This window comes from Massilia sp. CF038 (genome assembly GCF_900129765.1).
In the GTDB taxonomy this organism is placed as follows: domain Bacteria; phylum Pseudomonadota; class Gammaproteobacteria; order Burkholderiales; family Burkholderiaceae_D; genus Telluria_A.
Map to the genome: position 1 here is coordinate 974,306 of NZ_FQWU01000002.1, position 115,343 is coordinate 1,089,648.

Sequence of the window (115,343 nt, forward strand, 5' to 3'; positions counted from 1 at the left end):
GCTGCCGGCCACCCACACATCCTGGTGGCTGACGGCGACGCGCTGGTTCTCATCGAGCGCCTTGGCGCGCAAAATCAGGTTGCCATCGGCAGGCGGCTTGACGTCGCAGAACAGCATCCCTTTGGCATCGGTCTTGCCTTCACAGGCCACGCCGAGACGTTTGACTTCGCTGCCGTTTTCGTAGGCGTAGAAGCCGCCCAGCAGACGGCGACGGTGCGAATAGCTGGTGCGCTGGAAGAAGTCCACCCCAACCTGAGTGCCAGCAACAGGGGCGCCGGCCACGTCCAGCACCAGCACCTGGAACTTGAGCGCGTCCTTGCTCATCACCCAGCCATCGGGCTTGATGCCAACCACGTAGCGCGATGGCCACAGTGGAATGCGGGTCGACGAGGTCATGGTTTCGCCATTCGCGTCGGCGTACGACATTTCAGCCACCAGGTCACGCGGCAGTTCGCTTGCGCCAACTGAATCGAGCGTCACACGGGCGCCGCCCGCCTTGTCCAGGGTCAGCGCACGCTGGCGCACGGGCGAGTCGGCAGCGTTTTTCGTACCACTCTCCCCCTCACCTTCATCGCAGCATTCATCCTCGTCATCGTAGCCGCCGCCTTTTTCGACGCCTTCACGCACGTCGCCCACGTCAAAGCTGAAGCCATCGTAAGCGCCGAACGAAATCCCCCGCGGCTGCACCACGCTGCGAATCTTCACCGGTGCCAGACCGGCCCCGCCGCCAGCCAGGTAATTAAGCTGCAGGTCCAGTTCCACCTTGGCGTCGCCGATCACAGGCGTCTTTGGACCGGCCAGCAGCGCGCGCATGGTCGGAACGCGGAACTGCTCGACCCGGAACGAGCCGGCCCGGTGCTGGCCAATCATCACGGCATAGGTGCCCTGCTTGGCCGTGGCCGGAATCTTCCAGTCGCTTTCGGCAATGCCGTTCGTGTTCCAGGTCAGCGGCATTGGGAAGCGCTCGTCGCTGCCTTCGTGCACCAGCTCCGCCTTGCCCAGCGGGCGTGCCAGCGTGATGCCGGTCGACGTGTGGCGACGGTTGAAATGCTTCATGTGCACCGTCTCGCCGGCACGCAGCAAGGTACGGTCAAACACGGTGGTGACGATGCGGTTGTCCGCGTCCAGCGCGCCACTGGGCAGATTGAAGCGCCAGCTTTCGATACCGGACTGCCAGCTCGACAGCGTGAACGTGAAGTCCTCGCCACTGTGCACGGTGACGAAGTAGTCGCGGCTCTTGCACGAGGAGCGCGGCAGCGCCTTGGGAATGCGCAGCACGCCGTTGCGGTCCGTCACACCGTTGAACAGTGCGGCCTTGGTGCAGGCATACACGGCCACCTGGGCGTTCGGCACTGGTTTGCCCTTGTCCAGCGACGTGACCCACACCAGCGATGATTCAGCACCCAGCTTGAAGTGGGCCACCATATTTGTCACCAAGGCGCCGCCGTTGACGAAGGCGCGCCCGTTTGGATCGTCAAACAGGGCTGCGCCCAGTTTCGGGCTTTCCAGTTCAACCACGTAAAAACCGGGCTTGGGCAAGGCAATGCCAATCACCTCAAACGCGCTGGCGCCATCCGGCCGTGGCAGCGTGAACTTTTCGACCGGTCCCAGCTTGCTATCCTTGAGCACCGGTTTGGCCAGGCTGTCGTTATTTTGCTGATTGAACGAGCCATACGAATACCCCAGGGTCGACAGCCATTTAAAGACCTCGGCATCGTGCTCGGCGCCGCTGGCAACGCGCAGCATCGCGCCGGCAATGCCGCCCTTGCCGGCCAGCGGTGCTTCCACATTGCGCACCGTGACCGGCAGCATGCGTTCGGCGCTCGCTTCGATCAGGCCGAAGCGGCCTGGGAACTTGACCAGCGGCGGCTGCTCATCCGTCTTCACCGCCAGCGGGAACTGCGCCTGATTGACCAGCGCGCGCCCGGCATCGTCTTTCAGCGACCCTGGCAGCGTCACGGTGAATGCGGTCTTTTCCGGCAGCGGTACCGGGAAGGTCACGTTCGAGATGAACTCCTGCTTGCGTTCGTCCTTGTCGACCACGGCGCGCCAGACCTTGCCATCGGCCGCAGTCAAGGTGATCGCCGCGGCGCTCTTGCGCGACAGCGGCGCGCTGAAGCCAAGCCGCATCGGCAGGAAGGGAATGCAATTGGACTTTGCGCCCAGCCGCTCGCAGCTGAATTCCACGGTAAAGTCGCCGCGGGTGCGGAACGGCAGCTTCTGATCGGCGTCGGTGGCCACACCATTGGGCGCCGCAATGCCGCGACCCCAGATCAGGGCCACATCCTTGGCTGCGGCAAAGGTGCGCTTGCAGCGTAATACAGCCACCGCGGGCGTACCCTGCGACTCGCTGGTGCGGCGCAAGTGGCGCTCCACAAACTTCGCCTGGGCCGCGAGCACCTGCTCGCGCTCCTTGCCCTTGAGGAGTTCAACGCCAATGCGCTCATTGATGCCACCCGCCTGGCACCAGGCGTTGGCGGCGATGCTGGCATCGGTGGCCGGCGCATCCAGCCCCAGTACGAAGACCTGCTTTTCGTCGATCTGGCTACCCTCGCGCGGGACCGAGGCCACAATCGCAGGCCCGCCCGTGTCAAATTTAAAGACGCTGCTGCCCCCCAGGGCCTTGCCTGCCACATCCTTCAATTCCGGACGAAGGGTAAAGCTGCAGCGCAGTGCCGCCGGCAGGTCGCGCTCAAAGTCGAACGACCAGTTGCTGCCGTCAATCCAGCGCCCCTTGCCTTTTTCCGCGCACTCGTAAGTGAATGGATCGGCCAGACGCAAGTCGCCAAACGGCACCATCTGCGCGCTGAAGCGGGCCGTCACCTGGCGCACCTTTTTGACCGTGCCCTGCGGCGTAAATGATTGAACGGTGGTCTGGGCGCTGGCAGTGACGGCGGCACAGCCAAGGAGGAACAAACTGGTCAAACGGGGAATGGCACGCATTACTGCTCCGGCGATGTGGGATGCATGCAGTTTTGCAAGTTTAGCCATGCAAGTCAATAATATTGCACAAAATGTATCGAGCTCGGCCGTCTCCGATACACATCCCGGATTCTCGATAGAATGCAGCGTCCACGTCTCCGAGGCCGCTTATGCCGTTTCATCCGCTCCTGATTGTTAACATCGGCGCCGCTGCCGCGATTTGTTACCTGCTCTACCGCATGCAGGCAGCCCATGTATCGTTCACCAAGCGGGTATTTTCGGCTTTGGGCCTGGGTGTGGCGCTGGGTGCCCTGTTCCAGCTGGCCTACGGCCCCAGTTCGGACATGGTGGTGCAGACCAATGCCTACCTCGACATTATCGGCACCGGCTACGTCAGCCTGCTGCAAATGATCGTCATGCCCTTGATTATGGTGTCGATCATTGGCGCCATCCTCAAGCTCAAGGATGCGACCTCGCTGGGCAAGATCAGCGCCCTGACCATAGTCACGCTGATGCTGACCACAGTCATTGCGGCTGCCATCGGCATTGTGATGGCCAAGCTGTTTGGCCTGAGCGCGGCCGGCCTGACCGCCAGCGCCGCTGAAGTGGCGCGCGGGGAGTACATGCAGGGCAAGCTGGGCGCCGCCCAGGCGATCTCGCTGCCATCCATGCTGCTCAGTTTCATTCCGGCCAATCCCTTCCTCGACATGACCGGCGCGCGCAAGACCTCGACCATCGCCGTGGTCCTGTTCTCTATTTTTATCGGCGTCGCCGCGACCGGCATTGCGGCCAAGGAGCCGCAACTGTTTACCTCGTTCAGCCACTTCATCAAGGTCGCGCATGCAATCGTGATGCGCATGGTGACCCTGGTGCTGCGCCTGACGCCCTTCGGTGTGTTTGCGCTGATGACCCAGGTGGTGGCCGCCTCCAGCCTGCAAAGCATTCTGAACCTGATCAACTTCGTATTGGCTTCCTACAGCGCGCTGATATTGATGTTCTGCGTGCACCTGCTCATCGTCAGTGGCCTGGGCCTGAACGCCCTGCGCTACGCCAGCAAGATTGCACCGGTGCTGCTGTTTGCCTTCACCTCGCGCACCAGCGCGGGCGCCATTCCCATGTCGGTGCAAACCCAGACCAGGCGTCTGGGCACGCCGGAAGGGGTGGCCAATTTCGCCGCTTCGTTTGGCGCCGTGATGGGACAAAACGGCTGCGCCGGCATCTACCCGGCCATGCTGGCGGTCATGATTGCGCCCACGGTCGGCATCGACCCCATGAGTGTGGGCTTCATTGCCCAGCTGCTGGCCATCATCGTGGTCGGTTCGGTCGGCGTGGCTGGCGTGGGTGGCGGCGCCACTTTTGCAGCGCTGATCACGCTGTCGGCGATGAACTTGCCTGTGACCCTGGCCGGCTTGCTGATTTCGGTCGAACCGCTGATTGACATGGGCCGCACCGCGCTCAATGTCAGCGGCTCCATCACGGCCGGCACCGTCACCAGCCGCCTGCTGGGTCAAACCGATCTGGCCGTGTACAACGACGACAGCGCAATCGACCTCGCGGCCGCGGACCCTATTGTGCGCTGATCCATCGCTGAATCCGACTAAGATCATGATGTATCAACATCATGATCGAACAGGCACATGGAACAAAAATGGCCGCAGGAAATTTGGCTGGTCAGGCATGGCCAAAGCGCCGGCAACGTCGCGCGTGACGCAGCCGAGGCGGCAGCCGGTCACCTGATCGACATTGCCGAGCGCGATGTCGACGTCCCCCTGTCCGCGCTGGGCGTGGAACAATCACACGCGCTGGGCGACTGGTTTGCGGCCCTGCCCGATGCAAGCCGGCCCAATGTGGTGCTGCACTCGCCTTACGTGCGCGCCGCCGAAACAGCGCGCATCATCATCGAAAAAATGGGCGACCCACCGCTGCTGGCCATTCACGCCGACGAACGCGTGCGCGAAAAAGAATTCGGCATCCTCGACCGCCTGACCACGTTTGGCATCAAGCACAAATACGCCGAGCTGTATGAGCAGCGCCAGCACGTGGGCAAGTTTTATTTCCGTCCGCCGGGCGGCGAAAGCTGGTGCGATGTCATTTTGCGCCTGCGCAGCGTGCTCGATACCATCACGCGCGAATACGCGGGCGAACGCGTGCTCATTGTGGGCCACCAGGTGACGGTCAACTGCTTCCGCTATCTGCTCGAGCGGCTCGATGAAGCGAGCATCCTCGCCTACGATCGCGCCGGTGACGTGCCCAACTGCGCCGTCACGTCCTACGCCTTCGACGCAAGCCAAGGCAAGCACGGCAAGCTGGTGCTGCGGCTGACCAATTTTGTGGCGCCGCTGGAAGCAGCCGGCACGCCGGTCACGGTGCAAAAAGATGTGCCCGCTGCTCCGAAAGCGTAGGCGCACCAGTGCCATGGAAACGCCGGTCTCGCACGCGCACATGATCAGCATCGACGCGACCGCCCTGCGCGGCTGGCCCCTGCCCATGCCGTCCAGCGAAGGCGACAAGGAACAGCGCGGCCACGTGCTGGTGCTGGGCGGCTCGCGCGAGATGCCCGGCGCCGTGATCCTGGCGGCCACCGCGGCCCTGCGCGCTGGCGCCGGCAAGCTCACCATTGCAACCGGCGCCAGCGTGGCCCAGCTGGTCGCGCTGGCCATGCCCGAGGCGCGCGTGATCGGCCTGCGCGAGACGCCTGAAGGCGGCTTCACGGTCGACGCCATCGACGCCCTCGATCCGCTGGCGGGCAAGATCGGCGCCATCCTGATCGGGCCTGGCATGCAGGACGAAACAGCCACTGCCGCGCTGGTGCGGGCCCTGTTGCCGCGCCTTGAGGATTGCGCGATCGTGCTCGACGCCAATGCCATGGGCATCGTCCGCAACCCCGACCGCGCCGACGATGCTGCCCCATTCCGCTTCGCCGTGCCTGTCATCCTCACGCCCCATGCGGGCGAGATGGCGCACTTGTCGGGCCAGGAAAAGGCCGATATTGCTGCCGATCCGGTCCCGGTTGCCAGCCACGCCGCACGCGACTGGAATGCCGTGCTGGCGCTCAAGGGGGCGCGCACCATCATCGCGGCGCCCGACGGCGCCATGTGGCAGCACGAAGGCGGCAATGTGGGGCTGGCCATTTCCGGTTCCGGTGATGTGCTTGCTGGCATCATCGCCGGCCTGGCGGCGCGCGGCGCCACCTTGGCGCAGGCCACGTGCTGGGGCGTGGCCCTGCATGCCCGCGCCGGCGAGCGCCTCGCTGAGCGCATGGGCTTGCTTGGCTATCTGGCGCGCGAACTGGCGGCCGAAATTCCATCCTTGCTGGAGCAACTTACCCAAGGCTGAGCCTGCTACATCGGCAAGGAGGAATTGCCTCTCGTTTGATCTTCATCAAATTGCCAGGTCATGGAGCGCCAATTACGTTAGAACGGTAAAAAAAGACGAACTGGGACGGAAGTTCAAAGTCTAATTTTGCCTGCGCTGTCTTGTCCCAGCATCACATCGGGAACAAGGCGGCACCTGACTGACGTGAACAAGGAGCCATCATGAAATCATTATCGAATGCATCGAAAATCATCCTGAGCGCGGCGCTGCTTGCAGGCGCCCTGGGCGCATGCAAGCGCAACGACACCACGCCGACCGGCACCGGCGACACGGGCACCGGCACGGCCACGTCGCCAGCCAATACCTCGGGCACCAGTGGCACCGGCGGCGCCACCGGGACGGGCACCGGGACCGGGACCGATACTGGCTCGGGTGCCACCGGCACCAGCGGTAGCGGCGGCACCGGGACCGGCGCGGCAGGCGGCACTGGCACCGGCGGCACCGGCGGCAGCAGCGGCAGCAGCGGTACGGGCGGCACGGACACGGGCACGGGCGGCACCGATACCAGCGGCTCCGGCACCAGCGGCGGCTCGGGCACGTCGGGCAGCAGCGGCACCTCAGGCACATCCGGCAGCAGTGGGAGCTCAGGCACCTCGGGCACGTCCGGCAGCAGTGGCAGCTCGGGCACCACCGGCAGCGGTAGTTCGGGCATGACGGGCAGCAGCGGCACCTCGGGTACCAGCGGCACGTCCGGCAGCAGCGGCACCTCGGGCACCAGCGGCACGTCCGGCTCCAGCGGCACCTCGGGCACCAGTGGGTCGAGCGGCAGCGACACATCGGAGCAGCGTGGCGACCGGCGCTAACAGCCGCAGTGCAAATAAAAATGCCGCCCGGCTTGCGCAGGGCGGCATTGAGCGCTGACCGCCTTGCGGCGGCCGGCATTCGTTCTTACACGGTCTTGTTCAACGCAACCGGTGCGGCATTGCCACGGCCACGCGAGGCAAAGCGGCCGACGCCCATGATCATCCGATAAATAAAGCGGATGAAGGTCAGGAACAGCAACACCTCGACCAAGGTCGCCAGGAAAGCAGGCACGGCGCCAAAACGCGCTGCACGGCGATGGAACTTGGCAGCCATGTGGTCGCGCTTGATCTCGATACTGTCGTAGAAGGTCGGCACCACCAGCAAGGTGAGCAAGGTCGACGTGATCGTGCCGCCAATGATGGCAATTGCCAATGGACGATAGAACTCGCCGCCCTCGCCCAGGCCAATCGCCACTGGCAGCATGCCGGCGATCAGGGCGAAGGTCGTCATCAGAATCGGGCGCAAACGCATGCGGCCTGCATCCATCAGCGCATCTTCGCGGCTGAAACCTTCTTCCTCACGGCGGCGGGCAGCGTCCAGCAGCAGAATCGCGTTCTTCGCCACCAGACCCATCAGCATGATAATGCCGATCATGCTCATCAGATTGAGCGTCTGGCCCGTGAACAGCAAGGCCAGCACCACGCCGATCAGCGACAGTGGCAGCGAAATCATCACCGCCAGCGGCGCCGTGAAGGAGCCGAACTGCATCACCAGAATCAGATACATCAAGCCGATACCGGACAGCAGCGCAATCACCATCGAGGTGAACAATTCCTTCTGGTCCTGACCCTGGCCACCCAGTTCCAGGCCATAGCCGGGCGGGAAGGCAAACGACTGCGCCAGCTTCATGGCGTCCGCCGTCACTTCACCATTGGAACGGCCTTGGGCGTTGGCTGACACGGCGATCGAACGCTTGCCGTTCTTGTGCGCAATGCCAGACGGCCCCTTGCCCATCGAAATGGTCGCAATCTGGTCCAGCGGCACCATCTCGGTACTGCCCGCCACGGCGATCGGCAAACGTTCGATGTTTTCTGCATTGACCCGGTCATCCGGATGCAGACGCACGGCCACGTCGCGCGATTCGCCCGTTGGATCGACCCAGTCGCCGACTTCCACGCCAGCAAACGCCACCCGCAAGGCTTGCGCCGCATCGTTGACGGAAATGCCCATCGAGTTGGCCAGGCCGCGATTCAATTCAATCTGCAGCTCGTTCTTGGGATCTTGCTCGGACAAGCCCACATCGACCGCGCCAGGCACTTCGCGCAGCTTGTCCATATAAGCATTGGCAATTTCCAGCAGCTTGCGCGAATCCGGACCGGTAAATTCGATCTGGATCGGCTTACGTGCGCCCTGGTTCAAATCGTCCAGCACCACAAATTCGGCGCCCACCAGGGATTTGATCTTGCCGCGCATTTCAACTGCGATTTCCTTGGCGCTGCGCTTGCGGGTCTGGCGCTTGCCAATGTCAATCCGCACCCGGCCGCCGCTGGCATCGATCCGGCTGCTGGTTTCCTTTACTTCAGGAATGGTGCGCGCCAGTTCAGCCGCCGCTTCCATTTTCAGGCGCGCATATTCCACGCTCGACGAGGCCGGCGTACGGACCGTGATCACGATAAAGCCCGAGTCCGATTTTGGCAGGAAGTCCGAACCGCCGAACTTGCCCTGCACAAAAATGGCGCCAGCGAAGGCGGCAAAGGCAAGCAAGCCCATGGCAATACGGTGATGCAAGGCCCAGGCAATCACGTTGCCGTAACGGTCGGCTTGATGATCGAACCAGATGTTGAATTTTTCCAGCACGCGCGACAAGCCCTTCTTCGGCGCATTGTGGTGGCCAGGCGGATCACCCCAGAATGCGGACAGCATCGGATCGAGCGTAAACGAGATCACCAGGCTGACCAGCACCGAGCAGGTCACCGTCAATGCAAACGGCCGGAACCATTCGCCGGAGATACCAGGCATGAACGCGACCGGAATGAACACGGCAATGATCGAGAAGGTCGTGGCGGCAACCGCCAGGCCAATCTCGGCCGTGCCTTCCAGCGCGGCGGTACGGCGGTCGGAGCCGCGTTCCATGTGGCGCACAATGTTTTCCCGCACCACGATCGCATCGTCAATCAGCACGCCAATCGCCAGCGACAAGCCCAGCAGGGTCATGAAGTTGAGCGTGAAGCCGCACAGCCATACCGCGATAAAGGCGGCAATGACCGAAGTTGGCAGCGAGAGCGCGGTAATCAAGGTCGAACGCCAGGAATTGAGGAAGGCGTACACCACAAAAATGGTCAGGATCGCACCAAACACGAGCGACTCGATCACGTTGTTCAGGCTGCGCTGCGAACGGTCGCCGCCATCGTCAATGATTTCCAGCTTGGTGCCGCCTTGCAGCAATTCCTTTTCAATGACCTTGATTTCGGCCTTGACCTTGTCGGCCACCGTCACAGTACTGGCATCTTTGGAACGGCTGACCGAAATACCCACGTTCGGCTTGCCGCTGCGAATCGACAGACTGTCGATATCAGCAAAGCCGTCCTTGATTTCCGCCACCTGGGCCAGACGCACGATCTCGTCGCCGCGGCGCTTGACCACGATCTGCTGGAACTCGTCAGGCGACTCGATCCGGCCCACCAGGCGAATACTCTTTTCGTCCAGGTTGCCACGCACCTTGCCGACCGGCGCATTGGTATTTTGGTTGCGCAGTGCCAGCACCACTTCACCGACCGACACATTGTATTCACGCAGCTTGGCCGCACGCAGCAAGACCGACAGTTCGCGCTTGAGCGCACCACCCACGTTCACAATCGACACCCCGTCAATGCCGCGGAAGCGATCGGCAATCACATCCTCGGCCAGGCGCGAAATTTCGGCGTGGCTTTGCGTACTGGACGACAGCGCCAGCGAAATCACCGGTTCCGACGATGGATCGGCGCGCTGCAGAATTGGCTCGCGCATTTCGGTCGGCAGTTTATAGCGCACCGACGCGATGGCGTTGCGGATTTCATCGGACGCTTCAATCAAGTTCTTGCTGAAGCCAAACTCAATGAAGAAGGTGGCGCTGCCTTCGTTGGCATTGGCCTCGATCTTGCTCACCCCAGGAATGCTCTGGAATGATTTTTCCATGCGGTTGACCACTTCGCGTTCGACCGTGTCAGGCGAGGCGCCCGGATACGGAATACTGACGATGATGAACGGCACTTCCACGTCCGGATTCTGGTTGACCCGTAGCTTGGACAGGGCCAGCAGGCCCATGCACATCATGGCCAGGATCAGGACAATCGTCGCAATCGGCCGCTTGATACTGAAATCGGATAAAAACATGGCTTATTTCCCCTGCACGGCGGAGGTCGAGGCGCTGGCCACCTTGGAGGCGGCCATGGTCACTTTCTGGCCATCTTTCAGGCTCGAATTCGGATTGCGCAGCACCACGTCACCAGCCGTCAGGCCGCTGCGCACTTCATAGCTGCCGGTGCGCGTATCGCGCTGGCCAACCACCAGTTCCGCCTTGTTCAGGGCATTGCCTTTCAGACGCCAGGTGTAGGACTTGTCGCCTGCCTTGACCAGCGCGCCTTCGGGCAGCATCAGCGCAGCCGTGCTTTCCGCTTCAATATGGCCTTCACCGTACAGGCCCGACACGCGCGGCTGCTGCGAATTCGGTGCAAACGCGACCAGCACTTCGACCTGGCGCGTGATTTCATTGGCGGCTGGATCGACGCGCTTGACCACGCCGCGGAATTCCTGGCCGGCGTAGCCGTTGACGCGGAAGCTGACTGGCTGCCCTACTTTGACAGCGGCAATCTTGTCAGCCGACACACGGCCTTCGAAGCGCATGCTGCGCGGATCGATCACCTTGACCAATTCCTTACCCATGGTGGCGGTGTCGCCGGCGGACACCTTGCGGTCGCTGACGATGCCGTCAAACGGCGCGCGCACCACCGTACGCGACAGTTGCTGGCGTGCCAGCGCCGCGCGCGAACGGGCGGCGGCTACTTCGCTGGCGGCACTGTTGCGCCGTACTTCAGCGTCATCCATGGCCTGGGCGCTGGTCATGCCGGAGGCGCGCAGGGTTTTCATGCGCTCGACCTGGCGTTCAGCCTGATCGAGTGCCTGCGAGGCCGAGCGGGCAGACGCCTCGGCCGAACTGAGGTTGTCGCGAATGGCCGTTTCGTCCAGCTTGACCAGAACGTCGCCCTGTTTCACGGCTTCGCCGTTTTCTTTCAAGACTTGCAACACCACCGCAGCCACTTCCGCGCGCAGATCGGCCTTGCGCTCAGGCTGGATCGACCCGGTCACAACGGGGCCCGATGCCAGCGCGTTCGATTGCACGGTGAGGGTGTCTTCCGGAGAAATGCTGAGCTGGACTGCTTTGGCGTCCTTGCCCTCGTCCTTCTTGACATCCTTTTGACAAGCGACGAGTGCCGAGCCGATGGCCAAGGCAAGCAATGTTTTGCGCAGCATGTGAAATTCTCCGGAAATATAGATTGAAAACTACTAGCTTCCCAGTATCTCCCGCGTGGCGCGCGAGCGTCAATGCGGGAAAGGCGGAATGCATATTTGGACGACTGAAGTGCGTTTAGGCGCGATGAAATGCATTCCGGTTAATTGAAGCCCGGAAATTTCGGTGCCTCAAAACTGGCTGTAAATATTGAACAGCAAGAAGCCCATGCCGATCCCGGTGGCCACGCCGCCCGTGATTTCGACCAGTGTGTGTCCCATCCGCTCGCGCAGAGTCGTATGGTTGGACGCGCCACTGGCCAGGCGGTTGATGGCAGCGGCCTGGCGTCCGACGTGCTGGCGCAAGCTGTTGGCGTCGATCATGACAATAAAGGCCAGGGTGACGGCGACCCCAAAGGCGCCGCTATCCATGCCCTCGCGCAGCGCGATCAGGGTGGCCATGCTGGTCACCACCGCGCTATGGTTGCTGGGAAAACCGCCATTGCCGACCAAATTGAAGGCCCAGCGCCGCTGGCGCGCGCTATTGATCAAAAACTTGATGGGACCGACCACCATCCAGGTCAGGACAGGGGTGATGAGATAGGTGATATCCATGGATTCCTTGATGAGCTACAGCGTGAAGGGCACGAGACGATGCTTTTATGCAACTGAGGATTATCGCAGACCCTCCTGCGGGGCGCCAGTCTCGCGTGTCGCTCGGGCGCCGCGAAACAGACGCTTGGGCCAGAATTGCAAGAACAGAAGGTGAAAAAGGTGCATACTATGTTCACAATTGCAAATCAGTAAGGATAGTTGTGAAGTCCAGTGGCGTTCCCCGCAGCCGTATTCTAGTGGTCGACGACTCGGCGTTCGAGCAGCGCATGCTGGCCGAATTGCTGGGCGAATACGACCACACAGTGTTGGCTGCTTACAATGGCCCCCAAGGCTATGAATTGGCCGCCAGCGCCCAGCCTGACCTGATTTTGCTCGACGTGCGCATGCCCGACGTAGATGGCTTTGCCACTTGCCGCCTGCTCAAGGCCAACCCCGACACCGCCGCCATTCCCGTCATCTTCGTGAGCGGCGCCGACGCGGCCGAAGAAAAAGTGCTTGGCTTGTCGGTCGGCGCAGTCGACTACGTCAGCAAGCCGTTTTCCGGCGCCGAACTGGCGGCGCGCATCCAGGTGCACCTGCGCCTGGCCCGGCGCGACGACAATCCTGCGACGCTGCCCCCCTTGCCTGGCTCCAGCGCCGACCACGTGCTGGTACTGGCCGCGCGCCAATTGATCGACACCGACCTGGCGAACGTGCCCACACTCGACCAGATCGCTGAACGGATCGGCAGCGACCGTGAAAAACTGTCCCAGGTGTTTCGCGAACAAATGGGGTGCACCGTGTTTGCCTACATCCGCGACCAGCGCATCGCACGCGGCGCGGCCTTGCTGCGCGAAACCGAAATCGACATCCAGGGCATTGCCTTGCTGCTGGGCTTTCACAGCGCCGGCAATTTCGCCACCGCCTTCCGCGAACGCAACGGCATGCCACCTAGCACCTACCGCAAGATGTACACCACCGGCCCGCGCCACTAAGTGGGCTGCGCGAGGCGTGTGTCCGGAAGGGGCCAAAACCCTTAGAATCATGACAAGGCGGCCTGCCGCCACATATTTCTTCTTGAAAGGGTCCGGCCATGCGTCATTTCCGCTTGTCATTCGCAGTCACATTCGTCCTGTTGGCGCTGGCCGCATGGTGGGGCTACCAGCATGGTGGCAGCGGCGCCATGCTGTCGGCGCTGTGGATTGCGGCGGTGCTGGGCGTGCTGGAAGTATCGCTCTCATTTGATAACGCGGTCGTCAACGCCTCGGTGCTGCGCCACTGGGACCACTTCTGGCGCACCTTGTTCCTGACCGTCGGGATTCTGGTTGCCGTGTTCGGCATGCGCCTGCTGTTCCCCCTTGTCATCGTCTCGGTCGCCACCGGCATGGGCATGCTCGACGTGTGGCACATGGCGCTCGACACCCCGGCCGAGTATTCGCGCCACCTGACCGAGCACCATGCCGAAGTGGCCAGTTTTGGCGGTGCCTTCCTGCTGCTGGTGTTTCTCAATTTCCTGTTCGACGAAGAAAAGGAACTGCACTGGCTGGGCTGGATAGAAGAAAAAGTGGGCCATTACGGTAGCGAAGGCCTGGCCGTGCTGCTGGCCCTGGGCGCCGCGTTTGCCGCCACAGCCCTGGTGCCGGAAGCGCGCAAGCTGGCCGTACTGGCGTCCGGCGTGCTGGGGGTGGCCGTGTACGTCGGGGTCGACTGGCTGAGCGGCCTGCTCGAGGAAGAAGAAGCCGATCCCACCATCGGCAAAATGATCTCGCGCGGCAGCATCGGCGGCTTTTTATACCTGGAAGTGCTGGACGCCTCGTTCAGCTTTGACGGTGTGATCGGCGCCTTCGCCATCACCAACGACGTCGTGATCATCATGCTGGGGCTGGCCATTGGCGCCATGTTCGTGCGGTCGCTGACCGTGTTCCTGGTTGAAAAAGGCACCCTACAAGAGTTTGTGTATCTGGAGCATGGCGCCCATTACGCCATCGGCATCCTCGCGCTGATCATGTTCGCCAGCGTGCACTATGAAATACCCGAGTGGTTTACCGGCCTGTCGGGCGTGGCCTTCATCCTGGTGTCGCTCTGGTCCTCGCACCGCTACAAGCTGGGGCAGGAAGCCGAGGCTTGATATATTCGCCATAGCTGGCACAATGGGCGCGCCCTGACTAACTGACTGACACCACCATGCCCATTACCAAACGCACTTCCCTCGTCCTGCTGGCTGCCCTGCTGCTGCCGGTGCTGCTGTTCGCCCTGTACACCTGGTTCACGCTGAGCTGGTCGTATTCCGAAGGCGAGCGCGCCGGCTACCTGCAGAAATTCTCGAAAAAGGGCTGGATCTGCAAGACCTGGGAAGGCGAAATCCTGCTCTCGAGCATGCCTGGCGCGATCCCCGAGCGCTTCGAATTTTCCGTGCGCGACGACGAAATCGCCCGCCAGCTGACCGCCGCCACCGGCAAGCGCGTGGTCCTCAGCTACGCCCAGCACAAAGGCGTGCCGAGCGCGTGCTTCGGCGAAACCGAGCACTTCATCACCAAAGTGACCGCCAGCCCCAACTGACGTTTTCCGGTCGGACTCGACCGCAATTCTGCAATGTTTTTTAATCGGGGTCAGACCTCAATACTGCAATGTTTTTTAATCGGGGTCAGACCTCAATACTGCAATGTTTTTTAATTGAGGTCTGACCCCGGTGTTTCTGAATGGAGTAGGATTTTTCCGGATCAGAGCTTGTCCAGCGCTTGCTTGACGTAGGCGGCCCCGTTGCTGGTCGGGGCCAGGGCCAGGAAGGTTTCGTAGGCCGCTTTGGCTTTGGCCGGTTCGCCTGCCAAGGCCTGGGCGTCGCCCAGGTTGCGGTAGGCTACCGCGCGCGAGGGGTCCATCTTGACGGTGTTCTCGAACCAGCGCGCCGCTTCCTTGTAGCGCGCCTGCTTGAAGAAGACGAAGCCAAGATTGTTGGCGGCCAGCGCAAAGTCGGGCCGCAATTTCAAGGCTTCGGTAAATTCGGTCTCGGCCTCGGCATACTGCTTTTCCTTAAACAGCTGCAAACCACGGTCGTTTGCGCGCTGCGCTTGCTGGCGCATGGATGAGGGTACCGCCTGCGGCGTCACCACGGTCTGCTCCTTGCCCTGCAAATCCTTGATCGTCACTGGCGCCGCCGCCACAGGCGCCGCCTTTTCATCTGCTTTGGCCGGCTCCGGGCGCACCGCGTCGAGCTTGACGTTCATGGCGATGGCATCATTCGACAGTTGGGCCGTCTGCACGCTCAGAAACTCGGTCTCGGCCGGCAGCTCAAACACGAAGTCGCCCCCTTCCGATCCTGGCAGGCTGCCGAAGGCCGGGGTCTGGTTTGACACGCCTGCCACCGCCGGCGCCACGTACGCGGCCAGTTCGGTGGCGGTGATCAAGCCGTCGCCATTCAGGTCGCCCTTGCCGGCCAGTCCTTGCAGCAGCGTCCAGGTGAAGATCGAGTGACCATTCGGTCCACCATCGGACACCAGCTGGTCGGCCCCGCCAGCGGTGAGCATTTGCCGCCCTACCCGCTTGGCGTTGTCGCGCAGGTAGGCGCTGGCGCCACCGCCGCGCGTCAGACCCAGGCCACTGTAGCAGGCGTCCATCACAAACAGCACGTGCTTGGCGTTCAGGCTTTCGGCGATGTTCTGGATTTCCGTCATCGGGATCGCATCGGTGGCAAATTGCTCGGGGTCGGAATCGTACGGCACGATGTAGCCCAGGTCGCGCCCCGAGCTCAAGTGGCGAGTAGCGCCATGGCCAGCAAAGAAGACGAAGATGCGGTCGTTCTTTTGCACGCCGTGGGCCAGCTGGTCGTGGAAGGCGGCCAGAATGCCGCTGCGGGTGGCAGCCGCGTTTTCCAGCGTGACCACGCGTTCCGGCGCAAAGCCGAATTTCTCGATCAAGCTGGTTCGCACGCCCTTGGCGTCGCGCACCGCATGCTGCAGCTTGGGCCACTTGGGGTACTCGTCGACCCCGATCACGATGGCCCAGGAGTTGGCATAGCCGGTGCTTGGCAAGACCTTGGCAGCCGGCTCGGCGCCTGCCTTGCCCACCTTGAAGGCGGTGCCGTCCCAGCCGGCGAACTGGTAGCCGTCGGCGATCAAGCGGTCCAGGATGGCCGGCAGTGCTTTGACGGCGCGCGCGTGGATGTCGTGGAACAGGATGATGCCGCGCCCTTCCTTGTCGACCGAACGCAGCACCCGGTCGGCAATCGACGAGGGCACCGGATCGGCCCAGTCCAGCGAGTCGATATTCCACATCACCGAGCGCAGGTGGGCGCTGGCCAGGGCGTCCAGCCCTTCGCGGTTGCGCGCGCCATACGGGAAGCGGAACAGCGGCGAACGGTCGCTGTCAACGGCCTTGAGCAAGATGTCGGTGTTGACGATTTCGGCGCGCAGCTTGTCGCCACTCTGGCGCGACAGCTGGGCGTGCGAATAACTGTGATTGGCCAGCACGTGGCCGGCCGCGCGCAGCTTGCGGCTGATGGCGGCCCCGCTGCCCAGCGTGGCTTTGCCGTCGGCCCCCACCGTGCCCAGGTTCATCCCCACATTGAAGAACACGGCCGGTACCCCGTACTGCTTGAGGATGGCGGCGATTTCTTCGCTGTAGCGCTTGTGCGGGCCATCGTCGAAGGTGAGCACCACGGTTTTGGGCGGCAGCGCCGCGCCAAAGATTTCGCCCTGTTCCGGCTTGGCCGGCGAAGGTGCAGGCGCGGCCGCCTCGCTTGCCGTTTCCGCTTCCGCTTCCGGCTCCGCCTTGCCAGGGTAAGCCAGCACCACGCCGTATTCTTTCAGGATAGCGTCGCGCGAATAAATCTTTTTCAGGTGCGCCAGATAGGCGTCCCAGCGTTCGCGTTTGAGTTCAATGCCGCGCTGCTCGTAGCGGCCGAAGATCTGGCGGATCTCCTTGTCGTAATTGCGCTCGATTTCAGTCAGCGCATCGAGGTCTTCGCTAATGCGCTTGTGGACTTTGATGGCCGGCAGCGAGGAGTCGCGCGCCACATTGGCCAGCAAGCCTTGCAGCAGTTCGCGAAACGCCAGCCGGTCGGCATCGTACAAACCGCTGTCCGATTCGATGAAGTCAAGCAGACCGTTGATGGTGTTGAAGCGGCTGGCCTGGTTCGAGCCAATCAAAGCCGCCAGCGTGCTTTCCAGCGCCGCGCTGCGTGCCTGGCTGTCATGGAACAGGGCCTGCCCAATGCGCGTGGTCTGTTCACGATGGGCTGCCGGCAGCGCGCTGTCGCCGTCCAGCAGCACGATGATCTTGCGGTAATTGGCCAGCAGTTCGCGCATGGCCACGTCGAGTGCGGCACTGCTTGACGCCGGGGTGGCGGCCACCGGGGGCGCCACTGGCGCCGGTGCGGGGGCCGTGCTGCGGCCGAAGAACATCATGCCAAGGCCAAGCGCGCCAGCCGCTGCCAGCGCGGCGCCTATCTGTACTGGGGAAAACTTCACGGGTCACAACCTGACATTACGGTAAGAAGTCTGAATTGTATTGCAACATTTGCCAGAACGAAAGGAGTATGCACGCCGGGTGGCGTCATTTCGCAAGCCGCTGTCACGAATACGCAATACCAGTGTGGCAGAGTTGGCTAAGCTCATGCCAAAACCATAACAACCTGGAGACTTTCAACGATGGATCGCCGCCGCTTCCTACGCAGTTCCCTTTACTTCACCGTCGTCTCGGCCAGCGCATCGCTGGCCGCGTGTGGCGGCAGCGACGATGGGGCAGCGCCGCCCCCGCCCGACGCCTTCTCGTTCCCCTCCGGCCTGGCCAGCGGCGACCCGAAAGACAGTAGCGTCGTGTTCTGGACGCGCTGCCTGAGCAACAAGGGCGTGGAAAACGTCCCCTTGAAGCTGGAGGTCTCGACCACCAGCAGTTTCGACGCACTGGCAGCCAGCGTGGCGCTCACCGCCACCCGCCAGTACGATTACACGGTGCGCGCCAAGGTCACCGGCCTGGCCCCCGCGACCAAGTATTTTTACCGCTTTGTCGCAGGCCAGGACAAGACGCCGGTTGGCGAAACCAAAACCGCGCCAGCGCCCACCAGCACCCCGGCCCAGTTACGCTTTGCCTGGCTTACCTGCCAGGACTGGAGCGTGAACCATTGGGCTGCCATGGAACTGATCGCGGCCGAAGATCTGGACTTGCTGGTGCACCTGGGCGACTACATCTACGAGAGCGTGGGTGCCAGCTTCCAGAACGGCCACGCCGAGCCGGATCACAAGCGCCTGACTCTGCCCAACGGCAGCGCGCGCGGCAATGCGGTCGTGGCCACCACACTGGACGACTACCGCTCGCTGTACCGCAGCTACCGCAGCGACCCGCGCCTGCGTGAACTGCACCGCAAATTCCCGATGGTGGCGATCTGGGACGACCACGAATTTTCCGACGACTGCTGGCAGGATCACCAGACCTACGACAACGCCAACACGCAGGAGACCAGCCGCCGCCGCAGCGCCACCCAGGCTTGGGCCGAGAACATGCCGATTGACTTTGGCGACCTGTCCTTCGATCTGGCCAAGCAGACCTATGACAATATCCGCATCTACCGCGATTTCCGCTTCGGCACCCTGATGCATCTGGTGATGACGGACCAGCGCCTGTACCGCGACGACCACGTGGTCGGCGAAGCGGAGCTGGCCCGCCTGCTTACCCACGATTCCGTCACCGGCGACGACAAGATCGGCGCGCGCTATTTTGTGCCGCTGCCCCTGTTAAAGCAGTTCGAAAGTCTTGACGGGGTCCTGCTGGGGCGGGCGCCGGCGATTCTGGGCACCACCCAGACCCAGTGGTGGAAAGAGACGCTTAAAGGCTCGCAAGCCAGCTGGAAGGTATGGGGCAACGAAGTCACGCTCAACCGCATGTGGATCGATTTGCGCGCCTCGGCACCGCCGCCCTACAACAACCAGTATGTGGTCAACGCGGACGCGTGGGACGGCTATCCGGCGCACCGGGCCGAACTGATGGGCTTTTTGAAGACCAACGCCATCAAGAACGTGGTGGCAATTACCGGCGACCTGCATGCCTTCCAGTGCGGCGTGATCCGCGATAATCCGGACCCGCTGGTGGGTACGCCAGTGGCGGTGGATTTTGTGGCAGCCGGCATTTCCAGCGACTCGTTCTATCAGTATCTGAAAGATGGCGCGGGCGCCACGCCACTGGCGCCGCTGGTGGCCACACCCGCCACCTTCGATGCTGTCATGCGCGGCAATAACCCGGACCTGCTGTATGCCGATCATGATGCACAGGGCTTTGCGATTGCCACCGTCACGGCAGCCTCGTTCAGCGTGGTGTTCCACAAGGTGAAGCGTCTGAATGCGGATGGCAGCAAGCCAGCCAGCCCGCTGCTGAAGAAAACGAAAATCACGCTGGCGCTGGGATCGACCACGCCGGTCATTGAAGACAATATCTAAGCGCGTAACGACGATGGGGACTACTGGTACTTCGCCAGTATCGTCCCCACTTTCCCCTCTTTGACCATTTGCGTAATGGCCAGATCCACTTCCGCCAGCGTCACCCGCCCCTTCGGCGACACCGCGCACTGCCCCATGTAATTTTTTACGACCAGCGGCGGATGCAGCGCCACTTTCAGCGCGCCGTTCTTCTGGCGCCACTCCAGAAAACTTTTCCCTGTCAGGGCGTATTCGATGCGCCCCGCCGCCAGCTTGCGCAAATTGGCGTCGGCCGTGGGACCGTCGGCACGCACAAAGCGCGCACCCAGCAAGGCTTCCATTTCGGGATGGGCGTAACCGAGCACGGTGCCGACGGGCTTGCCCGCCACGTCGTCGACGCTGCGCGGACGCGGCGCACTGCGCGCGCTGACCAGGACTTCGGCAATGGGAATGAAGGCTTGACTCCAGTGCAGGCGGCCATCGAGCCACTCGGGCACATAGCTGCACAGGACGTCGGCGCTGCCGTCTTCCAGTGCGCGCACCAGACGCTTGCGCGGCAGCGACATGAAGCGCGCGCTGCGCTGCATATGCTGCGCCAGCGCCACGCCAATATCACGGTGAATGCCGTCGACCAGGCGATAGCGCTCAAAGCGCGCCATGGGCATGTCGTTGGCGGTGTCGACCAACACCACCAGCTCGCCCGCTTGGGCAGCTGGCAGCAGCGTGATCAAACCGAGGAAGAAGAGGCGTCGCATGACGCCATATTACATGGGCGCGCCGTGTTTACGCTTTGAGCGCCACGCTGGATGGCTGGGTCAGGCGTCCGATCACCTGGTGCGCCAGACTGGCCGAGGTGGCGCGCTGGGCGGCGCCGGCGACGCTTTCGGCCTGTTCGACCGCGATGGCGGCACGGGTCGCCATCAGGGTGCGCGTGTCGGCGTCGATGCGCTGCGCTTCCAGTTCCACCAGCTGCTGCTTGGCGTTGGCCATTTCGCGCGTGGCCAGGGCGGCCTTGCGCTGCATGTCGGCCTGGGCCTGAGCACTCTCGAGCAGCTTGCGCTGCGCTTCGCGCTTGTCGATTGCTGCCTGCGCCGCCAGGTCTTGTACGGCGTGCAGCTGGCGTGCCATTTCGGCCTGCTTTTGTTCAGCATCGGCGCGCACCCGGGCCGCCTGGGCGGCGGCCTGCTCGGACGCCAGGCGAGCCACGGCAGCTTCGTTGGCGCGCTGTTCGTGCGCGGCTTTCTGGCGTTGCGCGGCCAGGGTCTGTTCCAGCAGCGCCAGCGAAGCGCGTTCGGCGTCCGCCACTTCGCGCTCGGCAGCCATGGTGTGCTCGATCACTTCGAGCTTGCGCTTCTCATTGTGCGCGCGCTCGGCCTGAACGCGGCCCAGGTCGGCGGCAATGCGCAGCTGGGCGATGCGGGCATCTGCGGCAGCGGCTTTTTCGGTCGCTTCCAGTTCGGTCTGCTCGACCAGGGCGCGGGCAGCATCGATTTCGGCGCGGTTCGCTTCGGCAGCGCGCCGTTCCGCGTCGGCCTGCTGGCGCAGCAGCGCCGCCTGAACCTTCTCATTCTCGGCCCGTTCCTGGGCAGCGGCAGCCAGTTCGCGTTCGGCTTGCAGCTTGTCTTCCAGCCGGGCCAGGGCGGCCTGTTCGGCACTGGCGCGTGCCTGTTCGGCCTGCGCCAGCTGGGCCGCCTGCTCGGCTTTTTGCTGTGCCAGGGCCGCGCTGCGGCGCTGCAGTTCAACTTGTTCAGCCACGCGTGCCACGCGGGCCTGCTCGGCATCGTTTTCGCTGGCGGCGGCTGCGGCAGCGGCGGCTGCCAGCTGGGCGCGTTCTTCGGCCAGCTGGCGCGCGCGCTGCTGTTCCTGCGCTTCCAGGGCGGCGGCGGCAGTCGCTGCCTGGTCGGCCAGCTTGCGTTCCTGCGCCTTGGCGGTGGCAATGGCTTCCGCGTCAACTTTGGCTTGCACCACGCTGCCGGCATCTTCTTCGGCCAGCGCGCGCGTCAGGGCCACTTCGCGTAACTTGCGGTCCATTTCGATGCGCGCTTCGGTTGCAGCCAGGATGCGGGTCTCGGCTTCACGCCGCGCTTCGGCGCTGGCGGCGGCCATTTGTTCCAGACGTTCGCGGTGGATGGCAGCGTCGCGCAGTTCTTTTTCCGACTGCAGGCGCAGGTGAATCGATTTGGCGGCCACGCGCTCGGACTCGGCCTGGGCCAGCGCGATGGCTTCGCGTTCCTGCTCGATGTGGGCCAGGGCGCGTGCTTCTTCCAGGGCGCGGGCTTCGGCAACGGCACGCGCAAAGGCGGCGGCCAGGGCTACCTGGTCGGCTTTTTCGCGCTGCACGGTCAGTTCCAGCGCTTCCGATTCGGCTTCGGCCAGCAATTCGGCGGTCTGGCGCGCGCCCTTGGCCTGGCGTTCACGCTCGCGCGCCAGGGTGGCCAGACGGGCGTCGGCCGAGGCGATGTACAGCACTTCTTCCTTGGCTGCGTGGACCGCGGCGACGCGCTCTACCGCTTGCAGGCGCGCTTGTTCGGTGTGCAGCAGCAGTTCATTGGCCGCGCGCGTGGCTTGTTCGGCCATGGCAGCTTCGGCTTCGATTTGTTCGGCCGCGCGGCGGCGCGCTTCTTCTTCGCTCTTGGCACGCGCTTCGGCGGCCAGCTTAATCTGGGTATCGGCTTCGACGCGGGCGCGCAGTTCCAGCGTTTCCTGGCGCACGGCTTCCAGGCGCTCCAGACTGGCCTGGGCGGCGGCGCGCAGGGTTTCCAGGCGGTCGCGGTTGGCTTCGATGGCTTCTTCCGAGGCTTGCGCATTTTGCAAGGCGGCGGCAGCGGCAGCGGCGTCCATGGCGGCGCGTTCTTCGGCCAGGCTGCGGGCACGCGCTTCGGCGTGCGCGCGGCTTTCAGCGGCGCACGAGGCTTTTGCTTCCGCTTCGACGCGGGCGATGGCTTCGTGGATGGCACGCATTTCCGACTTGGCGCGGCCAGGTGCGGCCGGTTCCGTGGCTGGCTTGACGTCGTCGTGCAGGGCGGCTTGGGATTCCATCGTCGTTCTCGCTATAGAAGGCTGCCGCGGAAAGCGGGCATAGAGAGATTATCGGGGATGGCGGGAGGCGTGAACGCGGTGAGGAGAGTGGGGAAAGTCGCCTAATTCGCGGCTTAAAAACATCGCCCTCGCGAAGGCGGGCTCGCATGCGAGCCCCCTATTCCACGCAACCGGATTCGGACAGCTGGCATGGGCCCCCGCCTTCGCGAGGGCGATGTAATTGTCAGCTTTGCCACAAGGGCGGCTCATCCATCAGCGCCACCTGCTCGCGCAGCTCCAGAATGCGGTCTTGCCAATACCGTTGTGTATTAAACCACGGGAACGCCGCCGGAAATGCCGGGTCGTCCCAGCGGCTGGCCAGCCAGGCCGCGTAATGAATCAGGCGCAGTGTGCGCAGCGCTTCAATCAGGTGCAGCTGGCGCGTGTCAAAGTCGCAAAAGTCCTCGTACCCGGCCAGCACATCGCCCAGCTGGCGCACCATGTCGCTGCGCTCGCCCGAGAGCAGCATCCACAAATCCTGTACCGCCGGACCCGTGCGGCTGTCGTCGAAGTCGACGAAATGGGGGCCGTCCGGTGTCCACAGCACATTGCCACCATGGCAATCGCCGTGCAGGCGGATCAGGGGCACCTGCCCTGCCCGCTCGTAGCAGCGCCGCACCCCGTCCAGGGCCTGGTCAATCACGCTGCGCCAGGGCGCCAGCAAGTCGGGCGGCAGAAAATCGTTGGCAAGCAGATAATCGCGCGACGCTGTGCCGAAGCTGGCAATGTCCAGCGCCGGGCGCTCGGCGTACGGCGCCAGCGCGCCGACTGCGTGAATACGGCCAATGAAGCGCCCCATCCATTCCAGAACGCCGGGAGCGTCGAGCTCGGGCGCGCGCCCGCCACGCCGTTCAAACACGGCAAAACGGAAACCCTGGAACGTGTGCAAGGTGGTCCCGCCAATGGTCATGGCCGGCACCACCGGAATTTCCTGGGCCACCAGTTCGGCTACAAACGCATGCTCTTCCAGAATGGCGGCGTCCGACCAGCGCTCGGGGCGGTAGAACTTGACCACCAGCGCCGGTCCCTCTTCCATGCCGGCCTGGTAGACCCGGTTTTCGTAGCTGTTCAAGGCCAGCAGGCGGCCGTCGGCACGCTGGCCGACACTGTCGAGAGCGTCGAGCACCCAGTCAGGGCTGAGGGTGGCAAAGGGATGGGGCGCGGGGGTGTCCATGGGCGCCATTGTACGGCGCGGGCGCCGGAATAAATAGGCTGTTCCGCCTGCGAAGCGTTAAACTAGCGGCTTCAACTCTCCTTTAAAGCCACGCCATGCAACTCGACCAGCCTTTGTCAGAAAAAGAATTTAACGAACTCGACCAGTTTTTGCTCTCGGACCGCAGCTCCGACGACGCCATGACCATGGACACCCTGCACGGCTACCTGACCGCCATTGCCATTGGCCCGGAAACGATCATGCCGGCCGAGTGGCTGCTCAAGGTGTGGGGCGAGGATGCCTCGGCCATTCCAAAATGGAAGAACGCCAAGGAAGAAGAAAAGATCGTCAACCTGATCATGCGCTTCATGAATGAAGTGCTGGTCACGTTTGAAGTGGCGCCCAAAGAATTCGAACCGCTGTTCTGCGAAGCCGAGCACGAAGGCGAAAACCTGATCGATGCCGAAGCCTGGTGCTGGGGCTTCTGGGAAGGCATGGAACTGCGCCCTGGTTCCTGGGACCCGATCTGGGAATCGGACCTGGCGCCGCTGATGCGCCCGATCTACCTGCTGGGCGCCGACGAGATCGAAGAAGCTGAACTGGCCGAAGTCGACACCCCTGTCAAAGGCCACAAGCTGGCACTGGAAATCGAAGCCAACCTGCCTGCCATCCAGCGTTTCTGGGTGCCACTGCGCAAGGCGCCGGTGCAAACAGTCAAACGCGACGAACCGAAAGTTGGCCGCAATGAGGACTGCCCTTGCGGCAGCGGCAAAAAATTCAAGAAGTGCTGCGGCGCCGACAGCGCCGAGTAAATTCTACGCAGCGGCCGGTTCGGCCAGGCGCGCCTGCACCAGGGCCGCCAGCAGGTCGGACTGGCTGATGATGCCGGCAAAACGCTGCTCGGCATCAAGCACGGGAATGTGGTGCAGGCCGCTGTTGGCCATCAGGGTCACCAGTTCCACGATAGGCGTGTCGACCGTGGCCGTCACCACCGGCGCGGTCATGATCTGGCCCACCACTTCCGGCTTTTCCGAATGGGTGCGCCCGCTCTTTCTGATCAAGGCCCGGAAGCGCGCGCCCAGCGTGCGGAAGTCGTCCAGGTCGCTGTGCCGCAGAAAATCACTTTGCGCCACCATCCCGATCACCCGCCGCGCCCGGTTCAGCACCGGCATCGCATGCAGGCGGTGGTAGCGCATGCTGCGCCAGGCTTCGCCCAGTTCGGTGGCAAATTCGGCCGTCACCCCATCTTTTGACATCACCGCGCCGCAGGTAATCACGCCAAAACGCCGTTCGTAGGCTTGCGCCTCGGTGGCCAGAATAATGTCTTCCAGGTCGTCGCGGCTCACGTCCAGCACCTGGTTATAGCGGCGCAGCACGGCATCCAGATCTTCCCGCTGAAAACCCAGACGGGCCGTGGGCACGGTGTCGGCCGTCAGGTGCGGATTGGCCAGCGCCGAGCGCTGGTTGTGCGGATAGCGGCGCCCCGACAAATTGTTGAACACTAGTGCCGCACCCACCATCAAGGCGGAATTGAGCGCCACTGGCGCCAGTGCAAAGCGAAAGCCCAGCGCGTGCACGGCCGGGCCGGCCAGCACGGCCGTCAAAGCGACTGCCCCGCCCGGTGGATGCAGGCAGCGCAGCGCGAACATGGCGGCAATGGCGCAGCCGCCAGCAAGCGGTGCAGCCAGGGCTGGATCGGACACCCACGCCGCGCACGCCACGCCGACCAGCGCTGACACCGTATTGCCGCCAATGACGGCCCATGGCTGGGCCAGCGGACTGGCGGGCAGGCAGAACAGCAGCACCGACGAGGCCCCCATCGGCGCAATCAGCCACGCGCCGGACGGACCGAACATGTGCAGGCAAAGCCAGGCAGTAAAACCGAGCCCGGCCATTGCACCGAGACTGGCGCGCAGCTGCTCGCGCCGGCTGGTCGTACTTACGGCAGGCAATAAGGCGCTGTACCAGGGAGATGGAGTGTCGGACATAAAAGATGGGAAATTGCTGCAAATCAAATGCAACATTTTGCCACAGCAATTGCTTCTACGCTAAGCGGGTCGGACGGCTGACTTGACGTTTTACAAACAGCAGCCGGCGTGCCCCGTCTAGCATGGACTATCCCAGTTCACCACCAGGGGTTGCCATGGTCCGCTCAATGCTTGTTGCCCTGCTGCTCTGCAGCGCCAGCCACGCTGGTGCTGCCAGTCTGTATTCCGATTTGTATGGTTCCCGCTGCAAGACCCTGGACGCCGGCCACGGCGGCACACGCACGCGTCGCTGCGATGGCGTGGCCGGCTACCGCCTGCTGGTGCATGAGGCTGAAGCAACCACCTCGGTCGATGTGGTCAGCCCGCGCGGCGAGGTATGGCCGCTGGACTATTGGGACGTGGTCACGCCCGGGCTGGCCCGGGTAGGCCGCAAGGCCGAGTGGCGCATGCAGCGGCGCGGCGCGCAACTGGTGCCTACCGCCCTGCTGGTGCGGCTCGATACCGCCAGCGCGCCTGGCAGCGGACCGCGCATGGCTTCGGGGGCGATCCTGACGGCGGCGCGCATCGCCCCCGATGGCGCCTGCGTGGTCTACAGTGGCAGCGCGACGCCGGCCACCGCCAGCGCCGCCGCCAATCGCGCGCTGGAAAAGCGGCGCAACTGCCTTGGTGTACTGCGCGCGGATTAGCGCACACAGCCCATCAATTACTGCCCGCGCGGCCCCTTGTCGGCACCTTGATGGTCCTTGATCCCATCGTTTTTGTGCCGACCCGCAACTTCTTCATCTTCGGCGCGCTGGCGGTTGTTTTGCGCATCTTGCTGGCCTGCTGCTGGTCGCGTTGCAGTTGTTCGCGTGGATCCTGGGTAGGCTTGGTCATCTTGTTCTCCTGTTGATTCAAAGAAGCTTCACAGTACGCTTTACCTCGCTCCTGTTCTGTTCGGCATGCCACATTCGGTGGCGATCTCTGCAGGCGTGACAGCACCGCCTCAAAGGGAAGCGCGTTGAGTCGGGCGCTGCGGGCCCGCTGCAACAGCGCATCCATTGCGTCGAAAGTCTGGTCCGCCAGGGCCCAGCCCAGCGGAGTATCGTTGGGCGTGTGCATGCCGAACCAGACGAAGCCTTGGGCGTCGGCCGCCGCCATGTCGCGCCGCTGCGCCGTAACGGCAAAGGTGGCGCGTGCCTCGCGTGTATTGAACAGGCCCAGGGGCGGCGCCAGCAGTTCGGACAAAAACGTGATGTCCAGGCGGGCTCTGGCCGGATCCTGGCGTCCGGACGGCGCCAGCGCGCCCGGCGAGTTGCTGATCACCAGAACGGATGGCTCGATCACATAACCGCGCGCTTCCCAGGCCTGCAAGGCTGGGCGCATGGCAAACAGCAGATCGCGCACACTTTCCACGCCCGAGTTTTCAAAGTAGCCGCCGTCGATCACCCTGCCCCAGGCATGGCGCGCCGCCGTCGTGCTGCACGCCTGCAGATGGCCCGGCGTGCCGCAGCCGGCCACCGTGCCGGCCGGGCTGATGTAACTGAAGCGCGCGCTGTTATGCATCGCCGTGGCCAGGCTCATGGCACCCAGATCAAGCACGGGATCGAACGCGTCGTAGGCATCCGGGAAACGACCATCGATCGCCAGATCGCTGGCGATGACGCGGTTGCCGCCGTTGACAAGGGTGGCATTGAGCAGCAGCGACGGCACCTCAAGCGCGCGGTCATTCGTCCACAGGGCGTGAAACCGCTGCGCAAAGCGCGTGCTGGCGGTCGCATCATGCCAGCCGTCCTGCAAACCGGCTTCCATGGCACGCGCGCGGTCGGCGGCGGCCACCGGCAGTGGCAGGAAACGCTGCAGCATGTCCGGGTAGAGCAGATAACCCACCGCAGGCGACAGGTAGTCGCGCCGCAGTACTGCGCTGATGCATTGCTGATAGCGGCGCGCCGGATTGCGCCGCGCGCAGGGTGCGCGTGCGAGAGCGCCACTACGCTCATCGGCCACCAGGGCCGCAAAGGTGCCCGCTGCCAGGCTGCCACCAGACACGCCGCTCAGTGCGAACAAGTGGCGCCCAAAGCGGCCTGCACTGTCGTCCTGCAGGCGCGCCAGGACAATGCCGCCCCAATAGGCGGCGCGGATGCCGCCCCCTTCGGCCGCGACCAGAAACAGCGGAAACGGCTGGCCAGGCCGCAGTTCGCCGCGCGCAACGCGCGCCGCCAGCCAGGCGTGGAGATGGACTTCGATATCGCGCCGCGTGGGAATAGCAGTATCCTGCGGCGTGACTGCCCCGCCGATCCGTGGCCAGCGCTGGTCGCCTACCAATGCCACCGCATGGTTATCATTCCACAAACTGCAGACGACCAGCAGCAACAGGGGCGCGGCAGCCATGGATGGGAGCCGAGCCTGGCGAAAAAAGTAGGTGAGCACCAGGTCGCCGAACAGGATCCAGCTGGCCAGCGCAAAGCACAGCAGCACAGGTGCAGTGACGACAGACGTCACTTCCAGCGGCCAGATCCAAATGGCAAACAGCAAGGTGAACGAAGCGCCGATGGCGCACAGCACTGTCAACAGCGTGCCCTGCTGCAGGGCGATGAAGCGCAGACCCAGCCCGCGCCCCGGCTCCCAGCCCACAAAGCGGGACGCAAACCAGACCCGCCTGCGTACCATGAACACGCCAATGGCCGTGGCGGCGGCAGTACACCCGATGCCGAGCACCGGGTAGCCGATGCGGAAAAACTGGACCGCCAGCACAGCACCTGGCAAGATCCCCAGCGCACGGGGCAGCCACAGGCGCATGCCATTGACGAAATCGGTATCGCGCTGGTCGATGAGCGCGTCACCGGCGAATACGCGGCCCAGCGTCAGGCGCGCGCTGTACCACGCCGCCATCGACCAGGCCGCAACGGAACACAGAAATAGGGGGAAATTCCAGCCAGGCTGGCTGACCAGGCGCAGGCATTCGGCGCCTTGCGGCACGAACACCAGGCCGGCCACGCCGAGCAGCGTCAACGTGACGCTGTAAAAACAGCGCCACAGCAGCGAACCAACTTCCTTAACGCGCTCGCCCAAATCTCGCAACAGGTCCAGCATGGCGAATCTCGCAAATAAAGTACGAGGTTGCCGCTTGAGCCTGCTACAGAGCTTGAGCTAGATCAAAGAAGACGACTGCTTTACAGCTTGATGAAATGCTCGCGGTAGTAGCGCAGTTCTTCGATCGATTCAATGATGTCGGCCAGCGCCGTATGCTTCTGGTGCTTCTTGAAGCCGCCCACGATTTCGGGCTTCCAGCGCTTGCACAGTTCCTTGAGCGTGGACACGTCCAGATTGCGGTAGTGGAAGAACGCTTCCAGCTTCGGCATGCCGCGCGCCATGAAGCGGCGATCCTGGCAAATGCTGTTGCCGCACATGGGCGACTTGCCGGCCGGGACGTACTGCTTGAGGAAAGCGATCAGTTCCAGCGACGCTTGCTCTTCGGTCACGGTGGACGCCTTGACGCGGTCGATCAGGCCGGAGCGGCCATGCGTGCCCTTGTTCCAGGCATCCATCTTGTCCAGCGTTTCATCGGACTGGTGAATGGCAAACACGGGGCCCTCGGCAATAATATTGAGGTGCATGTCGGTCACCACCGCCGCCACTTCGATGATGCGGTCGGTGTCGGGCTCCAGGCCCGTCATTTCCATGTCCAACCAGATCAGGTTGAACTCGTTTGGGCGCTGTGGGGCGGCCGGTGCGGCTAAATCAGTGGCATGTGACATAATTCTCTCTTGGCCTAAACAATCCTGCATTTTCTCACAGGCACAGAATGTATTCATCCGCGTTTTCGATCTTATTCGTTTCTTTCTTTGTATTGACCCTGGTCCTGCGCTTCTGGCTGGCCAGCCGCCAACTGCGCCATGTGATGGCGCACCGCAATGCCGTGCCGGCCGAATTTGCCGCCAAAATCCCCCTCGAAGCACACCAGAAGGCCGCCGACTATACTGCCGCCAAGACGCGTTTCGGCCTGGTCAACCTGCTCTTCAGCAGCGCTGTGCTGATCGGTTTTACCCTGCTCGGTGGCCTGCAATGGCTGTCGCAGGCCCTGCTGCCGCTCACCGGCCCGGGCATGGCTTACCAGCTGGCCTTGCTGGCCGCCTTCAGTGTCATCAGCGGCGTGCTCGACCTGCCGTTCGACTATTACCGCCAGTTCGTGCTGGAACAACGTTTCGGTTTTAATAAAATGACACGCAGCCTGTGGCTGCTCGACATGGTCAAGGGCACTGCCCTGGGTGCGGCCATCGGCCTGCCGCTGGTGTGGGTGGTGCTGGTGCTGATGGATAAAAGCGGCCCCCTCTGGTGGTTCTACGCCTGGCTGGTCTGGAGCGGTTTCCAGCTGCTGATGATGGTGCTGTACCCGACCTTCATCCAGCCCCTGTTCAACAAATTCACGCCGCTGGCCGACGTCAGTCTGAAAGAGCGCATCGAAGGCCTGATGGCGCGCGTCGGCTTTGCCTCCAAGGGCTTGTTCGTGATGGACGGCTCCAAGCGCTCGGCCCACGGCAACGCGTATTTTTCCGGCTTTGGCGCCAACAAGCGCATCGTCTTCTTCGACACCCTGATCGAGCGCCTGGCCCCGCAGGAAATCGAAGCCGTGCTGGCGCACGAACTGGGCCACTTCAAGCTCAAACACATCATCAAGCGCATCGCCGTGATGTTTGCCGTGTCGCTGGGCTTTCTGGCGCTGCTGGGCTACCTCAAGGGCCAGGTCTGGTTCTACACTGGCCTGGGCGTGGACCCGGTGCCCGGCGCCGCCAACGATGCCATGGCGCTGCTGCTGTTCATGCTGACGCTGCCCGTGTTTACCTTTGTGCTGTCGCCCCTGACCTCGATCAGCTCGCGCAAGCACGAGTTTGAGGCCGATGCTTTTGCCGCCACCCACAGCGACGCGCGCGACCTGGTCTCGGCCCTGGTCAAGATGTACGAAGACAACGCCTCCACGCTGACCCCGGACCCGCTCCATTCAGCGTTTTACGATTCGCATCCGCCCGCCTCGGTGCGGATCAAGCAGCTCAATCTCGCACCCACACCTATGGCGGCCGCATGACAGCAGGTACCCTCAGCAAACAGCACTGCAGCGCCAACGCGCCAGCCCTTGACGACGCGGCCTGCGCCGCCCTGCTGCCCCAGCTGCCCGGCTGGGCCATCATCGACGGCAAGCTGCAAACCAGCTTCGCCTTCAAGAATTATTACGAGACCATGGCCTTCGTCAACGCGCTGGCATGGGTCAGCCATCAGCAAGACCACCATCCCGAACTGCTGGTGACCTACAAACTGTGCGCGGTCAGCTACCGCACCGATTCCGCCGGTGGCGCCCTCACCTCCAACGACTTCATCTGCGCCGCGCGCGCCAGTGCACTGTATGTGCAACGGAGTGGCGCATGAGTGCAGCACCGCTGACCGGCCTGGTCATCGCCGCCCACGGGCGCCACTATCTGGCCGATGTCGACGGCAAAAAAATCCAGTGCGTCACGCGCGGCAAAAAGACCAACATCGCTGTGGGCGATGTGGTCAACCTGGCCATGACCTCGGGCGACCAGGCCGTCATCGAATCGATCGCCGAACGCAAAACGCTGCTGTACCGCTCCGACCAGTACAAGTCCAAACTGCTGGCGGCCAATCTGACGCGCCTGTTCATCGTGGTGGCCACCGAACCCGGTTTTGCCGACGACCTGATTTCGCGCTCGCTGGTGGCGGCCGAGGCGGCCGGTATCGAGGCCCACCTGATCCTCAATAAAACCGACGTGACCGATCTGCTGCCCAAGGCGCGCGAACGGCTGCTGACTTACACCAGCCTGGGTTACCCGCTGCACGAAGTATCGGCCCGCGCCGCGCCAGAACACGCCGTGGCCACGCTGATGCCGCTGCTCGAAGGCCAGTCCTCGATTTTCATTGGCCAGTCGGGCATGGGCAAGTCCTCGCTGATCAACCTGCTGGTGCCGGACGCCGACATCGCCGTGCGCGAAATTTCGGCTGCCCTCGACACCGGCAAACACACCACCACCTTCACCCGTCTGTACCATCTGGGCCAGGACGCGACCATCATCGATTCGCCCGGCTTCCAGGAATTTGGTCTGTACCACCTGTCCGAAGGCATGATCGAACGCGCCTTTGTGGAATTTACGCCCTACCTGGGCGGCTGCAAGTTCTACAACTGCCGCCACCTGATCGAACCCCAGTGCGCCATCCTGGCCGCGCTGGAGGCAGGCAAGATCGCGCGCTTCCGGCACACCCTGTACGGCCAGCTGCTGCACGAATCGGCCCAGACCCTGTATTGAGACAGATACCAACAGTTGCATTACCAATGGTCACGGCAGCCATCGCTTTTTTGTTTCCCTAGGCATACAATCGAACCATGGAACTATTCACGGTCGATGAAAATGTAGCCAAATGGGAATCGGCGCTGCCCTCGCTGCGCGGGCATGACCGGCTGCCGGTGCTGCTGTCGCTGGCCTGGCATCTGCGCCAGCGCGACACGGCCCGCGCCCTCACCCTTGCCGACCAGGCCGACGCCCTGCTGGCCGACGCGCCCCTGCCGGTGGCAGAACGCGACGTCCTGGGCGCGCGCATGGACTTGCTGCGCGCCGAAGGCCAGTGGCTGGCCGGCGAACTCGATGCCGCCTTCACCAGCGCCAGCGCGGTGCTGGAGCGCTGCAACGCGCTGAACGACGCCGAAGGCCGCTCCGACAGCCACTGGCTGCTGGCCTGGATCGAAATCGACCGTGGCGACCACGAAGCGGGCGACCGCCAGTTCAGCGCGGCGGCCGAAGTGGCCAGCGCAGGCGGCGACAACCTGCGCACCTTGCTGTCCGAAGCGGCCATCGCCCGCTGGGCCGTTCTGCGTGACCGCAATACCGCCGTGGCACGCTGGGGCGGCCGCTTCAATTCCGACAGCGCAGCTGCCCACCCTTCGCTGGCAACCTGGGTCAACGACTTCCTGGCCCTGGCGGCCAGCCAGGCAGGCGACTTTGGCGCCGCCGCCGGCTACTACATCCGCTGCTACGAGTCGGCCCTGGAAACGGGCCAGATGCGCGCCGCCATTACTGCCGCCACCAACATCGGCGAAGACTTTACCCTGCTGGGCGACCATCACTCGGCGCTGGAATGGATGCAGTGCGCGCTTGAACTGGCGCGCCCGACCAACTGGCCGCGTTCCATCGGCGCCTGCCTCATGCACACGGCCGACACCTTGCGCCGTCTGCGCCAGCTCGACCCCGCGCACGACATGCTGCAGGAAGCTTTGAACATCCTGGAGCCGCTGAAAAACGCGCGTAGCTACGCCATCGCCTTGCAATACTTGGGCGACCTGTCGCTCGACCAGCGCGACTTTGCCGGCGCCCTGAACGCTTTTACGCGCCTGGAAGTGCGCGCCTATGCGCTTGACCAGGCCGATTTCCGCAGCATTGCCCGGCGCGGCCAGGCGCACGCGCTGTCGGAACTGGGGCGCGCCGGCGAAGCGCTGGCGGTGGCCGCCGAAGCTGCCGCCATGGGCGCCGACCAGGCCAACCCGCCCAACCAGATTGCCGCTTTGCGCGTGATGGCCATGATCCATGCGCAGCACAAGGGCCTGGCGCCACCGTCGAACATGGTGGAACCGAATCCGGCCCTGCACTACCTGCACAAGGCGCTGTCGGTCGCATCGACCATGGATGGCTACACTGTACCGGGCGAACTGTATGACGCCATGGCGCGCCAGTACGCCGCCTGCGGTGACTACAAGCGCGCCTACGAAGTGGCGCTGCAGGCATCGACCGCGCGCGAAAAAACCCACAGCCAGGAAGCGACCAACCACGCCGTGGCCATGCAGGTGCACCACCAGACCGAGCATGCCCGCAACGAGGGCTATCACCATCGCGAGCTGGCCGAATCGGAAGCGCGCCGCGCCGAAGTCCTGCAGCGTACCAGCGCCACGCTGGAACGCCTGTCCGCCATTGGCCAGGAAATCACCGCCCACCTGGATGCCGAAGCCGTGTTCCGCGCGCTTGACCGCCACATCCACGGCCTGTTGACCGCGTCGACCTTCGCCATCTACCTGACCGACACCGCCGGCACGACCTTGAACCGCGCGTTTGGTGTGGAAATGGGGCGTGAACTGCCCGAACACAGCATCCCGCTGTCGCACCCGCGCGCGTATTCGGTGCGCTGCCTGATGGAGCGGCGCGAAATTTATATTGACCACTGGCCCGACGCCGAGCACCAGCAAGTCGTGCCCGGAACCATGATCAACATGAGCGCCCTGTTCGCGCCACTGACGGTGGGCGAGCGCGCCATTGGCGTGATGACGGTGCAGGCGCCGCAATCGCGCGCCTATGGCGAGAACGAGCGCATGATCTTCCGCACCCTGTGTGCGTATGGCGCCATCGCGCTGGACAACGCCGAAGCCTACCGTCAGCTGCAGGATGCCCAGGCCCAGCTGGTGTCGCAAGAGAAGCTGGCGGCACTGGGTTCGCTAATGGCCGGCGTGGCGCACGAACTCAATACCCCGATCGGCAACAGCCTGCTGATTGCCTCGACCATGCAGGAAAAGACGGCCGAGATCGAGACCTTGATGAACGGTCCTGGCTTGCGCCGCTCCGAACTGTCGACCTTCATCGCCGACTCGCAAAAAGCGGCAGCGCTGGTCATGCGCGGGCTGACCAGCGCGGCCGATCTGGTCAACAGCTTCAAGCAGGTGGCAGTAGACCGCACCACCGAGCAGCGCCGCTTCTTCAATTTGCAGCAGGTGTGCCACGAAATCATCGCCACCATGATGAACCGGATTCGCGCGGCAAATCACAGCATCGAGCTGCAGGTTCCGGACACCGTGGGCCTGGACAGCTACCCAGGCCCGTTTGGCCAGGTCATCACCAACTTCATCAACAACGCCCTGCTGCACGCGTTTGCGCCCGGCACCAGCGGCCACATGCGCCTGTCGGCCGTGCTGCATGGCGACGGCCGGGTGCAGATCGATTTTTCCGACGATGGCGGCGGCATCCCGCCGGAACACCTGAGCCGCATCTTCGACCCCTTCTTCACCACCAAGCTGGGGCAAGGCGGCAGCGGGCTGGGGCTATCGATCAGCTATAACATCGTGACCTCGCTGCTGGGCGGGCAGATCGCAGTCGACAGCGGCGCCGCGCAAGGCACCTGCTTCACGCTCGACCTGCCGCTGACCGCGCCCCAGCCCGACGTCAGCAACCCGACCTTGTTCTAAGCGAACATCGCTGGCTTAGGTGCCACATCGCTAGCTTGGCCACCACATCGCTAGCTTAGTCACCACATCGCTAGCGTGGCCACAACATCGCCCTCGCGAAGGCGGGGGCCCATGGCACCTCACCGAATTCGGATAAGTGGTATAGGCCCCCGCCTCCGCGAGGGCGATGTATCTGTCTATACAAGCACTGTTCCACCACGAACATAAATAACCCTTATAATTAAGTGGATAACACCTGCAACCGGCCGTCCCCATGTCCCCACAAAAACCCATCAAGCACTTCCTGCAGTTCTCCGACTTCAGCCTGGACGAATTCAACTACGTGATCGAGCGGGCCGCGGTCATCAAGCGCAAGTTCAAGAACTACGAGGTGTACCACCCGCTGATCGACCGCACCCTGGTGATGGTGTTCGAGAAGAACTCCACCCGTACCCGCCTGTCGTTTGAGGCAGGCATGCACCAGCTGGGCGGCGCGGCCATCTACCTGAACACGCGCGACAGCCAGCTTGGGCGCGGCGAGCCGGTGGAAGACGCCGGCCAGGTCATGAGCCGCATGTGCGACATCATCATGGTGCGCACCTTCGGCCAGGACATCATCGAGCGCTTTGCCGCCTACTCGCGCGTGCCAGTGATTAATGGCCTCACCAACGAACACCACCCCTGCCAGGTACTGGCCGACATCTTCACCTACGTCGAACACCGCGGCTCCATCAGCGGCAAGACCGTGACCTGGGTGGGCGACGCCAACAACATGCTGTACTCCTGGCTGCAGGCGGCCGAAGTATTCGGCTTCCACCTGAACGTGTCGACCCCAAAAGGCTACGACATCGACCACGCGCTCGTCACCACCAAGCGCTTCACCCTGTTCGACAATCCGTCCGACGCCTGCGCCGGCGCCCACCTGATCAACACCGATGTCTGGACCAGCATGGGCTACGAACAGGAAAACGCCGCGCGCCTGAAAGCCTTCGACGGCTACATCGTCGACGCCGCCAAAATGGCGCGCGCCGCACCGGACGCCCTGTTCATGCACTGCCTGCCGGCCCACCGCGGCGAAGAAGTCGCCGCCGACGTCATCGACGGTCCGCAATCGGTGGTCTGGGACGAAGCTGAAAACCGCCTGCACGTGCAAAAGGCGCTGATCGAGTACCTGCTGCTTGGCCGGATTGACACCAAATAAACCCACCCTTACGACAAAGATCATGAGCGATATTAAAAAAGTAGTCCTCGCCTATTCCGGCGGTCTCGATACCTCGGTCATCCTCAAATGGCTGCAGGATAACTACCAGTGCGAAATCGTCACCTTCACGGCCGATCTGGGCCAGGGCGAAGAGCTGGAACCCGCACGCGCCAAAGCGATCAAGTTCGGCATCAAACCGGAAAACATCTACATCGACGACGTGCGCGAAGAATTCACGCGCGACTTCGTGTTCCCGATGTTCCGCGCCAATACCGTGTACGAAGGCGAGTATCTGCTGGGCACCTCGATTGCCCGTCCCCTGATCGCCAAGCGCCTGATCGAAATCACGCGCGAGACCGGCGCCGACGCCATCTCGCACGGCGCCACCGGCAAGGGCAACGACCAGGTACGCTTCGAACTGGGCGCCTATGCGCTTAAACCGGACGTCAAGATCATCGCCCCGTGGCGCGAATGGGACCTGCTGTCGCGCGAAAAGCTGCTGAAATACGCAGAAGACGCGGGCATCGACATCGACATGAAGCACAAGAACGGCGGCGCGCCCTACTCGATGGACGCCAATCTGCTGCACATCTCGTTCGAAGGCCGCCATCTGGAAAACCCCAGCGCCGAAGCCGAAGAAACCATGTGGCGCTGGACCGTCAGCCCGGAAAACGCGCCTGACGCGGCCGAATACCTGGATCTGGAATACGAAAAGGGCGACATCGTCGCCATCAACGGCGTGCGCATGAGCCCAGCGGCTGTATTGACGGAGCTGAACCGCGTGGGCGGCAAGCACGGCATCGGCCGCCTGGATCTGGTAGAAAACCGCTACGTCGGCATGAAGTCGCGCGGCTGCTATGAAACCCCGGGCGGCACCATCATGCTCAAGGGTCACCGTGCAATCGAATCGATCACCCTGGACCGCGAAGTGGCGCACCTGAAGGATGACCTGATGCCGCGTTACGCCTCGATGATCTACAACGGCTACTGGTGGGCGCCCGAGCGCGTGGCGCTGCAGACGCTGATCGACCACACGCAGCTGACTGTCAATGGCTGGGTTCGCCTGAAACTCTACAAGGGCAACGTGATCGTGGTCGCGCGCGACTCCAAGACCGATTCCCTGTTCGACATGAACATCGCCACCTTCGACGAAGACGGCGGCGCCTACAACCAGGCTGACGCCGGTGGCTTCATCAAGCTCAACGCCCTGCGCATGCGCATTGCCGCCGTAGCGCGCCAAAAGCGCGGCCAATAAGCGACCCGGCCCCGCCCCAAGCCGCCTTCGGGCGGCTTTTTTCTTGCACAATCGGGGTCAGACCTGTAACCGGGGTCAGACCCCGGTTCACCCGTTTGGGGTCTGACCCCGGTTACATGACCCCGATTGTGCAAGATGTTGGTGCCACGCACGTTGAAACACCCTGTCGGGCCCGGCAAAATGTTACATTTATGCTGAGACCACGCTCCGGAGCATCCATGTTCAGCCATTTCAGTATCAAGCACAAACTGTTTGCCGGCTTCGGCGCCATTCTGCTCATCATTCTTGTGCTGCTGAGCATGGCGTACAACAATTTCAATCGGCTGTCCGATGCCAGCGACTGGGACCGTCACACGCTGGAAGTGCTCAACGAAACCAACCAGATCACGACCTCGCTGCTGCAGATCCAGACCTCCACGCGCGGCTTCATGTTGACTGGGAATGAATCGCTGGTCGGGCCGATCAATAAGGAAGAAGCGCTGGCTCGTACCCATCTGCAGAAGGTACTTAGCCTCACCGCCGACAACCCGGCCCAGCAGGCCCGCATGCGCAAGCTCGATCCGATGATGACCGATTGGATCGTCAACGTGATCAATCCGCTGATCGAAAAGCGCCGAGAGTTGAACAAGACGGCAGGCGTATCGCAGCAAGTGGCCAGCGCCGCCGATGTGCTCAATGGCGCAAAAGCGATAGCCGACATCCGCGCGCTGATCGAAGAAGCCGCCACGGAGGAGCGACGCTTGCTTTCCGAGCGCACCCAGACCTCAGAGGCGCTGCAAAAGGGCATGTACCAAGTCCTGGTAGGCGGCGGCATTGTGTGTGTGGTGTTGGCCGTGTTCGTTGGCTACCTGCTGGCACGCGCGTTGCTGTCGCCCCTGAACAATCTGACCCAGGCCGTGGGCCAGATCGCCGCTGGCCAGCAAGGCGCGCGGGCGCAGGTACTGTCGTCCGATGAACTGGGCAAGGTCACGCTGGAATTCAACCGCATGGCGCAAGCCATCGAAGACAGCCAGGCCAACGAGCAGCGCACCACCAATGAACTGCGGGCCAAGGTGGACGCACTGCTCGATGTGGTCTCGAAAGCGGCCGTGGGCGACCTGACCGGCAGCGTCAGCGTGAAAGGCAGCGACGCCATCGGACGCATGGGCGACGGGCTGCAAACCATGGTCGACAACTTGCGCAAACTGATCAACAACGTGCAGAAGGCGGGCATCCAGGTCACCACCTCGGCCACTGAAATTGCCGCCTCGGCCAAGCAGCAGGAAGCCACGGGCATCGAACAGGCCCAGACCAGCGTTGAGATCCTGTCCACCACCAAGGAAATCTCGGCCAACACGGCCCAGCTGCTCAAGACCATGGAAAGCGCCACCGCAGTGGCTGACTACACCACCAGCGCTACTGCCGAAGCCCAGACCAACCTGAAACGCATGGACGCGACCATGCAGCACATGGTCTCGGCCACCGATTCGATCAACGCCAAACTGGCCGCCCTGTCGGAGAAGGCATCGAACATCAACAGTGTTCTGATCACGATCACGAAGGTCGCCGACCAAACCAACATCCTGTCGCTGAACGCCGCCATCGAGGCCGAAAAGGCCGGTGACGCGGGCCGTGGATTCTCGGTCGTGGCAACCGAGATCCGGCGCCTGGCCGATCAGACCTCGGTCTCGACCTGGGACATCGAACAGATGCTCAAGGAGATGCAGTCGGCGGTGTCGGCCTCGGTCATGGGCATGGACAAATTCTCGGAAGAGATCCGGCGCAGCGTGGGCGAAGTGCGCCAGGTGGGCGAACAGCTCTCGTCGGTGATGGACCAGGTACAAAAACTCGCACCCCAGTTCGACCTGGTGCTGCAGGGGATGCAGTCACAGGCCGTGGGCGCCTCGCAAATCTCGGACACCATGATGCAGCTGAACGACGCCACCCAGCAGACGGTCGAGTCGCTCAAGGCCACCAGCGAAGCGGTGCACCAGCTGCAGTATGCCGCCAGCGATCTGCAAGCGTCGGTGGCCACGTTTTCGGTGAGCACCTGAGACCATGAAGGTGCTGGTCTTTCACATCGGGAAGGATCGCTATGGACTGCCTCTGGCAGCGCTGACGCGCGTCCTGCCTGCGGCAGCCCTCAAGCAGCTGCCGCAGGCACCGGCGTACGTCGCCGGTGTGATGGACTTGCATGGCATGCCGGTACCGGTAATTGACCTGTCCACCCTGGCCGGCATGGCGCCCGAACAAATCTGGGTCGATACCCGTATCATTCTGGTTGACTATCCGCTCGCGGCCGGCAGCGCGCCACTGGGCCTGCTGGCCGAACACGTGGCTGGCATCGAAACGATTGCCGACGCCAGCCTGCGCGACGCCGGCATTGACGGCGCGCCCTTCCTGGGCCAGGTCAGCACAGGCGCGAACGGCATGCTGCAACTGGTCGAACTGGCGCAATTGATCCCACCAGCGGTGCAGGAACTGCTGTTTCGCCGGGAGCAAGCCGCATGAACCCGCGCGACCTGCTGCAGCGTGAAACCGGCCTGGATCTGAACCAGCTGACTGTCGACCGCGCGGTGGCGCAACGGATCGCCGCGCTCGGACTCGCCGATCCCGCGCGCTACCCAGCGCTGCTCAATGGCGACGAACTGCAGGCGCTGGCCGAACTGGTGGTCATTCCCGAATCGTGGATGTTCCGTGACCCTGAAGCGTTCTTCGCGGCCGCGCGATTTGTCAGTCAACGCCTGGCCACCCATCCCTTGCGCACCGTGCGCATTTTGTCGATTCCATGCGCCGGCGGCGAGGAACCTTATTCGATGGCGATGGCGCTGCAAGATGCTGGTGTCGACCGTGGCGCCTTCAGGATCGACGCGGTCGACCTGTCGGAGGTGGCGCTGGCGCGCGCGCGTCAGGGCCGCTACACCCGCAACGCTTTCCGTGGTGGGAACCTGGCCTTCCGCGAGCGCTACTTCACGCAAGTGGGCAGCGAATACCAGATCGACCCGGCCTTGCGCGAGCAGGTCAACTTCAGCCACGGCAATCTGCTGACCATTGATGCTGCCGCCAGCAGCGGGCGCTACGACATCGTCTTCTGCCGCAATCTGCTGATTTATTTTGACGAAGCGACCACCAATGGCGCCATTGCCAGGCTGCGCCTGATGCTGGCCGACGACGGCCTGCTGTTTGCCGGATACGCAGAGGTGCCGGCCTTTTGCAGTCAGGGTTTTACTCCCATGCGCTCACCGGGTGCATTTGCGCTGCAAAAAGAGCGCCGCAGTGCGAGCCGCGTAGCCCAGCCGCAGCCGGCGGCAGCAGTGGTGCCCGCGGCATTGCGCCCTGCCCCGCGCGTGCCCGCGCCGGCGCCCTCGGCTCCCACCGGCGCTGCACACGCGGCCGCGTCAGCGCCTGCCGCGCGCAATCCTGCCGCCTCGGTGGCCGAACAGCTGGAACAGGCCAGCAGCCTGGCCGATAGTGGCGAGCTGGCCGCGGCAGCGGCGCTGTGTCACCAATTGCTGCAAACCGAACCCGGGGCCGCCGAAGCCTACTTCATTCTGGGGATGATCAGCGAATGCCAGAACAAGCCCGGCGTGGCCGATGGCTACTGGCGCCGCTGCATCTACCTCCAGCCTGACCACTACCAGGCCCTGTGCCACCTGGCCCTGCTGGCAGAACAGCAGGGCGACGCCACGCAGGCAGCCGCCCTGCGTCAGCGCGCCGCACGCGTGTACGGCCGCCACGGCGGCGTGGCCAGGAGCCTGCCATGAGCGACGACGTCAGCATGCCCTTGTCCGACTGCTGGAACCGGATCGGTGTGGCCGGTGACAAGAGCTGCCCCAAGCTCGAACAGCACATCCACTGCCGTAATTGCGAAGTGTATGCCGAGGCCGCGCGCCGCAATCTGCAGCGTCCCGTCAACGAGGGCTATCGCGACGAATGGGCGGCCCGTCTGCGCGAGGTGCAGCACGATAAGGCCACTAACGACAGTGCTGCCCTGGTCTTCCGGATCGGGCGCGAGTGGCTTGCATTTCCTGCGGCAGTGGTCGATGCGGTTGCCCCGCTGGCCGCGCCGCACCGGGTGCCGCACCGCGCCAGTACTGCCTTGCTGGGCGTCGTCAATGTCAGCGGCAAGCTGGTGCCGGCCATTTCCCTGGCCGCCATGCTGGGCATTGACGAAAGCGGCGCCATGCAGGCCAGCGGACGGCACACGTTTGCCCGCCTGGTGGTCGTGCGCTGGGAGGGCCAGGTGTATGCGTTGCCGGCAGCGGACCTGCACGGCATCGTGCGCTATCCCGCGCGCAGCATCAAGGCGCCGGCCGCCACCATCAACAAGGGCATTGAGCGCTTCCTGACCGGGGTCTTGAGCCACGATGCCATGCACATTGGTGTGCTCGATGCGGCCTTGATGGGACACCAGATGGCGAGGCTGCTGCGATGAGCCACGAGCAGAACGACCTGTCGCAGTTTTCCATGATGGACCTGTTCCGCATGGAAGCGGACGGCCAGACCCAGATCCTGACCGATGGCCTGCTGGCGCTCGAACGGGGCGGTGCCGCAGCGCGCATCGAACCGATGATGCGCGCTGCGCACTCGATCAAGGGTGCGGCCGCCATCGTCGGCCTCGATCCGGTGGTGCAGCTGGCGCACGCGATGGAAGATGCGTTCATCGCGGCCCAGGATGGCAAGCTCGAACTGTCGGCAGCGCGTGTCGACATGCTGCTGGGCGGCGTCGACCTGATCGCCCAGGTGGCGCTGCAGCCCGAGAGCGAGGTGAATGCCTGGCTCGCCGACAACGCCGAGCGGATCGCCGTTCTGGTGCAGGCCACGGCCGCGATTGGCGAACTCGATGATGGCGCGCGCGTGCCGGCACCTGCCGCCGCGCTGGACGAAGACGACGAAGTGGCCGCAGCGATGGCGGCCATGGCAGCACTGGAAGCCAGTGGCCAGATTGGCGCGGCCGCCGGGGTGTCGGACAGCGAGCCCGCGCCCGTGCGCGCGCCTTTGGCCGCCGCCGCCCGCGCCGGTACCGCTGCCCAGAACTTCGACCGCCTGCTGGCCCTGTCCAGCGAAGCGCGCATCAACGCGCACCAGCTGCGTCCCTTTATCGAACAGCTGCAACGCTTCAAACGCAACCAGAGTGCGCTGTTTCAAGTGCTGGAACAACTGCAGGACGCCATCGTGAAGAACGGCGACCCGGCCCTGATTGACAAGGCCATCCAGGTCACCCAGAAAGCCCACCCGCTCAAGCAGTTCGTGCTTGGCCACATGGCAGACATTGAAAGCTACGAGCGGCGCCTGCTGGTCGGCTCCTCTGCCATGCTCGATGAAGTGCTGACCCTGCGCATGCGGCCGTTCCGCGACGGCGTGCAGCCCTTCCCGCGCATGGTGCGCGACCTGGCGCGCAGCCTGGGCAAAGAGGCGCAGCTGATCATCAGCGGCGAAGAAACCCTGGTCGACCGCGATATCCTGGCCAGAATTGAAAGCCCGCTCAACCACATGCTGCGCAATGCCGTCGACCACGGCATCGAAGCGCCGGCCGAGCGGCTGGCCGCTGGCAAGAGCGCGCTTGGCACCATCACGCTGGAAGCGCGCCACCGCGCGGGCATGCTCAGCATCGAAATTCGCGACGACGGCCGCGGTGTCGACCCCGAGGCGATCCGCCGCAACGTCGTCAAGCGCAGGATGGCCAGCAGCGACATGGCGCAGGCGCTGTCGACGCCCGAACTGATGGAATTCCTGTTCCTGCCGGCCTTCAGCCTGAAAGAGACCACCAGCGAAATCTCGGGCCGCGGGGTCGGGCTCGACATCGTGCACCAGACCATACGCGAGCAGAATGGCACCGTGCGTCTGGAGTCCGAACCCGGCCAGGGCATGCGCACCTCGATTACCCTGCCGCTGACCCAGTCGGTGGTGCGCGCTCTGGTGGTGGACATTCAGAACGAAGCCTACGCAATCCCGATCGTGAAAGTCGAACGCGTCCTCAAAGTCGCGCAGGCGGACATTCACACCTTGGAAAACAAGCAGTTCTTCGACTACGGCGGCGAACATATTGGGCTGGTATCGGCATCCCAGGTGCTGGAACTGGGCCAGCTTGCGGCCAATGCCGACGACCTGGCCGTGGTCGTGATTGGCGCCGGGCTGCGCCGCTACGCGCTGGTCGTGGACGCCATCCGCGGCGAGCAAAGCCTGGCCGTGCAGGGACTGGACCAGATGTTCGGCAAGCTGCGCGACATCAGCGCCGCCGCCCTGCTGGATGACGGCAGTCCCGTCCTCATTCTCGACGTGCCCGACCTGCTGCTCTCGATCGACAAGCTGCTGGGCGAAGGCAGCCTGCACCAGCTGGCGGGCGAACGTGCCGCCAGTGCGCGCAAGGTCAAGCGCATTCTGGTCGTGGACGACTCGCTCACCGTGCGCGAAATGGAACGCAAACTGCTGCACGGACGCGGTTACCAGGTCGACGTGGCGGTGGACGGCATCGACGGCTGGAACGTGGTGCGCAGCGGCCAGTACGACCTGGTGATCACCGACGTCGACATGCCGCGCATGGACGGCATCGAGCTTGTTGCCTTGATCAAGAAGGACCTGCATCTGCACCAGACACCGGTGATGATCGTCTCCTACAAGGACCGCCCCGAAGACCGTGCGCGTGGCATGAGCGCCGGCGCTGACTACTATCTGACCAAGGGCAGCTTCCACGACGAGACGCTGCTCGATGCCGTGCAGGACCTGATTGGGGAGGCTGGCGCATGAAGATCGGGATCGCCAACGACGTGTCCATGGCGGCCGAAGCGCTGCGGCGCGTGATTGCCGGCACCAGCGAGCACCAGGTGATCTGGATTGCGCGCACCGGTATCGAAGCGGTGCGTATGTGCGCCGACCAGCGGCCCGACCTGATCCTGATGGACCTGAACATGCCCGAACTTGACGGCGTGGAAGCGACGCGTCAGATCATGGAACGCTCACCATGCGCCATCCTGATTGTGACAGGCGCCCCGCAGGACAACGTCAGCCAGGTATTTCGCGCCCTTGGCGCAGGGGCACTGGACGTCACCGCCACCCCGATACTGGCAGGTGCGATCGCAGGCGACAGCGCCCTGCTGGCCAAGATCAAGACCATTGGCAAACTGGTCAAGGCAAGCCGCAACGAGACACGCCCGGCGCGCGCAGAAGTCGAAGGCGGACCGGGCGTGCGCCATCTGCTTGCGATTGGCGCCTCGACAGGGGGACCGGTGGCGGTGGCGCATATCCTGTCAAACTGGATACCGCCGGCCGGCACGGCCATCGTCGTGGTCCAGCACATTGACGAAAATTTCGGTGGCCACTTTGCCAAATGGCTGGGCGAACATACGGGCGTGCCAGTCAAAGTGATTGAAGATGGCGACACGCTGTCGGCCAACTGCGTACAAATTGCACGCACCAACGATCACCTCACGCTCAACGCACGTCACCGCCTGCACTATGCGGCTGAACCGCGCGACTATCCTTACCGTCCCTCGGTCGATGTGTTCTTCGACTGCGTGGCGCGCCACTGGGACGGTGATGCGACCGGTATTTTGTTGACAGGCATGGGGCGCGACGGCGCCCAGGGCCTGCTGGCCATGCGCCAGGCTGGCAAGACCACCATTGCGCAAGACCAGGCCAGCAGCGCCGTGTACGGCATGCCGCGCGCCGCGGCCGACATCGGCGCCGCGCAGCAGATTCTGTCGCTCGAACAGATCGCGCGCACCCTGCGTCAACGGACCGGCATGAAGCTGGCATAATATCCAGCTGATCAATGCCAATAAAATAACAAACGATGTCGTCCCCCGAACAGAGCAGCACCGCGACTGAGTCCATCAGCGCGCCCGGCATCACCGAAGACACCGTGCGCGTGCTGCTGGTGGACGACCAGCGCATCATTGCCGAAGCGGTGCGCCGCATGCTCGGTCCCGACATCGAATTTCACTTCGTGACCGACCCTGCCGAGGCGGAAGCGGCCGCCGTGCGCCTGCAGCCGCATGTGATCTTGCAAGACCTGGTCATGCCCGGCATCGACGGCTTTGCGCTGATTGAAGCCTATCGCGCCAACGCTGCCCTGCGCGCCGTGCCGGTGATCGTGCTGTCGGCAAAAGAGGATCCCAAGCTCAAGGCACAAGGCTTCGCGCTCGGCGCCAACGACTACATGATCAAGCTGCCCGACCAGCTTGAAATGCAGGCGCGCGTGCGCTACCACGCAGCCGGCTACATCAGCGCCTTGCAGCGTGACGCGGCCTTTCGCGCGCTGCGCGCCAGCGAGCAAAAGCTGGCGGCCGCCAATATCGAACTTGAACGCCTGGCCGCGCTGGACGCGCTGACCGGCATCGCCAACCGGCGCCGCTTTGACGCCGCGCTGGCAGCCGAATGGCAGCGCGGACAGCGCGAGCGCAGCACCCTGTCGCTGCTGATCTGCGACGTCGACTGCTTCAAAGCCTACAACGACGAACTGGGCCACCCGGCAGGCGACCTGTGCCTGAAAAAAGTCGCGGCCGTCCTGACCGAAAACCTCAAGCGTCCGGCCGACCTGGCCGCGCGCTACGGCGGCGAAGAGTTCGCCCTGCTTCTGCCCGACACACCCGCGGCCGGTGCACTGGCCGTGGCCGAGAGCTGCCGCAGCCACCTCGAAGCGCTGGCGCTGGCGCATGGCGGAGCTGCTGCCGGCGTGGTCACCATGTCGATAGGCGTAGCGACCCTGATCCCGGGCCCGGACGGCAGCCCGGCGCAGCTGGTGGCAGGCGCCGACAGTGCCATGTACGAAGCAAAAAACGGCGGACGCAATCGCGTCTGCACCCACTCCCCCATCGCGCAAGGACCAGCATGAGCACATTCGAGAACGTCATCCTGACCAAAAAATCCAACGTCTACTTCGACGGCAAATGCGTCTCGCACACCGTGATGCTGGCCGATGGCACGCGCAAAAGCGTGGGCGTGATCTTCCCCTCTTCGCTGACCTTCAACACGGGCGCACCGGAACGGATGGAACTGATCTCAGGCAAATGCCGGGTCCGTCTGGCAGGCAGCGAGGACTGGCAGCTGTATGAAGGCGGTCAATCGTTCGACGTCGGCGCCAACAGCAGCTTTGACATCGACACGCTCGAACTGCTCGACTACGTCTGCCACTTCGGCTGACCCCACTCGAATTAGCCGTTGGCGTTTAAATGAAGACGGGTTCGGTGTCGAGGGTGACGCCGTAGCGGGCCAGTACGTCAGCCTGGATTGCGCGCGCCAGCGCCAGCACGTCGGCCCCGCTGGCGCCGCCATTGTTGACCAGCACCAGTGCCTGTTTTGGGTACACCCCGGCCGCGCCCAGGCTTTTGCCCTTCCAGCCGCACTGGTCAATCAGCCAGCCCGCCGCCAGTTTTTCGCTGCCGTCCGCCTGTGCGTGATGCACCAAGCCGGGAAACGCCGCCAGCAGGCGCGCGCATTGCTCGGCACTGACCACGGGATTTTTGAAGAAGCTGCCGGCATTGCCAATGACGGCCGGGTCGGGCAACTTGCGCTGGCGGATGGCCACCACCAGGTCGCTGATTTGCTGGGCATTCGGACTGCTTAAGCCGGCGTCGGCCACGGCCTGGGCCAGTTCGCCGTAGCGCAGGTTCGGCTGCCACGCGGTTGGCAAGGCGAAGGTGACGTCGACAATGGCCAGGTGTGCGCCCTCAGGATGCTTGAACACACTGTCGCGATAGGCAAAGCGGCAGGCGGCCGCGTCCATGGTGCGCATGTCGCCCGTGCGCAGGTCGCACGCGCTCAGGCTGTGAAACACATCCTTGACTTCGGTGCCGTAGGCGCCAATGTTCTGGATGGGCGACGCGCCCACGGTGCCAGGGATGAGGGCCATGTTTTCCAGCCCGCCCAACCCTTGCGCCAGCGTCCATTGCACGAAGTGGTGCCAGTTTTCGCCGCCGCCACAGCGCACCAGGGTGTGCTCACCTTGCTGGCCGAGCACGCTGCGCCCTTCGATTCCCATGTGCAGCACCAGCGCGTCAACGTCACCCGTCAGCACAATATTGCTGCCGCCTCCCAGCAGCAGACGCGGTAGTGCCGCCAGGCCAGGATCGGCCAGGACAGCACGCAATTGATCGACACTGCTCACCTTCAGGTACGCCCTGGCGCAGGCGGCAATGCCAAAGGTGTTGAGGGCCTGGAGCGGGAAATTGGGGACGATGGGAAGTTGTGTTTGCATAAGTTAGCTTGGTTTTCGTCGATTATAGGGGCATTCCCGCAAAAAACGCCCGGGAACAGGGGAGAACGGGCCGTTGTCCGTTAAAATATCGGCATTCACCAATTTCGCCCGTTAAAAGGAAAGCCACTATGCCGTCGTTTGATGTCGTCTCCGAAGCAGACATGATCGAAGTGAAAAACGCTGTCGAACAATCGAACAAGGAAATCACGACCCGCTTCGATTTCAAGGGCAGTTCGGCCAAGGTTGAACAAAAGGATACCGAGCTGACCGCGTTCGCCGATTCCGATTTCCAGCTCTCGCAAGTGCGCGACGTGCTCACCAACAAGCTGTCCAAGCGTAAGGTGGACGTGCGCTTCCTGGACGTGGGCAAGATCGAAAAGATCGGCGGCGACAAGGTCAAGCAAGTGATCAAGGTGAAAAACGGCATTGAAACCGAGGACGCGAAAAAGATCGTCAAGGTCATCAAGGAAAGCAAGATGAAGGTGCAGGCCAGCATTCAGGGCGAGTCGGTGCGGGTGACCGGCGCCAAGCGCGACGACTTGCAGGCGGCCATGGCCATGCTGCGCAAGGATGTGCCGGACATGCCGCTCGAGTTCAATAACTTCCGCGATTAAGCCTGCATCCAAATTACGCCAGAGAACGTATACCTCCCCGGGGACCCGCCAGGCCTTGGGGTAAAATGAAGCTTGCGCACTGCGCATCGGCAAACTTGGTAGTCTAAGGATAGCAATGAAACGTGTTGATGATTTCCGCCTGCGTCTGGGCAACAAGGAATATGTGCCCATCATGATCGGCGGCATGGGTGTCGATATTTCGACCTCGGAACTGGCGCTGGAAGCTGCCCGCCTGGGCGGCATTGGCCATATTTCGGACGCGATGGTAGAAGACGTGTCGGACCGTAAATTCGATACCAGCTACGTCAAAGACAAGACCAAGACCTACAAGTTCAACATCAACAATATGGACAAGGCGGTGGTCCAGTTCGACCTGGCACGCCTGGCCGATGCCACCCGCCGCCACGTGGGCGCGACCATGGCGGCAAAAAAGGGCGATGGTCTCATCTTCGTCAACTGCATGGAAAAGCTGACCATGAACGCGCCCAAGGAAACCTTGCGCACGCGTTTGTCGGCAGCGCTGGACGCGGGCATCGATGGCATCACCATGTCGGCCGGCCTGCATCTGGGCTCATTTGCGCTGATCGCCGACCATCCCCGCTTCCGTGACGCCAAGCTCGGCATCATAGTGTCCTCAGTGCGCGCGCTGCAACTGTTCCTGCGCAAAATTTCCCGTCTGGATCGTCTGCCCGACTACATCATTGTGGAAGGTCCGCTGGCCGGCGGCCACCTGGGCTTTGGCATGGACTGGAAAGAATACGACCTGCACACCATCATGGACGAGATCCATGCCTTCATGAAAACCGAAGGCTTGACGATTCCCCTGATTGCCGCAGGCGGCATCTTTACCGGCTCGGACGCCGTGAGTTTCCTGGAAAAAGGCGCTGGCGGCGTGCAAGTGGCGACCCGCTTTACCATTACCCACGAATGCGGCCTGCCTGCCGACGTCAAGCAGGAATACGTGCGCGCCACCGAAGACGATATCGTCGTCAACGGCATTTCGCCGACCGGCTACCCGATGCGCATGCTCAAAAGTACCCCTGCCATTGGCGCCGGCATCCGCCCGGGCTGCGAATCGTACGGCTATTTGCTCGATGCCACCGGCAACTGCTCGTACATTAATTCGTACAACCGCGAAGTGCTGGCCCATCCGGAAGCAAAAACCGTGGTGGTGATGGACAAAACCTGTCTGTGCACACACATGCGCAACTTCAATTGCTGGACCTGCGGCCACTATACCTACCGCCTGAAGGACACCACCCGCAAGCTGGACGACGGCACTTACCAGATCTTGTCAGCAGAACATGTGTTCAAGGATTACCAGTTCAGCACCGACAACCAGATCGCCCTGCCTTAAGCACGGTGCCTGCCGATCAAACCAAGCCGGGCCCTGCCCGGCTTGTGCGTTTACACGCTCTATTCCCCCATTTCTGCAGCCTGTCGCAAACGGGGTGACCACTGCCACTGCCGGGGTTAAAGTTGCACCATCCCAACATGAACGCCGTCGGCGTGTCGTGTTTCGCAACACCGGGGACGGGGTCAGTTACACTCCGCCATCGACTTTATGCAGACGGAACGCCAGACCATGCCATCCAGTAGCGACCTGCAGCACAACGTGAGCGCCTTCGCAACGCGCTTGCACCACGCCTTTGACGCCACCACCACCTGGGTGACCCAGCTGTCGTGGTGGAAGTTCTTCCTGTTCGCGGCGGTGGCCCTGGTCGCAGCGGACATTTTGCAAAACGAATTGTTCTCCGGCTCTGGCGAAGAAGTCGTGATGCGCACCGACGAAGGCAAGAAAAAGAAGACCAAAAAGCCCGAGTCGACCATTCTGATCGACGATTCGGGCATTCATTTCAATCCGCGCAAGCCGATGACGCCGCCGGCAGTGCCGCCCGAGCCACCGGCCCCGCCTGCCATGCCGGCCGATCCCGCGCAGCCTGCGCCACCGACCGTCCCACAAGTATCGACCATGCCCGACGGCAGTGAGTCGGTCCACATTGAACTGCCGCCGCAAATCGGCGAAGAATTGTCGAACGCGATTGAAAACGCGGTGGAAACGGCGGCGGAAGAAAAGGTCACGCGCTACCACCGCCAGGCCTCGACCTGGTTCCGCAGCTTTGTGCTGCTGCTGATTCTGGCGTTGCTGGCGATGAAGGCGCTCGTTGGCGGCAAGAAGCGCGCCGAAGCGGAAACCCTCACGGCCAACGCGGCGGCCGAACGCGAGTCGATGCAGCGCCAGCTATCCGAAACCAAGATGCAGATGATGCAAGCCCAGGTCGAGCCGCACTTCCTGTTCAACACCCTGGCCTCGGTCGAGTATCTGATCGAAACCAATCCGCCGCGCGCCTCGGCCATGCAGCGCAGCCTGATCCAGTATCTGCGCGCGGTCTTGCCGCAAATGCGGGACAACGCGGTTGTCACCAACCTGGGACGCGAAGCGGACATGGTCCAGGCTTACCTGAATTTGCTCAAGATGCGCATGGAAGAACGTCTGACAGTGGAGATGCACATACCCGACGGCCTGCGCACGGCCGCCTTCCCACCCATGATGCTGCAATCGATGGTGGAAAACGCGATCAAGCACGGCCTGGAATGCAAGCCCGAAGGCGGCACCCTGAAGATCGTGGCCGAGGTTGCCAGCGGCAAGCTGCGCGTGATCGTCACGGACGATGGGGTCGGCTTCGGCGTGGTGCCAAGCGACGGCACCGGCCTGGGCCTGCCGACCATCCGCGAGCGCCTCAAGCTGCTGCACGGCGACCAGGGCCAGCTGCACATTGCCGCCAATTCGCCCAGCGGCGTGATTGCCACCATCGAGGTGCCGTACCAGGTCTCTCGGCCCGGCAGCGGCGCCAAATGAGCGGTTGATAAAAGCGCTGATGTATTGAATAATTGACAGTCCTGACGTCTCCCCTGCCCTCCCATGCCTACAGCAATCATTGCCGACGACGAAAGATTAATGCGGGACCAGCTGCGCATGCGCTTGTCGCAAGTCTGGCCCGAACTCGAGATCATCGGCGAGGCAAAAAATGGCGACGAAGCCATTGCCCTGGTGGCCGAACTGAAACCGGATCTTACCTTCCTTGACATCCGCATGCCGGGCAAGACCGGCATGGACGCGGCGCGCGCCATTGGCGCCGACAGCAATATCGTGTTTGTCACAGCGTATGACCAGTACGCGGTCGAAGCGTTCGAACGGGGTGCGGTCGATTATGTGCTCAAGCCGCCCGAGCCCGAGCGCCTGCAGATCACGGTGGACCGCCTCAAGGCGCGCCTGGACAAGCCGAAAGCCGCCGTCAACGACAGCGTCACTGCCATGCTGTCTCAGCTGGCCGAAAAAATGGCTGCACCCAAGCCGACCTATCTGCAATGGATTCAGGCCAGCATTGGTCAGGACCTGCGCATGATCCCGGTGGAAGAAATCCTGTTTTTCCGTTCCGACGAAAAATACACCTGCGTCCAGACCGAAAAATTCGAAGCGCTGATCCGCAAACCGGTACGCGATCTGGCCGAAGAACTCGATCCCGCGCTGTTCTGGCAGATCCACCGCGCCACGCTGGTCAACGTGAATGCCATTGAAGGCGTCACGCGCGACATCCGCGGCCGTCATCTGGTGCTCATTAAAGGCAAGCCGGACAAGCTGGAAGTGAGCCGCAGCTTCCTGCACCTGTTCAAGCAAATGTAATGCGGGCCGATCGGCCCTTCCCTTGTTGCCCCGCAAAATCGGGGCAACAGCTGTGCCGTATGCTGTTCCCGGGCCCGCATCCGCGCGCCATTTACAGCAGGCACGCAATGAAAAACCAGCGTTCTTTGCGCCTGCGCAGCTGGCGCGTTTCCATGTTCTTTCTCGGGCTGGCGGGCGGCCACTTGTTGCTGCGCGCTGTTGCCGGCGGCCGCGGCCCGCGCTTTGCGCGCAGCCACAGCCGCGACATCATCCAGCATGCCAGCGAAGCCATCATTTCCACGGACGACACCCAGACCGTGGTGCTGGCCAACCCGTCGGCCGCAGCCATGTTTGCCACCACGGTCGACGCCATGCAGGGCAGCCCCTTGAGCCGCTACATCCACCCCCTGCCCACCACGCCGGGCGACCCGATTCCCGCCTATTTCGGCGATGGCAGCGGGCGCGTGGGCCGACGCGCCACCGATTACGCGGTCACGGGCATCCGCGCCAACGGCGAAACGTTCCCGCTGGAAGGTTCGGTATCGAGCATGACAGAGGCCGACGGCAGTATCAACACCATCATCGTGCGCGACGTGACGGCGCGCCAGCAGGTACAGGACAAGCTGTCGCGCTCGCACGCACAGTTGCGCCAGTTGTCGGCGGCACTGCAAACCGTGCGCGAAGAAGAGCGCACCCACATCGCGCGCGAACTGCACGACGATCTGGGCCAGCTGCTGGCCTCGCTGCGGATGGATCTGGCCCTGCTACAGCAAGAACCGGGCGCCAATCCGACCAGCGCGCGCCTGATGGGCGGCATGGAAGAGAATTTACTTACGGCCATACAATCGCTGCGCCGCATCGCCACCAATCTGCGCCCGCGCGCACTGGACGAAGGCGGCCTGTATTTCGCCCTGCAGGGATTGCGGGACGAGTTTGTCGAACGCCATGGCATCGCTTGTGCGCTGTATGCCGACGAAAGCGAGCTGCGGCTCGACGATGCCGCCAGTACCGCGATTTTCCGCATCGTGCAAGAGGCTCTGACCAATATTGCGCGGCATGCGAACGCCAGCAATGTGACCATGTATTTATACCGGATCGACAGCCAGCTGCTCATTTCCATCCGCGACGATGGCTGCGGCATCACCGCTGCCGACCTGGAAAAAGCCCAGTCGCTGGGTCTGATTGGCATGCGCGAACGGGTCTGGGGCATGCACGGCGAGATCACCGTCAGCAGCGACGAGCCACCCGGCACCCGAATTGAGATCGTTTTGCCTTTGGCAGAAAAACCACACCTGACAGAAAATTTTTCAGATCGTGAAATTTTTCGTGCAGAAACACGTGGATATCGGCCAACTTCACCAAATTAACAACGTTCGATCCCCGGCGGTCATCAAGTTGTCATAGTATACCGATACAGTTCCTGTCGAATTACAGCAACTCATTGAAGTAAACTAATGGAGAGTTATATGCAAGGTAAAATGTTGGTAGCAGCACTGGTCGCATCCCTGCCACTGGTCGCGTCGGCTCAGTCGAGCGTCACCATCTACGGCGTGGTCGATGCAGGTATCGCTCACGAAGACACCGGCGCAGTTGGCGGCAACAAGACCGTACTCGCTTCGGGCAACCAGTCCACCAGCCGTTTTGGTTTCAAAGGTCAAGAAGACATCGGTAACGGTCTGAAAGCCGTCTTCAACCTGGAAGCCGGCTACCAAGTCGACACCGGTGCGGGCGATGCTTCCCTGTTCGGCCGCCGCGCTGTTGTTGGTCTGGAAGGCTCCTTCGGTGCTGTCGTTCTGGGTCGTGAATACACCCCAGTTGCTGACGTTGCAAACGTCACCGACATCAACGGTCAAGGTTTCTACGGTTCGAACCTGAGCTCGTTCGCTGCTGGTCGTCTGACCCGCCGCATCAGCAACTCGGTGAACTACCGTTCGGCCAACGCCATGGGCGGCTTCAAGCTGGGCGTCGCTTACGGCATGGGCGAACAGTCGACCGGTCCTTCGAAGGATCTGGTAGGCGCGTCGCTGGCTTACGCTTCGGAAAACTTCTACATCGGTGGCGCATACCACACCGTTGAGAACGTCACCACCGGCAAGGACAAAGAGTACATCGTTGGCGCCACCGCCAAGTTCTCGGCGTTCGAAGTCAAGGCCAACTACATGGTCGCTGATCCTACCGGCACCGGCAACAAATACGAACAGGCCAACCTGGGTGCTTCGTACGCGTTCGATGCCAACAAGATCTACACCAACGTTCAGCAGAACAAACTGGAAAACGGCGCCAAGGGTAACCTGTTCAGCGTTGCTTACTCGTACACCCTGTCGAAGCGCACCAACGTGTACGCTGCTTACGCTACCATGCGTAACAACGCACAAGGCCTGTTCCCGATCTACTCGGCTGGTTCGAACATCACCCCGGCCGCTGGCCAGAATGGTGTTGACCCAACCGGTCTGACCGTCGGTCTGCGTCACTCGTTCTAAGCTTCTTCGGAAGCTGCAAAAAAGCACGCAGCAATGCGTGCTTTTTTTTCGTTTATACAGGCAAGGAAAAACGCCAATGGCAGAACCAAAACGCGGCAGCGGTGTGCTGATCCTGGTGGCAGTCCTGGTGCTCGGTGTGCTGACGTTCATGTACTCCGGCGGCAACTACGTCAAATCACTGGCAGGCATCGGCAGCTGCACCGAAACGCCGCTGGCCACCTTCCCTTCGCCCGGCCAGCGCCTGGCGGTATCGAGCTACCTGCGCCAGTGCGGCCCAGGCACCGATCCGGTCACCCATGTGATTCTGCATCCGGTCGGCAAGCTGCCCCCGGCCGATGCGAATGGACTGGTGCGCGAGGGCGAAGTGTTCCTCGAGAGCGGCAAGCGCGCCGTGGGCGCCAGCTGGGAAGGCGAACGCGAAGTCACGCTGGAAGTAGGCGGCACCGGGGCGATCCCGGGCGCGGCGGAAAAGACGCGCGCTGACGTACAGGTGCACATCCGGCGCGCCAGGTAGCGCAGCTTATTTCAGACGGCAGCTCAGCAGCCAGTAGTACTCGAGCCGCACGATCTTGATCTCGCGTACCGAGGAAGCGAGCTTCTTGCGCAGGGCGCTGTCAGACGGATAGGTCTTGGGAATCTCGTAGCGTTCGCCGTCTGGCGTGGCGCGGATATGGTAGGTATTGCCTTCCAGGTCGGTACGGGCGACGGTTTCGCTGCTGCCTTCCACATAGGCATCGTCCAGAAGGACGATCAGGACATCCTTGCCGAGCCGCGCTTTCAGTTGCGCCAGGAAGCGCTCGTATTCTTCGCGCTTGACGTGCGACCACCAGAAACCGATAAATACTGCTGTGAAGTCGCCTATATCGGCTGGCAAATCGCGCGCATCGGCCAAGCGCAGCGTGACCTTGTCGGCTGGCAGCTTGCGCAGCTGGGCCATGGCAATCATTTCGGGATTGATGTCGGTTGCGACAACTTTGTCAGCGGTTTCGGCGATGATGCGGGTCCAGTAGCCGGTGCCACAGGCCAGTTCCAGCACCGTATGGCCGCGCAGAACCTCCGCCACGTGGCCGCGCATGGCTTCCAGATCTTCCTGGCGCTCGGCGCGGTCGTAGATGCGGTCGTGATTGGAAGCGATTTTGGCGTAAAACTGTGCAGATTGTTCGGTGATCATGTTCTTCTTAATAAATGCTGATTACAGCTCGTAGTTGTCTTTGCTGCCGTTCATGGCCGACTCGACCATTTTGCGGTTCAGGGTCGGCGCCAGCAGCTCGATGAAGGTGTAAATATAACTGCGCAGGTAAGCGCCCTGCTTGACCGCCACGCGCGACACATTCATGCCGAACAGATGGCCCACGGGAATGGCGCGCAGGTTCTTGTCGCGTTCCGAATCGAACGCCATACCCGCTATGATACCAAGGCCCATGCCCAGTTCCACGTAAGTCTTGATGACATCGGCATCAATGGCTTCAAGCAGTACGTCCGGTTTCAGCCCGCGCAGGCTGAACGCGTGGTCGATCTTGCTGCGCCCGGCAAAGGCGCCGTCATACGTGATGAGCGGATAGGTGGCAATTTCCTCGAGGGAGACGGCTTTCGAACGCAGCAGCGGATGGTCGGGCGGCACCACCACCACGTGCTCCCACTGGTAGCAAGGCAGCGTGATCAGGCCATCCACGCCCGCCACCGATTCGGTTGCAATGGCCAGGTCGGCCTGGTCACGCTGCACCATCTCGGCGATCTGGCGGGGGTTGCCCTGCAACAGGGACAGGCGTACCTTGGGATACTTGAGCATGAAGGCCTGCACCACCTTGGGCAGCGTGTAGCGCGCCTGGGTGTGGGTAGTGGCGATGGTAAAGCTGCCGCTGTCCTGGGCTGCGTATTCCTTGCCGATGCGTTTAAGGCTGTCAATTTCCTGCATGATCAGTTCGACCGATTCCAGCACCAGCCGGCCGGGCTCGGTCAAGCCGCGAATGCGTTTGCCATGCCTTGTGAAAATATCAACGCCAAGCTCCTCCTCCAGCTCGATGATCGCCTTTGATACCCCGGGCTGCGAGGTAAACAGCGCTTTGGCGGCATCGGTCAGATTGTAATTCTGGCGTACGGCTTCGCGCACGAAGCGCAGTTGGTGGAGGTTCATTGCTGTTTTTCTCGAATTCTTGTGCTAACCGCATTTTATAAGAATGCTTATGCCTGATACGCATATAAGCAAATAAATTCTTAGTCGTTTGGAATAAAGAAGCAGTTTATTACCATTGGGGCTAGTTTGGGGCCTCTCCATGAAATTTGCCCTGCGCCAAGACCGAAAAAACAGGATGACACATGTATCGCTATGACAAGTACGACCACCTCATCGTCAAGGAACGCATTGCCCAGTACCGCGACCAGGTGCAGCGCCGCATCAACGATGAGCTGACCGAAGCCGAATTCCTGCCACTGCGCCTGCAAAACGGCCTGTACATGCAGCGCCACGCCTACATGCTGCGCATCGCGGTTCCGTACGGCCTGCTGTCGTCCGCGCAGATGCGCATGTTCGGCCATATCGCGCGCAAGTACGACCGCGGCTACGGCCACTTCACCACCCGCCAGAACATCCAGTTCAACTGGATCGAACTGGAACAGACCCCGGACATCCTGGCCGATCTGGCCTCGGTTGAAATGCACGCCATTCAAACCTCGGGCAACTGCATCCGCAACATCACCTCCGACGAATTTGCCGGCGTGGCTGCCGACGAGATCATCGATCCGCGCCCGTTTGCCGAAATCCTGCGCCAGTGGAGCACCTTCCACCCCGAGTTCCTGGCCTTGCCGCGCAAGTTCAAGGTCGCCATCAATGGGGCCGTAGAAGACCGCGCCGCCATCGCCGTACACGACATCGGCCTGACCGTGGTGCACAACGAGGCCGGCGAAGTGGGCTTCAAATTCATGGCCGGCGGCGGCATGGGCCGCACCCCGATTCTGGGCAGCGTGATTCGCGAATTCCTGCCGTGGCGCCACCTGCTGACCTACACCGAAGCCGTGATGCGCGTGTATAACACCCACGGCCGCCGCGACAACAAGTACAAGGCCCGCATCAAGATCCTGCTCAAGGCCCTGGGCGTGGAAGAATTCACCCGTCAGGTCGAGGAAGAATGGGCCGACCTGAAAGACGGCGGCGAGACCATCACCGACGAAGAACTCGCGCGCGTGGCCGCCTACTTCCAGGCGCCCGCCTACGAAACGCTGCCAGCGATCGACCCGGCTGCCGAGCAGCCCGACAACAAGGCCTTCGCCAATTGGCTCAAGCGCAACGTCAAGCCGCACAAAACGCCGGGTTACGCGGCCGTCATCCTGTCGCTGAAAAAAACCGGCGTGCCGCCGGGCGACGCAACCGCCGAACAGATCGACTTCATGGCCGACCTGGCTGACCGCTACAGCTTTGGCGAACTGCGTGTTACGCACGAGCAGAACGTGGTGCTGGCCGATGTCAAGCAAAACGCCCTGTTCGCCCTGTGGCAGGAAGCCAAGGCGCGCGGCCTGGCCACGCCGAACATCGGCCTGCTGACCGACATGATCTGCTGCCCTGGCGGCGACTTCTGCTCGCTGGCCAATGCCAAATCGCTGCCGATTGCCGCCGCCATTGCCGAGCGCTTCGACAATCTCGACTTCCAGCATGACATTGGCGACATCGAACTCAATATCTCGGGTTGCATCAACGCCTGCGGCCACCATCACGTTGGCTCGATCGGCGTGCTCGGTGTCGACAAGGATGGCAGCGAGTGGTACCAGGTGTCCATCGGCGGCGCGCAGGGGAACAATTCGGCCATCGGCAAGATCATCGGGCCTTCGTTCTCGGCCCTGCAAATGCCGGAAGTGATTGACCGCCTGCTGCAGGTGTACGTGCGCGAACGCCACGAAGAAGAACGCTTTGTCGATACCGCCCAGCGCCTGGGCATTGCACCGTTCAAGGAACACGTTTATGCCACGCCGATTGCGGCGGGCGCCCTGGTTGGAGAGGACCACTATGCTTGAAGCGCACAAAGACATCATCAAGGGCCGTGAAGTCGTGTCTGACGACTGGAGCGTGCTGCGCCTCGACGAAGGACAAACCGCCGATCACGTGGAAGTCCATGAAGGCAAAATCATCGTGCCGCTGCAGGTCTGGCTGGCGCAGCGCGCCACGCTGGCCGAGCGCGCCCACATTGGCGTGTGGCTGGCGCCTGATGAACAGGCCAGCGCGCTCAAGGATGATCTGGACAAGTTCGGCGTGATCGCCATCGACTTCCCCAAGTTCACCGACGGGCGCGGCTACTCAATCGCCTTCAACTTGCGCAAGCGCCTGGCCTACAAGGGCGAACTGCGCGCCATTGGCGACGTGCTGCGCGACCAGCTGTTCTCGATGCACCGGGTCGGCTTTGACGCCTTCGCCACGCGCCAGGACCGCAGCATCCACGATGCCCTGAAGGGCCTGACGGTGTTCAGCGAAACCTACCAGGCGTCGGTCGACCGCGAACTGCCACTGTTCCGCCGCGTGGCGCGCGACGTGCCGGCCGAGCATATCGACCTTGGCGCCGGCATCTGAGGCAGCCATGAACGATATTGCCGCCCTCGTTGCCACTACCCGCGCCACGCTGGAGCGCATCGCAAGCGAGTTCTCGCCAGCGGTGTTTGCCTCCAGCCTGGCCGCTGAAGACATGGTGCTGACCGACCTGATTCTGAAAGCCGGTCTGCCGATCGGGATCTTCTCGCTCGAGACCGGACGCCTGCATCCGGAGACCCTGGACGTGCTGGGCAAGGTCAAGGCCACGTATGGCTACGACATCGCCCTGTACAAGCCACAGACCGAGGCAGTGGACGCCTACGTCGCCACGAACGGCCTGAACGCGTTCTACGACAGTGTCGAAATGCGCCGTGAATGCTGCCGCGTGCGCAAGGTTGAGCCGCTCGGCCGCGCCCTGGCCGGCAACAAGGCCTGGGTCACCGGCCAGCGCCGCGCCCAGTCCACGACCCGCGCCGAACTGCATGTGCAGGAAGACGACGCCGCCCACGCGATGACCAAGTTCAATCCGCTGGCCGACTGGTCGGAAGAAGACGTCTGGAACTACATCCGCGCCAACGACGTGCCCTACAACGCGCTGCACGACCAGGGTTTCCCGTCGATTGGCTGCGCGCCCTGCACCCGCGCCGTGCAGCCAGGCGAAGATGTGCGCGCCGGCCGCTGGTGGTGGGAAAATCCGGACTCGAAGGAATGCGGCCTGCACATGGTCGACGGCAAACTGATTCGCATTAAATCCGTGGCTGCATAAGCCACAAGAACAATAGGCATAGCCATGAACACAACCACTGACATCTCGCGCGTGCTCCACGACGTCAATGCGCGCCATCTGGACGCGCTGGAGTCCGAAGCGATCCACATCATGCGCGAAGTCGCTGCCGAATGCGCCAACCCGGCCCTGCTCTTCTCGGGCGGTAAAGACTCGGTGGTCCTGCTGCGCATCGCAGAAAAGGCCTTCCGTCCGGGTAAATTCCCCTTCCCGCTGGTGCACATCGACACTGGCCACAACTTCCAGGAAGTGATCGACTTTCGCGATGCGCGCGCCGCAGAACTGGGCGAGCGCCTGATTGTTGGCAGTGTCGAAGACTCGATCAAAAAGGGCACGGTGCGCCTGCGTAATCCGCTGACCGATTCGCGCAATGCCGCGCAGGCGGTGACCCTGCTTGAAACCATCGCCGAATACAAATTCGACGCCTGCATCGGCGGCGCGCGCCGCGACGAAGAAAAAGCCCGCGCCAAGGAACGCATCTTCTCCTTCCGCGACGAATTCGGCCAGTGGGATCCCAAGGCGCAGCGCCCGGAACTGTGGGACCTGTATAACACGCGCGTGCACCCGGGCGAGAACATGCGCGTATTCCCGATTTCGAACTGGACAGAACTCGATGTGTGGCAGTACATCCACCGCGAAAAACTGGCCCTGCCACCGATCTATTTTGCGCACGAACGCCAGGTCATCCCGCGCAATGGCTTGCTGGTTCCGCTGACCGACCTGACCCCGGCGCGCGAAGGCGAAACCGTGGAAACGCAAGTGGTACGCTTCCGCACCGTGGGTGACATTTCGTGCACCTGCCCGGTGTCGTCCGATGCTGCCACGGTGGAAGCGATCATCGCTGAAACGGCAGTCACCCAGATCACCGAACGCGGCGCCACCCGGATGGACGACCAGACCTCCGAAGCGTCGATGGAAAAACGTAAAAAAGCAGGATACTTCTGATGAACGCTCGAATTGACACCCACGCCGAACAACTGACCGAGCGCGGCCTGCTCCGTTTCATCACCGCCGGCTCCGTCGACGATGGCAAGAGCACCCTGATCGGCCGCCTGCTGTTTGACAGCAAAGGCATCTTCGCCGACCAGCTTGACGCCATGTCGCGCTCCAAGCACAAGCGCACCGTGGGCGACACGGTCGACCTGTCGCTGCTGACCGACGGTCTGGAAGCCGAGCGCGAACAGGGCATCACCATCGACGTGGCCTACCGCTACTTCGCCACGCCCAAGCGCAAATTCATCATCGCCGACACGCCGGGCCATGAGCAGTACACCCGCAACATGGTCACCGGTGCCTCGACCGCTGACGCGGTGATCATTCTGATCGACGTGTCCAAGGTCAAGCTGCGCGAAGACGGTGGCGTCGACCTGCTGATCCAGACCAAGCGCCACTCGACCATTGCCCACCTGCTGCAGATCGAGCACGTGGTGGTCGCCGTCAACAAGATGGACCTGATCGGCTACGACCAGGCGATCTATGATCGCATCGTCAAGGCCTACCGCGAGTTTGCCGCCACGCTGGGGCTGAAGGATATCACCCCGATTCCATTGTCCGCCCTGACCGGCGACAACGTCGTCGACAAGACCGACAAACTGGCCTGGTACCAGGGCCCGACGCTGATCGAGCTGCTCGAGTCCCTGTCCGTGTACGACGAATCGCACGATGCGCCCTTCCGCTTCCCGGTACAGCTGGTGGCGCGCCACAACGGCCACGAAGCGAACGACTTCCGCGGCTACATGGGCCGCATCGAAGCGGGCAAGGTCAGCGTCGGCGACAAGCTGGTGGTCCAGCCTTCGGGCCAGAGCGCCACCGTCAAGGACATCGTTACGCTGGAAGGCTCGCACCAGTCGGCCGTGGTGGGCCAGTCGGTGACCATCCTGCTTGACGAATATCTGGACATTTCGCGCGGCGACCTGCTGGCAGGTGCCGCGCAGCCAGCGACGCTGCTGAAGAGCGTGAACGCCGACGTGTGCTGGATGTCCGACGAGCCGCTCGACCTGCGCCGCAAATACTGGATCAAGCACGGCACCAAGCAGACCGCAGCCAAGATCACCGCGATCGACACTCTGCTCGACATCAATACCCAGGAACGCCATCCTGCACAGGGCCTCAAGCTCAATGACATTGCACGTATCTCGCTCAATGTGCAGCAGCCGCTGGCCGCCGATGCGTATGCCGATATCCGCGCCACCGGCGCCTTCATCCTGATCGATGAAGTGACCCACCAGACTGTCGCTGCGGGCATGATCCGCCTCGGCGAATAAGGAACAGCGATGCCAGCTCTTGGAAAAGTCTACTTGATTGGTGCCGGCCCAGGCGCCCAGGACCTGATCACCCTGCGCGGTGCGCGCCTGCTGGCGCAAGCCGACGTGGTGCTGCATGACGCCCTGGTGACCGACGAGATGCTGGCACTGTGTCCTCAGGCCGAAAAAATCCTGGTCGGCAAACGCTGCGGCCAGCTCTCCACCGCGCAGCAGTTCATCAACAAGCAGCTGGTGGATAACGCGCGCAAGCATGCGCTCGTCGTGCGCCTGAAGGGCGGCGACCCGATGCTGTTTGGCCGCGCCGATGAAGAACTGCGTGCGCTCGAAGAAGCGGGCATTGAAGTCGAAGTTGTCCCTGGCATCACGACCGCGGTGGCGGCAGCGGCAGCGACCAAGCAGCCGCTGACCAAGCGGGGCGTCTCGCGCAGTGTGGCCTTTTTCACCTCAAGCACCGCGCCCGAGCATGCCGACCACCCCGCCATTCCGGACACCGACACGCTGGTCCAGTACATGGGCGGACGCGAAGCCATCGTCACTGCCCAGCGCATGCTGGACCAGGGTCGGCGCGCCGATACGCCGGTGGTGGTGATTGAAAACTGCAGCCGCCCCGATCAGCGCATCTTGCGCCTGACCCTGGCGACGCTGGCACATGGCCTGGGCCCGTCGCACGGCCCGGTGCTGGTCATGCTGGGTGACGCCATGAAGATGCGTGACAAGCAGCCGCAAGACGCGGCCGAGCCTGAGGATGCGCTGCGCCGTAGTGCCTGAAGCGGCGCAAGGCACTCACCAGCTGAAAATCGTCGGCCCCTTCGTTTCGCCGAACAATTCTGCCGTCGTGCCGCTCTCGACGTCGACCACAAAAAAGCGGGTTGAAAAGTTACGGTACACCAAATGCTGCTCATCGAGCCAGCCGGTGATATACAAAGAATTTCCCTGGCAATGGCTGTAGCTACCCGTCGCCAATGGCTTGCTGACGCCGTTCTTACCAACCACTTCAAGTTGATAGCGCGTATCCGGTTTTGCTTTTCCCAAACGGGCACGCCACTGCCCGCCAGGCGAGACCGCTTCACGGTTAGCCATCAAGGACTTGGGCAGTACAGGCTTGAACAAGTCGATCTCCTGACGATCGCGCACAAAGACATGCTCGTGAAAGGCGGGACCGTCGTGGCCAGTGATTTCCTCCATGCGCTGCGTGGAGAGACGATAGGAAAAATAGGCCGCCGGTGAAGGTTCCAACTCACCGCGCTGCATCAGCAGGAGCTCACTGCCATCGCTGGACCAGGCTGTCGACGTCCAGGCGGGCGCGGCAACCGAAGTTGGAGGCGGACTGACCGCGTGCACCGTCAAGGACACCGTATCGAACAACATCACGCGGGCAACATCATCATTCACGGCCATGGCAAGGTAGCGGCTATCCGGTGAAAAATCAGGGACAACGCGACCGCGGCCGGAATTCGAAAAAAGCAGATGATCCGTTTTGCTCGTCCTGTCATATAGCCAGTACTCGGTCTTGCCCGAACCTTTCGTAATGCCGCTGTAACTGACCCATCGGCCATCCGGGGATGGCACGATATTCGGCATGCCACCAGTAAAAAGATGATCTGAAATGGGCGTCGACGTATGCGCGTTCAAATCTTCAATGAAAAAGCGGCCGCGCGCGTCGAAACGATACAAGGGCGTCTTGATCTGCATTGCTGTCAGCGCGGTGAGTGGCTGACCAGCCTTACCAGTTGTGCCGCATCCGCTTTGGGCACCGGCCACTGCACTTGCCGGAGCGAGCAAGATCGAGATGACGACGAATGCTGCCGTCAAAGGTTGATACACGGGTGAGATGAAAATCATGCCAAATTATAAAGCCAACACCACCAAAAGCTGGCATCTGTTGGCGTGAGCCCACTATTGGGCTATATTCCGCAACTCGTCAGAATCGACGGTCGTGCTCCGCAATTTCCCATTGCAACTGGTCGGCGCTGGCGTACGTGTCTTCCGCAATGTTGTGCAAGCGGGCAAACGCCCGTTGCATGCGCGCGCTCAGCGCCGTCACATGCATGCCGCCCAGCTGGCAGCGAATGGTGCGGATATTTTCCTTCAGCCCTTTTAGTGCTTCGCGCAGCAGAAAGTCTGCGTCGACTGCTTCGTCGGCCGATCCCTCATGCATGCGCCTGCGTAGCATATTGATACGGACGCCCATGGCCGCGAGCCGGTCCGCCACCTTGTCCAGCCGCATGGCGCAGCGGCGCTCCGCCCCCAGCGCGGCGAGATAGTTCTGCACCCGCTGCCATACTGTACTGAAGGATTCGCTTTGCATGATCGCCGCCATTTCGTTCGCAAAAAGGATCAGGAAAGTCTGGTCCCATTCGCATTCGCGGTCAAACGTGCACACCCACTTTCCAACTGATCCAGAACAAACCGCAATCATTCTTCCAGAGGCAGTTGCAGTGCACGCGCAAGGTCTTCCCAGCCGACGTACTTGAAGTTCTGTGGCCCATCGGGCATGCGCTTGTAGCCATCCTGAATGACCAGCATGCCGCGGTTGAACGGCCCACCGAGATTGCGCGAAGTCACATCCAGGCCATCGGTCTCGGCCGTGCCGTCAATCCCCGCTGCGGCGTTGAAACCGACCTTGAAGCGCCCCCGCACCCGGTGCGGCGCTGCAGCGTCAAGCACCACGTAGCTGCTGTCGCCCTGGCTGGACACAACCAGATACGAGGCACGCTTGCCTTGGTACACCGCCATGCCTTCCACATCGGCATGCAAGTCCTTGCCCACCCCAAGCACGAGTTTCAGGTGCGCCGGCTGCGACCCTGACGCGGGCAGCGACCAGATGCCACGTTTTTCCTCGCCGATGAACAGGCGTTCACTGCGGTCATCCGCAACGCAGCCTTCCGGCTGACTGGCCACCTTGAAGCTACGTGCCAGGCTGGCCGAAAATGCACCAGCATTGCGCATGACGCGGTACTGCCGGAAGGCGCCGCCCTTGTCGTTGACAATCACCTCCAGGCCGCCGGCACGAGGCTGGAACAGGCAAATGCCATAGATATTCTCGAACCCAGTGGCAAAGCGCGTCAGTTCGGACACCGCCCCGCGTGCATCGATACCGTACAGCACGACAGTATTATCGTCACGCTGGCTCGCCACCGCCAGGTCGAAGGCCTGGCCATCGAACCGTACCTGCTGACGCAAATCGACATTGTTCAGCCGGCCGGACTCCAGAAACTGGGTCTGGCGACCTGTCATGTCATACACCATCAAGCCCTGCTTCTTGTTGGTACCCAGCACGCGCGATCCCGCCGGGTCTGCCGGATGGACCCAGATCGCCGGATCGTCGGCCACGTCACCCAGCCGGGCAACCGGCTCGGTCTGCACTTGTGGCACAACAACGGCAATCGCTGCCTCTGCCGCGCCGCGCGCGGGCCGACCGCCCTTGAGCAAGGTGCGCCTTGGCGTGGCCTCGCTGTCAGCTTCATACGCCCAGGTGCCGACCCCGTCTTCTTTTACATACAGCGTGTGCGTCGCGTCGTCCACGCTGCACTGCGCTGCATCGATGGGCAGGCTCAGTTTGCGCACCAGGCGCGCGCCATCCACCTGCAACAGCCACTGCTCGGCCTGTCCATCCTTGGCGGCGATAAAGACGAAATCCAGGCCTTGCCGGTCACGGAACAGGCAGGCGCTCTCCACGCCAAAATTCAGCACAGGCAGAGGCGCCATGCGTACCAGTTCGCCACGTGCACTGTCCACCCGGACCGGCTGCACGTGCTGGGTGGCCGAATCGATCACGATGGCGATACCTGGCCTTGCATCGAGCTGCTTGGCGCGCATGGGCAGTTCGATCACTTGTTTGCCGCTAGCGTCCAGCAGCACCAGCGCCTTTTTGTCCAGCCGCAGCTTGGCCGTTTGGGCCAGCGCACACTGCGCGGCCAACAGACAAACGAGCACGGTACTGATCTTGTAAGTTAGAGCACGCATATTAGAATAGGTTCGCTTTCAGGCTTAGTTTATAGGTACGGCCATACTGTTCGTTTTGCACGTTGTAGGCTTTCGCGCCCTGATACACATAGTACTTCTCGTTGTTCAGGTTGATCCCTTCAAAGACTAGCTGCACCTGTTTGCTCAGCTGGTAGCCAAACGAGAAGTCGACCTGGCGCTGTCCATCCACATACGCATCGGCCTTGGCATCGAGGATGTCACTGCCCACCTGCAGCAGGTAATTCGATTTGTGGTTCAGCGCCAGACGGGTGCTGACCGGACCGTTCTCGTAGCCCAGCATCAGATTGACGATTTGCTTGGACTGGCCCGGCAGGCGAATCTCGCGCCCCAGCGTGCTCTTGGTGGCCAGGTCATAGCGGCTGATATCGGCGCGGGCGCTGTTGACGCTCGCATTGGCGCCAACGATCAGGCCATTCCATGGTGCGGGCAGCATGCGCAGCGCATGCGAATAGGACAGCTCGATCCCGCGCACCCGGGCCTTGTCGCCATTGGCGTAGCTGATCGCCGATGTGTAGCCGCTCCAGGCGCCGGTACCGGCCAGGTCCGTCGTGTAGGTAAAGTTGTCGATATTCTTGCTGTACAGGTAGGCCGACAGCGCACCGTTTGCACCCAGCATGTGCTCGATACCCAGATCCAGATTGGACGACTTGAGCGGCGCCAGATCCGGATTGCCGATCACCGCTTCGGTGTTGCTGACCAGGCTGACACCAGGCGCCAGCTGGCTGAAATTGGCACGCACCACCGAGTTGCTCCAGGCCGCACGCAGGGTGGTCTGGGCATCGATGTCGTAGCGCGCCTGCAAGTTGGGCAGCCAGTTGGAATACGACTTGGCGCTGTTGACCGCGCGCACGCCAGCCGTGCTGGTTTCGAAGCCGGCCGTGGTGAAGTCCGTGCGCTCGTTGCGCACACCTGCCAGCAAGCGCCACGCGCCGATGTCAGCACCGGCCTGCAGATAGCCGGCATTGATATCTTCGTGCATGCTGTAATCATTGATCGCCGATGCATCGGCCAGCAAGGCGCCGGCGCGCGGCAAAGCTGCCACGCGTTCGCGAATGGCCTGCGCGCTGATGCCTGGCCCGAGGCTGGCAAACGGATAGTCGAGCGGGCCCTGGGTAAAGTCCGACATCACGATGCTGCCCGCGCCCCAGTAATTGGGACTGGTCGCAGTCTTGGACGTGTAGGCCCATTGGTTGGTATCGTTCTCCTTCTGGCGGCGGCTGAACTTGAAACCACCCTTGATGTCGAACATACCGAGCTGGCGGGTCAGGTCCAGCTTTGCGTGGTGTTCGGCATCGTTGCTGTCACGCGCCTGCAGCGTAATGCCTTGCAGACGGTACTGGGCCGGGTCGGCCAGGCTTGCCGGGCCCTGCAGCACGGGGGTCTCGGTCCCGCTAAAGCGCACACGGCTCACGTTGGCCGCTGCGCGAAAACGCGCATCGTTGATGCTTTCTGGCGTCTCTTCGCTGGCTTTGCTGCTGCCCGCGCTGGCAGCCAGTTTCCAGTCGTCGAAGCGGGTTTCCCCACCCAGGACGACGGAACTGATTTCTTGCGTGTACTTGCGCTGGCGCAGACGCCGTTCTGCCCGCGCCGTCGTATCGGTATCGGGTGCCGCGCTGCCACCGGTAAAGTTGGACAGCGTCAGGCGGTCGCGCACTTCATCATCGCTGAAGCGGCTGAGCAAGGTGCGCAGATACAGGGTCTGCCCTGCTTGCGGCCGGTAATCCAGATTCACCGCCAAGGCCTTGCGTTCGCGCTCGGGCAGATAGTTGCGAAATTCCAGGTTGCTCAGCTTGCCGTCTTTCCAGCCGCCGCCCGTTTCCACATCGTCCGAACCAAAGCTGCGGCGCTCCACACTCAGGCCGGCGGCAACGCCGAGTTTGCCATCGAGGAAGCGGTCCGCCAGCAGCACGCTGGCGTTCGGGCTGTTGCTGGCGGTGTTCTGATCATGCCCGACCCCAGCCTGCACCGACACCAGCCGCCCAGGCAAATCAAACGCCGACAGGGTCTTCACTTCCACCGATCCGCCCAGCGAATTGGCATCTTGGTCGGGCGTGAGGGTTTTGCTCACTTCCAGCGTCCGTACCAGACCCGCTGGCAGCACATCAAGCGCCACCGCGCGCCGCCCTGCTTCCGGTGACGGCACCGTGGCACCATTGATGGTGACCGCGTTATAGTCCGGCCCCATGCCGCGCACCACGATGTAGCGGCCCTCGCCCTGATCGCGCTGCACCGCCACGCCCGGCAGGCGCGCCAGCGCTTCGGCCGCATTCTTGTCCGGCAGGCCGCCAATATCGTCGCTGCTGACCACACTGACAATCTGGTCGGCCTTCTGTTGCAGCGCCAGCGCGCGCCGCATGCTCGAACGCTGTCCGGAGATGAGCACCGTGTCGCCTTGCAGCGCGCTGGCCTCGGTGGCGCCGGGCAGCGGCGCCAAATCCGCGCCGTGGGCGGCGCACATCTGCGCGGCAGCGAAGGCGAACAGGGTCAGGCGCGGGGTCAGGCGCGGGGTCAGGCGAATACGGGATGGTGTGGTGTGGCGTGTCATGTCGGGCCGATCAGTGGAATGGAAAACAGGGCGCAGTCTAGATAGCCAATATGTCCATTTCGTGACAGCGGCACCCATCAGCTGCGCATGGCGCCACGCTTGCGCTGCTTTGCCCCCTGCGCTGTGCCTTGCTGCCGCGTGTCGCTGAATGGGGCGCCTGAGCTGATATGACTGTGGCGTCTGAGCCAATCGGACCCCCACTTGTCATCGAGCCGTCACGCCAGCCGTCTACCATCGGGAAGCATTAACCTCACCGGACACTCCCATGCTACGAACCCACCGCATCCCACTTTTGCTGGCAGGGCTCGCCGCCCTCGTCTGGTTCGTCCTCTTTGCCTCGCTGGGCGTGGCCAAACCGGCCGCGCAATGGAAACTGCTCGATATCGCCAGTGAGAGCAGCATCGCGCTGATGGCCTTCGCCTGGCTGCTGGTGGTCTTGAGCAGCCGGCCCGCCGGACGCACCACCGCCCTGCTGGCGGGCGGCCTGGCCGGCCTGATGCTGGGCGCATGGGCCGACGTGCTGGACGAATTCTTCGTCATCGCCAAAGGCCTGTACTGGAACCATGTTCTGGAAAGCGGCACCACGCTCATGGGCATGGCGGTGCTGAGCTGCGGCCTGCTGTACTGGCGCCGTGAGCAGCTGATGGTCACGGATCACCTGCAAAAGCGCGAACGCCTGTTCCGCGACCACCGTGCCTTCGATCCGCTGACCCAGCTGGCCGACGCCGATTATCTGCGCGAGCAGCTGCGCATCGAATACGAACGCGGTGCACCCGATTGCAGCCTGCTCATGCTCGACATCGACAATTTCCACCTCATCAACCGCGATTATGGGCAGCGCGAAGGCGACCGCCTGCTGCAGGCAGTGACGCACATGCTGCTGCTGAACCTGCGCAGCAGCGATCTGCTGTGCCGCTATGCGGGCGACCGCTTCGCCGTGCTGGTGCCGCACACCGATGCCGATGCCGCCCGCGCCCTGGCGGACCATCTGCGCCGCGCAGTGGCCAGCCTGCGCCACCACGCTCAGCGCAGTGGCCAGCCGATCCAGGTGAGCGTGCGTTATGCAGCGCGCAGTGTCGATGCCGATCCGCGCCAGCTGCTCAAAGAATTGAACCGGGCCCTCGAGCGGCGCATGTCCTCGCTGGCGCCAGCGGACGAACGCAGTGCGCACGCCGCGCGCCAGGCGTGAGTGACATCGTTCACGCCGGCCAGGCTTGCATCCCGGCGCTGCACCAGCCAGCGCTGGCCCTCGACTTTGCGCTGGCGCGCGAGCTGACGCCGCAGCAAGCGTACAAGGGCCTGGACCAGCGCGACCTTGATGCGGGCGCGCTGATCGCACCTGCCCAGTATCTGCGTCTGCTGGCCAACGTGGCCAGCTCCCTGGCGCGCACCGACACCAGCTTTTTGCTGGGCCAGCAAATGCTGCCCGGGCACTTCGGGGCGCTCAGCCATGCCCTCATGCATGCGCACTGCCTGCGCGATGCGCTCACGCTGCTCACGCGTCATCAAGTAGCACTGTGTCCCTTGCTGGCCCCGCATCTGTGCGAGGAAGGCGACTTGGCTATCCTGTATTGGACCGACAGTGCCGGCAGCGGCGCCCAGCGCGGCTTTCTGGTGGAGATGCACATGACGGCAGTCAGCGCGATGTGCCGCTGGCTGAGTGGGGCGCCCTTGCCCTGGCACTTCTGCTTTAACCGGACCCAGCCGCGCTATACCGAACAGCACGAAGTCCATCTGGGGACCGACTTGCGCTTTAATTGCCACCTCGACGCCATGCTGATCGACGCGGCCTGGCTGGACCGCCCCTGGCCGCGCAGCAACGCGGTCGCCGTGCGCGCGGCCGCCGCCGTGCTGCCGCAGCGCACTTTCCTGGTGGCTGTCCATGATTATTTGATTGCGCACATCCGCTGCGCGCCCACGCTGGAACAGTGCGCAAGCGCCTTTGCCGTCAGCGCCGCCACGTTCAAGCGCCATCTGGCCGCGCACGGCAGCAACTTCCAGGCCGAGCTGGATATGGCCCGCTCGCACGTGGCGCTGCGCCTGTTTCAGCGCGGCGAAGACAATGATGCCGTGGCCCGCCATCTGGGCTTTCACGACGCCAATAATTTCCGCCGCTCCTATAAACGCTGGACCGGCATCACGCCCATGCTGGTGCGCGCCAGCCTGGCAGCTTATCGCTTGCAATCGCGCTGAACATCGGCCATAATCTAAATGAGAATAGTTCTCATTCATGAAAGGCGATCCATGCGTACTCCTACCCCAGCCCCGCCGCCAGCGCCGCCTGCACCGCCCGAACGGCTCAAAAGCCAGGATCTGCTGCGCCAGGCCAAGGCAATTGAAATCGAACACGATGGAAAAATCTACGAACTGCGCGTCACCCGGCTCAACAAGCTGATCCTGACCGCCTGATCACCCCATAGCCAGCCAGCTGCAATCCCCTTGCGCCAGCCAGCCAACCACCCTTTACCAGGAGCGTTGCAATGGCTATCGACTTGGAAAATTCACGCATGACCGATTTGAACGGCATTGGACAACCGGAGCTGCTGGTGTCGAGTGCCCTGCACCTGATGTCGCACTACAGCGCCAGCGCCGGCCAGGTTGCACCCTGCCTCAAGCTGGCCTCGGTCATCGAGCGCCACCTGCGCGCCCTGGCCGGACACGGTGACCTCAATCCCGTGCTGCGCGCCACCTGCCAGCAATTGTCCGAGCAGTGGGCGGCTGTGGTCGACGATGCGATGCCAAGGCCGCCGCGGCAATCGCTGTTCGAACGCCTGGTACGCAGCCACTGAGCGCGGCTGACTGACGCATCAAGCCTTGGCGATGGCGCAGCCGCAGGCGCCGATGCTGTTTGCAGCCACGGCGCGTGCATACAGCAACTGGTGCGATGCAAATGCCGGTGGCAAGGCACACGCCGTATCGGACAGATTGACCGCCACCAAAATGCGCTGCTGCGCCGTGCTGCGCCAGTACATCAGCAGCTGGGGTGCGCCGCTGCGCACAAAATGCACGGCACCCTGGCGCAGTGCCGGCAAGGCGCCACGCAGCGCGATCAGGTTGCGGTAATGGTCGAATGTGGGGCGATCAAAACTGCGCCAGTCGAGCGAAAAGTCATCGAACAGCGAACGCCAGTCCTGCCAGCGCGGCTCGTTGAATTCCTGCCCCATCATTAAATGCGGTACCCCGTCCAGCGTCATGATCACGGCCGCTGCCGCCAGATGCAGGTCGTGTCCGAAATAGCGGAACGCGCGCCCCTGTTCCTTCTCTTCCAGCCAGCGCATGCGCAGCGCGCCACGCGGGAAGGTGTAGGTCGACTCTTCCCATTGCCAGCGCAATGCATCGGCCCCAGTCTCGCCCCGGGCCACGCGCAGCATGGTCTCGCGCGCACCGGCGTCGCCGGTAAGGTCGCAGGCATCGAGGTGGTGCAACTCATCGCTGGAGTGGGCAATCAGAACCAGGTCGGCACGGGCGGCCAGCAGTTCAGCGCGGATCTCGTCGAGGAAGTCGGTGGGCGTGATGTCGGCGTCGTCAAAACGCAATCCATCGAAGGCGTAAGTGGCGAGCCAATCCTGCATGGCATCAATCAGCCAGGCACGCAGCGGCTTGCTGGCGAAGTTAAAACCGGCAAAGTAGCTGCGATTCGGGACCAGGTAGTTCAGCTGGCCCGCGCTGTCGTGGGTGAACCACTCCGGATGGCTGAGCGTCAGCACGTTGTCGACGGCGGCGCGGTTGAGGGTCCAGTCATATATGACGCGCATGCCGCGCGCATGCAGGTCGGCCACCAGGGCGCGCAAACCCGCCGCGTCACCCAGCGCGGGGTCGATGGCGCAAAAATCGCGCACTGCGTACGGGTCGCCATGTTCACCGAGGCGGCCCTGCACGCCAATGGGCGTGACGGGCATCAGCCACACGATCGACACCCCCAGTTCCTGCAGATGACCCAGACGCGCACGCACGCCGTCGAAGGTGCCGCCAAAGGCGCGCACCGACAGCTGATAGATCACGCCGTCGGCCAGCCACTGCGGGCTGATCACGGCGCTGCGGCGCCGGTACAAGTCGCCCGGGGTTTGCTGCGAAACGGCGCCGGTGCGAACGAACACGTCGCCAAATTCGTTGATGGTAAAGCAGGAGTTGTTTTGTGCGTCTTCCGATACCCATGGGTTGGCCGGGTCACGAATCCACGCGCTGCCGTTGACCACGAATTTGTAGTGATGGCGTCCGGGATCCGCCCTGACCGTGGTCTGCCAGGTGTTCGCGCCGACGCGGGTCAGGGGCGCGGCATCGCCCACCCAGCTGTTGAAGGTACCCGCCACGGCCACTGAAGCGGTGTCCGGGCCGCCCTCGAAGGTGAATCGGATGCCGCCTTTGGCGGTCTTTTGCGGCAGCAGATCGTGCCGAATGTGCTGTTGTTTGCTGGTCATGATTTCACATTTTACCCCCAGCGTGCGGGAGCGCGGCTGCGGCCGTGCAGCTTTTTTACTGGCAAACCACACTTGCCATGGTAACCTCCGCGTCAAAGAGACTTCACCGGAATCCACTTGAGCGCTCCCGACCACGCAGCCCCACCCTCGACCCTGATCGACGTCGCCCGCCAGGCCGGCGTCTCGCCCAGCACTGTTTCGCGCATCCTCAACGGCACCGCCAAGGTGTCAGACGACAAGCGCCAGGCGGTGCTGGCAGCCATCGAGCAAATGAATTTTGCCCCCAACCAGATGGCGCAGGCGCTCAAGAAGGGGCGCTCGATGACCATCGGGATCGTGGTGCAGGATATCGCCAGTCCCTTCTTCGACGAGACCTTGCGCGGCGTGGACGACGGCCTCAAAGGCACCGGCTACGCGTCCGTGATCGTCAGCGGCCACTGGGACGCGCAGGAGGAAGCGCAGCGCATTGCCCTGCTGGTCGGGCGCAAGGTAGACGGCATCATCCTGCTGTCGGGCAGAATCGGCGAAGACGCCATTCTTAAATTTGCCGCCCAGCGCCCGATTGTGGCGACCGGGCGTGGCTTGAACGGCCATAACGCCCACGGCTTCCGCCTCGACCACGACAACGGCGCCTACATGGCAGTGCGGCACCTGATCGAACTGGGCCACCGCCGCATCGCCTTCATTACCGGCCCCGCCGACAATGACGATGTGGCCGAACGCATGATCGGCTACACGCGCGCGCTGCGCGAAGCAGGCATTGAAGTCGACCCGGCGCTGGTGGCCGAAAGCGATCTGCACGAAGCGGGCGGCATGGCTGCGGTCGACGCGCTGTTTGCCGCCGGCGGCCAGTTCAGCGCCATTTTTGCGGCCAACGATTTGTCGGCCTACGGCGCGCGCCTGGGCCTGTACCGGCGCGGGATCCGGGTACCGGAAGACATGTCATTGGTGGGTTTCGACGATTTGCCCGGATCGGCCTACACCACCCCGCCACTGACGACAGTGCGTCAGCCGCTGTACGAGATGGGGCGCACCGTGACCGGCGCGCTGCTGGCGCTCATCAATGGCACGCCGGTGGCGTCGGTGCTGCCGCCGCTTGAACTGGTGGTACGCGAAACCACGCGCCAGCGGCTAGTCTAGCCGGCGCTGCCGAAGGCGCGCACGCAGTAGTCCGTCATGGCTTGCAGCACGGCCGGGTCTTCGCCCACCGCACCGGCCACCTCGATCGCCAGGTGCGGGTGATCGGCACGCAGCTGATCGACCATCAGCGGCAGGTCGCGCAGCAGATGCCCGCCCTGCCCCAGAAACACCGGCACGATGGTCAGGCCGGTAACTCCGCCCTCGGCCAGCGCTTGCACGTGGGCCGGCAGGCGCGGCTCCATCAATTCCAGAAACGCCAGCGACACCGGCACGTCCGGCATGCGCTGCTGCGTCAGGTCGCGCAAGCGTTCGAACGGCGCCGCCCAGGAGGCAGCGCGCGCACCGTGTGCAAATAAAACCAGGGCGCGTGTCATGCGCGCTCCACTTTCCATAACGCCCCCAGCGCAAGGAGCAGGAATACCAGGCTGGGCGCAATGGCCGTCAGAACGGCTGGCATGGCACTTAACACGCCCAGGTGCGAGAACAGCGTATTGATCAGCAGGAAGCCAAAGCCGATCATGATGCCAACAAAAATCTTCAGGCTCACACCGCCACTGCGCGTTTGCAGATAGGCGAACGGCAGCGCCAGCGCCATCATCACGAAAATGGCCAGCGGGTCAAACAGCTTCTTCCAGAATGCGATCTTGAAGCGCTCGCTCTCCTGCTTGTTTTCGCTCAGGTGACGGGTGTAGACCGCCAGCTCGTTGGCCGACATGCGGTCTGGATCGGAGGCCGACACGGCGATGATCTTGGGCGTCACTTCCGACACCAGGTCCATGCCGGCCAGCTTGCGTGTGGTGACCCGGCTGGTCTCCTGGCCAAAGGTGGCCGGGCCGGTACCGCTGGAAGCGCCGTCGGGCAGCGGCCCCGTATTCGAGAAGGTGGTCTCGGTCACCTCTTCCAGGCGCCAGGTATTGTCACCTTTAAAGGTGGCGCGCGCCGCGGTGATCAGGCTGCGCATGCGCAAGCTGGTGTCGAACTCGTACAGCCGTACGTCCTGCAGCAGGCCATCGTTGCGGTACTGGCGCACATTGAAAAAGCGCGAGCCCGTCACCTTGCCGGTAATGCCTTCACTGCGCACCACATCCTTGGTCCACATGCCCGACACAAAGCCCTGCGACACGGTGGCGCCGCGGGCTGTCAGCTTGAGGCGCTCGGCCAGCGGCGCGGTACGCGGCGCAATCAGTTCGCCAAACACAAACGTGACCAGCACCAGCACAATACCGATTTTAAACAGCATCCACGCTGCCAGGCGGGTCGACATGCCCGAGGCGCGCATGATGGTGAACTCGGAGCTGGAGGCAAATTGCGCCATGGCGTACACGGTGCCGATCAGCGCTGCCACCGGCATTGCCTCGTACACGTGAAACGGCACCCGCAGCAGCACGTACAGGAAGGCATGCTGAATCGCATAACCGGCCTTGCCGACCGAAGGCAGTTCACCGGTCAGATCGAAAAACGCCGACAGTGCCAGGAATGCGACCAGCACAAACGCCACCGCCTGCATGATCGAGACGAAAAAATAACGCTGCAGGATCTTCATTTGTGGGGGGCTCCTTGCGGTGCCAGGCGGGGGCGCTTGAGCGCAGCCCACAGGACCTTGGGGTGATAGCGGTGATTCGGATTGAGGCGCCAGACGAACATGGCCAGCACCCACAGCGCGACCAGCAGGTGCAGCGGCCACCAGGCCATGGCAAATTCCGACTTGCCCTGGGCCACGCTGGCCTGGCTCATTTTCGACAGGTTCAGGTAGGTAATGAAGATCAGCAGTGCCAGAATGAGGTTGGTGGCGCTGCCCGCGCGCGGGTTGACGAAACCAAGCGGAATGGCCAGCAGGATCAGCAGGAAGCACGTGATTGGCGCGCCAATGCGGTACAGCAGTTCGGCGCGCGTGCTGCGGTTGGGCGTGGCCAGCAGCTCCTGGGTGGACAGGGCGTCAGTGGGCAATTCGCCGTCCGCCACCGGCCCCTGGGTGGCCACGCGCATGGAATAGCGTTCAAATTCCATCGACTGGAAGTCGGCCTGGCCCGGGTTGCCCTGGTAGCGGCGTCCGTTTTTCAGGACCAGGAACTGGCCGCCTTTGCCATCCGGTTCGATCACGCCTTCCTTGGCCACGACCACCGTATTGAGTTTGTCTTCCACCGTATTGACGAACACATTGTGCACCAGTGTGGCTTCGCCGGAGACGCCTTCGACAAAGAAGACCCGATTGGCCGACGAGGATTCCTTGAACTGGCCGGGCGAGACTTTTTTGAGGTCTTCGCGCTTTTCGAAGCGCTGCACGAATTCGCTGCTCTTCATTTTGGCCCACGGAGTGACGAACAGCGACAGCGATGCGGTCAGTATCACCAGCGGCAAGCCAAAGATCAGCACGGGACGGATCCAGCGCGTGAGCGACAGGCCGGAGGCGAACCAGACGACCATCTCGGAATCGCGATAGGTGCGCGTCACGACCGCCAAAACAGAAATAAAGCTGGTGAGAGTCAGGATAGTTGGCAGATAATTCAACATTGCGAACGCGATCAGCGCGACCACGTCGCCCGACGCGACTTTGCCGCCGGCCGCCTTGCCCAGGATCGAAATCAGGGTCCAGGTCACCAGGACGGTAAACAGAACAGTGAAGGTAGCGCCGGCCGAAGCGGCAAGTTCACGACGCAATGCGCGTTGGAAGATCATTCGAAAGTTATAATCACAGGTTAGGCAGTGCGCGTCACGGTACGCTAATACACGAAATGGAGATTCAAATGGACTTTAGCATAAAAGCATTCGACACAAAAAACACCATCGCTGCAGCGAAATCTGGCTGCATCGCGGTTGCGGTGTTCGAAAATAAAAAACTCTCGCAGGAAGCTAAAGCCCTCGACAAGGGTGGTGAAATCACCGCAGCGCTCAAATCGGGCGACCTGTCCGGCAAGGCCGGCAGCACCCTGCTGCTGCGCGACGTCAGTGGCGCCGCCGCCAGCCGCGTACTGCTGGTCGGCATGGGCAGCGATGACGCTGTCAGCGAAAAAAGCTTCGCTTCCGCCGTTGGCGCAACCCTCAAAGCCTTCGCTTCGCTGGGCTGCCAGGACGCCATTATCGCATTACCGCTCGCCGATGTGAAAGAGCGCGATGCAGCATGGGCCATGCGCACCATCGTCATCGCCGCGCACGAGAGCGTGTTCCGTACCGACACCCAGAAAAGCAAGAAAGACCCGGCACCTGCGGGCGTGCACAAGATCACCCTGGCTGCCGCTGCCAATACCGAAAGCAAGACCGCGCTGGCCCAGGCCACTGCCATTGCCAACGGCATGAACCTGACCAAGGAACTGGGTAATCTGTCGGCCAACGTCTGCACCCCGACCTATCTGGCCAACACCGCCAAAAAACTGGCCAAGGAATTCAAGTTCGAAGTCGAAGTCCTGGAGCGCAAGCAGCTCGAAGCGCTCAAGATGGGCAGCTTCCTGTCGGTGACCAACGGCAGCGAAGAGCCGCCGAAATTCATCGTTCTCAAGCACATGGGCGGCAAGGCCAAGGATGCACCGGTGGTCCTGGTCGGCAAGGGCATCACCTTTGACACGGGCGGCATTTCGATCAAGGCCGGTCCTGGCATGGACGAAATGAAGTACGACATGTGCGGCGCCGCGTCGGTGCTGGGGACCTTCCGCGCCATTGGTGAAATGGGCTTGAAGCTCAACGTGATCGGCATCGTCGCCGCCTGCGAAAACATGCCGTCGGGCCGCGCCACCAAGCCAGGCGACATCGTCACCTCGATGAACGGCCTGACCATCGAAGTGCTCAATACCGACGCCGAAGGCCGCCTGATTCTGTGCGACGCCCTGACCTACGCCGAGCGCTTCAACCCGGCCGCCGTGGTCGACATCGCTACCCTGACGGGCGCCTGCATCGTGGCCCTGGGCCACCACAACTCGGGCCTGTTCACGCGCACCGATGCCGCCCACGAAAAGCTGGCCGCAGAACTGCTTGACGCCGGCCAGAACGCCAGCGATACCGCATGGCGCCTGCCGATCGGTGAGCTGTACAACGAGCAGCTCAAGTCCAACTTTGCCGACCTGGCCAACATCGGCACCCCGGGCGGCGCCAGCTGCACCGCGGCGGCGTTCCTGGAAAACTTCACCCGCAAGTACACCTGGGCCCACCTCGACATCGCCGGCACCGCATGGAAGTCGGGCGGCGCCAAGGGCGCAACCGGCCGTCCCGTGCCTTTGCTGGCGACCTTCCTGATCAACCGCACCTGATCAGCGTTCGTGCAGACGTAAAAAAAGCAGCTGCGAAGCTGCTTTTTTTACGTCCGGGCCCCGATCAATGCAATTCTGTCTCTTGTGGCTCGTCGCGCAGGGGGCCATCGGGCGCGCGTCCGGTGGGCACCATCAGCACGGTCAGCGTTTCGGGGTATTCGAAGCCGGCCCCGGTGCGCTTGTCGTACAGGTAGCCCAGGCCTGCCGTGGTCACCGCGTTGCCAATGGTGGCCATGTTGTTGGGGCGCGATGCAAAACGCTCCTGCCCCACGCTGGCATTGCCTTTTTTGCAGTCGACGAACAGATTGCCCGCGCTCTTGCGGATCGAGACGTGGCCTGGCGCTGTCACGAACCAGCGGCCAGCATCGTTGGTCAGCACGCAGCCGACGTTACCGATTTCGCGATTGTCCTGCACCGCGCGCACCATCAGCGCCTGTTCGGGACTGTCGCCCAGCGAGGCACAACCGCCCAATACAAGGGCTGCCGCCGCCAGCGCCAGCACATAGATTCGATTCATTTTTGCCATGGTCTCCACCTGTTTCACACTGCCTTGCACGCTGTTTACGGCAAACGCGCGGCGATCTTCAGGGTTACTTTAGCGGAATTGGCTGATTTGCGGGGACCGGCACTGCGGTCACGCTGTTTTTCGGGCTGCCGTCGACCAGGCGGTCCGAGTACACCAGGTAGACCAGCGCGTTGCGCTTGCTGTCGACCATGCGCACCACACGCACGTGCTTGAAAAAGATCGAGGCGCGCTCGGTGAACACCTCATCCTGGCGCGGCACGCTGCCGTTGAAGGAAATGGCGCCCACCTGGCGGCAGGCGACGGAAGAATCGGCCTTGTCTTCGGCCAGACCAATGGCGCCCTTGATGCCGCCCGTTTTTGCGCGCGACAGATAGCAGCTCACGCCATTGACCTTGGGATCATCGAACACTTCGACCACGACCTTGTGATCGGGACCGAGCAGCTTGAACGCGGTATCGACCGCGCCCACCGTTTCGGCCGATGCGCCCAGCGAAGCGCTGCATAGAACAAAGCCCACCACTGCCTGGCTGACGCGCATAATCGATCCTGTGAACATGGCCGCAGCTCGGGCCGTGACTACTCTACCGGGGTGAAGCGCTGCACGAGCGTGCCGTCGACTTCGATCATCTGGAAAAAAACGTCCCGCGGACGGGTCCAGTAGGACCCGTCTGGTGCAGTGTAGACGATCATTTCGGACAAGTCAGACTCAAGCGTGGCCACGCATACCAACTGGTACAGTCCACCCTTATAGTGCCGGAACTGCATCAGTTCTCGGACTTGTCTTCAGCCAGCGCCTTCTGCTTTTTCTTCAATCCCTGGATCACCTTGAGGACGCCTTCGATGCCTGCGCTGTCGTCCAGGTCGCTGAACGCGTCGAGCACTTCGTTGAGCACGCGGTTACGTACCGCACTCTCATCGCTAGTGGCCGGCGCAGCGGCGCGAACGCCTTCGACTGGCGCATCCTTCGGCACTGCTTTTGCCGCGGCAGGCTTTGCCGTTGCAGCTGCAGTTTTGCCATGCGCTAACGCGGCTTGCCAGATGACCCAGCGGCGCTGCGTTTCGAAAACGAGGTATTCATCGGGTTTGTCTTCACGGCGGCGTACGATGTGGCCATCGCGCTGGGCCCATGCTTCAAATGCATTTCGCATTTCAATCCTTTATAAATGCTGTGTTCGCATTTTTATCCCTAGCGGAAAATACTTTTCCAACTAGAACCACCTATCGGGCAGAAACTGCCTTCCAGGACATGTACTACGACACTTCCAACGGGCAACTAGCGGCTGGCCTCTCCCCAACCATACCGCTATTCAACTATATATTACTCTCTCAGTTATAAGAATGCAATTTTTTATTCCCCAAAGGTAACAATAGTCCAAAAACGTTGTTTTGTATTACTGTTGTTACACTTTGAAACAGTTTGCTGCGAGCCTTTAGGCACACTGCATAATGTTCCGATTGTTGAGTGTAAAGAAAATATGTGTTTTTGTCAAAGATGTTATGACTGCAACTTTCTAAGCGGTTTGAGTGACAATCTGCGCTTCTTGCACTAAAGCACTGATAGGTTGATACTGCCTGCTTCGCAACATTGCCCCCTCCCCCATGAAAATTGCAACTTGGAACGTCAATTCCTTGAAAGTTCGCCTGCCGCATCTGCTGCGCTGGCTGGAAGAAAATCCAGTAGACGTACTCTGCCTTCAAGAGACCAAACTCACTGACGACAAGTTCCCCATTTCTGAAATTAATTCGGCAGGCTACCAAGTCGTCTTCAGCGGGCAAAAAACCTACAACGGCGTGGCCATCCTGTCGCGCCTGCCCATCAGCGACGTGGTCAAGAACAATCCGCGCTATTCCGACGAACAGCAGCGCATCCTGGCCGCCACCGTCGGCGGGGTCCGTTTCATATGCGCCTATGTGCCCAACGGCCAGGCGGTCGACACTGACAAATATGTGTACAAGCTGGCGTGGCTGGCGGCCCTGCGCGAGTGGCTGGCCGAAGAAATGATCACCCATGCCGACCAGGGCCTGGCCATTCTGGGCGATTACAATATCGCCCCGGAAGACCGCGATGTGCACGACCCGGTGGCATGGGCAGGCCAGGTTCTGTGTTCGGACAAGGAACGCGCGGCGCTGACCGGCTTGATGGATCTGGGGCTGACCGATTCCTACCGCATGTTCGAGCAGCTCGACAAATCCTTCAGCTGGTGGGACTACCGCATGCTCGGCTTCCAGAAAAACAAGGGGCTGCGCATCGACCATATCCTGCTGTCGGCCGCGCTGGCCAAACGCTGCACCGCCTGCACCATCGACCGCGCCCCGCGCAAATGGGAACAGCCGTCGGACCACGCACCGGTGATCGCTACCCTGTCGTAACTTACGATTTCGCCGGCGCCGCGCTCAAGGCGCCAGCGGCAGCAGCAGCGGGCATCGGCTGCGAGAACAGATAGCCCTGCGCAAACTGGCAGCCCTTCTCCTTGAGCAGGGCGTACTGCCCTTCCGTTTCCACGCCCTCTGCCACCACCGACAGCTGCAAGCTGTTGGACAGAGCAATGATGGCGCTGACAATGGCGCGGTCTTCCGAACTGTCTTCCAGGTCCTTGATAAAGGCGCGGTCAATCTTGATCTTCTTGACCGGGAACCGCTTCAGATACGCCAGGCTCGAATATCCGGTGCCGAAGTCGTCGATCGACAAACGAATCCCCAGGCCGTTGATCTGGTCCAGAATTTCCAGTGTCTGCTCGCCGTGCTGCATCAGCGCGGTCTCGGTAATTTCAAATTCCAGCAGGGCCGGATCGATCCCGGTTTCGTCGAGCACCTTGCGGATTGACTCGATCAGACCGCGGTTCATGAACTGGCGCGGTGACAGGTTCACGGCCAGCGGCACCGGCTGCAGGCCTTGCTGCTGCCAGGTGACGATCTGCTGGCAGGCGCGCCGCATCACCCATTCGCCAATCGGCACAATCAGGCCATTGTCTTCGATGATGGGAATGAAGTGGTCCGGCAGCACCAGCCCTTCGGGCGGGCGGCGCCAGCGCAGCAGCACCTCCATGGTGTGCAGGCGGCGCGTGCCGGTGTCGATAATAGGCTGGAAGAACAGCTCGAATTCTTCCTTGGCCAGCGCCCCGCGCAAGCTGCTTTCAAGCTCGAAATGCTGGGCCGCCGCCTGGTTCATGCGCTGCATGAAGAACTGGTAGTTATTGCGTCCGTTGGCCTTGGCGTGGTACATGGCCGCGTCGGCGTGGCGCATCAGCGTTTCGACATCGCCCCCGTCATCCGGATACATGCTGATCCCGATCGAGGGCGTGATGTGCAGCAGGCGCTCTTCGAACGGAAAGGCCGAGGCCAGCGCTTCGATAATCTTCTCGGCCACGTTGCTGCACTCTTCCGGCAGGCGGATGCCCGGCACCAGGACCACGAATTCGTCACCGCCCAGCCTCGCCACGGTGTCGCTCGCGCGCACCGCGCGGCACAGACGGCTGGCCACTTCCTTGAGCAAAAAATCGCCTGTCAGGTGGCCCAGCGAATCATTGATGGTCTTGAAGCGGTCCAGGTCAATGAACATGACTGCCAGCTTGCGGTCGGTACGCTGCACGGCCAGCATGGCACGGTCAAGCCGGTCGGCCAGCAAGGCGCGATTGGGCAAACCGGTCAGGCTGTCGTGATAGGCCATGTGGTGCACGCGTGCCTCGGCCTGGCGCCGCTCGACGATCTCGCCTTGCAGCAGCGCGTTGGCACCCGCCAGTTCGGCGGTGCGTTCCAGCACCCGTACTTCCAGCTCGTCGCGCGCGCGGCGCACGGATTCGGCCGCCTCGCGGCGCGCCGTCACGTCATCGACTACCCAAACCGAGCGGCCGGTGGCCTGAGCCAGATCGAAGGGACGGCCCGACAGGCGCGCCCAGAACAGGCTGCCGTCCTTGCGCACCAGCTGGAACTCGGACATGCTGACGCGGCCAGCACGGAAGTCGCGCGCCGTCTCCGTGCGCGCCTGCTCCCAACTGGTTTTGTCGGGGTACAGCACTTGCACCGACAAGCCATTGATTTCGCCCGGTGCATAGCCGAACAGCTCTTCCATCTTGGTATTGCAGCGCAGGTTGAAGCCATTTTCAACGACCGCAATGCCCAGCACCGCACTGTCGAGAATCGCCTGATTTTCCAGCAGCGCGTTGCGCAGGGATTCTTCCGCGCGTTTGGCATCGGTGCGGTCTTCGATGATCCAGATCGTGCCCTGGTTCGGTTCATTCGGATTGACCACGTAGCCGATCAGCTGGGACCACATCAGCGTGCCATCCTTGCGCGCCATCTCGACTTCGGTCTGGAACGGTTTGCCGACCGACAGCAAGGGCGCTGCCATCGCACCCACGCGCGCGTACACCGCGTCGCTTGGATACAGTGCCCGTCCGGGCAGGCCCATGGCTTCCTCGGCGGTGTAGCCGAACATATCGGCAAAGCCGCGGTTGTAGCGCGTGATCATCCGGTTCTTGGTGTACAGGATGCTGATCGAGGCATTCGTCATCAGCGCCTGCACTTCGATCAGGGTCTGGCGCGCCTCGGTCACGTCTTCGAGGATCCAGATGGTGCCTTCTTCGCTGCGGTCGGTGTCGACTGCCTTGGCGCGCACGCGGCACCAGAACAGCGAGCCATCGCGCTTCTTGAACTGGAACTCGGATTGTTCGAACGGCAGACCATTGCCAAGCAGAGGGCCGGCGGCCTGGCCAAAGGCCTGGTACACCTCGGGCGAAGGGAACACTTCGACGGCGCGCATGCCCGTCATCTGATCTTGCGTATAGCCGAACATTTCGGCGAAGCGGGGATTACACGACATCATGATCCCGCCTTCGCTGAACAGGATGCCGACAGAAGCATTGTCCAAAATGGCCTTTTGCTCCAGCAGGACCTGGCGCGTGGCTTCCTCGGCCGCCTTTTGCGCGGTCCTGTCATCCAGAATCCAGATGGCGTCGATCCGTTCGCGGCCGCTGTTGATCGCATACAGGAAGGCATGGGCCCAGAAGCCGGAACCATCGTGGCGCTGCATGCGCACGTCGCTTTGATACGGGCGGCCGGCGCGCAGCAGCGGTACTGCTTCGGCCAGCACCGCATCGTAGCCGGCATCGGGCGCGTACAACCGGCGCGCGTCGACACCGATGCCACTGTCTTCGCTCAGACCGAACATGTTGGCAAACTGGCGGTTGTAGCGCATCACCTTGTGATCGCGCAGGAAGGCGATCGCCAGCGGCGCGTTGTCCATGATGGCCTGCATTTCCAGTACCGCGCGGCGCAACTTCGATTCGTTGTGATGAGGCTCGTCGATATCCTCGATGATCCAGATGGTACCGTGCGCGCTGTTATGCGGATCGACGGCACGTCCGTACAGGCGGCACCACAGCAAGCGGCCATCCTTGCAGCGCAATTGCAGTTCGCTGGTGTAGGCCTCGCCGCGCGCCAGCGCCGGGCTGGCATCGCGCCCCATCTCTTCGTATGCCAGCACCGACGGGAAGATGCTCACGCTGCTCATGCCGATCAGTTCATGGTCGGCATAGCCGAACATTTCCGCCGCGCGTATATTGCACTCCTTGATGGTGCGGTCACCGCTAAGCATGATGCCCACTGCCGCATTTTCCAGGATCGCTTTTTGCTCAAGCAGCGTTGTGCGCAAAGCCGCCTGATCGCCCTCGAAGCGGCGCAGATCCGTAAACACGAAGGTGGCCCCGTTCCCGCCTGGCAGCGGCTTGGCCGTCACCTGGACGGCGATAGCGTGTTCGTCATCCAGCAGCACGCTTTCCCAGCGCTGCATGGACAGGTTTGCCGCATCGAAAAGGTCTTCGGCGGCAGGTCGTTGAGATGGATTGAGCAGGTCGATCAGACGCGCGCCATTGGGGTCGGTACCGAGCAGCGCAAGCAGTTCGGCGTTGGCGGCGAAGACAATACCGGCTGCATCGCAGGCACAGGCCGGCGCGGCGATCAGCTGTAATGCGTCAGCGAGGAAATCGAGGTTGGTTGGTACGCGATCCATGTCCCACTACGACAGATAACCGCCTTGGGGGCGGAAGCCAGGTGAGCTTCGATCATAAACCACAATTGCATGGAATCCATATAAATAGACAAAAAAACAAATGCCCGGCGCGCGCACGTGGCACGGACCGGGCATTCTTACCACACTAAACATCGCCCTCGCGAAGGCGGGGGCGATGGAGCTAATGTAAAACGCGTCGTCGGGTACTCATACCACCCATGGACATCGCCCTCGCGAAGGCGGGGGCCTATGCCACGTGTCCGATCCGGAAACGTGGTATGGGCCCCCGCCTGCGCGAGGGCGATGGAGCCAATGTAAAACGCGTCGTCAGTTACTCATATCGCCCATGGACATCGCCCTCGCGAAGGCGGGGGCCTATGCCACGTGTCGGAATTCGGTAACGTGGTATGGGCCCCCGCCTGCGCGAGGGCGATGATGGTGATTTTAAAACGCGTCGCCGGGCACCCGCACCCAGCCTTCCATCAACACGCGCGCACTGCGGCTCATGATGGCTTTCTTCACACGCCATTCGCCGTCCTCGAAACTGGCCTGGGCGCCAACCCGCAACGTTCCAGATGGATGACCGAAGCGCACGGCACTGCGCTCACCGCCGCCGGCAGCCAGGTTCACCAGCGTGCCCGGAATGGCGGCGGCGGTGCCGATTGCGACCGCCGCCGTTCCCATCATCGCGTGGTGCAGCTTGCCCATCGACAGAGCGCGCACATTCAGATCAATATCGCCTGCCTTGACCTGCTTGCCGCTGGAGGAGGTATAGTCCGCTGGCGCCGCCACGATCGCCACCTTCGGCGTGTGCTGGCGCTTGGCCGCTTCGGCCACGTGAGCGATCAAGCCCATGCGCACCGCGCCGTGGGCGCGAATGGTCTCGAAGCGCGCCAGCGCCTCCGGGTCATTGTTGATCGCGTCCTGCAGCTCGGTGCCGCTGTAGCCTGCTGCTGCCGCATCGATAAAGATGGTCGGAATGCCGGCATTGATCATGGTCGCCTTGAAGGTGCCGATGCCGGGCACCTCCAGCTCATCGACCAGATTCCCGGTCGGGAACATGGAGCCGCCCGCGCCCTCCTCTTCCGCCGCCGGATCAAGGAATTCAAGCTGCACTTCGGCGGCCGGGAAGGTGACGCCATCGAGTTCGAAGTCGCCCGTTTCCTGCACCTGGCCGCCCCTGATCGGCACATGCGCAATGATGCTCTTGCCGATGTTGGCCTGCCAGATGCGGACCACGGCGACGCCATCCTGCGGAATGCGGGCCGGATCGACCATGCCGGCCGAAATCGCGAACGACCCCACTGCCGCCGACAGGTTGCCGCAGTTGCCGCTCCAGTCAACGAAAGCCTTGTCGATGGCGACCTGGCCAAACAGATAGTCGACGTCATGTCCTTCACGGGTACTGGCCGACAGGATGACAGCCTTGCTGGTGGACGAGGTGGCCCCGCCCATGCCGTCGATCTGTTTACCGTACGGGTCCGGACTGCCAATCACGCGCAGCAGCAGACGGTCGCGCGCAGCGCCCGGCAGTTGCGCGGTGGCAGGCAAATCCTGCAGCCGGAAAAACACACCCTTGCTGGTCCCGCCACGCATGTAGGTGGCAGCGATCTTTACTTGTGCCTGGTGGACCATCATGCCGCCTTTGCCGATTCAAGGAAGTCCTGCGCGAAGCGCTGCAGCACGCCGCCGGCTTCATAGATCGACAGTTCTTCAGCTGTATCGAGACGGCAGGTCACCGGCACGTCCACCCGTTCGCCGTTTTTGCGATGGATGACCAGCGTCAGCGTGGCACGCGGGGTGCGCTCGCCAATCACGTCAAAGGTTTCAGTGCCGTCGATGCCCAGCGTCAGGCGGTTGACGCCCGGCTTGAACTCGAGCGGCAGCACGCCCATGCCGACCAGATTGGTGCGGTGAATGCGCTCGAAGCCTTCGGCCACGATGACTTCCACGCCGGCCAGACGCACACCCTTGGCGGCCCAGTCGCGCGAGGAACCCTGGCCGTAGTCGGCCCCGGCAATCACGATCAAGGGCTGCTTGCGCTCCATGTAGGTTTCGATGGCTTCCCACATACGTGTGACTTTGCCTTCCGGCTCGATGCGCGCCAGCGAACCTGCCTTGACCTTGCCGTCGACAAGCACCATCTCGTTCTTGAGGGTGGGATTGGCAAAGGTGGCCCGTTGCGCCGTCAGGTGGTCACCGCGGTGGGTAGCGTAGGAATTGAAGTCCTCTTCCGGCAAACCCATTTTGGCCAGGTACTCGCCGGCGGCGCTGTCAAGCATGATCGCATTCGACGGCGACAGGTGGTCGGTGGTGATGTTGTCGCCCAAAACGGCCAGCGCGCGCATGCCCTTCATGGTGCGCTCGCCTGCCAGTGCGCCTTCCCAGTACGGCGGACGGCGAATATAGGTAGTCTGCGGACGCCAGTCGTACAGAGGGCTCACTTTCAGGCCGTCGTCGGCCTGCTTGGCGAACATCGGAATGTAGACCTTGCGGAACTGCTCCGGCTTGACGCTGGCGGCGACGATCGCATCGATCTCTTCGTCGCTAGGCCAGATATCCTTGAGCGTGACTGGCTGGCCGCTGGCGTCAGTGCCCAGCACATCCTTTTCGATATCGAAGCGGATGGTGCCGGCAATCGCATACGCCACCACCAGTGGCGGCGAGGCCAGGAAGGCCTGGTTGGCGTACGGGTGAATACGGCCATCGAAGTTGCGGTTGCCGGACAAAACCGCGGTGGCATACAGCTTGCGGTCAACCACTTCCTTCTGGATCACGGGATCGAGCGCGCCCGACATGCCATTGCACGAGGTACAGGCGTAAGCGACCACGCCAAAGCCAAGCTGCTCCAGCTCGGGCATCAGGCCAGCTTCTTCCAGGTACAGCGTCACGGTTTTGGAGCCTGGGGCAAGCGAGCTTTTCACCCATGGCTTGCGGGTCAGGCCACGTGCGTTGGCGTTACGCGCCAGCAGGCCCGCCGCAATCATGTTACGCGGGTTGTTGGTGTTGGTGCAGCTGGTGATGGCAGCGATGATGACGGCGCCGTCGGGCATCAGACCTGGCTCGTTTTCGACCACGCCGCTGATGCCGCGCGCGGCCAGTTCCGACGTCGGCACCCTGCTATGCGGATTGGACGGACCGGCGATATTGCGCACCACCGAAGACAGATCGAAACTGAGAACGCGCTCGTACTCGGCGGTTTTCAGGCTTTCGCCCCACAGGCCGGTGTGCTTGGCATAAGTCTCCACCAGCTTGACGGTATCGTCGTCGCGGCCCGTCAGCTTCAGATACTTGATGGTTTGCTCGTCAATGTAGAACATGGCGGCAGTCGAACCGTATTCCGGCGCCATGTTGGAAATCGTGGCGCGGTCGCCCAGTGTGAGGTGATTGGCGCCTTCGCCAAAGAACTCCAGGTAGGACGACACCACCTTCTGCTTGCGCAAAAATTCGGTCAGCGCCAGCACGGTATCGGTGGCGGTAATGCCAGGTTGCGGTTTGCCCGTCAGTTCGACGCCAATAATGTCCGGCAGGCGCATCCACGAGGCGCGGCCCAGCATCACGCTTTCCGCTTCCAGGCCGCCCACGCCGATGGCGATGACGCCCAAGGCGTCCACCATCGGGGTGTGCGAGTCGGTGCCGACCAGCGTATCCGGGAAGGCCACGCCGTCCTGCGCCTGGATCACGGGCGACATGCGTTCCAGATTGATCTGGTGCAGGATGCCGTTCCCGGGCGGGATCACATCCACGTTCTTGAAGGCTTTCTTGGTCCAGTTGATGAAGTCGAAGCGGTCTTCGTTGCGGCGGTCTTCGATGGCGCGGTTCTTGTCAAAGGCGTCAGGGTCAAAGCCCCCGCATTCAACAGCCAGCGAATGGTCAACCACAAGCTGGGTCGGCACCACCGGATTGACGGCAGCCGGATCGCCGCCTTGCAGGGCAATGGCGTCGCGCAGACCGGCCAGATCGACCAGCGCGGTCTGGCCCAGAATGTCGTGGCACACCACGCGTGCCGGGAACCATGGGAAGTCCAGATCGCGGCGGCGCTCGATCAATTGCGTGAGCGACGCGTCGAGCGTGGCCGGGTCGCAGCGGCGCACCAGGTTTTCTGCCAGCACGCGCGAGGTATAAGGCAGCTTGGCATACGCGCCAGGCGCAATGGCGTCGACAGCGGCGCGCGCATCAAAGTAATCGAGCTGCGTGCCGGGTAAAGGTTTGCGGTGAAGGGTATTCATGCGTTAGCCTTATTTGCGTTCGGAGATCGGCAGGAACTTGAGGTCGTCCGGACCAACATAGTTTGCGCTTGGGCGAATGATCTTGTTGTCGATGCGCTGCTCCACCACGTGGGCAGCCCAGCCGGATGTGCGTGAAATGACGAACAGCGGTGTGAACATCGCAGTTGGCACCCCCATCATGTGGTACGACACGGCCGAGAACCAGTCCAGATTGGGGAACATCTTTTTGACTTCCCACATGACCGATTCAAGACGCTCGGCGATATCAAACATCTTCATCGAGCCCGCTTCCTGCGACAGCGAACGCGCCACTTCCTTGATGACCTTGTTGCGCGGGTCGGACACGGTGTACACCGGATGACCGAAGCCGATCACCACTTCCTTGTTGGCCACACGGTTGCGGATATCGGCTTCGGCTTCGTCGGCGTTCTCGTAGCGTTCCTGAATTTCAAGCGCGACTTCGTTGGCGCCGCCATGCTTGGGTCCGCGCAGCGCGCCAATCGCACCGGTGATGGCCGAATGAATGTCGGAACCGGTACCGGCGATCACACGGGCGGTGAAGGTGGAGGCGTTGAATTCATGTTCCGCATACAGGATCAGCGAAGTGTGCATCGCCTTGACCCACGAGTCGGACGGCTTTTCGCCATGCAGCAGGTGCAGGAAGTGGCCACCGATCGAGTCGTCATCGGTTTCGGTTTCGATGCGCTTGCCATTGTGGCTGAAGTGGTACCAGTACAGCAGCATCGAACCAAATGACGCCATCAGGCGGTCGGCAATGGCGCGCGCACCGGGAATATTGTGGTCGTCCTTTTCTGGCAGCACGCAGCCCAGCGTGGACACGCCCGTGCGCATCACGTCCATCGGGTGGGCCGACGCGGGCAGCGCTTCCAGCGCGGACTTGACCGCCTGCGGCAGACCGCGCATCGACTTCAGGTGCGCCTTGTAGCCTTTCAGTTCAGCCGCATTGGGCAGTTTGCCATGCACCAGCAGGAAGGCGATTTCTTCGAACTCGCAGCTGTCGGCCACGTCGAGAATGTCGTAGCCGCGATAGTGCAGATCGTTGCCGGTCTTGCCGACCGAGCACAGGGCAGTGTTACCTGCGGTGACGCCGGACAGGGCAACGGATTTTTTTGGCTTGAATGCCGGGGCTTGTACTTCACTCATTTGTGGGTCTCCTGGGATGATGGGGATGATTGAGGCAAAGGCACCGTTTGTCGCTACGCCGTCGTCCTCGCGCAGGCGGGGACCCATGGCAATGCAACGCAGAGAAGACGTTCTTCTCTGCGTTGGCGCGCCATGGGTGCCCGCCTGCGCGAGCACGATGTGGGAACGGTCACCGGTGCCACCGCCATTATTTTTTCTGCGCGGCGAACAGCGCGTCGAGCTTTTGCTCGAAATCGTGATAATTGATGCGTTCGTACAGTTCCATGCGGGTCTGCATGGTGTCGACCACGTTCTTCTGGGTGCCGTCGCGGCGAATCGCCCCGTACACATTCTCGGCCGCCTTGTTCATGGCGCGGAAGGCCGACAGCGGATACAGCACCAGACCCACATCGGCGCTCTTCAATTCGTCGGTGGTAAACAGTGGCGTCGCGCCAAATTCGGTGATGTTCGCCAGTACCGGCACCTTGACGGCGTTGGCGAAGGTTTTGTACATGGCCAGATCGGTGATCGCCTCCGGGAAGATCATGTCGGCGCCAGCTTCCACGCAGGCCATGGCGCGGTCAAGCGCCGATTCCAGACCTTCCACGGCCAGCGCGTCGGTGCGGGCCATGATCACGAAGTCGTCGTCGGTGCGGGCGTCGACGGCTGCCTTGATGCGGTCAACCATCTCCTGCTTGGTGACGATCTCCTTGCCAGGACGATGGCCGCAACGCTTGGCGCCCACCTGGTCTTCGATGTGCATCGCGGCGGCGCCAAACTTGATCATCGACTTGACGGTGCGCGCCACGTTGAAGGCGGAGGCGCCAAAACCGGTATCCACATCAACCAGCAGCGGCAGATCGCACACGTCGGTGATGCGGCGCACGTCGGTCAGTACGTCGTCCAGATTCGAGATGCCCAGGTCGGGCAGGCCCAGCGAACCGGCTGCAACGCCACCGCCGGACAGGTAAATCGCCCTGAAACCTGCACGCTTGGCCAGCAAGGCGTGGTTGGCGTTGATCGCGCCCACCACCTGCAGTGGCGATTCTTCTTGGACGGCTTTGCGGAACGCGGCGCCTGGGGAGTACTTGGTCATGAATGGTCCTTGGTGCGTGGAGGAATGCCATTCCAATTGCAAGCAACGTGCCATGGGTAACGCAACAGTAAAAGCATATGAAATCAAGCACTTGCAAAATTGCACGCCAGACCAAATTGAAACGTGAAACAAAAATGAAACACTCCGATGAAACACAAGAATGGAAATCGCGCTAGAATTGAAACATGAACCTGCCCCGCAACAGCACCGACAATCCGGACACACCTGTCATCTGGACGGTGTCCGTCTCCCGGCTGTCCGACCTGTTTCGCGACATCACACTTGAATACGACCACCTGGCCTCGATCGAGCCGGTCAACCTGGGTTTTGACGACGCCGCCCGCTACATTCGCGAGCGCATGGCAACGGAACGCTGCGATGTAGTCATCGCGGCGGGATCGAACGCCGCCTATCTCAAGGGCCGCGTTTCGGTCCCGGTGGTCATTGCCAAGGCCAGCGGCTTCGACGTGATGCAGGCGCTGGCCCGCGCGCGCCGCGTGTCGAACCGGATCGGCGTGATCACCTATCAGGAACAGCTGCCGCAACTGGCAGAATTCGCCTCCACCTTCGGCGTTGACATCGCCCAGCGCACCTACGTGACGGAGGAAGACGCACGGGCGCAGATCAACGACCTGAAAGCAGCGGGAATCGAAGCCATTGTCGGCGCCGGCCTGATTACCGATCTGGCCGAGGAAGCCGGTTTGACCGGTGTCTTCGTCTATTCCGCCACGTCGATCCGCCAGGCCTTTGACGACGCGCTCGAAATGGCACGCCTGACCCAGCTCGAATCGAACCGCGGCCGCCGCACCGTGGTGGCCGACACCTTGCGCGCCAAGCATGGCCTGAACGATCTGCGCGGCGACTCGGCCGCCATGGAAACGCTGCGCCAGGCCGTGGTGCTGTACGCCCGCTCGCCGGCAACAGTACTGATCGACGGCGAAACGGGCACCGGCAAAGAGCTGGTGGCGCAGGCGATTCACCGCGAGGGGCCGCGCAGCCTGGGACCAAACCGGCCCTTCGTGGCTGTCAATTGCGGCGCCATCGCCGAATCGCTGCTCGAATCGGAACTGTTCGGTCACGAGGAAGGCGCGTTTACTGGTGCGCGCCGCGGTGGCCATGCTGGTTTGTTCGAGGCAGCCAACCGTGGCACCTTGTTCCTGGACGAGATCGGTGAAATGCCCCTGCCACTGCAAACCCGCTTGCTGCGCGTGCTGGAAGAGCGGGAAGTGGTGCGGGTGGGCGGCACGCGCCCCATTGCGGTTGACGTACGGGTGATCAGCGCCACCCATTGCGACCTGGAGGCGCGGGTGCGCGAAGGCCGCTTCCGGGCTGACTTGTTCTATCGGCTGGCTGTATTGCGCCTGTCACTGGCGCCCCTGCGTGCGCGCACGGCCGATATTGCGCCATTGGCAGAATGGTCGCTCAAGAATGCGCTGGCAGCGCTTGGGGCGCGGCCGCATCCAAATCTGCATGCGGAAGTGATGGCGTGCGCGCCGCTGCTTGAACGCTATGACTGGCCAGGCAATGTGCGCGAACTGCGCAACCTGACCGAGCGCCTGGCGCTGTTTCTGGCGGCCGAGCCGCTGCAGGCGCTGACGCCGGCGTTTGTGATGGCGCTGGCGCCAGAATTGCAGCGAGGCGTGGCAGTCCTTTCATCTGCTGATGAAGAAAGCGTGGAGCAAGTGCTGGCCCGCTTTGGCGGACGACGTGACGAAGCCGCGCGCCATCTTGGGATTAGCCGTACTACCCTGTGGCGCAAACTCAAGAAATAGCACGTGTACTCACCACTACATCATCCTCGCGAAGGCGGGGATCCATTCCATGTCGCCGAAGTTGTTCAGCATGGTATGGGTCCCCGCCTTCGCGAGGACGATGTAGTGGTTTTGCTTTATGTCGTTGCAAATAATGTATATACAAGCATAAAATCATTCGTTCCATTTTTATAACGGCGCGACTATGATCCGCCCTTTTCAAAAACCGGACGCGGCGCCCACGAGGTGCCACGCGCGCCGGGCCTCGGAGGCTTCCATGTCAGCAGCATCGCAACCCGCACTGTTCAACCTGATCGGCAATACCCCGCTGATCGAAGTGACCCGCATTGACACCGGCCCTTGCCGGCTGTTCCTGAAACTCGAAAGCCAGAATCCCGGCGGCTCCATCAAGGACCGCATCGGCCGCGCCATGATCGAGGCTGCCGAAAAAGACGGCCGCCTGAAACCGGGCGGCACCGTGGTCGAAGCCACGGCCGGCAATACCGGCCTTGGCCTGGCGCTGGTCGCGCGCATCAAGGGCTACCGTGTGGTCCTGGTCGTGCCGGATAAAATGGCGATTGAAAAAGTGCTGCACCTGAAAGCCCTGGGCGCCGAAATTCACCTGACCCGCTCCGACGTGGGCAAAGGCCACCCCGAGTACTATCAGGACCTGGCCGCCAAAATCGCCAGCGAAATCCCCGGCTCCTGGTTTGCCGACCAGTTCAACAACCCAGCCAATCCACTCGCGCACGAGACCACCACCGGCCCCGAATTGTGGGAGCAGTCCGGACACGAGCTCGATGCCATCGTGGTCGGCGTGGGTTCCTCGGGCACCCTGACCGGGCTGTCCAACTACTTTAAGAACGTGCAGCCGAATCTGGAATTCGTGCTGGCCGACCCCAAGGGGTCGATCCTGGCGGACTATATCAATACGGGTGTGCTGCGCGACGACGCCGGCTCGTGGGCAGTGGAAGGCATCGGCGAAGACTTCATTCCCGCCATCGCCGACCTGTCGCGCGTGAAAAAAGCCTACACCATCGACGATGAAGAAAGCTTCAACACCGCACGCCTGCTCCTGAGCCAGGAAGGCATTCTGGCTGGTTCCTCGTCCGGCACGTTGCTGGCCACCGCCCTGCGCTACTGCCGCGAGCAAACCACGCCAAAGAACGTGGTCACCTTCGTGTGCGACACCGGCACGCGCTACCTGACCAAGGTCTACAGCAATGGCTGGATGGCCGACCAGGGCTTGCTGGTACGCCCTACCCTGGGCGACCTGCGCGATCTGATCGGACGCCGCTTCGACGAAGGCGACGTGGTGTCGGTCTCCCCATCGGACACGCTGATGACGGCATTTAATCGCATGCGCAGCGCCGACCTGGCGCAGCTGCCGGTGATCGACAATGGCCAGCTGGCTGGTATCATCGACGAATCGGACTTGCTGCTGCATGTTGCCAACGACCCGGCCCGGTTCCAGAGCCTGGTCGGCAGCACCATGACGGCGCAGCTGCAAACCCTGCTGCCGACAGCGAGCATGGAACAGCTGCGCAAGATCCTCGACCACGGTCTGACGGCAGTAATCAGCGATGGCCAGCGTTTCTATGGTCTGATCACCCGCTTCGACCTTCTTAACCATTTGCGCAGGACTGTATCGTGACCGACTCCAATACCAAAAAACATATTGCCACCCGCGTCATCCACGGTGGCCAGTCGCCCGACCCGACCACCGGCGCGGTGATGCCGCCAATTTACGCGACTTCGACCTTCGTGCAGGAGAGCCCGGGCGTGCACAAGGGCCTGGATTACGGCCGCTCGCACAATCCGACCCGCTGGGCGCTGGAGCGCTGCGTGGCCGACCTCGAAAGCGGCTCGCAGGCATTTGCCTTCGCTTCCGGCCTGGCCGCCATTTCCAGCGTGCTCGAACTGGCCGACAGCGGTTCGCACATCATCGCCGGCGACGACATGTATGGCGGCACCTACCGCCTGTTCGAACGCGTGCGCAAGCGCAGCGCCGGTCATGAATTTACCTACGTCGACCTGACCAATCCGGAAGCACTGCTGGCGGCGATTCGCCCCGAGACCAAAATGGTCTGGATCGAAACGCCCACCAACCCGATGCTCAAGCTGGCCGATCTGGCCGCGATTGCGAAAATCTGCCGCGAGCGCGGCATCATCAGCGTGTGCGACAACACCTTCGCCAGCCCGATCGTGCAGCGCCCGCTGGAATTCGGCATCGACATCGTGGTCCACTCGACCACCAAGTACATGAACGGCCACTCGGACATCATTGGTGGCGTGGCCGTCGCCGGCACCGCCCCGCACCAGCTGGAACTGGCCGAAAAAATCGGCTTTCTGCAAAACTCGGTGGGCGCAATCCAGGGACCGTTCGACAGCTTCCTGGTCCTGCGCGGCATCAAGACGCTGGCGCTGCGCCTGGAGCGCCATTGCGCCAGCGCGCTGGCGCTGGCGCAGTGGCTGGAACAGGAGCCCAAGGTCGGCAAGGTGTTTTACCCGGGCCTGGCGTCGCATCCACAGCACGAACTGGCCAAGCGCCAGATGAACGGCTTTGGCGGCATCATCTCGATTCAGCTCGACACCGATCTGGCGGGCGCGCGCCGCTTCCTGGAACGCTGCGAAGTGTTCACCCTGGCCGAGAGCCTGGGTGGGGTGGAAAGTCTGATCGAGCACCCGGCGCTGATGACCCATGCCACCATCCCGCCCGCGCAGCGCGCGCTGCTGGGCATTACCGATGGCCTGATCCGGTTGTCGGTCGGCGTCGAGCACGTCGACGACCTGCGCCAGGATCTGGTCAACGCCCTGGCAGCGATTTAAGCGATCAGGCAGGCGCACAACAATGCGCCTGCCTCGCCGCAATATTTATTTGTGTGCAACTTTGATTTGATAGAATAGCATCTTCTATTCCTTTTTATCACTGTTGCCATGCCCCAGAACATGAATGAAGCTGCCGCGCGCCTGCGCGACGCGATCCGCGCCGCCACGGCCGGTTTGATCGACCGTGAGCACCTGGCCGAATTATTGATTCTGGCAGCAGTCGCACAGGAACACTTGCTGGTCGTCGGCCCGCCGGGCACGGCCAAAAGCGCGGTGGTGCGACGCGTGGCGCAAAGCTTGGGCGGCAATTATTTCGAGTACCTGCTGGGGCGCTTCACCGAACCATCCGAGCTGTTCGGACCGGTCAACCTGAGCAAGCTGCGCGAGGGCCTGGTCGAAACCGACGTCAGCGGCATGCTGCCGGAAGCTGACATCGCCTTCCTCGATGAAGTCTTCCTCGGCTCCACGGCCATTCTCAACACCCTGCTTGGTGTGCTCAATGAGCGCCAGTTCCGGCGCGGCCATACGCGTATTCGCTGCCCGCTGCGCGTGTGCGTCGCCGCAGCCAATGGCTTGCCGGAAGACGAAGGCCTGGCCGCTTTTGCAGACCGCTTCCTGCTGCACGTATTTGTGGACGCGGTCCCGGACAACAAACTGGAAGACTTGCTGGCCGGTGGCTGGGCCGTTGGCCAGGCGCCGCTGACCGCGCGCGCCGATCTGGCCAGCCTGGACATGCTGAACCGCGCGGTGCCCGACGTGGACATGAGCCTGGTCCGCGCCGACCTGGCCCAGGCCATCCGCCTGCTGCGCCAGGCCAATGTGCAGCTGTCGGACCGGCGCATTGTCAAGGCCCAGCATTTGATTGCTGCGGCCACCGTGCTGGCGGGGCGCACCACGGCCAGCCGGGCCGATTTGTGGCCGCTGGTGTACGCCATCCCCACCAGCACGGGGCAGCAGAATGCCCGCGAAGCGCTGCGCGACCTGCTGGCCGAAGCGCGCCATCCGCTGCTGCACGCCGTTGTCGAGGAAGCCGTCCAGCAGCCGCTGGCACGAGTGGCACGACTGACCGAAACCGCAGCGCGCCTTTTGGCGCAAGCGATGTCGCCCGAGACTCAAGCCCAGGCAGAAGCCTTGCTGCGCGAAATCGATGCCAATTTCGACAACGCCACCATGCCGCCGGAACTGGCGGTACCACGCGCACGCCTGGTGCTCATGGCGAGCGGTGACTGATGCAGGTACTTTTGTGGAGCGAGCGTAGCGAAGCCCTGCCGCCATCGGGCATGGTGACGGCGGGCGCAGTGACGCGCCGCCTGCTCGCACGCTTGCGCAGCGTCGATGGGCAGGCGCTGTCACGCCTGTCGGTGGCTGCCACGCGCGACTTGCTGGTGCTGATAGGCCCGGCCGACGAGCTGCCCTGGGTGGACGGCGCGCGCTACTGCGCACCGGACCCGGACGTACACAGCTTGTGGGTACCAACCAATATGCGCCCAGTGCTGCCGCCCGACTTGATTCGCCGCAGCGCAGCCGCGCGGGCAGGCGATGGCGTCTTGCTGCTATGGCCCTCGCCAGAACAATTCGTGCCGCTGGAAAGCGCGCGCAGTCTGACGCCGGAAGTGCTCGACTGGCTCAAGGAGCAGTGTGCATGAAGCAGCTGCCTGCCCCGTTGCAGCCCTGGCATCCATGGCTGTCGTTATTCCCGCCTGATCTGATCGAGCCTCTGGGTGCGCTGCTTCTGCGCCTGCATCCCCAGATCGGCCCTTTGCGCAGCGCGCCGGCCCGCGCCGACGCCCTGCCAGAAGGCGTGGGCAGCATCGTCCAGCGTGGACCTTACGAACGCTTGTTGATTACCGAATGGGCGTATGCAGACGCCGAACCGGATGAGTTCATTCGCCGCGCTGCCAGCGGTGAATTGATGTTTGCCGGTCCGGAGCCGGCGGCGCGCCAGCGCTCGCGCCGCTGCCTGGCCTTGTTCGACAGTGGTCCGGCGCAGCTGGGCGAGCCACGCTTGCTGCACCTGGTCCTGTTCATCCTGCTGGCGCGCCGCGCCGAGGAAGCCGGCGCCTTGTTCGAGTGGGGTGTGCTGCAGGTGCCTGGCAAGCTGCATGGCAGCAGTGACCGCGAAGCTATCAAGGCACTGCTGAACGCACGCACACTGTTTGCCGCACAAGCCCAGCACATCGAGGCCTGGAACGACGTCATTGATAGCGCCGCTGACGATGCGTGGGTGATCGGTGCGCATGGAAGCGAGCGGCCGCCCGGGGTACGCGGGCATATCGGCATTGCTCGTCACTGGCTGGAAGAGCGTCTCGACGTGCGGTTGACGATGCATCAGGCGGTGCGCCAGTTCATGCTCGATCTGCCACCGCCACCGCTGGCAACGCGGTTGCTGCGCAGTCCCTTTGAAACCCTGGCCAGCAACGCGCAGGTGCGTCAGCCAGGGGGCCGTCCATCCCTGCTGCTGGCGCCGCGCTTTGCCGTGGCCGCATCCATGCTGGCAGTGCCGCAGCTCGATGGCGGCATCATCACGTATCCGGTCCCGAATTCGCTCAGGGCCAAGCCGGGGACGCCGCGGCGTCAGGCGGCACCGGCCACGGGCGCGATCCTGGGCGGTGGTCTGTTCGGCAAAGGGATGGGTAGTTTGATCGGTGAAGGAGACAATCTGCGCTTCAAGGGCTTTCCCATTGAAGGGTTTTCATCCAAGTACGCCGTCACCCCACGTCCGTCGAATGAGGAATTTAATCACCCGCCGCAGAGCGGCCGCTGGCTGCCAGTGTTTTTCCTGAAGTGTGAGCTTCCCGTCTCGCGTAACGCGCCGCGTATCACGCGCAGCAATGTGATCGCGCTCGACAGGAGCTTGCGTCTGGTCTGCTGGAGCAGGGAGTCTTCGACCCAGAGCAATACTGCTACCCAATCGCCGATCAAGTTCAGCACCATCGCCAGTTGCGTCATCGGCGCTGAACAAACCTCAGACAGGATTCTGTTCGGCGTCGCCGGCAATGGAGAGACAGAACTGAAGATTTATAAACCGGGAACAGGCACCAGCAATCTGCTGACACTGCCGCGCAGCGCAAGCAGTATCCTGTTTGGCGACCTGCGCCACTGGCCGCGATCGGGCGAGCATGGAGCGCTTGCCTTGAAGGTGGAGCCGAACGAGTGGTGGACCGGAACCAGCAAGGAGATGACCATGCTCAAGGTCGCCGAAGGTGCACGCGTGATCGGCGTGGCCAGGAGCGAAAAGCATGGCTGCGTGGGCCTGGTGGTACTGGCGCCCGGCAGGCGCATCATCGAAATGTACTCCGGCTCAGGCGTGCGCGTGCTGGTGCGCTCGTCCGGCAATATCGCGCAGGTGAGCGTGTGTCCGTTTACAGGCAACATCGCCTGGATAGGCGCCAGCAGTCTGCGCGTGTACGTGCAGGCAATCGACCAGGACAAGCCGTATCTGGAAGTACTCAATGCCGAAGGCGACAGCGATGAATAATATCCGGCGTCCGCTGTTCGACGGCATGCGCGAAATCCACGCGATCTGGTTCGATGTCCCACTTATCGGCGAGCCAGCAGCACGGCGCCGCATCCTGGCCCACTGGCAGCGTGGCGCGCGACTGCATCGTGCTGCCGAGGGCTATCTTCTGACGCTGGCACAGTCACGATTTGCCGATTGCGACGGCCTTGATGGCCTGGCGCTGTGCCGGCTGGGAACCGGCTTGTCGAGCGCCCCGCTGGCCGTTGACGAACTGGCCGCCATTCCACCCGGCGGCTGTCTGCTGGTGCGCGGTGCGCACGCCGTTGCTTGCTCACTGACCGCGGCCGAGCTGGTGGACCCGGCGCTGTGGATCGATACCAGCGCAATCGCGATTCGCGAACCAATGCGCATTCCCAGGTCGAAGGTCAAGGTCAGCATGGCCGACCCGGAAGCCGAAAAATCCCTGCGCGAGATACTCGACAACGCGATTTTGCCGCCGAGCGAAGCGCGCGAACAATTCCTGCGCGAGCGCGCGCGCGCCGCCAAAGAAGGGACGAAGGGTGGCACCGGCGTCGCAGGCAAGGCTGTTGGCATGGCCCTTATCGCCGCAGCCGCCGGAGCGGGCTTGCTGGCGACCATGCTTATCGGGCTGCTTGGCGCGTCGAAAACCGGCGGCGGCGGCAGCGGCAGCAGCGGCGGCGGCAGCGGCGGCAAGGCGAGCGCGGAAGCGACTGGCAGGCGCGCCCCGGACCCGATATGGAAACAAAAACTGTTCGCGGCCGCCGCCAAGCTGGCGGTCATGAGCAAGATATCCGACGTCATCGGCTGGCGCCAGGCGGCCTATCTGCGCAAAATGGTTGACATGTTCGAGCAGGGTGACATTGCCGAGGCGCTGCGCCACGCCATCCCGCTGGGCGGCGATGACGACAACATGCGCCAGCTGCTTGGCAGCTTCGGGCCGCGTTCCAGTCTGGAGATCAATGCGCCCGGCGGCACGTCAGCCACTGTCAACGTCGACATGGCGATGCAGCAGTATCTGCGCGAGAAATACCGTCATCTGTTCGCGCGCCTGGACCGCGACGGCCGCATCGATGAAGCGACCTTCGTGCTGGCGGAGCTATTGAAGTCGCCCATGGAAGCAGTCGACTACCTCGAAAAAAACAAACGCTTCAAACAGGCAGCGCAACTGGCGGAGAAACTGCAATTGTCCGCCGAGGTCTCGCTGCGTCTGTGGTTCCTTGCGGGCGACATCGAACGCGCCGTCCGTATTGCGCGCCTGACCGGGTCATTTGCCGATGCCGTGCGCAAGCTCGAACTCAGTCAGCACAGCGGCGCGGCAGAGCTGCGCATGGCGTGGGCAAGCTACCTGGCCGCGCGCGGCGACCTGGCCGAAGCGGCCGACGCGCTGTGGCCGCTGGAGGCGCAGCACGAGCAGGCGCTGGCATGGCTGCTGCAGGCCGAGCGCAATGGGGGCATGCCCGGTGCGCGCGCCCTGGCACGCAAACTCGCCCTGATGCCCGAAGCGCTGGCGGACAGCGTGGGCAGCATTCGCGCCATCCTCGACGCGCCAGAGGACAGCGGCGCGCGCTTGCGCGTGACCTTGTGCACCGAGCTGTGTGAATTGAATAAGCAATCGTCGGCCACCCGGCGCCTGGCCGCTGAATTGCTGCGCCCTCTGCTTGCCGAGCGCAGCGTCGGCCTCAATCAGCTGGACCGGACGACCTTGAAGCGCCTGATCACCGTTGCCGATGCAGGGACGCTGCAAAGCGACCTGCCGCCGATCGACTTCAAAGCGCCAGCCACCCCAGTGACGCTGAACAACCAGACCGCGCCGCTGCAGCTGCACGGTGGCGACGTCGGCCTGCTGGCAATTTATGATGCGCGCCGGCTCCCGTGTGGTCAGTATCTGCTTGCACTGGGCGAAGGCGGCATGCTGCGTGTGACTGCCAAAGGCAAGCACGTGGTGCATTTCCCGCTGCCGGCCTTCCAGCTGGTGTTGTCGAAAAACGGCCAGCGTGCACTCGCACTGGCCCGGCGCGGGGACGTGGTACGGGTCAGCCGCGTGGACCTGGTCACGTGCAAGGTGAGCGACTGGATCACGCATCCAATCGACTTTTGGGCTGGCCAGTATGACGGTGTGGTCTGGAATGCCGTGATTGACAACCGGGTGGTAGCGATTGATACCACCCAGGACCACTTGGCCCTGGTGTGGCAGATTGCCGACCTGCCCGGCAGAGTCGTCGCCTTCCATGACACTGGCGCAAGCCAGACGATCCTGATCGGTACCGACAGCGCCCTTGAACAGTGGCGCTACCAGCTTCCGGACCGGCGTCTCATCCAGCGCGACAGTTTTTCCCTGCCGGTCGACGGGCAGCTCGCACTCGCGCACCCGGCCTGCAGTACACCGCTGGTGCTGCGCCTTGATCAGAATGACGGCGTCGGGACCCTGCACGTGCCGCGCCTGCGTGGCGGTGACCTGGAAATCCAGGTGCCGGTGGCCGCCGAAACCAGCGTGGACACCAAGGCCAGCTGGTTGATGGTGCAGTCGGTGGACAGTGACGGCCAGTTCCGCTGCATGGTGGTGGACCGCCAGCTCCATGCCGTGGTGGCGCAATTGAATCTGGCGCATGCCGAACATGCGGGGGTGGCCGCGCACGACGACCATATTCTGCTGTTCGACCGCGCTGGCCGCCTGCTCGACCTGGACACCACAGACTGCAAAGTGCACAGCCTGTCGATCAGTTGACGGCGCAGGTGGCGACAGCGCCGCGACGGGTGGAGCGTCCTGCCTGTGAAAAGACAGGCGCTGCGTGCCGCGTGTCCGGGCCCGGCTCTTGCGCGGCGGGTTGCGGGCTGTGATACGCGCCCATCGCGCCACCGTTGTCGGCGCCGCTGGCGATCTCCCAGGCGCAATCGTCCGCCAGCGTCGCGTAGTCGGCACTGCCATACCTCATACTGCGAAAGCGCGGCAGTATGCGCTGGCGTTCCTGCCAGGATGCGCCAGCCAGACGTGCTTCGTCCGGCTGGCAATGCGCGCGTGCCGGCGTTCTTGAACCGGCAGCGAGATAGCAGTACCGGATCAGCCCCTGATCGCGCCGTCCTGCCAGCAAGGCGCCGAGAAAAATTGCGTTCTCGGCCAGAGCCAGTCGGGCAAGCTGGCTGACACCAACCACCGTGCTGCGCAGGATGGTCGCACATACGCGTGCGGCATCCTGCTGCCGGTCGGCGATGGCCAGTCCGGCCGCGTGGCCAGCATCGATGATGCTGTCGCAAACCAGCAGCGCGCCGCCCGCGCCATTCAACTGCAGGCCGCCGGTAATGCAGTGATCGAGGCACAGCGCGACGGCGTTCACGTCCGAGACCAGACTGGGTGCGCTGCCCCAGCGCGCTTCCCCCACGCCTTCGGTCTCCCAACCGGGCACCAGCGTGCAGTGGCGCAGCACAACTTGCGCGGGTACGCCGGCACAACTGCCCCGCAGCGCCAGCGCACCGCCGGCGATCAACACACCATCAATGTGCAAGCGTGCGCCTTTGGCGCAGTCGACGACAATCCGTTCCCGCTCGCCGCTGTGGTAGTCGAATATGCGCAAGGTGGGCCGGCACATGTCTGCCGCGCGAAGATAGAGTTCATCGTCAGGGTCCAGCCGGATTGAGGGTGCTTCGTGGTAGGTGGTACTGTCCGCAATTTCAATCACCGCCACGCGCGGTCCATTGCCGGCGCGTTTGTCGGCAGTCCACTGGGCCAGCGCCTGCGTCACGGTGGCGAACTCCCCTGGGGCGCAGCGTTTTTGTACCCGGTACACGGGCGCACCCGGCAGGGCAAGCGCTGCACGCGAGTAATGCCCGCCGCCAATGGACGTCGCACGAGCGCCGGCGGCGAATTGCTCATTAGAATTATGCAAATGGCTGGCATGCCGTCCCATGATTGATCTCGGTCAGTTGTGCCGGTCTCGTTCGTTGACGAAACCGTTGGCTACATTACAACGTAACCAACTGTTACTCACTTTGATTAAAATCAACCCGCATTGGATATGGCGCCAGATTCCTTATCCTTTCGGCTTGACAAGGCTGTCCTGCGAGATTGATCAGGACATGTCCATCCGTTCGACTGCGTCCACCAGGCGTGTCAGGTCACAGGCGTAAAAACCGGCAGAGTGTGCCGAATTGAGCTCGATAATGTTGGGTCGGCGCTGGCCACGCCACGTGCATCAAGCGCATACGCCGCAGTTAAAAAAAAAGCCCGCTGTGCCAGCGGGCTTTCGGGCAGCCGGATCGATTACTCGATCTCGACGGTCTCTTGCGGTGCTGCCGGAGGACTGGTGCCGTCCGATTCCGGGAAGTCGAGCGTGACGTTCTCTTTCTCGTCCAGATCGACCGTGACCTTGCCACCGTTGACCAGGCGGCCAAACAGCAGCTCGTCGGCCAGCGCCTTGCGGATCATGTCCTGGATCAGCCGCGACATCGGGCGGGCGCCCATGAGCGGGTCGAACCCTTTTTTGGCCAGGAACTTGCGCAGCGACTCGGTGAAAATGGCCTCGACCTTCTTCTCGTGCAGCTGCTCTTCCAGCTGCATGAGGAACTTGTCGACCACGCGCAGGATGATTTCTTCGTCCAGCGCGCGGAAGCTGATGGTCGCGTCGATCCGGTTGCGGAACTCCGGCGTGAACATGCGCTTGATGTCGGCCATCTCGTCGCCCTGCGCCTTGGAGTCGGTAAAGCCCATGGAACGCTTGGTCAGGCTCTCGGCGCCGGCATTGGTCGTCATGATGATGATCACGTTGCGGAAGTCCGCCTTGCGGCCATTGTTGTCGGTCAGCGTGCCGTGGTCCATCACCTGCAGCAGGATATTGAAGATATCCGGATGCGCTTTCTCGATCTCGTCGAGCAGCAGCACCGCATGCGGCTTCTTGGTAATGGCTTCGGTCAGCAGACCGCCCTGGTCGAAACCAACGTAGCCCGGTGGCGCGCCAATCAGACGGCTGACCGCATGGCGCTCCATGTACTCGGACATATCGAAGCGAATCAGCTCGATGCCCAGGATGAAGGCAAGCTGCTTGGCCACCTCGGTCTTGCCCACCCCGGTCGGACCGGAGAACAGGAAGGAGCCGATCGGCTTGTCGGTTTTGCCCAGACCGGCGCGCGCCATCTTGATGGCAGACGACAGCGCATCGATGGCAGGCTCCTGGCCAAACACCACGTTGCGCAGATCGCGGTCGATGGTTTGCAGCTTGCTGCGGTCGTCCTGGTTGACGGTTTGCGGCGGGATGCGCGCGATCTTGGCGATGATGTCCTCGATCTCGGCCTTGCCAATGGTTTTCTTCTGCTTCGACTTGGGCAGAATGCGCTGGGCGGCACCGGCTTCGTCGATGACGTCAATTGCCTTGTCGGGCAGATGGCGGTCGTTGATGAAGCGCGCAGCCAGTTCGGCAGCGGTGGACAGGGCCGACGACGAATACTTCACGCCGTGGTGCTCTTCGAAGCGCGACTTGAGGCCACGCAGAATCTGCACCGTCTGTTCGACGGTCGGCTCGTTGACGTCCACTTTCTGGAAGCGGCGCGACAGCGCATGGTCTTTTTCGAACACGCCACGGAACTCGGTATAGGTGGTCGCACCGATGCACTTGAGCTGGCCGTTGGCCAACGCAGGTTTGAGCAGATTGGACGCGTCCAGCGTGCCACCGGAGGCCGAACCGGCACCGATGATGGTGTGGATCTCGTCGATGAACAAAATGCCGTGCGGCGTTTCCTTCAATTGCTTGAGGACTGCCTTGAGGCGTTGTTCGAAGTCGCCACGGTATTTGGTACCGGCCAGCAGCGCACCCATGTCGAGCGAATACACGACCGCGTTCTGCAGAATTTCGGGCACATCTTCTTGGGTGATGCGCCATGCCAGGCCTTCAGCGATGGCGGTTTTACCCACCCCGGCTTCGCCCACCAGCAGCGGATTGTTTTTGCGGCGACGGCACAGAATTTGAATGACGCGGTCGACTTCGTCTTCGCGCCCGATCAGCGGATCGATCTTGCCTTCGGCTGCGGCCTTGTTCAGGTTTTGGGTGAACTGGTCGAGCGGCGATTCTTTGGCCTGGCCTTCGACCTGCGCTTCTTCCACGCCTTCGGAGGTTTTTTGCGAATCGACCTGCTGGTCTTTGCGCACCCCGTGCGAAATGAAGTTGACCACGTCCAGACGGGTCACGCCCTGCTGGTGCAGGTAGTACACCGCATGCGAATCTTTTTCGCCAAAGATGGCCACCAGCACGTTGGCGCCGGTGACTTCCTTCTTGCCGTTCGAGGCCGACTGCACGTGCATGATGGCACGTTGAATCACACGCTGGAATCCGAGCGTGGGCTGGGTATCGACCTCGCCCGTGCCGGGCACGGTGGGGGTGTTGTCGCCAATGAAGTTGGTCAGCGTTTTGCGCAGATCTTCAATGTTGACAGCACAGGCGCGCAGGACTTCCGCGGCCGATGGATTGTCCAGAAGCGCTAGCAGCAAATGCTCAACGGTGATGAATTCATGCCGTGCTTGCCGGGCTTCGACAAAGGCCATGTGTAAGGAGACTTCCAGTTCCTGCGCAATCATACTTCCTCCATCACGCACTGCAGGGGATGCCCCGCCTTGCGCGCATGCGTTAATACAAACTCCACTTTGGTACACGCTATATCTTTAGAAAACACGCCACACACTCCTTTGCCGTGGCGATGAACGGAAAGCATGATCTGCGTCGCCGTCTCGCGATCCTTGTTGAAGTACTCCTGGATGACTGCCACCACAAACTCCATCGGCGTGTAGTCATCATTGAGTAGTGCCACCTGGTATAGCGGCGGGGGCTTGACCACCTGCCGCTCCAGCAATTGCTCTGTGTCTTGCTTGGTTGCCATACGCTTATTCTAATGCTTTCAATGTTGATGCATTACGTAAATATCAGGGCATTTACATTTGTTTTCCATCTTACGCGTTTTCGTTCAGATGCGCAGATGGCGTCCCGAAGCGGGAAATCAAGAGTTGCTTTTTCGCAGAGTCCGCACATTTTCCCAATTCCCGTATAAAACCGCTTGACTTGGATATTTTTTCAACCAACAATGCGGATATTGACTTGTACTTATGTACATTGTTAATGAAGAAGTGAGCAGGCTGAGGAGGGGGCAAAAGCTTCTTGCTTTTATAGCTCGTGTGATTGGTTCTATTTTGAAAGTTCTTTTATGGCAACAGGTACAGTTAAGTGGTTCAATGATTCCAAAGGCTTTGGCTTCATCACTCCAGATGACGGCGGCGAGGATCTGTTCGCGCACTTCTCCGCAATCAACATGAACGGTTTCAAGACCCTCAAAGAAGGTCAAAAAGTTCAATTCGAAGTCACGCAAGGCCCTAAAGGCAAGCAAGCTTCCAACATCCAGGCTGCTTAAGCTACCCGAATGTGAAAAACCCCGCTGCAAAGCGGGGTTTTTTTACGCCCCGTGAATCGTCGCCTTGCATTGCGCGTGCGACAATGCCCCCCTTAGCGTCTGGATGGAATACCCCGTGACAGCAAGCGCCCTTGCCTCCGACATCGCCTCGATCCAATCGATCTCGTCAGTGTCGACGATCCTTGAAGCCGTGTCCGCCCTTACCGGCCTGCGCTTCGTGTGCATTGCGCGCGTCACCGATAACAGCTGGAACACCTGCGCCGTGCTGGACCAGCTCGGCTTTGGCCTCAAGGTGGGCGATGAGCTTGATGTGGCCACCACGCTGTGCGAAGAAGTGCGCGACACCCGCTTACCGGTGGTAATCGATCACGTCAGCGAAGACCCCAAGTACCGCGACCATCACACGCCCCGCATCTATGGCTTCCAGAGCTATATTTCAATCCCCGTGTTCCGGCCCGACGGCAGCTATTTCGGCACCCTGTGCGGCCTCGATCCCAAGCCGGCGCAATTGTCGAACACAGCCACCATTGCCAGCATGACCTTGTTTGCCCAGCTGATCACCAAGCACCTGGAAACCGAACGCAAACTGAGCGAATCGCAAACGGCCCTGTTCGGCGAACGCGAAACCTCGGAACTGCGCGAGCAATTCATCGCTGTGCTTGGCCATGATCTGCGTACGCCGCTGGGCTCGGTATTACTGGGCATCGAATTGCTGCGCAACGAAGGCTTGTCGGCGCGTGCACTGAGCGTACTCGAGCGCATGCAGCGCAGCGCCCAGCGCATGTCCGGCCTGGTCAATGACGTGGTCGACTTCACACGCGGCAAAATGGGCGGCGGCATCGCCCTCAATCTGACGCTGGAGCCGTCGCTGCGCCTGCCCCTCATGCAAGTGGTCGACGAGCTGCGCGCGGCCCATCCGGAGCGCGACATCGAGGTCGACCTGCAGTACGACCAGGCCGTCCTGTGCGACGTGCAGCGCATCCAGCAGATGCTGTCAAACCTGCTCAAGAACGCCCTGGTGTATGGCGACCCGACGCAGCCGGTGCGGGTGCGCTGCAGCGTCACCAATGGCATCTTCGAGCTGGCCATCATCAACCACGGCCCGGCCATCGCGCAAAGCACCATTGACCAGTTGTTCAAGCCCTTCTGGCGCGCGTCCGCCCATGCGGCCAACGAAGGACTGGGGCTGGGCTTGTTCATCGTTTCGGAAATCGCTCGCTCGCACGGCGGCGAGATGGCGGTGGCGTCCAGCGCTGGCACCACGCGCTTCGTGTTCCGGCTGAAGGGCGCGCAGTTTGTCGAGCGGCGCAAGATCGCGCGCTGATCGCACAAATATCCTCGTTGCATGTTCGCTAATCGGTACAATCGGGCAAACGATCGCACTGCAGCGGGGAAATCCATGTTCAACAGTCTGTTCTCTCTATTCAAGCGCACACTGCCTGCCCTGGCGCTGGCAGCCGGCCTGAGCGCATGCGCCACCCAGGCGCCGGCGCCGATGGCAACGGCGCCCTTGGTGGCCCCGCCCTCTTCCTGCATTACCTCGGACGACGGCAAGGGCGTGGCATGCGGCGCACAGGCAAGCCAGTGCCAGCAATCAAACGATGGCAGCGCCATGGCCTGCGGCGGCCAGGCGGCGCACTGCCAGACTGGCTCTTCAGGCAAGGCGGTTGCCTGCGGCGGCCTGGCCGCCTATTGCGAACACTCGTATGACGGCAGCGCCATCGCTTGCGGCGGACGCGCCGAGTTGTGCCAGAGCTCGCCGGACGGCAAGGCAGTCGCTTGCGGCAGCGGCGCCAGCTATTGCGTGCGCTCGAACGATGGCAAGGCCGTGGCCTGCGGCGGCGCCGCTGCGTATTGCCAGGAAGCGGAAGCGGGCGGCGCGGTTGCCTGCGGTGGCAAGGCCAACCGGTGCCAGGCATCGAAAGATGGCACGGCAGTCGCATGCGGCCCCACGGCCGGCACCTGCGCCCGTTCTGGCGACGGCGACGCCGTGGCCTGCGGCGGCGCCGCCGACCATTGCGAACGGTCCAAAGACGGCAAGCGCAAAGCCTGCGGCGGCAAGGCCCAGGCGCAGGGCTGAGCCCGTGCACCAATAAAAAAGCCCTGCGCGCTGGATGCGGCAGGGCCTTGTGGATGACGCGCAGCGCGTCTTACATCTGTTCGATCATCACATCGCCAAAGCCCGAGCACGATACTTGCGTCGCGCCTTCCATCAGGCGCGCGAAGTCGTAGGTGACTTTCTTGCTGGCGATCGATTTCTGCATCGAGCTGATGATCAGGTCGGCTGCTTCCACCCAGCCCATGTGGCGCAACATCATTTCAGCGGACAGGATCAGCGAACCCGGATTCACGTAATCCTTGCCGGCGTACTTCGGCGCGGTGCCGTGGGTCGCTTCAAACATGGCTACCGAGTCCGACAGGTTGGCGCCTGGTGCAATGCCGATGCCGCCCACTTGCGCGGCCAGCGCGTCGGAAATGTAATCGCCGTTCAGGTTCAGGGTGGCAATCACGCTGTATTCTGCCGGACGCAGCAGGATCTGCTGCAGGAAGGCGTCGGCAATCGAATCCTTGATGACGATGTCGCGGCCGGTCTTGGGATTCTTGAACTTGCACCATGGGCCGCCATCGATCAGCTGGGCGCCGAATTCCTTCTGCGCCAGCGCGTACGCCCAGTCGCGGAAGCCGCCTTCGGTGTACTTCATGATATTGCCCTTGTGGACGATCGTCACCGATGGCTTGTCATTGTCGATCGCGTACTGGATCGCCTTGCGCACCAGGCGCTCGGTGCCTTCGATCGATACCGGCTTGATGCCCAGGCCCGAGGTGTTCGGGAAGCGGATCTTGGACACGCCCATTTCCTTGATCAGGAAGTCCATCAGCTTCTTGGCGCCGTCGGAACCTTGCTGGTATTCGATACCGGCGTAGATGTCTTCCGAGTTCTCGCGGAAAATGACCATGTCGGTTTTTTCAGGCTCTTTGACTGGCGAAGGCACGCCCGTGAAGTAGCGCACCGGGCGCAGGCACACGTACAGGTCGAGCTGCTGGCGCAGGGCCACGTTGAGCGAACGGATGCCGCCGCCCACCGGCGTGGTCAAAGGACCCTTGATCGACACCACGTAGTCCTTCAGCACGGTCAGCGTTTCTTCCGGCAGCCACACGTCCGGGCCGTACACGGTGGTCGACTTTTCGCCCGCGAAAATTTCCATCCAGCTGATCTTGCGCTTGCCGCCGTAGGCCTTGGCCACGGCCGCATCGACCACCTTGATCATGACCGGGCTGATGTCAACACCGGTGCCATCGCCTTCGATATAGGGAATGACAGGATTATCTGGTACATTCAGCGAAAAATCGGCGTTGACGGCGATTTTTTGGCCGTCTGCAGGTACTTTGATATGTTGATACATCGTGATCTCCGAAGTGGACGTTGCGTCTGCCAGGCATGGTCTGCAAACTGAAATTGGATCAAAAAACTCAGGCGAACATTGAAGTCTTCTATAAGACACAAGACGCGTGTTTCTTATTATGCACCAGTATCTTACTAGGCGCCATGGCCGTGCGACAGCAGCCATTGGCCCGCAAGCTTAACATTTTCCCACTCGTGTCATTATGCCCCTCATTTTGTTTAACAAGCCGTTCCAGGTGCTGTGCCAGTTCTCCCCGCAGGAGGGACGCGCCTGCCTGGCCGACTATGTGAAGACGCCCAATGTGTATCCGGCCGGACGCCTGGACGCCGACTCCGAAGGCTTGATGCTGCTCACCGACGACGGCAAACTGCAGCACGCCATTGCCCATCCCGACCACAAGGAAGCCAAGACCTATCTGGTGCAGGTCGATGGTGTGCCCGACGGCGCCACGCTGGCGCGCCTGCAGGCACCGCTGGACCTGGGCGACTTCATCACCAAGCCCTGCCAGGCCGTGCGCATTGCCGAGCCGCTCTGGCTGTGGCCGCGCAACCCGCCCATTCGCGCGCGCGCGGACAAGCCGACCGCCTGGATCGCGATCACTCTGCAAGAAGGCAAGAATCGCCAGGTCAGGCGCATGACGGCCGCAGTGGGTTTGCCCACGCTGCGCCTGGTGCGCAGCAGTATCGGGCCGTTTTCGCTGGCCACCCATCCATTGATGCCAGGCGAATCGATGGAAGTGCCGGCCGACGGCGTGCGCCGCGGCTGAGGCGGTCAACGGCGCCAGGGCGCGCCGCGTTAGAATGGCAGTTTCCGCCACCCCAACATCAATTGCAAACCAATGAATAAATTTCTGGCAACGACCTCATCCGCCCTGCTCCTGCTTGCTGCCGGCAGCGCCATGGCCCAGACCGCCTTTGGCAGCGCCAAGCTGTCCGCCGGCATGCACATGATCAAGGCCGAAGTGGCCGCCAACGATCCACAGCGCCAGCAAGGGCTGATGTTCCGTGAAAAAATGGAGCCCAACCATGGCATGGTGTTTGTGTTCGAAGGGGTGAACGGCCAGTGCATGTGGATGAAGAACACCCTGCTGCCGCTGTCGGTGGCGTTTATCGACGAAGCTGGCAAGATCGTCAATATCGAAGACATGCAGCCGCAGACGCTCGACAGCCACTGCTCGACCAAGCCGGTGCGCTACGCGCTGGAGATGAACCTGGGCTGGTTCAAGCAAAAGAATATCAAGCCAGGCATGACCATTGGCGGCCTGCCCGCCGCGAAGTAAGCACCTAGTTACATCGCCCTCGCGCAGGCGGGGGCCTATTCCATGTCACCGAATTCGGCGAAGTGGAATAGGCCCCCGCCTGCGCGAGGGCGATGTAGTAACTGCAGCACAAGCGAAAAAACCCGCCATGACCAGGTCAGGCGGGTTTTTTACCAATCACAAGCTGCTCGGCGGAACCAGTCCGCCTTTACACCGGGCTATTAAGCAGCCAGTGCTTTCAGAGCTGCAGCCAGACGGCTCTTATGGCGAGCTGCCTTGTTCTTGTGAATGATTTTCTTGTCAGCGATGCTGTCGATCTTCGACACGGAGGTCTGGAAGATCGTGGTTGCAGCCGCCTTGTCGCCAGCCTGGATGGCCTTGCGAACAGCTTTGATTGCGGTACGCAGGGTCGAACGCTGCGACGAATTGTGAGCGTTTTGCTTAACTGCTTGACGAGCGCGTTTGCGCGCTTGTGCGGTATTTGCCATGGAATTTCCTAGATCGGGTCAAGTTGCGTTTGCAAACATTAGCGTCTGCTAAACATTAGTGTCTGCGTAACAGAATTCTGTACAGCCTTCGATTATAGCGAATTATTCCGTCAAGGGCAATTCCTAAATCAACAATCCATCTGCCGCGCCCTTGCCGGGCTATAATCCCGGCCCATGAACTTGCTCAAGACCCTCGCCGCTATTTCCAGCATGACCATGCTGTCCCGAGTCACCGGTTTGCTGCGCGAGAGCCTGATGGCGCGGGCCTTCGGTTCAGGCATTTATACCGACGCCTTCATCGTCGCCTTCCGCCTGCCCAATCTGCTGCGCCGCCTGTTTGCCGAAGGCGCCTTCTCGCAAGCCTTTGTGCCCTTGTTGTCAGAATACAAAAACAAGAACGGCGAGGCTGAAACCAAGGAGCTGATCGACCAGGCCGCCACTTTCCTGCTGTGGAGCACGGTACTGATCAGCCTGGCCGGCATCCTGGCCGCCCCGCTCCTGATTTACTGGATTGTCGACCCAGCCAGCCAGACCCCGGACAGCACCCGCGCCGCCGTGTGGATGACGCGCTTCATGTTCCCTTATATTGCCTGCATGTCCTTTGTGGCACTGGCAGGCGGCGTGCTCAATACCTGGCGGCAGTTCAAAATCCCGGCCTTCACGCCAGTGATGCTGAACATGTCCTTCATTCTGGCTTCGCTGTTCCTGCCCAAGTACCTGGAAACGCCGATCTACGCGATGGCCATTGCCGTCATGGTGGGCGGCCTGCTCCAGGTGGGGCTGCAGATTCCGTCGCTGGTCAAGATCGGCATGCTGCCGCGCATCCACATCAATCCCCTGCGCGCGCTGCGCGACCCGGGCGTGCGCCGCATCCTGCAAAAGATGGGCCCGGCCCTGCTGGGTGTGTCTGCCGCGCAGATCAGCCTGTTGATCAACACCACCATTGCCGGCCACCTGGGCCCAGGCAGCGTCTCGGCCCTGAGCTGGGCCGACCGCCTGATGGAATTTCCCACCGCCATGCTGGGTGTGGCACTGGGCACCATTTTGCTGCCGGGCTTGTCCAAGGCCATCGCCAGCGATGACAGCCAGGAATACTCGGGCCTGCTCAACTGGGGCTTGCGCCTGACCTTCCTGCTCTCGCTGCCGGCCGCAGTCGGCCTGGCCATGCTGGCTGAACCGCTTATTGCCACCCTCTTCAACTACGGCCAGTTTGATGCTGCTGCCACCCGCGCCTCGGCGGCGCCACTGGTGGCCTACAGTGCCGGTCTGCTGGGCATCATCGTGGTCAAGATTCTCACGCCGGCGTTTTATGCGCGCCAGGATTTCCGTACGCCGGTCCGGATTGCCATCGGTACCGTCATCGCCGTGCAGCTGTTGAATGCCGCGCTGGTGCCGCTGCTGGGTGTGTCCGGTCTGGCGCTGTCCATCGGCCTGGGCGCTTGCATCAACGCCGGCTGCATGTTCTTCCTGCTGCGCAAACGCGACATCTTCATGCCCCTGCCAGGCTGGCCGCTGTTCTTCGCCAAACTCGGCGTGGCGGTGGTGGCCATGGGCGGCCTGGCCTGGTATGCACGCGGACTGTTCACCTGGACCGGTCCTGGCGTGCACGGGTTGATGCGCGCGCTCGAACTGGGCGCCATCGTGTCGCTGTGCGTGGTCTTGTATTTCGCCGTGCTGTTCGCGCTTGGCTTCCGGCTTGGCGACTTCCGCCGCACGGGCCGCTAACGTTTTTCGGACGGCGGCAGGACAAACGGGTCGGCCGCCGAGGCCGCGCCGCTACTGCCGGCAGCATTCTCTTCAGCCTGGCGCTGCGCTTCTTCGGTGCGCCGCTCCATCTCCTCGGCCATCTGGCGCTGTGCTTCGACCATGGCTTCAGCGGTGCGTTCCTGGGCGGCGGCATTCTCGGCCTCCACCTCGTCGCGCGAGGGCCCTGGCGCCACGGGCACCGCTGGCGGCGCGGACGCCACGCTGGCAGCGCCAGTGGGGCTGGCAGCCTGACCCGGGTTGGCAAACAAGGACGGCGCCGCTGGCGCCAGCGGCGAATTCGGTGGTGTAAACAGCGTGCCCGGCATGCCCTCGCCGCCTGCCACCAAAAACTTCCAGTCCGAGATGCGCTCGCGGTTTTCCATGTTGGCGAAACGGATGTCGAAATTGGCGATCTTCAAGGGGCGCCGGTCCGACAAGCTGTACACGCCCACAATGCCCACCTTGTCATGCAAGTAGATGATGCCCCACTCCGCCTTGCCGGTAATGGGATCGACAAAAATTTTGCGCAGGTGCCGGCGCGGGTTGGGAAAGCGCGGGTCGCGCAGCAGGTCCTGCAAGGTGGGCGGCTGTTTCGGCTGGCCTTGCGGGGTGGCGGCGGCGTAGCTGCGCAAGGCTTCACTGAACTGGGCGCCGATTTCCAGCAATTCCTCTTCGGCTGCGGCGCGTTCGAACAGCGTGCCCATTTTCAGGCCGGCCGCCCCCACCAGACCCAGGATCGCCAGCAGGATGATCAGGCCCAGATAGGTAAATCCCTGTTGGCGTGCCCTCGTCATCGCCCTACCAGTCGGCAAACGGCTTGCCGTGCTTGTCATTGCCCGGTGCACCGCTCTTAATGCCGGCCACACTCCCCTTGCTCGCATCTTCCGGTGCGATGAGCACCCAGGTGTCGGTGCTTTCGGTGATCGGGTCCACCGGGAGCGCGCGCAGGTAGCGCTTGTCCACCAGCTGCTGCAGCGAATCGGGATAGCGGCCCCGGTCCGAATAGTACTGGTCAATCACGTCGCGCGTGTTGCGCAGGTTTTCGTGCAGGATGGTTTCCTTGGCACTGTCGATACTGGGGAAGTAACGCGGCACGGCCAGCGTCAGCAGCAGCGCCACGATGGCCAGCACCACCAGCAGTTCGATCAGCGTGAAGCCGCGTCGGTTCATGGTTACCATTTTTTGTAGGGGATCTCGTTCAGGCCAACACGCTCGGAGGTGGAATAAACGTCGTACACGTCTTCGCCTTCCCGCGGTTCATTGGCCTCGCTGGCGTAGCTGCGCTTGCCCCAGGTCTGGGCGTCCGTCAGCTGGGCGTCGCCATTGAATGGGTCACGCGGCACCCGGCGCAGGAAAAACACTTTCGAGCGCTTGGGATTGCGCAGGTCGGGCGCACCTTCCACCAGCTCCTCGAGCGACTTGGGGTAGCCGTTGCTGTTCAGGGAGCGGGCGATTCGCCCTTCGTCGTAGGCTTTTTTGTACGCGTCGATACCGGTGCGGATGTCGCGCAAGGCGCGCCGTAATTCCTGCTCCTGCTTGCGCTGCACACTCACCTGGGTCACGGGGACCACCAGCGTGGCAAGCAGGGCCAGGATCGACAGCGTGACCAGCAGTTCGATCAGCGTGAATCCGCGTCGCATGGCCCGGCCTTGCATCATTGCTGTTCTTTGACGGGCGCAGTGTCGGGCGCCGGGATGGGCGTGACCTGGGGCTGCGGCTGCGGCTGCGGCAGCGGCTGCGGCTGCGGCTGCGCCTGACCGGGGAACGGTTCCGCAGCCGCAGGCTGGCCGGAC

Annotated in this window: 97 protein-coding genes (2 of these 97 running past the window's edge); 57 read left to right on the forward strand and 40 right to left on the reverse strand. The window is 62.5% G+C overall.

Annotated features, from left to right (window positions below; all coding sequences use genetic code 11):
* Positions 1–2,943, reverse strand: the 5' portion of a protein-coding gene (locus BUC24_RS14800; protein ID WP_073217595.1) for an alpha-2-macroglobulin family protein. It extends 2,694 nt beyond the left edge of the window; only the first 2,943 of its 5,637 coding nucleotides appear in the window; it begins with the start codon at positions 2,941–2,943; its stop codon lies beyond the left edge, outside the window.
* Between the two features lie 149 nt (positions 2,944–3,092).
* On the opposite strand from BUC24_RS14800, the gene BUC24_RS14805 reads away from it, so the two are divergent.
* The 4 genes from BUC24_RS14805 to BUC24_RS26665 all read left to right on the forward strand — a co-directional run bounded on the left by BUC24_RS14805 (position 3,093) and on the right by BUC24_RS26665 (position 7,100).
* Positions 3,093–4,502, forward strand: coding sequence for an L-cystine transporter (locus BUC24_RS14805; protein WP_073217599.1), 1,410 nt, complete (start codon positions 3,093–3,095; stop codon positions 4,500–4,502).
* A 57-nt stretch (positions 4,503–4,559) separates the two neighbouring features.
* Positions 4,560–5,324 (forward strand): histidine phosphatase family protein, encoded by a 765-nt coding sequence (locus BUC24_RS14810; protein WP_073217602.1) that lies wholly within the window; start codon positions 4,560–4,562, stop codon positions 5,322–5,324.
* 13 nt (positions 5,325–5,337) lie between these two features.
* On the forward strand, positions 5,338–6,258 hold the full coding sequence (locus BUC24_RS14815; RefSeq protein ID WP_073217605.1) for an NAD(P)H-hydrate dehydratase: 921 nt from the start codon (positions 5,338–5,340) through the stop codon (positions 6,256–6,258).
* Between the two features lie 200 nt (positions 6,259–6,458).
* Positions 6,459–7,100 carry a hypothetical protein gene (locus tag BUC24_RS26665; RefSeq protein WP_143167531.1) on the forward strand — a complete coding sequence of 214 codons (642 nt, stop codon included), beginning with the start codon at positions 6,459–6,461 and terminating at the stop codon, positions 7,098–7,100.
* An 85-nt stretch (positions 7,101–7,185) separates the two neighbouring features.
* Here the strand turns inward: BUC24_RS26665 and BUC24_RS14825 are convergent, their stop codons facing one another.
* From BUC24_RS14825 to BUC24_RS14835, 3 genes are all read right to left on the reverse strand, one after another.
* Entirely contained in the window at positions 7,186–10,413 is a 3,228-nt protein-coding gene (locus BUC24_RS14825) for an efflux RND transporter permease subunit (RefSeq protein ID WP_073217611.1), read from the reverse strand.
* 3 nt (positions 10,414–10,416) lie between these two features.
* Entirely contained in the window at positions 10,417–11,550 is a 1,134-nt protein-coding gene (locus BUC24_RS14830; protein WP_073217614.1) for an efflux RND transporter periplasmic adaptor subunit, read from the reverse strand.
* A 168-nt stretch (positions 11,551–11,718) separates the two neighbouring features.
* A complete protein-coding gene (locus tag BUC24_RS14835; RefSeq protein ID WP_073217617.1) occupies positions 11,719–12,141 on the reverse strand; it encodes a divergent PAP2 family protein in 423 nt (140 codons plus the stop codon).
* Between the two features lie 200 nt (positions 12,142–12,341).
* Here BUC24_RS14835 and BUC24_RS14840 point away from each other — a divergent pair, with 200 nt between their 5' ends.
* From BUC24_RS14840 to BUC24_RS14850, 3 genes are all read left to right on the forward strand, one after another.
* Positions 12,342–13,115 (forward strand): response regulator transcription factor, encoded by a 774-nt coding sequence (locus BUC24_RS14840; protein ID WP_073217620.1) that lies wholly within the window; start codon positions 12,342–12,344, stop codon positions 13,113–13,115.
* Positions 13,116–13,213: 98 nt separating this feature from the next.
* On the forward strand, positions 13,214–14,248 hold the full coding sequence (locus tag BUC24_RS14845; RefSeq protein WP_073217624.1) for a DUF475 domain-containing protein: 1,035 nt from the start codon (positions 13,214–13,216) through the stop codon (positions 14,246–14,248).
* A gap of 56 nt (positions 14,249–14,304) precedes the next feature.
* Positions 14,305–14,679 carry a hypothetical protein gene (locus BUC24_RS14850; protein ID WP_073217627.1) on the forward strand — a complete coding sequence of 125 codons (375 nt, stop codon included), beginning with the start codon at positions 14,305–14,307 and terminating at the stop codon, positions 14,677–14,679.
* A 161-nt stretch (positions 14,680–14,840) separates the two neighbouring features.
* Here BUC24_RS14850 and BUC24_RS14855 read toward each other — a convergent pair whose 3' ends face one another.
* Complete coding sequence (locus BUC24_RS14855) at positions 14,841–17,585, reverse strand: polysaccharide deacetylase family protein (protein ID WP_073217631.1); 2,745 nt, start codon at positions 17,583–17,585, stop codon at positions 14,841–14,843.
* 180 nt (positions 17,586–17,765) lie between these two features.
* Here BUC24_RS14855 and BUC24_RS14860 point away from each other — a divergent pair, with 180 nt between their 5' ends.
* On the forward strand, positions 17,766–19,547 hold the full coding sequence (locus tag BUC24_RS14860) for an alkaline phosphatase D family protein (protein WP_073217635.1): 1,782 nt from the start codon (positions 17,766–17,768) through the stop codon (positions 19,545–19,547).
* Positions 19,548–19,567: 20 nt separating this feature from the next.
* On the opposite strand, the gene BUC24_RS14865 is transcribed toward BUC24_RS14860, so the two are convergent.
* The 3 genes from BUC24_RS14865 to BUC24_RS14875 all read right to left on the reverse strand — a co-directional run bounded on the left by BUC24_RS14865 (position 19,568) and on the right by BUC24_RS14875 (position 23,778).
* Complete coding sequence (locus tag BUC24_RS14865) at positions 19,568–20,281, reverse strand: substrate-binding periplasmic protein (protein WP_073217638.1); 714 nt, start codon at positions 20,279–20,281, stop codon at positions 19,568–19,570.
* 28 nt (positions 20,282–20,309) lie between these two features.
* Positions 20,310–22,565: a coiled-coil domain-containing protein gene (locus tag BUC24_RS14870; protein WP_073217642.1), complete on the reverse strand. Its 2,256-nt coding sequence runs from the start codon at positions 22,563–22,565 to the stop codon at positions 20,310–20,312.
* A gap of 223 nt (positions 22,566–22,788) precedes the next feature.
* Complete coding sequence (locus tag BUC24_RS14875; RefSeq protein ID WP_073220152.1) at positions 22,789–23,778, reverse strand: serine/threonine protein kinase; 990 nt, start codon at positions 23,776–23,778, stop codon at positions 22,789–22,791.
* A 95-nt stretch (positions 23,779–23,873) separates the two neighbouring features.
* Here BUC24_RS14875 and BUC24_RS14880 point away from each other — a divergent pair, with 95 nt between their 5' ends.
* Positions 23,874–24,569, forward strand: a complete 696-nt coding sequence (locus tag BUC24_RS14880; protein ID WP_073217645.1) for a UPF0149 family protein — start codon at positions 23,874–23,876, stop codon at positions 24,567–24,569.
* 3 nt (positions 24,570–24,572) lie between these two features.
* Here the strand turns inward: BUC24_RS14880 and BUC24_RS14885 are convergent, their stop codons facing one another.
* Complete coding sequence (locus tag BUC24_RS14885; protein ID WP_073217648.1) at positions 24,573–25,745, reverse strand: HPP family protein; 1,173 nt, start codon at positions 25,743–25,745, stop codon at positions 24,573–24,575.
* A 155-nt stretch (positions 25,746–25,900) separates the two neighbouring features.
* Here BUC24_RS14885 and BUC24_RS14890 point away from each other — a divergent pair, with 155 nt between their 5' ends.
* The gene (locus tag BUC24_RS14890) at positions 25,901–26,431 is read left to right on the forward strand and encodes a hypothetical protein (protein WP_143167532.1); all 531 of its coding nucleotides are present in this window, start codon (positions 25,901–25,903) and stop codon (positions 26,429–26,431) included.
* A gap of 13 nt (positions 26,432–26,444) precedes the next feature.
* On the opposite strand, the gene BUC24_RS14895 is transcribed toward BUC24_RS14890, so the two are convergent.
* Complete coding sequence (locus BUC24_RS14895) at positions 26,445–28,817, reverse strand: hypothetical protein (RefSeq protein WP_073217654.1); 2,373 nt, start codon at positions 28,815–28,817, stop codon at positions 26,445–26,447.
* Between the two features lie 80 nt (positions 28,818–28,897).
* Complete coding sequence (gene orn, locus BUC24_RS14900) at positions 28,898–29,482, reverse strand: oligoribonuclease (protein WP_073217657.1); 585 nt, start codon at positions 29,480–29,482, stop codon at positions 28,898–28,900.
* A gap of 47 nt (positions 29,483–29,529) precedes the next feature.
* On the opposite strand from orn, the gene BUC24_RS14905 reads away from it, so the two are divergent.
* From BUC24_RS14905 to BUC24_RS14970, 14 genes are all read left to right on the forward strand, one after another.
* On the forward strand, positions 29,530–30,807 hold the full coding sequence (locus BUC24_RS14905; protein WP_073217660.1) for a M48 family metallopeptidase: 1,278 nt from the start codon (positions 29,530–29,532) through the stop codon (positions 30,805–30,807).
* Positions 30,804–31,145, forward strand: coding sequence for a 4a-hydroxytetrahydrobiopterin dehydratase (locus BUC24_RS14910; RefSeq protein WP_073217664.1), 342 nt, complete (start codon positions 30,804–30,806; stop codon positions 31,143–31,145). Before BUC24_RS14905 ends, BUC24_RS14910 begins: the two co-directional genes overlap by 4 nt.
* Complete coding sequence (rsgA, locus tag BUC24_RS14915; protein WP_073217667.1) at positions 31,142–32,038, forward strand: ribosome small subunit-dependent GTPase A; 897 nt, start codon at positions 31,142–31,144, stop codon at positions 32,036–32,038. The genes BUC24_RS14910 and rsgA overlap by 4 nt, the downstream gene beginning before the upstream one ends.
* A gap of 77 nt (positions 32,039–32,115) precedes the next feature.
* Complete coding sequence (locus BUC24_RS14920; protein ID WP_073217670.1) at positions 32,116–34,953, forward strand: ATP-binding protein; 2,838 nt, start codon at positions 32,116–32,118, stop codon at positions 34,951–34,953.
* 253 nt (positions 34,954–35,206) lie between these two features.
* Positions 35,207–36,133 carry an ornithine carbamoyltransferase gene (argF, locus tag BUC24_RS14925; protein WP_073217673.1) on the forward strand — a complete coding sequence of 309 codons (927 nt, stop codon included), beginning with the start codon at positions 35,207–35,209 and terminating at the stop codon, positions 36,131–36,133.
* A 22-nt stretch (positions 36,134–36,155) separates the two neighbouring features.
* Entirely contained in the window at positions 36,156–37,388 is a 1,233-nt protein-coding gene (locus tag BUC24_RS14930) for an argininosuccinate synthase (RefSeq protein ID WP_073217677.1), read from the forward strand.
* Between the two features lie 218 nt (positions 37,389–37,606).
* A complete protein-coding gene (locus tag BUC24_RS14935; RefSeq protein WP_073217681.1) occupies positions 37,607–39,421 on the forward strand; it encodes a methyl-accepting chemotaxis protein in 1,815 nt (604 codons plus the stop codon).
* A gap of 4 nt (positions 39,422–39,425) precedes the next feature.
* Entirely contained in the window at positions 39,426–39,878 is a 453-nt protein-coding gene (locus BUC24_RS14940) for a chemotaxis protein CheW (RefSeq protein WP_073217684.1), read from the forward strand.
* Entirely contained in the window at positions 39,875–41,131 is a 1,257-nt protein-coding gene (locus BUC24_RS14945) for a CheR family methyltransferase (RefSeq protein ID WP_073217687.1), read from the forward strand. Before BUC24_RS14940 ends, BUC24_RS14945 begins: the two co-directional genes overlap by 4 nt.
* Positions 41,128–41,802 (forward strand): chemotaxis protein CheW, encoded by a 675-nt coding sequence (locus tag BUC24_RS14950; protein WP_073217692.1) that lies wholly within the window; start codon positions 41,128–41,130, stop codon positions 41,800–41,802. Before BUC24_RS14945 ends, BUC24_RS14950 begins: the two co-directional genes overlap by 4 nt.
* Positions 41,799–44,114 (forward strand): hybrid sensor histidine kinase/response regulator, encoded by a 2,316-nt coding sequence (locus BUC24_RS14955; RefSeq protein ID WP_073217695.1) that lies wholly within the window; start codon positions 41,799–41,801, stop codon positions 44,112–44,114. Before BUC24_RS14950 ends, BUC24_RS14955 begins: the two co-directional genes overlap by 4 nt.
* Complete coding sequence (gene cheB / locus BUC24_RS14960; protein WP_073217698.1) at positions 44,111–45,124, forward strand: chemotaxis-specific protein-glutamate methyltransferase CheB; 1,014 nt, start codon at positions 44,111–44,113, stop codon at positions 45,122–45,124. Before BUC24_RS14955 ends, cheB begins: the two co-directional genes overlap by 4 nt.
* 35 nt (positions 45,125–45,159) lie before the next feature.
* Positions 45,160–46,200, forward strand: coding sequence for a diguanylate cyclase (locus BUC24_RS14965; protein WP_073217701.1), 1,041 nt, complete (start codon positions 45,160–45,162; stop codon positions 46,198–46,200).
* The gene (locus BUC24_RS14970; RefSeq protein WP_073217704.1) at positions 46,197–46,508 is read left to right on the forward strand and encodes a pyrimidine/purine nucleoside phosphorylase; all 312 of its coding nucleotides are present in this window, start codon (positions 46,197–46,199) and stop codon (positions 46,506–46,508) included. Before BUC24_RS14965 ends, BUC24_RS14970 begins: the two co-directional genes overlap by 4 nt.
* A gap of 25 nt (positions 46,509–46,533) precedes the next feature.
* Here the strand turns inward: BUC24_RS14970 and murB are convergent, their stop codons facing one another.
* Positions 46,534–47,562: a UDP-N-acetylmuramate dehydrogenase gene (murB, locus tag BUC24_RS14975; protein WP_073217707.1), complete on the reverse strand. Its 1,029-nt coding sequence runs from the start codon at positions 47,560–47,562 to the stop codon at positions 46,534–46,536.
* A 128-nt stretch (positions 47,563–47,690) separates the two neighbouring features.
* Here murB and BUC24_RS14980 point away from each other — a divergent pair, with 128 nt between their 5' ends.
* From BUC24_RS14980 to BUC24_RS15010, 7 genes are all read left to right on the forward strand, one after another.
* The gene (locus tag BUC24_RS14980; protein WP_073217710.1) at positions 47,691–48,176 is read left to right on the forward strand and encodes a YajQ family cyclic di-GMP-binding protein; all 486 of its coding nucleotides are present in this window, start codon (positions 47,691–47,693) and stop codon (positions 48,174–48,176) included.
* Between the two features lie 115 nt (positions 48,177–48,291).
* Complete coding sequence (locus BUC24_RS14985) at positions 48,292–49,533, forward strand: nitronate monooxygenase (RefSeq protein ID WP_073217713.1); 1,242 nt, start codon at positions 48,292–48,294, stop codon at positions 49,531–49,533.
* A gap of 228 nt (positions 49,534–49,761) precedes the next feature.
* On the forward strand, positions 49,762–51,036 hold the full coding sequence (locus BUC24_RS14990) for a sensor histidine kinase (RefSeq protein ID WP_073220155.1): 1,275 nt from the start codon (positions 49,762–49,764) through the stop codon (positions 51,034–51,036).
* 63 nt (positions 51,037–51,099) lie between these two features.
* A complete protein-coding gene (locus tag BUC24_RS14995) occupies positions 51,100–51,861 on the forward strand; it encodes a LytR/AlgR family response regulator transcription factor (RefSeq protein WP_073217716.1) in 762 nt (253 codons plus the stop codon).
* Positions 51,862–51,968: 107 nt separating this feature from the next.
* On the forward strand, positions 51,969–53,207 hold the full coding sequence (locus tag BUC24_RS15000; protein WP_083599017.1) for a PAS domain-containing sensor histidine kinase: 1,239 nt from the start codon (positions 51,969–51,971) through the stop codon (positions 53,205–53,207).
* A 99-nt stretch (positions 53,208–53,306) separates the two neighbouring features.
* Entirely contained in the window at positions 53,307–54,320 is a 1,014-nt protein-coding gene (locus tag BUC24_RS15005; RefSeq protein ID WP_073217718.1) for a porin, read from the forward strand.
* Between the two features lie 76 nt (positions 54,321–54,396).
* On the forward strand, positions 54,397–54,834 hold the full coding sequence (locus tag BUC24_RS15010) for a hypothetical protein (RefSeq protein WP_073217722.1): 438 nt from the start codon (positions 54,397–54,399) through the stop codon (positions 54,832–54,834).
* Positions 54,835–54,840: 6 nt separating this feature from the next.
* On the opposite strand, the gene BUC24_RS15015 is transcribed toward BUC24_RS15010, so the two are convergent.
* Entirely contained in the window at positions 54,841–55,491 is a 651-nt protein-coding gene (locus BUC24_RS15015) for a class I SAM-dependent methyltransferase (RefSeq protein WP_073217724.1), read from the reverse strand.
* Between the two features lie 21 nt (positions 55,492–55,512).
* A complete protein-coding gene (locus BUC24_RS15020) occupies positions 55,513–56,454 on the reverse strand; it encodes a CysB family HTH-type transcriptional regulator (protein ID WP_073217727.1) in 942 nt (313 codons plus the stop codon).
* Between the two features lie 182 nt (positions 56,455–56,636).
* On the opposite strand from BUC24_RS15020, the gene BUC24_RS15025 reads away from it, so the two are divergent.
* Genes BUC24_RS15025 through cobA form a run of 6 tightly spaced genes read left to right on the forward strand, consistent with a single transcriptional unit; the run spans position 56,637 to position 62,649 of the window.
* Positions 56,637–58,325, forward strand: a complete 1,689-nt coding sequence (locus BUC24_RS15025; RefSeq protein ID WP_073217730.1) for a nitrite/sulfite reductase — start codon at positions 56,637–56,639, stop codon at positions 58,323–58,325.
* Positions 58,318–58,875, forward strand: coding sequence for a DUF934 domain-containing protein (locus BUC24_RS15030; RefSeq protein WP_073217733.1), 558 nt, complete (start codon positions 58,318–58,320; stop codon positions 58,873–58,875). The genes BUC24_RS15025 and BUC24_RS15030 overlap by 8 nt, the downstream gene beginning before the upstream one ends.
* Before the next feature lie 7 nt (positions 58,876–58,882).
* Positions 58,883–59,599: a phosphoadenylyl-sulfate reductase gene (locus BUC24_RS15035; RefSeq protein ID WP_073217735.1), complete on the forward strand. Its 717-nt coding sequence runs from the start codon at positions 58,883–58,885 to the stop codon at positions 59,597–59,599.
* A 24-nt stretch (positions 59,600–59,623) separates the two neighbouring features.
* Positions 59,624–60,562, forward strand: a complete 939-nt coding sequence (gene cysD, locus BUC24_RS15040; protein ID WP_073217738.1) for a sulfate adenylyltransferase subunit CysD — start codon at positions 59,624–59,626, stop codon at positions 60,560–60,562.
* The gene (locus BUC24_RS15045) at positions 60,562–61,881 is read left to right on the forward strand and encodes a sulfate adenylyltransferase subunit 1 (RefSeq protein WP_073217741.1); all 1,320 of its coding nucleotides are present in this window, start codon (positions 60,562–60,564) and stop codon (positions 61,879–61,881) included. The genes cysD and BUC24_RS15045 overlap by 1 nt, the downstream gene beginning before the upstream one ends.
* 9 nt (positions 61,882–61,890) lie before the next feature.
* On the forward strand, positions 61,891–62,649 hold the full coding sequence (gene cobA, locus BUC24_RS15050) for a uroporphyrinogen-III C-methyltransferase (RefSeq protein WP_073217744.1): 759 nt from the start codon (positions 61,891–61,893) through the stop codon (positions 62,647–62,649).
* 15 nt (positions 62,650–62,664) lie between these two features.
* On the opposite strand, the gene BUC24_RS15055 is transcribed toward cobA, so the two are convergent.
* The 4 genes from BUC24_RS15055 to BUC24_RS15070 all read right to left on the reverse strand — a co-directional run bounded on the left by BUC24_RS15055 (position 62,665) and on the right by BUC24_RS15070 (position 68,413).
* Positions 62,665–63,723, reverse strand: coding sequence for a hypothetical protein (locus BUC24_RS15055; RefSeq protein WP_143167533.1), 1,059 nt, complete (start codon positions 63,721–63,723; stop codon positions 62,665–62,667).
* Between the two features lie 79 nt (positions 63,724–63,802).
* Positions 63,803–64,201 (reverse strand): hypothetical protein, encoded by a 399-nt coding sequence (locus BUC24_RS15060; RefSeq protein ID WP_143167534.1) that lies wholly within the window; start codon positions 64,199–64,201, stop codon positions 63,803–63,805.
* Positions 64,202–64,296: 95 nt separating this feature from the next.
* Positions 64,297–65,847 (reverse strand): phytase, encoded by a 1,551-nt coding sequence (locus BUC24_RS15065; protein ID WP_073217752.1) that lies wholly within the window; start codon positions 65,845–65,847, stop codon positions 64,297–64,299.
* A gap of 1 nt (position 65,848) precedes the next feature.
* Positions 65,849–68,413, reverse strand: a complete 2,565-nt coding sequence (locus BUC24_RS15070) for a TonB-dependent receptor (RefSeq protein WP_229448226.1) — start codon at positions 68,411–68,413, stop codon at positions 65,849–65,851.
* A gap of 265 nt (positions 68,414–68,678) precedes the next feature.
* Here BUC24_RS15070 and BUC24_RS15075 point away from each other — a divergent pair, with 265 nt between their 5' ends.
* From BUC24_RS15075 to BUC24_RS15090, 4 genes are all read left to right on the forward strand, one after another.
* Positions 68,679–69,602 (forward strand): diguanylate cyclase domain-containing protein, encoded by a 924-nt coding sequence (locus tag BUC24_RS15075; RefSeq protein WP_073217754.1) that lies wholly within the window; start codon positions 68,679–68,681, stop codon positions 69,600–69,602.
* Positions 69,599–70,606, forward strand: a complete 1,008-nt coding sequence (locus BUC24_RS15080; protein ID WP_073217756.1) for an AraC family transcriptional regulator — start codon at positions 69,599–69,601, stop codon at positions 70,604–70,606. Before BUC24_RS15075 ends, BUC24_RS15080 begins: the two co-directional genes overlap by 4 nt.
* A 51-nt stretch (positions 70,607–70,657) precedes the next feature.
* Positions 70,658–70,822: a hemin uptake protein HemP gene (hemP, locus tag BUC24_RS15085; RefSeq protein WP_073217759.1), complete on the forward strand. Its 165-nt coding sequence runs from the start codon at positions 70,658–70,660 to the stop codon at positions 70,820–70,822.
* Between the two features lie 71 nt (positions 70,823–70,893).
* Positions 70,894–71,202 carry a hypothetical protein gene (locus tag BUC24_RS15090; RefSeq protein ID WP_073217762.1) on the forward strand — a complete coding sequence of 103 codons (309 nt, stop codon included), beginning with the start codon at positions 70,894–70,896 and terminating at the stop codon, positions 71,200–71,202.
* 18 nt (positions 71,203–71,220) lie between these two features.
* Here the strand turns inward: BUC24_RS15090 and BUC24_RS15095 are convergent, their stop codons facing one another.
* Complete coding sequence (locus tag BUC24_RS15095; protein ID WP_073217765.1) at positions 71,221–72,831, reverse strand: alpha-amylase family glycosyl hydrolase; 1,611 nt, start codon at positions 72,829–72,831, stop codon at positions 71,221–71,223.
* A 117-nt stretch (positions 72,832–72,948) separates the two neighbouring features.
* Here BUC24_RS15095 and BUC24_RS15100 point away from each other — a divergent pair, with 117 nt between their 5' ends.
* Positions 72,949–73,971 carry a LacI family DNA-binding transcriptional regulator gene (locus BUC24_RS15100; protein WP_073217768.1) on the forward strand — a complete coding sequence of 341 codons (1,023 nt, stop codon included), beginning with the start codon at positions 72,949–72,951 and terminating at the stop codon, positions 73,969–73,971.
* On the opposite strand, the gene BUC24_RS15105 is transcribed toward BUC24_RS15100, so the two are convergent.
* Genes BUC24_RS15105 through lptF form a run of 3 tightly spaced genes read right to left on the reverse strand, consistent with a single transcriptional unit; the run spans position 73,968 to position 76,647 of the window.
* Positions 73,968–74,345, reverse strand: a complete 378-nt coding sequence (locus BUC24_RS15105; protein WP_073217770.1) for a sirohydrochlorin chelatase — start codon at positions 74,343–74,345, stop codon at positions 73,968–73,970. The two genes, BUC24_RS15100 and BUC24_RS15105, sit on opposite strands and share 4 nt — an antisense overlap.
* The gene (lptG, locus tag BUC24_RS15110; RefSeq protein WP_073217773.1) at positions 74,342–75,514 is read right to left on the reverse strand and encodes an LPS export ABC transporter permease LptG; all 1,173 of its coding nucleotides are present in this window, start codon (positions 75,512–75,514) and stop codon (positions 74,342–74,344) included. Before lptG ends, BUC24_RS15105 begins: the two co-directional genes overlap by 4 nt.
* Positions 75,511–76,647, reverse strand: coding sequence for an LPS export ABC transporter permease LptF (gene lptF / locus BUC24_RS15115; protein ID WP_073217777.1), 1,137 nt, complete (start codon positions 76,645–76,647; stop codon positions 75,511–75,513). The genes lptG and lptF overlap by 4 nt, the downstream gene beginning before the upstream one ends.
* A gap of 68 nt (positions 76,648–76,715) precedes the next feature.
* Between lptF and BUC24_RS15120 the strand changes: the two genes are divergently transcribed.
* Positions 76,716–78,209, forward strand: coding sequence for a leucyl aminopeptidase (locus BUC24_RS15120; RefSeq protein WP_073217780.1), 1,494 nt, complete (start codon positions 76,716–76,718; stop codon positions 78,207–78,209).
* 64 nt (positions 78,210–78,273) lie between these two features.
* Here BUC24_RS15120 and BUC24_RS15125 read toward each other — a convergent pair whose 3' ends face one another.
* The 4 genes from BUC24_RS15125 to BUC24_RS15140 all read right to left on the reverse strand — a co-directional run bounded on the left by BUC24_RS15125 (position 78,274) and on the right by BUC24_RS15140 (position 79,883).
* Complete coding sequence (locus BUC24_RS15125) at positions 78,274–78,726, reverse strand: hypothetical protein (protein ID WP_229448229.1); 453 nt, start codon at positions 78,724–78,726, stop codon at positions 78,274–78,276.
* A 73-nt stretch (positions 78,727–78,799) separates the two neighbouring features.
* Positions 78,800–79,273: a CreA family protein gene (locus BUC24_RS15130; protein ID WP_073217785.1), complete on the reverse strand. Its 474-nt coding sequence runs from the start codon at positions 79,271–79,273 to the stop codon at positions 78,800–78,802.
* A 38-nt stretch (positions 79,274–79,311) separates the two neighbouring features.
* Positions 79,312–79,500, reverse strand: a complete 189-nt coding sequence (locus BUC24_RS15135) for a DUF1653 domain-containing protein (protein ID WP_073217788.1) — start codon at positions 79,498–79,500, stop codon at positions 79,312–79,314.
* Positions 79,500–79,883 (reverse strand): phiTE_015 family protein, encoded by a 384-nt coding sequence (locus BUC24_RS15140; protein WP_073217790.1) that lies wholly within the window; start codon positions 79,881–79,883, stop codon positions 79,500–79,502. Before BUC24_RS15140 ends, BUC24_RS15135 begins: the two co-directional genes overlap by 1 nt.
* Before the next feature lie 451 nt (positions 79,884–80,334).
* On the opposite strand from BUC24_RS15140, the gene xth reads away from it, so the two are divergent.
* On the forward strand, positions 80,335–81,105 hold the full coding sequence (xth, locus tag BUC24_RS15145) for an exodeoxyribonuclease III (RefSeq protein WP_073217793.1): 771 nt from the start codon (positions 80,335–80,337) through the stop codon (positions 81,103–81,105).
* 1 nt (position 81,106) lies between these two features.
* Here xth and BUC24_RS15150 read toward each other — a convergent pair whose 3' ends face one another.
* The 5 genes from BUC24_RS15150 to prpB all read right to left on the reverse strand — a co-directional run bounded on the left by BUC24_RS15150 (position 81,107) and on the right by prpB (position 91,210).
* Complete coding sequence (locus BUC24_RS15150; RefSeq protein WP_073217796.1) at positions 81,107–84,742, reverse strand: bifunctional diguanylate cyclase/phosphodiesterase; 3,636 nt, start codon at positions 84,740–84,742, stop codon at positions 81,107–81,109.
* Positions 84,743–85,186: 444 nt separating this feature from the next.
* Positions 85,187–86,377, reverse strand: a complete 1,191-nt coding sequence (prpF, locus tag BUC24_RS15155) for a 2-methylaconitate cis-trans isomerase PrpF (RefSeq protein ID WP_073220164.1) — start codon at positions 86,375–86,377, stop codon at positions 85,187–85,189.
* Entirely contained in the window at positions 86,377–88,971 is a 2,595-nt protein-coding gene (acnD, locus tag BUC24_RS15160) for a Fe/S-dependent 2-methylisocitrate dehydratase AcnD (protein WP_073217798.1), read from the reverse strand. The genes prpF and acnD overlap by 1 nt, the downstream gene beginning before the upstream one ends.
* A 9-nt stretch (positions 88,972–88,980) precedes the next feature.
* The gene (gene prpC, locus BUC24_RS15165; protein ID WP_073217801.1) at positions 88,981–90,135 is read right to left on the reverse strand and encodes a bifunctional 2-methylcitrate synthase/citrate synthase; all 1,155 of its coding nucleotides are present in this window, start codon (positions 90,133–90,135) and stop codon (positions 88,981–88,983) included.
* 187 nt (positions 90,136–90,322) lie between these two features.
* Entirely contained in the window at positions 90,323–91,210 is an 888-nt protein-coding gene (prpB, locus tag BUC24_RS15170; RefSeq protein WP_073217803.1) for a methylisocitrate lyase, read from the reverse strand.
* A gap of 185 nt (positions 91,211–91,395) precedes the next feature.
* Here prpB and prpR point away from each other — a divergent pair, with 185 nt between their 5' ends.
* The 7 genes from prpR to BUC24_RS15205 all read left to right on the forward strand — a co-directional run bounded on the left by prpR (position 91,396) and on the right by BUC24_RS15205 (position 101,996).
* Positions 91,396–92,982 carry a propionate catabolism operon regulatory protein PrpR gene (gene prpR, locus BUC24_RS15175; protein WP_073217806.1) on the forward strand — a complete coding sequence of 529 codons (1,587 nt, stop codon included), beginning with the start codon at positions 91,396–91,398 and terminating at the stop codon, positions 92,980–92,982.
* Between the two features lie 256 nt (positions 92,983–93,238).
* Positions 93,239–94,615, forward strand: coding sequence for a pyridoxal-phosphate dependent enzyme (locus BUC24_RS15180; protein WP_073217809.1), 1,377 nt, complete (start codon positions 93,239–93,241; stop codon positions 94,613–94,615).
* A complete protein-coding gene (locus BUC24_RS15185) occupies positions 94,612–95,790 on the forward strand; it encodes a trans-sulfuration enzyme family protein (RefSeq protein WP_073217811.1) in 1,179 nt (392 codons plus the stop codon). Before BUC24_RS15180 ends, BUC24_RS15185 begins: the two co-directional genes overlap by 4 nt.
* Positions 95,791–95,910: 120 nt before the next feature.
* Positions 95,911–97,020 carry an AAA family ATPase gene (locus BUC24_RS15190; RefSeq protein WP_143167535.1) on the forward strand — a complete coding sequence of 370 codons (1,110 nt, stop codon included), beginning with the start codon at positions 95,911–95,913 and terminating at the stop codon, positions 97,018–97,020.
* Positions 97,020–97,436, forward strand: coding sequence for a bpX5 domain-containing protein (locus BUC24_RS15195; RefSeq protein WP_073217816.1), 417 nt, complete (start codon positions 97,020–97,022; stop codon positions 97,434–97,436). The genes BUC24_RS15190 and BUC24_RS15195 overlap by 1 nt, the downstream gene beginning before the upstream one ends.
* A complete protein-coding gene (locus tag BUC24_RS15200) occupies positions 97,433–99,268 on the forward strand; it encodes a hypothetical protein (protein ID WP_073217819.1) in 1,836 nt (611 codons plus the stop codon). Before BUC24_RS15195 ends, BUC24_RS15200 begins: the two co-directional genes overlap by 4 nt.
* Complete coding sequence (locus BUC24_RS15205; RefSeq protein ID WP_073217822.1) at positions 99,261–101,996, forward strand: bpX6 domain-containing protein; 2,736 nt, start codon at positions 99,261–99,263, stop codon at positions 101,994–101,996. Before BUC24_RS15200 ends, BUC24_RS15205 begins: the two co-directional genes overlap by 8 nt.
* On the opposite strand, the gene BUC24_RS15210 is transcribed toward BUC24_RS15205, so the two are convergent.
* The 3 genes from BUC24_RS15210 to clpS form a co-directional block, all read right to left on the reverse strand.
* Positions 101,989–103,152 carry a hypothetical protein gene (locus BUC24_RS15210; protein ID WP_143167536.1) on the reverse strand — a complete coding sequence of 388 codons (1,164 nt, stop codon included), beginning with the start codon at positions 103,150–103,152 and terminating at the stop codon, positions 101,989–101,991. The genes BUC24_RS15205 and BUC24_RS15210 overlap by 8 nt on opposite strands.
* 374 nt (positions 103,153–103,526) lie before the next feature.
* Positions 103,527–105,830, reverse strand: a complete 2,304-nt coding sequence (gene clpA, locus BUC24_RS15215; protein WP_073217828.1) for an ATP-dependent Clp protease ATP-binding subunit ClpA — start codon at positions 105,828–105,830, stop codon at positions 103,527–103,529.
* The gene (gene clpS / locus BUC24_RS15220; RefSeq protein WP_073217831.1) at positions 105,827–106,129 is read right to left on the reverse strand and encodes an ATP-dependent Clp protease adapter ClpS; all 303 of its coding nucleotides are present in this window, start codon (positions 106,127–106,129) and stop codon (positions 105,827–105,829) included. Before clpS ends, clpA begins: the two co-directional genes overlap by 4 nt.
* Before the next feature lie 321 nt (positions 106,130–106,450).
* Between clpS and BUC24_RS15225 the strand changes: the two genes are divergently transcribed.
* From BUC24_RS15225 to BUC24_RS15235, 3 genes are all read left to right on the forward strand, one after another.
* A complete protein-coding gene (locus tag BUC24_RS15225; protein ID WP_010395943.1) occupies positions 106,451–106,654 on the forward strand; it encodes a transcription antiterminator/RNA stability regulator CspE in 204 nt (67 codons plus the stop codon).
* 115 nt (positions 106,655–106,769) lie between these two features.
* Entirely contained in the window at positions 106,770–107,978 is a 1,209-nt protein-coding gene (locus BUC24_RS15230) for a GAF domain-containing sensor histidine kinase (protein WP_229448231.1), read from the forward strand.
* A 75-nt stretch (positions 107,979–108,053) separates the two neighbouring features.
* Positions 108,054–108,734 (forward strand): hypothetical protein, encoded by a 681-nt coding sequence (locus tag BUC24_RS15235; RefSeq protein WP_073217838.1) that lies wholly within the window; start codon positions 108,054–108,056, stop codon positions 108,732–108,734.
* A gap of 70 nt (positions 108,735–108,804) precedes the next feature.
* On the opposite strand, the gene icd is transcribed toward BUC24_RS15235, so the two are convergent.
* Entirely contained in the window at positions 108,805–110,058 is a 1,254-nt protein-coding gene (gene icd / locus BUC24_RS15240) for an NADP-dependent isocitrate dehydrogenase (protein WP_073217841.1), read from the reverse strand.
* Between the two features lie 202 nt (positions 110,059–110,260).
* Between icd and BUC24_RS15245 the strand changes: the two genes are divergently transcribed.
* The gene (locus BUC24_RS15245) at positions 110,261–110,824 is read left to right on the forward strand and encodes a pseudouridine synthase (protein WP_073217843.1); all 564 of its coding nucleotides are present in this window, start codon (positions 110,261–110,263) and stop codon (positions 110,822–110,824) included.
* Positions 110,825–110,896: 72 nt separating this feature from the next.
* Positions 110,897–111,337: a DUF192 domain-containing protein gene (locus tag BUC24_RS15250; RefSeq protein ID WP_073217846.1), complete on the forward strand. Its 441-nt coding sequence runs from the start codon at positions 110,897–110,899 to the stop codon at positions 111,335–111,337.
* 200 nt (positions 111,338–111,537) lie between these two features.
* Here BUC24_RS15250 and rpsT read toward each other — a convergent pair whose 3' ends face one another.
* On the reverse strand, positions 111,538–111,804 hold the full coding sequence (rpsT, locus tag BUC24_RS15255) for a 30S ribosomal protein S20 (protein WP_073217849.1): 267 nt from the start codon (positions 111,802–111,804) through the stop codon (positions 111,538–111,540).
* 174 nt (positions 111,805–111,978) lie between these two features.
* Between rpsT and murJ the strand changes: the two genes are divergently transcribed.
* Positions 111,979–113,529, forward strand: coding sequence for a murein biosynthesis integral membrane protein MurJ (gene murJ, locus BUC24_RS15260; protein ID WP_073217852.1), 1,551 nt, complete (start codon positions 111,979–111,981; stop codon positions 113,527–113,529).
* On the opposite strand, the gene BUC24_RS27300 is transcribed toward murJ, so the two are convergent.
* The 4 genes in view from BUC24_RS27300 to BUC24_RS15280 are tightly spaced (at most 14 nt apart) and all read right to left on the reverse strand, a layout consistent with a single transcriptional unit that may run on beyond the window.
* Positions 113,526–114,344 carry a type II secretion system protein gene (locus BUC24_RS27300; RefSeq protein ID WP_229448233.1) on the reverse strand — a complete coding sequence of 273 codons (819 nt, stop codon included), beginning with the start codon at positions 114,342–114,344 and terminating at the stop codon, positions 113,526–113,528. The genes murJ and BUC24_RS27300 overlap by 4 nt on opposite strands.
* A 4-nt stretch (positions 114,345–114,348) precedes the next feature.
* The gene (locus tag BUC24_RS15270; RefSeq protein ID WP_073217856.1) at positions 114,349–114,729 is read right to left on the reverse strand and encodes a type II secretion system protein; all 381 of its coding nucleotides are present in this window, start codon (positions 114,727–114,729) and stop codon (positions 114,349–114,351) included.
* Positions 114,723–115,190: a type II secretion system protein gene (locus BUC24_RS15275; RefSeq protein WP_143167537.1), complete on the reverse strand. Its 468-nt coding sequence runs from the start codon at positions 115,188–115,190 to the stop codon at positions 114,723–114,725. The genes BUC24_RS15270 and BUC24_RS15275 overlap by 7 nt, the downstream gene beginning before the upstream one ends.
* A gap of 14 nt (positions 115,191–115,204) precedes the next feature.
* Positions 115,205–115,343: the 3' end of a secretin N-terminal domain-containing protein gene (locus tag BUC24_RS15280; protein WP_073217859.1), read on the reverse strand. Its footprint extends 1,949 nt past the window's final position; 139 of the gene's 2,088 nt are visible here — the last part of the coding sequence; its start codon lies beyond the right edge, outside the window; it ends in the stop codon at positions 115,205–115,207.

What these genes read in the sequence shown, in the direction of transcription:
- BUC24_RS14885 (WP_073217648.1), bottom strand. Translation starts at nt 25,745, where the DNA reads ATGTCCGACACTCCATCTCCCTGGTACAGCGCCTTATTGCCTGCCGTA.
- orn (WP_073217657.1), bottom strand. Translation starts at nt 29,482, where the DNA reads ATGTCACATGCCACTGATTTAGCCGCACCGGCCGCCCCACAGCGCCCA.
- lptG (WP_073217773.1), bottom strand. Translation starts at nt 75,514, where the DNA reads ATGAAGATCCTGCAGCGTTATTTTTTCGTCTCGATCATGCAGGCGGTG.
- cysD (WP_073217738.1), top strand. Translation starts at nt 59,624, where the DNA reads ATGAACACAACCACTGACATCTCGCGCGTGCTCCACGACGTCAATGCG.
- BUC24_RS14875 (WP_073220152.1), bottom strand. Translation starts at nt 23,778, where the DNA reads ATGGACACCCCCGCGCCCCATCCCTTTGCCACCCTCAGCCCTGACTGG.
- BUC24_RS14980 (WP_073217710.1), top strand. Translation starts at nt 47,691, where the DNA reads ATGCCGTCGTTTGATGTCGTCTCCGAAGCAGACATGATCGAAGTGAAA.
- BUC24_RS14860 (WP_073217635.1), top strand. Translation starts at nt 17,766, where the DNA reads ATGGATCGCCGCCGCTTCCTACGCAGTTCCCTTTACTTCACCGTCGTC.
- BUC24_RS14845 (WP_073217624.1), top strand. Translation starts at nt 13,214, where the DNA reads ATGCGTCATTTCCGCTTGTCATTCGCAGTCACATTCGTCCTGTTGGCG.
- BUC24_RS14940 (WP_073217684.1), top strand. Translation starts at nt 39,426, where the DNA reads ATGAAGGTGCTGGTCTTTCACATCGGGAAGGATCGCTATGGACTGCCT.
- BUC24_RS15130 (WP_073217785.1), bottom strand. Translation starts at nt 79,273, where the DNA reads ATGCGCGTCAGCCAGGCAGTGGTGGGCTTTGTTCTATGCAGCGCTTCG.
- argF (WP_073217673.1), top strand. Translation starts at nt 35,207, where the DNA reads ATGTCCCCACAAAAACCCATCAAGCACTTCCTGCAGTTCTCCGACTTC.
- lptF (WP_073217777.1), bottom strand. Translation starts at nt 76,647, where the DNA reads ATGATCTTCCAACGCGCATTGCGTCGTGAACTTGCCGCTTCGGCCGGC.
- BUC24_RS14995 (WP_073217716.1), top strand. Translation starts at nt 51,100, where the DNA reads ATGCCTACAGCAATCATTGCCGACGACGAAAGATTAATGCGGGACCAG.
- clpA (WP_073217828.1), bottom strand. Translation starts at nt 105,830, where the DNA reads ATGATTGCGCAGGAACTGGAAGTCTCCTTACACATGGCCTTTGTCGAA.
- BUC24_RS15010 (WP_073217722.1), top strand. Translation starts at nt 54,397, where the DNA reads ATGGCAGAACCAAAACGCGGCAGCGGTGTGCTGATCCTGGTGGCAGTC.
- BUC24_RS15135 (WP_073217788.1), bottom strand. Translation starts at nt 79,500, where the DNA reads ATGCAGTTCCGGCACTATAAGGGTGGACTGTACCAGTTGGTATGCGTG.
- BUC24_RS15245 (WP_073217843.1), top strand. Translation starts at nt 110,261, where the DNA reads ATGCCCCTCATTTTGTTTAACAAGCCGTTCCAGGTGCTGTGCCAGTTC.
- BUC24_RS14990 (WP_073220155.1), top strand. Translation starts at nt 49,762, where the DNA reads ATGCCATCCAGTAGCGACCTGCAGCACAACGTGAGCGCCTTCGCAACG.
- BUC24_RS15020 (WP_073217727.1), bottom strand. Translation starts at nt 56,454, where the DNA reads ATGAACCTCCACCAACTGCGCTTCGTGCGCGAAGCCGTACGCCAGAAT.
- BUC24_RS14835 (WP_073217617.1), bottom strand. Translation starts at nt 12,141, where the DNA reads ATGGATATCACCTATCTCATCACCCCTGTCCTGACCTGGATGGTGGTC.
- BUC24_RS15015 (WP_073217724.1), bottom strand. Translation starts at nt 55,491, where the DNA reads ATGATCACCGAACAATCTGCACAGTTTTACGCCAAAATCGCTTCCAAT.
- BUC24_RS15060 (WP_143167534.1), bottom strand. Translation starts at nt 64,201, where the DNA reads ATGGCGGCGATCATGCAAAGCGAATCCTTCAGTACAGTATGGCAGCGG.
- BUC24_RS14870 (WP_073217642.1), bottom strand. Translation starts at nt 22,565, where the DNA reads ATGGAATCCCAAGCCGCCCTGCACGACGACGTCAAGCCAGCCACGGAA.
- BUC24_RS15120 (WP_073217780.1), top strand. Translation starts at nt 76,716, where the DNA reads ATGGACTTTAGCATAAAAGCATTCGACACAAAAAACACCATCGCTGCA.
- BUC24_RS14890 (WP_143167532.1), top strand. Translation starts at nt 25,901, where the DNA reads ATGGTCCGCTCAATGCTTGTTGCCCTGCTGCTCTGCAGCGCCAGCCAC.
- BUC24_RS15090 (WP_073217762.1), top strand. Translation starts at nt 70,894, where the DNA reads ATGGCTATCGACTTGGAAAATTCACGCATGACCGATTTGAACGGCATT.
- xth (WP_073217793.1), top strand. Translation starts at nt 80,335, where the DNA reads ATGAAAATTGCAACTTGGAACGTCAATTCCTTGAAAGTTCGCCTGCCG.
- BUC24_RS14880 (WP_073217645.1), top strand. Translation starts at nt 23,874, where the DNA reads ATGCAACTCGACCAGCCTTTGTCAGAAAAAGAATTTAACGAACTCGAC.
- rsgA (WP_073217667.1), top strand. Translation starts at nt 31,142, where the DNA reads ATGAGTGCAGCACCGCTGACCGGCCTGGTCATCGCCGCCCACGGGCGC.
- BUC24_RS15065 (WP_073217752.1), bottom strand. Translation starts at nt 65,847, where the DNA reads ATGCGTGCTCTAACTTACAAGATCAGTACCGTGCTCGTTTGTCTGTTG.
- BUC24_RS15125 (WP_229448229.1), bottom strand. Translation starts at nt 78,726, where the DNA reads ATGAATCGAATCTATGTGCTGGCGCTGGCGGCGGCAGCCCTTGTATTG.
- BUC24_RS14965 (WP_073217701.1), top strand. Translation starts at nt 45,160, where the DNA reads ATGTCGTCCCCCGAACAGAGCAGCACCGCGACTGAGTCCATCAGCGCG.
- BUC24_RS14985 (WP_073217713.1), top strand. Translation starts at nt 48,292, where the DNA reads ATGAAACGTGTTGATGATTTCCGCCTGCGTCTGGGCAACAAGGAATAT.
- cheB (WP_073217698.1), top strand. Translation starts at nt 44,111, where the DNA reads ATGAAGATCGGGATCGCCAACGACGTGTCCATGGCGGCCGAAGCGCTG.
- clpS (WP_073217831.1), bottom strand. Translation starts at nt 106,129, where the DNA reads ATGGCAACCAAGCAAGACACAGAGCAATTGCTGGAGCGGCAGGTGGTC.
- BUC24_RS14865 (WP_073217638.1), bottom strand. Translation starts at nt 20,281, where the DNA reads ATGCGACGCCTCTTCTTCCTCGGTTTGATCACGCTGCTGCCAGCTGCC.
- BUC24_RS14955 (WP_073217695.1), top strand. Translation starts at nt 41,799, where the DNA reads ATGAGCCACGAGCAGAACGACCTGTCGCAGTTTTCCATGATGGACCTG.
- BUC24_RS14910 (WP_073217664.1), top strand. Translation starts at nt 30,804, where the DNA reads ATGACAGCAGGTACCCTCAGCAAACAGCACTGCAGCGCCAACGCGCCA.
- BUC24_RS15070 (WP_229448226.1), bottom strand. Translation starts at nt 68,413, where the DNA reads ATGACACGCCACACCACACCATCCCGTATTCGCCTGACCCCGCGCCTG.
- BUC24_RS15275 (WP_143167537.1), bottom strand. Translation starts at nt 115,190, where the DNA reads ATGCGACGCGGATTCACGCTGATCGAACTGCTGGTCACGCTGTCGATC.
- murJ (WP_073217852.1), top strand. Translation starts at nt 111,979, where the DNA reads ATGAACTTGCTCAAGACCCTCGCCGCTATTTCCAGCATGACCATGCTG.
- BUC24_RS15200 (WP_073217819.1), top strand. Translation starts at nt 97,433, where the DNA reads ATGAAGCAGCTGCCTGCCCCGTTGCAGCCCTGGCATCCATGGCTGTCG.
- prpB (WP_073217803.1), bottom strand. Translation starts at nt 91,210, where the DNA reads ATGACCAAGTACTCCCCAGGCGCCGCGTTCCGCAAAGCCGTCCAAGAA.
- BUC24_RS14935 (WP_073217681.1), top strand. Translation starts at nt 37,607, where the DNA reads ATGTTCAGCCATTTCAGTATCAAGCACAAACTGTTTGCCGGCTTCGGC.
- BUC24_RS15105 (WP_073217770.1), bottom strand. Translation starts at nt 74,345, where the DNA reads ATGACACGCGCCCTGGTTTTATTTGCACACGGTGCGCGCGCTGCCTCC.
- BUC24_RS14815 (WP_073217605.1), top strand. Translation starts at nt 5,338, where the DNA reads ATGGAAACGCCGGTCTCGCACGCGCACATGATCAGCATCGACGCGACC.
- BUC24_RS15180 (WP_073217809.1), top strand. Translation starts at nt 93,239, where the DNA reads ATGTCAGCAGCATCGCAACCCGCACTGTTCAACCTGATCGGCAATACC.
- murB (WP_073217707.1), bottom strand. Translation starts at nt 47,562, where the DNA reads ATGCAAACACAACTTCCCATCGTCCCCAATTTCCCGCTCCAGGCCCTC.
- BUC24_RS14970 (WP_073217704.1), top strand. Translation starts at nt 46,197, where the DNA reads ATGAGCACATTCGAGAACGTCATCCTGACCAAAAAATCCAACGTCTAC.
- BUC24_RS15045 (WP_073217741.1), top strand. Translation starts at nt 60,562, where the DNA reads ATGAACGCTCGAATTGACACCCACGCCGAACAACTGACCGAGCGCGGC.
- BUC24_RS14850 (WP_073217627.1), top strand. Translation starts at nt 14,305, where the DNA reads ATGCCCATTACCAAACGCACTTCCCTCGTCCTGCTGGCTGCCCTGCTG.
- BUC24_RS15005 (WP_073217718.1), top strand. Translation starts at nt 53,307, where the DNA reads ATGCAAGGTAAAATGTTGGTAGCAGCACTGGTCGCATCCCTGCCACTG.
- BUC24_RS15095 (WP_073217765.1), bottom strand. Translation starts at nt 72,831, where the DNA reads ATGACCAGCAAACAACAGCACATTCGGCACGATCTGCTGCCGCAAAAG.
- prpC (WP_073217801.1), bottom strand. Translation starts at nt 90,135, where the DNA reads ATGAGTGAAGTACAAGCCCCGGCATTCAAGCCAAAAAAATCCGTTGCC.
- BUC24_RS14810 (WP_073217602.1), top strand. Translation starts at nt 4,560, where the DNA reads ATGGAACAAAAATGGCCGCAGGAAATTTGGCTGGTCAGGCATGGCCAA.
- BUC24_RS27300 (WP_229448233.1), bottom strand. Translation starts at nt 114,344, where the DNA reads ATGACGAGGGCACGCCAACAGGGATTTACCTATCTGGGCCTGATCATC.
- BUC24_RS15000 (WP_083599017.1), top strand. Translation starts at nt 51,969, where the DNA reads ATGAAAAACCAGCGTTCTTTGCGCCTGCGCAGCTGGCGCGTTTCCATG.
- BUC24_RS14950 (WP_073217692.1), top strand. Translation starts at nt 41,128, where the DNA reads ATGAGCGACGACGTCAGCATGCCCTTGTCCGACTGCTGGAACCGGATC.
- cobA (WP_073217744.1), top strand. Translation starts at nt 61,891, where the DNA reads ATGCCAGCTCTTGGAAAAGTCTACTTGATTGGTGCCGGCCCAGGCGCC.
- prpR (WP_073217806.1), top strand. Translation starts at nt 91,396, where the DNA reads ATGAACCTGCCCCGCAACAGCACCGACAATCCGGACACACCTGTCATC.
- BUC24_RS15140 (WP_073217790.1), bottom strand. Translation starts at nt 79,883, where the DNA reads ATGCGAAATGCATTTGAAGCATGGGCCCAGCGCGATGGCCACATCGTA.
- BUC24_RS26665 (WP_143167531.1), top strand. Translation starts at nt 6,459, where the DNA reads ATGAAATCATTATCGAATGCATCGAAAATCATCCTGAGCGCGGCGCTG.
- BUC24_RS15250 (WP_073217846.1), top strand. Translation starts at nt 110,897, where the DNA reads ATGAATAAATTTCTGGCAACGACCTCATCCGCCCTGCTCCTGCTTGCT.
- BUC24_RS14930 (WP_073217677.1), top strand. Translation starts at nt 36,156, where the DNA reads ATGAGCGATATTAAAAAAGTAGTCCTCGCCTATTCCGGCGGTCTCGAT.
- hemP (WP_073217759.1), top strand. Translation starts at nt 70,658, where the DNA reads ATGCGTACTCCTACCCCAGCCCCGCCGCCAGCGCCGCCTGCACCGCCC.
- BUC24_RS15055 (WP_143167533.1), bottom strand. Translation starts at nt 63,723, where the DNA reads ATGATTTTCATCTCACCCGTGTATCAACCTTTGACGGCAGCATTCGTC.
- BUC24_RS14830 (WP_073217614.1), bottom strand. Translation starts at nt 11,550, where the DNA reads ATGCTGCGCAAAACATTGCTTGCCTTGGCCATCGGCTCGGCACTCGTC.
- BUC24_RS15235 (WP_073217838.1), top strand. Translation starts at nt 108,054, where the DNA reads ATGTTCAACAGTCTGTTCTCTCTATTCAAGCGCACACTGCCTGCCCTG.
- BUC24_RS14805 (WP_073217599.1), top strand. Translation starts at nt 3,093, where the DNA reads ATGCCGTTTCATCCGCTCCTGATTGTTAACATCGGCGCCGCTGCCGCG.
- BUC24_RS15270 (WP_073217856.1), bottom strand. Translation starts at nt 114,729, where the DNA reads ATGGTAACCATGAACCGACGCGGCTTCACGCTGATCGAACTGCTGGTG.
- icd (WP_073217841.1), bottom strand. Translation starts at nt 110,058, where the DNA reads ATGTATCAACATATCAAAGTACCTGCAGACGGCCAAAAAATCGCCGTC.
- BUC24_RS14825 (WP_073217611.1), bottom strand. Translation starts at nt 10,413, where the DNA reads ATGTTTTTATCCGATTTCAGTATCAAGCGGCCGATTGCGACGATTGTC.
- BUC24_RS15195 (WP_073217816.1), top strand. Translation starts at nt 97,020, where the DNA reads ATGCAGGTACTTTTGTGGAGCGAGCGTAGCGAAGCCCTGCCGCCATCG.
- acnD (WP_073217798.1), bottom strand. Translation starts at nt 88,971, where the DNA reads ATGAATACCCTTCACCGCAAACCTTTACCCGGCACGCAGCTCGATTAC.
- BUC24_RS15150 (WP_073217796.1), bottom strand. Translation starts at nt 84,742, where the DNA reads ATGGATCGCGTACCAACCAACCTCGATTTCCTCGCTGACGCATTACAG.
- BUC24_RS15190 (WP_143167535.1), top strand. Translation starts at nt 95,911, where the DNA reads ATGAATGAAGCTGCCGCGCGCCTGCGCGACGCGATCCGCGCCGCCACG.
- BUC24_RS14920 (WP_073217670.1), top strand. Translation starts at nt 32,116, where the DNA reads ATGGAACTATTCACGGTCGATGAAAATGTAGCCAAATGGGAATCGGCG.
- BUC24_RS14895 (WP_073217654.1), bottom strand. Translation starts at nt 28,817, where the DNA reads ATGCTGGACCTGTTGCGAGATTTGGGCGAGCGCGTTAAGGAAGTTGGT.
- BUC24_RS15030 (WP_073217733.1), top strand. Translation starts at nt 58,318, where the DNA reads ATGCTTGAAGCGCACAAAGACATCATCAAGGGCCGTGAAGTCGTGTCT.
- BUC24_RS15225 (WP_010395943.1), top strand. Translation starts at nt 106,451, where the DNA reads ATGGCAACAGGTACAGTTAAGTGGTTCAATGATTCCAAAGGCTTTGGC.
- BUC24_RS15035 (WP_073217735.1), top strand. Translation starts at nt 58,883, where the DNA reads ATGAACGATATTGCCGCCCTCGTTGCCACTACCCGCGCCACGCTGGAG.
- BUC24_RS15075 (WP_073217754.1), top strand. Translation starts at nt 68,679, where the DNA reads ATGCTACGAACCCACCGCATCCCACTTTTGCTGGCAGGGCTCGCCGCC.
- BUC24_RS15025 (WP_073217730.1), top strand. Translation starts at nt 56,637, where the DNA reads ATGTATCGCTATGACAAGTACGACCACCTCATCGTCAAGGAACGCATT.
- prpF (WP_073220164.1), bottom strand. Translation starts at nt 86,377, where the DNA reads ATGGTCCACCAGGCACAAGTAAAGATCGCTGCCACCTACATGCGTGGC.
- BUC24_RS14905 (WP_073217660.1), top strand. Translation starts at nt 29,530, where the DNA reads ATGTATTCATCCGCGTTTTCGATCTTATTCGTTTCTTTCTTTGTATTG.
- BUC24_RS15205 (WP_073217822.1), top strand. Translation starts at nt 99,261, where the DNA reads ATGAATAATATCCGGCGTCCGCTGTTCGACGGCATGCGCGAAATCCAC.
- BUC24_RS14945 (WP_073217687.1), top strand. Translation starts at nt 39,875, where the DNA reads ATGAACCCGCGCGACCTGCTGCAGCGTGAAACCGGCCTGGATCTGAAC.
- rpsT (WP_073217849.1), bottom strand. Translation starts at nt 111,804, where the DNA reads ATGGCAAATACCGCACAAGCGCGCAAACGCGCTCGTCAAGCAGTTAAG.